The following is a 115343-nucleotide window of genomic DNA, read 5'->3' on the forward strand; positions in this document are numbered from 1 at the left end:
CGTACCTGCAGCTGAACATGTAGCTGCAACTGAGTCAATAGTAGGTGTTGGAACAGAAGAATTTACAGCACATGTTCCATTACATGCCTTAGGAGTACCTCCTGTAGTACTTAATTGCCAAACTAAACTACCGTCATCTAACCTTTCTATAGTTCTACCGATTACACTTGACCCTTGGGCAGTAGCTCCAAAATTTCCTGCATATTCAATACCAGAAATATTCCTCGCTTGCAGTAATGTTGTGGTAGATGGAGAACAAACAGATGGAATAGACAAATCATTATCAAAACTTCCTCCACATGAAGTACCAGCAGTTAAATCATTTAAATCATTTTGTGACCAATATACCGCATCTAAAACTGAACCGGTTGGACTAGCTAACAATATATAACCACAACCATTTTCTAAATGCCATCTTGATGTTCCAATATGTCTTGATGTTCCAACCAAAGTAGATAAATTAATATCAACATTTGGAGCATTTGCACCACCTATTACTAAAAATCCAAGAGGAGGAATTATAGTACCAACTGGTAATGCAAAAGCTGCTTGATTTGAAGGTGAAGTATTAGCACCTATAATGTAACAACTTAAGTCTATTGCATTACATGGATCAGAATTATACAATTCAATCCATTCATGCCCTGTATTAGCAGTATTGTACATAGACTGCAATGTTGAATTTGTATTATCTCCACCTAAAGTAGAATAATTACTTCCTGGCATGAACATAACTTCATTAATCAAAACCTGACTAAAAGAACTGCAACTTGAAAACACAATGATTAGAAAGAATATTTTTTTAATAAAATTCATAATTGAATTAAGTTTTGGTTAATAAATTTGAGAATAATGTATACGACCTTTTTCAAATAATTTGCTTAAACCATCATATTTTGAGGAAGACTTAAGTATTATTTGTGAAATTGTCAAATTATAGAAGTTTGACGCCTTAATAAAAACCTTTAAAAAGGAATGAAGTAAATTCAGAGAAGAATATGCATAATTTTTTACCATATAAAAACACATTTATTGAATACTCTCAAATGTATTTTAATGATAAGTTAAAATGTAAAAAATTGAATAGAAATAATAAAATGTAATAAAATGTAATTTATAAAACTCTAAAAAACAGATACTTACAAATTAAATCTGAAGTAGATTTTTTAATAGCTGGGAACTATTCTCTTTGATATTTTTGATTTTATCAAACTTTGTTTTAAAATTATTACTATGTTTCGAATCAAAAAAAGGAATAAAACATTCAGAATACTTTAGAATAATTTCTAAAAACGATTTTTTTGTTAATAACATTTCTTTTTCTTTAATTTCAATTGAATCATTATTAATCAAAAAAGAATACTCTCCATTTTCATTTGCAAATAATAAGTCTTGAGTTAATTTATAATGTGAATTTTTATTAAAATATTCTATCATTCTAAATTTAGCTACTGATATATCGTTATGAAAGAGTAATATATCATTCTTTTTTGCGACTGAAAAAAGTAACCAATATAAAAACGGATGTAACAATTTATTATTCTCAATTTTAACTTCAACAATTTCTGTATTTGACAATTCTAATTTCAGTTTTAAATATGAGTTAAACTTATCTATAAATCCAATCTCTATTGAATCAATTTTGATTACTTTATTTAAAGTTTCAACGGAATCATTTCCTAAACTTTCATCCTGAAATTGAATAGCAGAAATTTGATATTCCAAGGATAAAAAATACATAAAAAATGAAATTATAAATCCAAAATAAAAAATTAAAAAAACGGCTAAAAAAATTGGGTAAAATTGTAATAATAGCTCAGGTAAAATTTTAGATAATGGTAATATAATTTGTGTAGTAGAAAATAACACAAAACTTATTTTAATGAAATTTAATACAACTGAACTTAACTTAAAACCTGATAATGATAAAGACATAATATATCCTAATAAAAGCATACAAGAAATAGACACTAATGCATCTAAAACAACAATACTTATTCGAGATATAAGTCCAAAACTTTCATAAAATTTATCTAAAAAAGTAAAAATAGAAACTATGAATATAAATACTATAAATACAACAGTATACCACTTTTCTCTTTGTTTAATTAATCTAGTTAATTTATTCTCCTCATTCAACAAAGGAAAATATGATATACTAATTAGAAAAATCAAATTACTCACTGATGATATCATTCTATCAACAACTACATAATTCAATGAAAAATCTTGAATTTCAAATAATTTATTTGCAGATATAAATGTTCTGTGAAAAAATGTTAAAGCTATTAATAACAATGCAACATTAGATTCTTTCAAAAAAACATTACTTGTATTTTTACGTTTTATCCAGATATGTATCAAATATATCCCACTTAATAATGAAGTGCCAAATAATACAATAAGATAAAATGTTTTGAAATGCATAAGACTTTTATAAATTACAAGACAAATATATAAATTAATTTAGTATAAAATTTAACCTCTTTTTGTAACATTTTTTCAAATTCAAACTCTTATATTTAGATTTTGAAAACAAGCCTTATGAAAAACAGTTTTTTAGTTATCCTAGTGATATTAGGAATCCAACAAATCAATGCCCAATTTACACGTCGTGATTCACTTCAAGGTGGTTTACGTATCGAGAGAACTTCTTATGATGTAAAGCGCTATGATTTAAACATCACCATAAATCCAGAACAAAAAAGCATTAAAGGATACAATGAAATTACTTTTGATGTAGTTTCGCCTACACAAAAAATTCAAGTGGATTTATTTGACAATATGAAAGTGGATTCTATCGTTTGGAATGCTAAAAAATTAAAATACAACCGAGATAATGATGCTGTATTCATTGATTTTCCTGAGAAATTAGCAGCTAAATCGAACCAAAAATTAAAATTTTATTATTCAGGAAATCCAAGAATTGCACGAAATGCTCCTTGGGATGGAGGATTTGTATTTTCAAAAGACAAAGCTGGTAAAGACTTTATAGCCGTTGCTGTTCAAGGAACTGGAGCTAGTCTATGGTATCCGGTAAAAGATTCACAAACAGACGAACCTGATAATGGAGCATCCATAAAAGTAGCTGTTCCAAATGGTTTAATGAATGTTTCAAACGGTCGTTTTTTAGGATCTCAAGACTTGAAAAATGGTTATACTCGTTGGGATTGGGAAGTTAAAAACCCAATTAACAATTACACAATAACGGTAAATATTGCCGATTATGTTCACATTCAGGATAAAATGCCTGATTTAGACTTAGATTATTATGTCTTAAGAGAAAACGAAGCAAAAGCTCGCGAACATTTTATGGAAGTGAAGCCGATGATGGAATGTTTTCAATCTAAATTTGGTCGTTATCCATTTTGGGAAGATGGCTATAAATTAGTGGAAACTCCATATTTAGGTATGGAACACCAAAGTGCAGTTGCATATGGTAACAAATATAAAAAGGGTTACATGGGATTTGATTTATCAGGAACAGGTGTTGGGATGTTTTTTGATTATATTACGATTCACGAAACAGGTCACGAATGGTTTGGAAATAGCATTACAAGTACTGATATTGCCGATATGTGGATACACGAAGGTTTTACAACTTATTCTGAAACAGTTTTTATTGAATGTATAAAAGGTTATGATGATGCCATGAAATACATCAATGGACAAGCTAAAAATGTTAGAAATGATAGACCTATTATCGGTCAATATGGTGTAAATAATGAAGGTTCAGGAGATATGTACTACAAAGGTTCTTTATTATTAAATACAGTACGACATATAATTGCTGATGATGAAAAATGGTGGAAAATGTTATATGATTATTCGGAAACTTTCAAAAAGAAAATTATTACTTCTGACACCGTTATTGATTATTTTAACAAGGCTTCAGGTACAGATTTAACACCAATATTTAGACAATATTTATACACTAATCAAGTGCCTATTTTTATTTATAAGGTAAAAGGGGATTATCTTTATTACTCATGGGACAATGTAATGGAAGAATTTAATATGCCTATAGATATTGAATTTGAAGGTAAAAAAATCAGATTATATCCAACACAAAATGAGCAAAAAATTAAACTGAAAAAACTTAGTAAAAAGAGTTTTCAAATTTATGATAATCAGTTTTATGTTAAAATTAAAGAAGACAATTAGTCTTCTTTTTTTTATTAATTTATGTTTTAATTAACGCTACAACAAAACATAATGTGTTAATTTTTAGTAAATTAGCAATGTATAATTTTAATCCGTTTATTTATGACTAGAATTAGAGAGTTGAATAAATGGGCTAATGCAAACACATGTATTCCAATAGATATATTGCGAGTTTTCTTAGGAGGTTTTTTATTATTAAAAGGTGTTTCTTTTATGATAGATAAAAAGTACTTACATGAAATTTTGAATACTGTGGGAAGTTTTGGTAGTGAAATGCTACTAATTCATTATGTTGCAATGGCACACATGGCTGGAGGAGTAATGATTATCATTGGCTTCTTAACCCGTTGGTCGATATGGGTACAATTACCTATACTATTTGGTGCTTTCATGATAAATTTTATTGGAGAATTTAATCCGTCAGATTTTGTTCAATCAATGCTAGCATTTGCTACTAGTGTATTTTTCATATTCTTTGGCAGCGGAAAACATTCTGTTGATTATTATTTAAAAATGCAGGAATAATTGCTTTAAGGTTGTATAAAAGGACATAATTAAATAATTTACTCATTTCATAACTTCATAATCCATCTATATGAGTAATTTATAAATTCCGTTTATACAACCTTTATTTTTTCTAGTGTTTGAATACGATTAATTTTTTTGGTTTCCGTTTCTACAAATTCTGTTAGAAATAAAATATCCTTAGGTTTCTCAAATTTATCTAGTATATCAAAAATCGTAGGTGCTATTTTTTGTTCCTTTCCTTCTATTACTAATACTACTTTTGTGCCCAGAACAGCATCAGGTAAACCTGTAATAAAAAAACGATTAGGAATTTTAGAAACTAATTTAGTTTCAATTTGCTCTGGAAATAATTTGACTCCTCCACTATTAATTACATTATCATAACGTCCTAACCATTTAAATTGCTTTACGTTATGAATTTCTACAATGTCATTGGTAACTATTTTTTCATCTGAAATAATAGGCGCATCAATTACTAAACAATTTCTATCATCTGAAGTAATTATAACATGCTCTAAAGTATTAAAATACGTTTCTCCTACTCTTTTAGCTGCAATATGTGTAATGGTTTCTGTCATTCCATAAGTTTCGTAGATTTTTGCATTTAAATCTCTTATTTTCAAAGCTAAATCATCTGATACTTTAGCACCGCCAATAATTATCTTCTTAAACTGATTTAATTTATCTAAACTATTTTCAGCTTGAAGTGGTACAATGGCAACAAAATCATAAATTTTATGAGACAATAAGTCATCTAAATGCGAACTCGGAGCTATAAGATCTAACTCTAAACCAAGCATCATTGCGCGAACAATCATCATTTTCCCTGCAATATAACGTGCTGATAAACACAACAAAGCTTTATCTTGAGGATGTAAATCAAAGAAATTTCCGGTAGCAATTGCAGAATGTACCATTGCCTCCTTTTTTATTGTGATGATTTTAGGTGTTCCAGTAGTTCCCGAAGTTGTTAATTGTATGGTTTCCTTATCGTCTAACCAATCCAATAAAAATTCACCCAACTCTTTTTCATAAACCTCGCCTTCTTTTATAGAACTATAAGCCAATTGAAAAAGCGCTTCTTTATCTAAATGAACACCATTGATTTTAAAACGATTGTGTATGTTTTTATAATTCGGAATCATTTGCGACAGTATCTATTTCATTAATTACAATTAATTTACCTGTTAACTTTTCTTTCCAATTTTTCCAATTGTACACCTTAGAAAAAATAAAAAGTAAAATAGGAAATATGACGAAGACAGGTGTTAAAACATCAAATCCAGCTGATGGTTCTGATAAATCTTTAAAAATAGAATTGGTTTGAAATGCCGTCCAATCAGCCGTTAATAACAATGCTCCTACTAAGTTATTTGCAGCGTGAAATCCTAAAGCTAATTCCAATCCCTCATCCATTAAGGTCATAATTCCCAAGAAAAAACCAGTTCCAATATAATATACCATAATGATGTAACCAATTTTTCCAACTTCTGGATTGGCAATATGCATTAAACCAAATAAAACCGAAGTAATAATCAAAGGAATTAATCTGCTATTAGTAGCTAATCCAATTCCTTGCATCATATGCGCTCTAAAAAGATATTCTTCAAAACTCGTTTGCATTGGCACTAAAATTATTGCCAGAACTAAAAAAATGAAAAACTTTTCGGGTTTAAAATTCCAAACAAAATTTTCGGGTTGGGTATAATAAAGGGCTAAAATCATGGCAGTCGTAATACTTCCCCATAAGAAAAATGAGAAAAAAATACGTTTCCAATCTACTTTAGCTCTCGATGTAGTTAAACTTCTTAAAGTTTGCCCTTGAACAAATTTTACCCAAAAAAGTATTAACAATAACCCAAAGGCTAACGGACCTACTAACACCACAAAAGTTAAATTAACTCCTATCATACTAATCGTCTGCTGAATAACTTCATTTGTATCTACTCCATCAGACATTAGGAAGTTGAAAAACATCAATAAAATAAAACCAAGAGGAATTGGTATGTAAGATGCTAAATTTCTTTTTTCAGATTTTAATTGTTCAATAAACATGATTTTTTACTGTTCTTAAGTTTGCTACTAAAGTACTATTTTTTATTTCTTTGTAAAAAAGAAAATATGATAACTATTTACCATAATCCTAGATGCACTAAATCGAGAGAAGGTTTGTGCGAAATTGAAAACTTAAACCAACCTTTTGAAATAAGAAAATATCTAGACGAACCTTTTACAAAAAACGAGCTAGAAGAAGTAATTACAAAGCTAAACATTAGTCCAATAGAATTGGTTAGAACCAAAGAAAGTATCTGGATTGAAAACTTTAAAGGAAAAAAATTAAGTGATTCGCAAATCATTCAAGCTATGCTTGAAAATCCAAAATTAATCGAACGTCCTATTATTGTGAATGGTAATAAAGCAGTTATTGCAAGACCAAAAGAAAAGATTAACGAAATCCTCTAGTATTTTTAACAAAGATTTAGGAAAGTAAGGCTAAACCTAAGGCTATTTTTGCAGTCTTATTTGGAAAAACATATTATGAACAAGAAAATTCTTATTGTTGCCTTAACGTTATTCTTAAGTTTACTAACATTTGCACAACGTCCAGAAGGTAAAAAAATCACAATTTCTGGTAAAGTAATTGAAAAAGGAAGCAATCTTCCTTTAGAATATGCCACAATTGTATTCGAAAATAGCACAACTAAACAACTTTCTGGTGGAATTACTGATGAAAATGGTAATTTCAAATTTGAAGTAACTGCAGGAAATTACAATGTTAGAGCAGAATTCATTTCGTTTAAAAATGTAATAATTCCTCAAAAAGTTTTTAATGCTGATACTAACTTAGGCACCATTCAAATGGAAGCAGATGTTGCACAATTAAATGAAATTGAAGTAATAGCTGAAAAATCTACAGTTGAAATTAAACTCGATAAAAGAGTATATAACGTAGGTAAAGACATGATGGTAAAAGGTGGAACGGTGAGCGATGTATTAGACAATGTGCCATCTGTAACAGTTGATGCTGAAGGAACAGTCGCTTTAAGAGGAAATGAAAGCGTTAAAATATTAATTGATGGAAAACCATCTGGTTTGGCCGGTATTAATATAGCAGACGCATTAAAATTATTACCAGCAGATGCTGTTGAAAAAGTTGAAGTTATAACTAATCCATCGGCTCGTTATGATGCTGAAGGTGGTGGTGGTATCATCAATATAGTTTTAAGAAAAGGAAAAGCAAATGGTGTTAACGGTTCTATCATGGTAAATGCAGGTGATCCAGAAACCTATGGAACAAGTGTAAACTTAAATAAGAAAAGCGATAGTTATAACTTATTTTCAAACTTTGGATATAATTACAGAAAAAATCCAGGAAACTCAATGGTTGATGCTGAATATTTTAATTCAGATGGTTCAACTAGCCGTTTTATAAAAGAAAGAAGAACAAATGATAGATTAAGTGAAGGATACAATGCAAACTTTGGAATTGACTTAAACTTAACTAATTCATTAACGTGGACCAATGCTTTAACTTTTAGAGAAAATAATGGCGAAAATCCAGATAATGTATTCTTTTATAATTTTGATGCTTCAAACAATCCTACCTTTGTAAGAAACCGTTTAAACGATCAAAAAAGTGATGAATTTAGTATTGAATACTCATCAAACTTTACTAAAAAATTCAAAAAAGACGACCATAAATTAACCGTTGATTTTGCTACATCTCAAAATAGAGAAAATGAACAAGCAACAATTTATGATCAAATTTTAGGGGATCCAGCTTCTTTAGCAACTCAAGGAACAACTAATAAGAATAATCAACAAAGAAACTTGTTTCAAACAGATTACGTATTACCAATTGGTAAGAATGGTCGTTTCGAAGCTGGTTATAGAGGAAGTTTCCAAAAGAATTTAACCGACTTTGTGGTTACACCTGTTTCTAATTTTTCTAACACATTAGAGTATATTGAAAATGTAAACGCACTTTATACTCAATACGGTTCTAAAATTAATAAATTTTCTTACTTCTTTGGATTACGCTTTGAAGACAGTCATATTGAAGTAAACTCTTTATCTTTAGACGATTATAACACAAAAAAATACAATAACTTATTCCCATCAGCTACTTTTAATTATGAATTTTCAGAATCAAGCTCTGTTAGTTTGAGTTATAGTAAGAGAATTAACCGTCCAAGAGGTCGTTTTTTAAATCCTGTTTCATCATTATCTAGTAATATTAATATTTTTCAAGGTAATCCTGATATAGATCCTTCTTTAACAGATGCTATCGATTTAGGCTATTTAAAAAGATGGAAAAAGTTAACGTTTAACACATCAGCTTATATCAATATGACAACTGACGCCTTTCAATTCATTAGAAAAGAATCAGGATTATTTGTAGAAGGTGTGCCAGTAATTTTAAGTACTCCTATCAACTTATCAAAAGAATATAGAGCTGGTTTTGAATTCAATTTAAACTACACACCATATAAATGGTGGAGAATTAATGGAAACTTTAATGCGTTTAGAAATGAAACGCAAGGAGATTATTCTTACGTAGACTATTTAGGAAATACAGTAACGCAGAATTTTGATAATGTGGCTTTAACTTGGTTTACAAGAATTTCTTCAAAAATTACATTACCATACAAAATTGATTGGCAAACTAATGGAACTTACAACGCACCACAAACGAATGCTCAAGGTAAATCATTAGGTGTTGCTTCTATGAATATTGCATTTAGCAAAGATTTCCTAAAAGACAAAGCAAGTATTTCTTTAAATGTGAGTGATGTTTTCAACTCAAGAAAAAGAATCATGGAAACAAACATTCCTAATGTCGTAAGCTCTTACAGTGAAATGCAATGGAGAGAAAGACAAGTTATGTTAACTTTCACTTACCGTTTTAACAAACAGAAAAACGAAAAAGAAAGACAACAAAAACGTGAAGACAATGGTGAAGGTGATTTTATGGGACAACCATAATATCAAACACTACATAATTGACATAAAAAAAGTCCCGATTGAATCGGGACTTTTTATTTTTAAAATTAAAAGAAAATTATCCTTCTAATTCAGCTTGTCTTTTAGCTCTTTTCTCTTTAATCAATTCTATTATAGCTCCGCCCAACCAATAGTGAACAAATCCAACTAAGAATATCATCAACCAAAAACCAATAGTTAATATGGTTAAGAAAAGTAAAAAACCTAGGTACTGTTGAAATTCAAACATAATATTTTCCGGAATTTATGAATTCACGTCAAAGATAATAGTAATATTTATTTTTGACAATAGAATCTTAATTATTTTTAGCTAAAACCACTTTTTAACTTTGAAATAAACAAACATCATGGCTACAACACTCAACATAATTCCCCAAATGATAAAATAGCCATACTCCCACTCCAACTCGGGTAAATTCCTAAAGTTCTGACCATAAACACCTACGATGAAAGTTAAAGGTAAAAAGAACATAGAAACCACTGTTAAAGTTTTCATTACTTGATTCATTTTATGATTCTGTGCCGAAAAAAAGTAATTAGACGTACTATCTAAAGTGATTAAATCGGAATCAATTTGTTCCAATAATTCCAAACATTTTTGATGTAATCTTGAGAAAAACGTAAAATTCTCTGGTTGGATATCATTAAAAACATTATCATCTTTGATACTTTTAATCGAATATAACGAATCGCGTAACGGAATAATAGAACGTTTCAAAAAGTTAAAATTATCGCGATGTTTTTCTATTAGTGCTAAAACCTCTGGATTTGTATTTTCCTTAGATAAATCTATTAAATCGTCTACTTTATTTTCTTCACTTTCAATTGTAATGTAAAAATTTTCGATAATTGCATCTAGCAATAAATACAACAAATAATCGGCTTTTTTTGTTCTAACAACACCCGAATTCGTTCTAATTCGTTCTCTAATATGGGTAAAAAAATCACTTCTCTTTTCCTGAAAAGATATCAAAACATTATCCATCAATAAAAAACTAATTTGCTCAACACTAATATTATCAGAAGATTTTAAAGGCAGTAACGACTTCACATTAAAAAATAGGATATTGTGATACTCTTCTACTCTTGTTCGCTTAGTAGTATTTAAAATATCTCCAATTATAAAATGATCGGCATTAAACTTCGCACCCACTTTTTCTATAAATGCATGATTATTTAACCCATGAATATTAATCCAATTCACTTTTAAATCATCAATATTTGTGTCTAAATCATGAGGCTCACACTGCTGAAATTCAATAACTTCCTCAGTATTATACACAAACATTTGCATTTCGGTTGGTGTATCTTTATGAATACCCGTATACTCTAATGTACTTGGCTGTACTTTTCTTCCTTTTTTATATTTTATTTTTCTCAAAACAAACAAATTTTATATAAAGATAGGAGTTTTTAAAAATGAGAAGTATTTTTACGAAAATTTATTTTTCAATGCAAACCTTATTCATCAATATAAAAGAACTTTTACAAATCAGAGAAACTGGAATTGATAAAATTTCGGGTTCAGATATGGCTACATTACCTAAAATTGACAATGCATATTTAGTAATCGAAAACAATATCATTTCCGATTTTGGTCCAATGGAAAATTGCCCAAAACTTTCAGATGTTAAAATTATTGATGCAACCGGACAAGTTGTTTTACCAACATGGGTAGACAGTCACACACACATCGTGTACGCAGGAAACCGAATTCAAGAATTTGTAGATAGAATAAATGGTTTGTCCTATGAAGAAATAGCTAATCGTGGTGGAGGAATCTTAAATTCGGCTAAAAAATTAAACGAAACTTCAGAAGACGAAATTTACGAGCAATCAAAAATACGTTTAGAAGAAGTCATGCAACAAGGAACTGGTGCTGTAGAAATCAAATCGGGTTATGGATTATCAGTGGATGGCGAATTGAAAATGTTGCGTGTAATCAAACGTTTAAAAGAAAATTATCCAATTGCAATAAAAGCTACATTTCTTGGTGCTCATGCTTTTCCTATGGAATACAAAGAAAATCATGCTGCTTATATCGATTTGATTATAAACGAAATGTTGCCAAAAATAGCTTCCGAAAATTTAGCCGATTATATTGATGCATTCCTTGAAACTGGATATTTTTCAGTTGAAGAAACCATAAAAATCATGGAAGCTGGAAGAAAATATGGTTTAGAACCAAAAATTCACGTCAATCAATTCACCGCTATCGACGGAATTAAAGCTTGTGTTGAAAATAGTGCATTATCAGTTGACCACTTAGAAATTGTAACGGATGAAGATATTGAGGTTTTAAAAAACAGTAAAACAATGCCGGTAGCTTTGCCAAGTTGTTCTTATTTTATAAGCATTCCATACACACCTGCGCGAAAAATGATGAATGCAGGCTTACCCTTAGCTTTAGCAACCGATTACAATCCTGGCACTACTCCATCTGGAAATATGAATTTTGTCGTAGCAACTGCTTGTATTAAAATGAAAATGACGCCAGAAGAAGCCATCAATGCTGCAACCATAAACGGAGCTTATGCTATGGGAATTTCAAAAACTCACGGAAGTATAACAAAAGGGAAAAAAGCAAATCTTATCATCACAAAACCAATTATGAGCTATTACCAATTACCATATGCTTTTGGAACAAATCTAATTGATAAAGTAATGATTGAAGGACAATTTATTTAATATGTTAAAAACAATATTATTAGTAGGAATTGGAGGAGCAATTGGAAGTATTTTTCGATATGTAACTCATTGGGCTACCACAAAATATTTTCAAGGTTCATTTCCGCTTAGTACTTTTTTGGTTAATATTTTGGGAAGCTTATTAATCGGATTATTCATTGGTTATTTAGGGAAATATTTTCCTGAGAATCATCCTTTGAAATTTTTACTTATAGTTGGATTTTGTGGAGGATTTACTACTTTTTCAAGCTTTGCTTTAGAAAACTACAATTTACTTCAAAATAACCACCAAATTACAGCTTATATCTATATGGCAAGTTCAATAATCTTGACTATTACAGCTGTTGGATTAGGAAGTTACTTATCAAAATATCTATAAAAAAAGTCCAATGAAATTACTCTCATTGGACTTTTAAAATTTTATAAAAACGATTATTTCAATTCGAAACTTGTTTTAGAAACTAATTCAGCATTTTTATCAAATACGTTTACAAAGTAAGTTCCTTTAGCAAAATCTTTACCTGAAACTTCTTCATCAACTTGAACTGTCTTGTTTTCATATTTTACAGTAGACATAAAACTATATGTTAATGTTTTGTCTCCAGTTGGAATTGTTTTCTTTTCACCTAAAATATTACTTTTACTATCAATAATTTGAACATAATATTCTCTTGCACCTGTTTTAGCAATTTGATTTTCAGCAATTAAAAAACTTACTTTTAACTTGTCAGCTCTTCCTGCTTTATCAGTTTCAATTTGTTTACCAGAACTTTTTTGTTTAACCGCTAAAACTTTTAAGTTTAAAACCGCTAATTTAGAACCTTTTTCAACAGTTTTAGTTAAGCTTTCGTTCTGAGTTAATAAAGTGTCATTGAATTTTTTAGCATCTGTTAAAACAACTTTTGTACTATCTAAACTAGATGTTAAAGCTACATTTTGTTCTTTCAACGTTTTATTTTCAGCTACTAAATTATCCATTTCTCTTTTTAAACGGAAGTATTCATTTTTGTATTTTGCCATAGCAGCAGCGTCACCTTTCGATTTTTCTACTTGCTCTAACAAAGCAACCATTTTAGCTTGTTCTGCTTGTAACTCATCTTTCAATGCTGTGTTATCAGCAATCATAGAGTCATATTCTGCAATTTTTGTTTTTAATTCTTCTGCTAAAGTATTTTTCTCCGTTGTAACTTTATCAACAGTTTCTTTATTGTCAGAATTAAGTTTAAAAATATAGCCTACACTTCCTAAAAAAAGTAATGCTAAAACTACCACAGCAGCTTTTAATCCAGAATTGTTTGATTTGTTTTCCATTTTTTGGTTTTGTTGGGTTATTGTTAAGTTTTTCCAAAAATACAATTTTTAAAGTATTTTCTAAATTTTAAACGAATTTTATTTAAAAATAGTACTTTTGATTGCATTTATCAATTTTATGGAGAATATTATACTTTTAAGCCAAAACGAATTAGCCAAAATAACCAACCACAGAAGTGGCGAAGTAAAATTTGGAGAAAAAATTATCACAGTACCAAAAGACACTGATATTGTGGAATTTATAACAAATAGCGAAGCTAAATTTGTACTTTTTGGAATACCAGAGGATATTGGAGTAAAAGCAAATCTAGGAAGAGTTGGTGCTGCTTCGGCCTACGATAGCGCATTACAAAGTTTGGCTAATATTCAACATAATAAATTTTGCAAAGGAAGCAATTTACTGGTTTTAGGTAAATTAAATGTAGAAGAACTTCTAGAAAAAGCACAAAATTTAGATGCAAACAACAAAGAACATCGCAAAGAATTGTTCAAATTAGTAGAGCAATTAGATATTGAAGTTTCTCATATTGTGCACCAAATTTGCAATGCAGGTAAAATTCCAATTATTGTTGGTGGCGGACATAATAACGCATATGGAAATATAAAAGGATTAGCCTTAGCCAAAGGAAAACCAGTAAATGTAATAAATTTTGATGCGCATACCGATTTCCGAATTTTAGAAGGAAGACATTCAGGTAACGGATTTAGTTATGCTTTTGAAGATGGTTTTTTAAAGAAATATTTTGTTTTTGGATTACACGAAAACTTCGTTTCAAAAAGTGTTTTTAATACCTTAAAGGAATTAACTTCGAGAGTAAAATATGTTACGTATGAAGAAGTTGATGTAAAACGTGAGAAAAACTTCGAAACCGAATTAGAGAATGCACTTAATTTCATTAAAAATGAACCTTTTGGAGTGGAATTAGATTTAGATGCGATTCCAAATATTCCATCAAGCGCAATGACTTTGAGCGGTTTTAGTGTAGATAAAGCACGTCATTTTGTGTATTACTTTGGAAAAAATCAAAATGCTTCTTATTTCCATATTTGTGAGGGCGCTCCAGAGCTTGACGATTCAAAAAACAACCATTTAACAGGTAAATTAATTGCTTCGCTAATTACCGATTTCATGAAGGCTAAAATCGGGTAAAAACCAACTTCCCTAAAATAACACTATCTTTGTACTCTTATCGAAATTATTCGATAGGAAAATTATTTATTCATTTATGACATTTAACGATTTAAAATTATACAATAACATACAACAAGCTTTAGAAGAAGAAGGATACACTAATCCTACTCCTATTCAAGAGCAAGCCATTCCTGAAATTTTATTAGGACAAGATTTAGTTGCCTGCGCCCAAACGGGAACTGGAAAAACAGGCGCTTTTGCCATTCCTATCTTAAATTTAATTCACAGAATTGTAGGTTCGGCTAAAAAAGCAAAACACATTAGAACTTTAGTAGTAACGCCTACAAGAGAATTAGCTATACAAATTGACGAAAGTTTTAAAACCTATGGAAAATATACTAATGTAAAGTCATTAGTGATTTTTGGTGGTGTTAATCAAGTTCCACAGGTAAACGAATTAAAAATGGGTGTCGATGTTTTAATCGCAACTCCAGGTAGACTTTTAGATTTACACAAACAAGGATTTATCGATTTAGACCATTTACATCATTTGGTTTTAGACGAAGCTGATCAAATGTTAGATATGGGTTTTATTAATGATGTAAAAAAAATCATCAAATTAACTCCAAGTAACAGACAAACGTTGTTGTTCTCTGCAACAATGCCATTAGCCATTAGAGAATTAGCAGATACTTTTTTAACACGTCCAAAATACATTTCGGTAACACCTATTTCATCTACGGCTGAAAACGTTTCACAAAAAGTGTATTTTGTAAATAAAGATGACAAGCGTTTACTTTTAAAACAATTGATTATTCAAGAAAGTTTAAGTAATGCTTTGGTATTTACAAGAACAAAACACGGTGCTGACAATATTGTAAAAGTATTGAAAAAAGCGAGTATAAAAGCAGAAGCCATTCACGGAGATAAATCGCAAAATGCACGTCAACGCGTATTAGAACAATTTAAAAACAAAGAAATTGATATTTTAGTTGCCACAGATATTGCGGCAAGAGGAATTGATATTGAGCAACTTCCGTTTGTAATTAACTTTGATATTCCAAATATTTCTGAAACGTATGTACACCGAATTGGTCGTACTGGTCGTGCTGGAAATTCTGGCTTAGCCATTTCTTTTTGTGGAAAAGACGAAAAACCATATTGGTTAGACATTGAGAAATTAATCCGAATGAAAGTTAAAGTGGTTACCGATCACGATTATACTTGGAAAGACGAAGTAGTAAATCCGGATGCAAAACCAGATTTAAGAAATAAAGACAAAAATAAAATGAATCCGAATTCCAATTCAAGAAAATCGGAAGCATCTAAGAAAAACAAAAAACGTTGGTACTAACCAACGTTTTTTTTATTTATCTACTAATCGTTTTATCGTTTCAAAAAGTTTGTGACTTTCAAAAGGTTTTACAATAACTTCATCAATTTGAGCGTCTATAATTTTATCTTCTATATCTTGCTTATCGAAAGCTGTAACCGCAATAATTGGTATTGTTATTCCTTTTTGACGTATTAGTTTAGATGTGTCAAATCCATTAATGATCGGCATATTAATATCCATTAAAATGGCGTCAAACTTAACTTTATCAATTAAATCTAAAGCAGCATAACCATCATCAACTATTTGACATTTGAAATGATTGTTTTCTAACAATTTCTTGGTAACAACTTGATTGATTTTATTGTCCTCAACCACTAAAATTTTGTACTCTTTTTTAATTGATAAATCAACATCTAAATTATTAATAATCGATTTGACTTTTGTTACATCTGATTCTAACGGAATGGTGAACGTAATTGTTGTGCCAACGTTCTCTTCGCTTTCTAAATTAATAGTTCCGTTGAAAAGTTCCACCATTTTTTTAACGATTGTAAGCCCTAAACCAGTTCCTTGATAATCGTCTTCTTTACGATAGACTTGCACAAATTTATCAAATACTTTTTCCTGATCTTGCTTTGCAATTCCAATTCCGTTATCAATTACTTGAAATTTCAAATAACACTTGGTTCCTATTTTTTCAATTAAATCTGCTTTAACCGTGACATTTCCTTCATTTGTAAACTTTAAAGAGTTACTAATCAAATTAATAAAGATTTGGGATAAACGAATCTTATCTCCAACTAAAATTTCTGGAATATTCGTATCAACATTAATATCAATTTGATTACTGTTTTTAATCGCTAAGAAATGTAAAGAATCTTTAATAATGCTTAATTCGTCTTGAAGATTAAAAACCATATCTTCTAAAATCACTTGATTTTCTTCAATTTTATACACTTTCAAAATATCATTTACCAAAGACAATAAATACTTAGCTGAAAATTTTAAAGATTTTAAATGCGGACTATTGGTAAGTTCTTTGTGTTCATCTAAAATGATATCTGTAATTCCGACTACTCCATAAAGTGGCGTTCTCAATTCGTGACTAATTGTGGAAATAAACTGAGTTTTTAATTGTGATGCTTCTTCTGCTTTTTCTTTCGCAATCAATAGTTCTCGATTTGCTTCTTTTAAATCGGAATTCGCTTTCGCTTTAATTTTATTATTTCGAATTAAGGAAAGTAATAACAGCAACAATATGAGAAAGATAACACCTAAAAGAATTACAAAAACACGATTGGCTTGTAATTTTTCTTGTTGGATTTCTTTTTCTTTTTTAATTTGATCAATCTCTCTATTAATTTCGTCGTGTTCTATTTGTAAACCGGCTACTTTTACATCATTTAAACGTTCTTCATTGTAAATTTTGTCTTGTAAATCATCGTGCTTTAAAAGATAAAAATGAGCTTTTTCAAAGTTTTTAATTTTGTAGTAAAAATTAGAAATGTCATTATAAACATCACTTGCATTAGACTTAATTAATTCGATATCATTCTGTTCGCAATAATGAACCGCTTTTAAATAATATTCTTCCGCTTTTTGATTGTTGTTTAGGTGATTATAGTAGGCTCCGAAATTTGAATTTAATGATATTTTAGCTTCATTATCACCTTCTTTATCTACATAATCTTTAACTTCATTAAAATATTGGATTCCATTACTAAAATCTTCAACTGCAAAGTAAGCACTTCCAATATTCAATTTTGAAAACATAATTTCGTAATAATCATTATGCTTAATCGAATATTTTAAACCTTCTTTATAATGTTTAATTCCTTTATGAAAATCGATTTTTCGGTAACAATACAAATTACCTAAATTGTTGTTGAGCCAACCTTTCACAGTGTCATTATCAACCTTATTAGCCAATACAAGACCTTTGTTGTAGTATTCAATTGCTTGTTTATAATCTGTAAACTCCTCAAAGTTTAAACCAATAATATTGTAAGCTTTTGCTGCTAATAAATCATCATCGATTTTTGTGGCAATAACTAACGCTTTTTGAGCAAAATCGAGCGATTTTTTTGAATCTAACTTCAGAAAGCTTTGTCCTGCTTGTTTTAATAACACTTTCGCCTCTTTATTTGTTGAATTAGTATTCTGCGCCATCCCAAATATGGAAGTAATACAGAATAGTAAAGCAAAATAAAAACGCGTATAAGTTATCATGAAACTGCTTTAAATGGATTGAATTTTACGAAATACTAAAATAAAAAAAAATCCTGACAAAATCAGGATTTTTTAACAAATGTTTATCGTGTTAATTTTTTGTATTTAATACGAGTTGGTGTTACATCTTTTCCTAAACGTTTGCGTTTGTTTTCCTCATATTCTGTAAAACTTCCTTCAAAGCTATACACTTGAGAATCACCTTCAAAAGCTAAAATATGCGTACAAACTCTATCTAAAAACCATCTATCATGCGAAATAATTACTGCACAACCTGCAAAATTCTCCAAACCTTCCTCTAAAGCACGTAATGTGTTCACATCTAAATCATTAGTAGGCTCATCTAAAAGTAATACGTTTCCTTCTTCTTTAAGTGTCATGGCTAAGTGCAATCTATTTCTCTCTCCACCAGATAATGTTGAAACTTTTTTGTTTTGTTCACCACCTCCAAAGTTAAAACGAGATAAGTAAGCACGAGAGTTTACTTGACGTCCGCCCATTAAAATTAACTCTTGACCATCGCAGAAGTTTTCCCAAAGGGTTTTGTTTGGATCAATATTAGAGTGCGATTGATCTACGTATGCAATTTTTACTGTATCACCAATTTCGAAAGTACCAGCATCCGCTTGTTGTTCACCCATAATCATTTTGAAAATAGTCGATTTACCAGCACCATTTGGTCCGATAATTCCAACAATTCCTGCTTGTGGTAAAACGAAATTTAAATCATCATATAATAATTTATCTCCAAATGCTTTAGCAACATTTTTAGCTTCAATAACATTCGTTCCTAAACGAGGTCCATTAGGAATGTAAATCTCTAATTTTTCGTCTAGTTCTTTTTGGTCTTCGTTTAATAATTTATCGTAGTTCTGTAAACGTGCTTTTTGTTTGGTTTGACGTCCTTTCGCTCCTTGGCGTACCCAATCCAACTCTCGTTCTAAGTTTTTCCTACGTTTTGAAGCTACTTTTTCTTCTTGCGCCATACGGTTAGATTTTTGCTCTAACCAAGAAGAGTAATTTCCTTTCCATGGAATACCTTCACCTCTATCCAACTCTAAAATCCAACCCGCAACGTTATCTAAGAAATATCTATCATGCGTTACTGCGATTACTGTTCCTGAATATTGTGCCAAATGTTGTTCTAACCAAAGAACCGATTCTGCATCCAAGTGATTCGTTGGCTCATCTAATAATAAAACATCTGGTTGTTGTAAAAGTAAACGACATAAAGCTACGCGACGTTTTTCTCCACCTGATAAAACAGAAATTGGTGTTTCTGGATCTGGCGTACGAAGTGCATCCATTGCAATTTCCAATTTATTATCAATTTCCCAAGCTCCCGAAGCGTCGATTTTATCTTGTAATTCAGCCTGACGATCCATAAGTTTTTCCATTCTTTCTGGATTCTCATATACTTCAGGTAAACCGAAATCGTCGTTAATTTTATTGAATTCTTCTAATAAAGCAAACGTTTCTGCAGCACCTTCACGAACGATATCGATTACCGTTTTAGTTTCATCTAAATGAGGTTCTTGTTCTAAATATCCAACAGTATAACCTGGTTGAAAAACTACATCACCTTGATAGTTTTTATCAACTCCTGCAATGATTTTTAATAATGAAGACTTTCCTGAACCATTTAATCCAAGAATACCAATTTTTGCCCCATAAAAGAAACTTAAATATATATTTTTTAGTACTTGTTTATCTGCTCCCGGATAGGTTTTACTCAATTTTTGCATTGAGAAAATCACTTTCTTATCGTCTGACATAATGGTATGTTTGTTTTATTAATTTTTTAAATTGTATTGTTAAACTCTTCCTTTTAAAGCGTTGAAAACCCAAGCAATGGCAAAGAAACCAACTCCAACAGCTGCAAATCCCCAACCTGCAACATCAGCATAACGGTAAATTCCTAATCCAATTAAAAGTAATCCCATTAAAATCATAATGAAAGTAGCCCAAGCCAATATTGTATTTTTATTCATTCCCATAATTAAGTATTTTTAACTAAAGTTTTGTAAATTTTAGGATTGCGAAGGTACAAATTTTTAAACTTTTTATCATTTGAATTAATTGAAAATTTTAATCAATAATTCCTTTAATAAATCATGTTGTGACATTGATGAAGCACCAACTCCTTTACTTTTTACATCGATATCGCGCAAAGCAGCTACAATTGCACTTACTTTTTTCATAGGATAATTTCTGAAAGCCACTTCGTAATCTTTTACAAAATAAGGACTCACTTTTAAAACTTTAGCTGCATTAAACTGCGATTTGTCTTTTAATCCGTGATATTGTAATAATTGCGAAAAGAAACCAAACACCAATCCAGTAGTAACCACTAACGGATTATCTTTTGGATTTTGTGAAAAATGATCTATGATTTTGTAGGCTTTCAATTGGTCTTTTTCACCAATAGCCTTTCGCAATTCGAAGTTGTTGTAATCTTTACTAAAACCGATATTCTCTTCAATGTCTTTTGGAGTAAACGTGTGACCTTTTGGTAAAATAATTTTTAGTTTATCTAATTCGTTATTGATTTTAGATAAATCTGTTCCTAAAAATTCAACCAAAATAGCGGCTGCTTTAGGTTCGATGCTATATCCTTGTCCTGACAAAACGCGTTTAATCCAATCTCCAACCTGATTTTCATACAACTTTTTACTTTCGTAAACTACTCCTATTTTATCTAAAAGTTTGGTTACTCTTTTACGCTTATCTAATGTCTTGTATTTATAAGCAAAAACTAAAACCGTTGTAGGTTGTGGGTTTTCAGCATACGCTTCTAGTTTATCAATATGGCGTGATAATTCTTGAGCTTCTCTAACCACCACTACTTGACGATCAGCCATCATTGGAAAACGTTTGGCACTTCCAATCACATCTTCCATCGTAACATCTCTACCATATAAAATAGATTGATTAAAATCGCGCTCGTGTTCTTGCAACACATTTTGCTCAATAAAATCGGTCAATTTATCAATATAATACGGCTCTTCTCCCATAAAAAAATAAATGGGTTTAATGTTTCCGGCTTTTATATCTTTTGTAATTTGAATTACTTCATCCATAATTTAGTATTCAGTGTTCGGTAAATAGTTGGCAGTTTGTAATATTTAACTAATTTTGAACTATGCAAAATTTGAATTTTCCAACGTATTCCTTTCGGTTCAAAAATAGTGAAAATAAAGTGTCTATTTTTGATGAAATTAGAAAAAAATTTATTCTTCTCACACCTGAAGAATGGGTACGTCAACACGTAATTCATTTTTTGTTACAGGATAAAAATTATCCAAAATCCTATATAAACGTTGAGAAATTAATCAAAATTAACGATTTAAGCAAACGATATGATGGAGTAGTTTTTCAACCAAATGGAGAAATATTTTTATTAATTGAGTGCAAAGCTCCAGAAGTTCCCATTTCCCAACAAACGTTTGATCAAATTGCGCGTTATAATTTAGTTTTGAAAGCTAAATATTTAATGGTTACCAACGGACTAAATCATTATTTTTGCCAAATGGATTTTGAAAACGAAAAATATGTTTTCTTGAAAGAACTTCCTGAATATTCAATTTAATCATGGAAAAACGAGATTTAATACAAGCTGAAATTGAAAAATTAGGATTTTTTCTTCAACGATTATTAGCAAATTTTTTAAATGGAAATTCCGCAGAAAATTCAATCGAAGCTTCTGATTTAATTACCAATGAATTTAAAAATGAATTAGATTTTGATTTACCTTTATTTCTCTCACTTTCAAATGATGAAATGAAAAAATATCTTTCAAATTTTAAATTTAACGAACAAAATCTGGAAAAATTAGCTGATTTGTTAGCCGAAATGAATTTATCCAAAGCCTATTTAGTTAGATCTATTGAATTACTGGATTTGGTAGATGAACTTTCGAACTCTTTTTCATTTGAAAGAAATAACAAAAAAATAAAAATTCAACAATTACTTAATTCACAATAACTTGAAAAAAATAGCAGTAGTCATATTAAATTGGAACGGAGCTAAATTATTAGAGCAGTTTTTACCTTCGGTAGTCGCTTTTTCAGATGAAGCTACGATTTATGTGGCTGATAATGCTTCAACCGATGCTTCTATTGAAGTGATTCAAAACCAATTTCCTTCCGTAAAAATCATTCAAAATACAGGTAACTTTGGTTTTGCAAAAGGCTATAATGAAGCATTGAAGTTTGTTGAAGAAGAATATTACGCTTTGGTCAATTCTGACATTGAAGTTACCGAAAATTGGCTTGCTCCTATTCTAAATATATTTGAAACGCAACCCGAAACTGCAATTATCCAACCTAAATTATTAGACTTCAAAAAGAAAACCCATTTTGAATACGCTGGTGGCGCTGGTGGTTTTATAGATAAATTTGGTTATCCATTTTGTCGTGGACGAATTTTCGATACGGTTGAAGAAGATAAAAATCAATATGATGATGAAATGGAAATCTTTTGGGCAACTGGAGCTTGTTTTTTTATTAGAAAAGAAGTGTATCGCAAATTAAATGGTTTTGATGATGATTTCTTTGCACATCAAGAAGAAATTGATTTATGTTGGAGAGCATTTAACTTAGGTTACAAAACGAAATACACTTCAAAATCAATCGTTTATCACGTTGGTGGAGCCACTCTAAACGAAGGGAATCCGAGAAAAACCTTCTTGAATTTCAGAAATTCATTGTTGATGTTAACTAAGAATTTACCGAAAAATCAATTATTTCCAATTCTTTTTATGCGCTTGTGTTTAGATGGTTTAGCGGGGATTCAATTTATTTTGAAAGGAAAATTTAAACACTTTTGGGCAATTATTGAAGCGCATTTTACATTTTATCATCTTGTATTTCAATTTTATAAGAAACGTAATACAACTCAAAAATCTAATTATTACAAAATAAACAGCATCGTTTATCGTTACTTTATCAAGAATGGCAAGGTCTTTGCTGACCTTTTTTAACAATAGTTTAGGTTTAAAAAAGCTATTTTTTAACAATTTCCATTTAATTTTGTAAAAAAATAATTATCGTATGAGAAAAGTAATGTTATTCGCCGCAGTAGCCGCTATTTCATTAAGTTCGTGTGTTTCAAAAAAGAAATTCACCGAATTAGAGGCTAAAAACAAAGAGATTCAAGATTTATTAAACACCGCAACGGTTAAATTAAACACTTGTTTAACGGAAAGAGAAGCGTTAGCGAGTCAAGTTGATTTTCTTAAGAAAAACAATACGGACTTAATCAATAACATGGGGAATTTAACCACTTTAACTACAAAAGGGGCTGAAAATCTTGAAAAATCATTAGAAAGTTTAAAAGAAAAAGATTTAAAAATAACACGTTTACAAGACGCTTTAACTAAAAAAGACAGTATTACATTGGCTTTAGTTACAAGTTTAAAACGTGAAGTTGGAATCGACGATCCAGACATCAACATCAATGTTGAAAAAGGAGTAGTTATGATTTCGATTGCTGATAATTTATTATTCAAATCGGGAAGTTACGAAGTAAGCGACAAAGCAAAAGGTGTTTTAGCTAAAGTGGCTAAAGTAATCAATAGCAAACCAGACTTCGAATGTATGGTGGAAGGTCACACCGACAATGTGCCGATTAAAAATGCAGTTTTGTTAGACAACTGGGATTTATCAGTAAAAAGAGCGACTTCAATCGTGAGAGTTTTACATAAAGAATTAGGTGTTAGTCCAAAACAATTAATTCCAGCTGGAAGAAGTTCTTACATTCCTTTAGTGGAAAACGATTCTCCTGCTAACAGAGCAAAAAACAGAAGAACACGCATTATCATAATGCCAAAAATTGACCAATTCTACGATATGTTAGAAAAGGAAATGAAAAATTTAGAAGGGAAATAATTTACCTTTAAAATATAAAAAAAACGCCTCAAGTGATTGAGGCGTTTTTTATTTATAGTACATCCAAACTTCCTTTTCCTTCACGAATTACCTCAGGTTCATGTCCAGTTAAATCTATAATGGTTGAAGCCACATTGTCTCCGTAGCCACCGTCAATAACCAAATCGACTTTATTATTCCATTTTTCGAAGATTAGTTCTGGATCGGTTGAATATTCAATTACCTCATCTTCATCATGGATGGATGTGGAAACAATAGGATTTCCAAGCATTTCTACAATTTGCAATGCAATATTATTAGCTGGAACACGAATTCCGACTGTTTTTTTCTTTCTGAATTCTTTTGGTAAATCGTTATTTCCTGGTAAAATAAACGTGTATGGTCCAGGCAATGCGCGTTTTAAAATTTTAAAAGTCGAAGTATCAATTTGTTTCACATAATCAGAAAGATTACTCAAACTCGAACAAACGAAAGAGAAATTCGCTTTTTCCAACTTAATTCCTTTGATTTTAGCTAATTTTTCAAGCGCACGAGAATTGGTAATATCACAACCTAAACCGTAAACCGTATCGGTTGGATAAATTACTAAACCGCCGTCTTTCAAAACGGCAACAACTTTTTTAATAGCCGCTTCGCTGGGTTTATCTTCGTATATTTTTATAATTTCTGACATGGTTTTATTTTTTAGAAAAAAGATAATAGAATATAGAGTAAAGATAGGAGAATTTTAGTGATTTATGACTTCTTTAATTTCCCAAGATTCTAAAATATAATTATCCCAAATTCCCTTTTTTACTTTAATTTCTATTTTTAGATTATCAGTATTTTTATTTAAAAATGGCTTTATTTCTGAATATTTAACCGATATTGATTCTTCATTATTTAAAAAAACAAATCTAATTTTATCTTTATATTTGTAAGAAGTATAAATTTTAGTAATTGGTAAAAAATATTTTTCAGTTTTATTCTTTTTTGATTCTAACTTATTAATAGTATCCCAAATTATATTAGCAGAATTACCAAAAAATATATAAGAAAATATAAAATTAGATGTAATCAATAAAAAAGGGTAAATAAATTTTAATATCAAATATTTTTCTTTGAGTAAATCATTAAAAATGCTTTTCCAACTCTTTGCAAAAAAAGTAAATCTTGCTATTAGAAAAAATCCAATTAATGTTGGAATTAAAAAAACATAAATAAAATATTTATAATCTCCACCAATTGTAACAGACTGAAAAAAAAGAAAATAAATTATTCCAGTTAAACAGAAAATAAAAAATAATGCATCATTAATTTTATCAATTGTTTTTTTATTTAATTTATTTTTTTCCATTTTTTAAAGTCTATTTTCTATGATCTATTTTCTATATTCTTTCCTACCCAATCACCTCCAACTTCGCAAATCGCAACAACAACTTCTTTAATCCGCCCACATCAAAACGAATTTCTGCTTTTTTATCGGCTCCTATTCCTTCAATGTTTACAATTTGTCCTTTTCCAAAACGTTCGTGCATTACAATATTTCCAACGTTTAAATTTGCATCTACCACATTAGAACTTCCTGAATTGCTCGAAACAGGTTTTAAACGTCTGATATTTGCAGAAGAAACTGGCTCATCTCGTGTTAAATATTTTGGTGGTGTTCCTGCTGTTGGCTTTGCTAATCGTAATTTTGATTTATCAATATCGCCAAAAACATCAATATCCATAACCGGTTTGTAACGATAACCCGAATCCACTGGATTCAAATATTCTAAATATTCATCGTTAATTTCTTCAATAAAACGCGATGGTTCGCTATCTACTAATTTTCCCCAACGGTAACGCGATTGTGCATAAGTCAAATACGCTTGATGTTCAGCACGAGTTAAGGCAACGTAGAACAAACGACGTTCTTCTTCTAATTCGCTTCGTGTATTCAAACTCATCGCACTTGGAAACAAATCTTCTTCCAATCCCACAATAAATACATGTGGAAATTCTAATCCTTTCGCTAAGTGAATTGTCATTAGAGCTACTCTATCGTCATCGCCTGTATCTTTATCTAAATCGGTGGCTAAAGCTACGTCTTCTAAGAATTCAGCTAACGCTCCTCTGGCTCCGTCGATTTCTTTTTGACCTTCAGTGAAATCTTTAATACCGTTTAGTAATTCTTCTATGTTTTCAATTTTGGCAATTCCTTCTGGAGTTCCGTCTTTCTTCAATTCTTGAACTAATCCCGTTTTCTTAGTAACATGATCAGTTAAGAAAAACGCATCTTGATTTTCATTAATGACTTGAAAACTTTTAATCATCGTCACAAAATCATTCAACTTGGCTTTTGTTCCCGAATTCAGTTTTAAATCAATTTTATCAATATGTTCCATTACTTCAAAAATAGAACGCTTGTAATGATTAGCTGCAACCGTTAGTTTCTCAACTGTTGTATCACCAATTCCTCTTGCCGGATAATTAATCACACGAACTAAGGCTTCTTCGTCTTTTGGATTGATTACCAAACGTAAATACGCCAAAACATCTTTGATTTCCTTACGTTGATAGAAAGACAAACCACCATAAATTCGGTACGGAATATCGCGTTTACGCAACGCATCTTCCATAGCACGAGATTGCGCATTGGTACGATACAAAATTGCAAATTGTCCGTTTAACATTTGATTTTGCATCTTCTGTTCGAAAATAGTTGCTGCTACAAAACGACCTTCTTCACCATCAGTTAAACTACGGTGGACTTTTATTTTTGGTCCGTCATCATTGGATGTCCAAACGATTTTATCTAACTTGGTTTTATTCTTGTCAATTACGTTATTCGCTGCTTCTACAATGTTTTTTGACGAACGATAATTTTGTTCCAAACGATACAATTGTACGTTTTCGTAATCTTTCTGGAAATTTAAAATATTATTGATATTCGCACCTCGGAAGGCATAAATACTTTGCGCATCATCTCCTACCACACAAATATTTTGGAATCTATCAGACAACGCACGAACAATCAAATACTGCGAGTGATTCGTATCTTGGTACTCATCTACTAAAATGTATCGAAAACGATCTTGATATTTGGCTAAAACATCTGGAAAAAGATTTAATAATTCATTGGTTTTCAATAATAAATCATCAAAATCCATCGCTCCCGATTTAAAACAACGCTCTACGTATTGTTGGTAGATTTCACCCATACGTGGTTTTTTGCTCATGGCATCTGCTTCTTGTAATTCGGGATTATTGAAATAAGCTTTTACGGTAATTAGAGAGTTTTTATAGGATGAAATTCTGCCTAAGATTTGCTTTGGTTTGTAAATATCTTTATCCAACTGCATTTCTTTGATAATTCCACCCAAACAACGTAAAGAATCTTGCGAATCGTAAATCGTAAAATTAGATGGATATCCTAGTTTATCAGCCTCACTACGTAAAATCTTAGCGAATACCGAGTGAAAAGTTCCCATCCAAAGGTTTTTCGCTTCGTTAGTTCCAACAATATCCGCAATACGTTTTTTCATTTCACGGGCGGCTTTGTTGGTAAAAGTTAAAGCTAAAATATTAAATGCATCTACTCCTTGACTCATCAAATTAGCTATACGAACCGTTAACACACGAGTTTTACCAGAACCCGCTCCCGCAATAACAATCATGGGACCGTCTTTCTGCAAAACAGGTGCTTGCTGTGCTTCGTTTAATTGGCTAATATATCGCTGCATTTCTTTCATAGTGTACTATAACTTTTTAACTAATTTACAAAAATACATCATCAAAAGGGTTAATACAAAAGAAGTTATTAACTCTTATTAAGATTAATACAAACAACTGAAATTCTAATTTGAAAATTAAATTTTTTAATCTTAATTTGCGATGAAATTAAACCAACTTAAAAATGACAATCGAAGATAAATTATTAGAAATTGCTGCTTATACCTTACCTGCTTTAATTACTGGTGGTGTAGCTTTTGTAATGATGCAAAAATTTTATAACAGCGAAGAAAGCAAACGTAAATTTGAATTACTAAGAGAAAATCAAAAACAAGCGTTACCTATTCGTTTGCAAGCGTATGAGCGAATGGTTTTGTTGTTAGAAAGAATTAATCCAACACAGTTATTACTTCGTGTAGCTCCAATTAGCAAAAGTAAAGATGATTATGCTACTTTATTATCGCACCATATTCAAACTGAATTTGAGCATAATTTAACGCAACAAATTTATTTAACAGCTGAAACATGGGATATCGTGCTAAAAGCAAAAAACAGTACAGTGCAAATGATTCGAAAAAATGCACTTCGAGAAGATGTTGTCGATGCAGACAAACTTAGAGAAGCCATTATGATTGAGCTAACAGAAACCGAAGCGCCAAGCAATATTGCCATTAGCTTTTTGAAAGAGGAATTGAAAAGAGTTTTTTAAATACAAATCCCGAGTTGAAGCTCGGGATTTTTTTATTTCTCATTTAAAAATTTCAAATACAATTCTTTCATGGTTTCATTCGAAGTTGATGCTACTTTTTCAACTATTGTTCTGTATTCGGGTTTTTTTAGTAATAGGCGAACGTTATCTCGACCAAATTTGGTAAACTGCCATTTGTGATACACCGTTGCTTTAAATAATAATTCAATTACTTTTTCATCATTTGGATTTAGTTGCAATAGCAATTCTAAAGCATTTTGTCTAACAGAACTTTCATAGTTTTCAGAAGCAAAATCCAACAATTGGTTATACGAAGTAGCTTTCACTTGTTCTTGCAGCTTTTCAGTATTCATTGCTAAAGCTAACCAAGTCAAGCGGAAACTTTTATCATTATTCCCGATAATTCCCTTCGTTTGTTCTAAATAATGTAAACGCTCTTCAGGAAAGTTCTTCCATAAATTGGTTAAAGCGATTTCTTTTGTTTGATACGAATTGTCATTCAACAACGTTTCATATTGCAATTTAAAAGCTTCTGGAATTATTGGAGTTGATTCTGCTACTGCTCTTCTTACTAAAATGTTATTTGTAGCTAAAGCGGTTTCTAAAATTACTTTTCTTTCATCAAAAGGAACATTACGTGTTTGATATACGATGTATTGTTTAATCGGATAATAAGCATCTGATTTTAAAATTTCTGTTAATTCAGATAGTGATTTTTTACTTTTCTTTAGTGCAAAATAGTCTTGAATGAATTTATTTTTCGATAAATATTTTTGAGCGATTTCCATTTCAAATCCAGGCTTTTCTAGCCAAACCTTTTTGAAATTCTCCACATCATAACCCGAAACCTGTTTTACAATTTTCAAGAAATCATCTGTATTAACGTTTTTGTATTGGTATTTCTTTAAGTACTTTTTAACTGCTTTTTGAAAATTATTTGCTCCAATGTCTTCTCGCATCACATGTAACGCCCAAGCCCCTTTTTTATAAAACGATAACGAACTAGCCTTTTCATTCATAACGGGAATTGTATCGGTTTTAGAAGCGCGTTTTAGCTGTTCGGCATAATCGTTTAATTCTTCGTAGAAATAATCATCTCCAAACAAATGACGCTCTGCTAATAAAGCATAATAAGTTGCAAAACCTTCTTGTAACCAATGATGTTTACCAGACTGTGCCGTAATCATATCACCAAACCATTGATGTGCCAACTCGTGTGCGTTGACATTTATATAATTTCTATCGTTAAAACCTATTTCATCTACTACAAAATCTTGTGCAAAAATCGTAGAAGTCGTATTCTCCATTCCCGCATATAAAAAGTCGCGAACTGGAACTTGACGGTAAATACCCCAAGGGTACTTCACTCCTATTTCTTGCTCCAAATAATCAAACATTTGTTTGGAATAGCGATACGTTGGTTCAAATTTAGAAACATCATTTTTATCCAAATACAATTCTAATGGCGTTCCTGATTTAGTTGTTGTAGTTTGCTTTGCAAAACTTCCAATTGCTAACATTGCTAGATAAGATGACATTGGTTTTTGCATTTGATAATTCCAAGTAATTAAATTCCCTTTCGAATTGTACTTATTTGAGATAAAAGCACCATTTGAAATCACTGGGAAATCATTTCTAAATTCAACAGAAATATTAAAAATTACTTTTTCATTTACATCATCAAAACTTGGTAACCAATGACTGGTATAACGTCCTTGTCCTTGTGTCCAAATTTGTAAATTTTCATCTTGACCCGTAAAATAAAGAGTTTGTTTCGGTTTTGCGGAATAGCTGAAAGTCAGTATGTTTTTTCCTTTTTTAAAACCTTTAAATAAATCTAATGTTTTTCCTGAATTTTTGAATTTAACTGATTTTCCATTAATCATTACTTCTGAAAATTCCATGCTTTTAGCATCAATCTTTATGGTATCAATTGCTTTTTTTACTTTAAACTCATAAGTAATACTTCCAGAAATTGATTTTTCAATATGGTTTGGAGAAACCAAAGCATCACACTTGATAAAATCAACTTTATCAGTTTGTTGAGCAAATGAAAAACTTACAATTAATAAGGAAAACAGAATACGAAACATCTTGATGGATTTTAATAATGTACGAATATAAACATTTTCAATTTCACTGATTTCTAAATTAACAAATTATAAACTATCTTCGTTTTTTGAAGAACAAAGAGAAAAGAATAAAGAAAAAAGACTCAATACTCAAATGAATCTACTCGAAACTCCCATAGAATATCTCAAAGGCGTTGGACCACAACGTGGCGATTTATTACGCAAGGAGTTGGGTATTCATAAATACGCAGATTTACTGAATTTATTCCCAAATCGTTATATTGATAGAACCCGTTATTACAAGATAAACGAACTCCAAAACAGCAATTCGGAAGTTCAAATCGTGGGTAAAATCATCAATATCAAAACCGTTGAACAAGGTAAAGGACGTTCGCGATTAGTCGCCACTTTTATTGACGATACAGGACAAATGGAACTCGTGTGGTTTCAAGGGCAAAAATGGATTCGTGAAAGTATCAAAATCAATATTCCGTATGTGATTTTTGGAAAAGTCACCCAATTTGGCGCAACTTACAACATGGCGCATCCCGAAATGGAATTATTAGAAGAACACAAAGCCAGTCTGCGTTCGGCAATGCAACCCGTTTATCCTAGTACGGAAAAGCTAGCTAATAAAGGCATTTCGAACAAAGTCATCAATAAAATGATGCAACAATTGTTTGTGGAAACGCAAGCTTTGTTTTCAGAAAATTTACCGAGTTATCTTTTAGACGAATTAAAGTTGATTCCAAAAAATGCCGCTTTATTCAATATTCATTTTCCAAAGAGTCAAGATTTATTGGCAAAAGCACAATTCCGATTGAAGTTTGAAGAGTTGTTTTTCATTCAATTGCAATTGATTACGAAGAACCTCATTCGCAAACATAAAATCAAAGGGATGCCGTTTGAACGTGTAGGCGAAAATTTTACCGATTTTTATAACAATCACTTGCCTTTCGATTTAACGAATGCACAAAAACGTGTGTTAAAAGAAATCCGTAACGATTTAGGAAGCAACGCACAAATGAACCGTTTGTTACAAGGTGATGTGGGTTCTGGAAAAACAATTGTAGCGTTAATGTGTATGCTTTTGGCTAAAGATAACGGCTTTCAAAGTTGTATGATGGCACCTACAGAAATTTTAGCTAACCAACATTTCAACGGAATTTCAGAATTAGCGAAAGAACTAAACATCACAATAAAAATTCTAACAGGTTCTACCAAAACTGCCGAACGAAAAATTATTCATGAAGCTTTAGAAAACGGAACTTTGGACATTTTAATTGGCACACATGCTTTATTAGAAGACAAAGTACAATTTCATAATTTGGGTTTAGCAATTATTGATGAGCAACATCGTTTTGGTGTGGAACAACGTTCAAAACTTTGGAAGAAAAATGATGTTCCACCTCACGTTTTAGTAATGACCGCTACTCCTATTCCTCGAACTTTAGCCATGAGTTTATATGGCGATTTGGATATTTCAGTCATTGATGAATTACCTCCTGGCAGAAAACCAATACAAACAGTACATCGATATGATTCAAACCGATTGAAAGTTTGGAAATTCTTAAAAGATGAAATTGCTAAAGGACGCCAAGTGTACATTGTATATCCGTTAATTCAGGAATCGGAGAAGATGGATTACAAGGATTTAATGGACGGTTACGAAAGTATTTCAAGAGATTTTCCTTTACCACACTATTCTATTTCCATCGTTCATGGAAAAATGAAACCTGCTGATAAAGATGAAGAAATGCGACGATTTTCGGAAGGAAAAACTAATATTATGGTCGCAACGACTGTGATTGAAGTTGGTGTAAATATACCAAATGCTTCCGTAATGGTTATTGAAAGTGCGGAGCGTTTTGGTTTATCACAATTACACCAATTAAGAGGACGAGTTGGTCGTGGTGCCGAACAAAGTTATTGCATCTTAATGACGAGTCACAAACTCAGTAACGATAGCAAAATCCGAATGGAAACGATGGTTCGTACGAATGATGGTTTTGAAATTTCGGAAGTCGATTTAAAATTACGTGGTCCTGGCGATATTATGGGTAAACAACAAAGTGGGGTTTTAAATCTTCAAATTGCGGATTTGGTCAAAGACAAAGACATTTTGCAATTAGCACGTCATCATGCTATCAAACTCTTAAAAGATGATGCTCCAATGGAAAAACCAGAACACGTTAAACTTCGTGAAGCTTTTATAGAAATCAGTAAAAAGAAAACTATTTGGAATTACATTAGTTAATTTGCCAAGTTGCTAATGAAAAAACAAACATTTGTAGCTACAACAATGTTAAATATATCGTAAGTTTAAGTAGTAATTATTAAGAAAACTTAACTTTGTAGCTATATCATTTAGTATCTCATCATAATATGAAAATAAAAACTATAAGCATCACGTTAATTACTTTAACTCTAGTTGGTTTAATTGGATATCGAATTACAAAAAATAGTGAAGAATCTGAAAAAGGTGGCGGAAAAGGAGACAAAAAACCGCCAATGTTGGTTGATGCTATAGTTGTTTCAGAAACTAATTTTGCGAATACTATTTCCCTATCAGGTTCTATTGAAGCCAATGAAAATGTGGAAATTAGAAGTGAAGTTTCTGGAATTGTAGAAAAAATTTATTTCGCAGAAGGAACAAACGTTAGCAAAGGTCAAGTTTTATTGAAAGTAAATGATATTGAATTACGTGCCCAACTTTCGCAAGCAATCACAAGACAGAGCTTAGCTTCAGAAAATGAAAGAAGAGCTAAACTACTTTTACAGAAAGAAGCTATTTCTCAAGAAGAATATGAGATTGCAAGTGCCGAATTCAGAAGTCTAAAAGCACAAACGCAATTGATTCAAGCACAAATTGCTAAAACAAGTATAAGAGCACCTTTTTCGGGAAAAATTGGATTGAGAAACATTTCTCCAGGAACGTATGTAACACCTACTACTCTAATCACCAAATTAGTAAGTTCAAATCAAGTTAAAATTAGTTTCTCAATTCCTGAAAAATATGCTTCGGAAGTGGAAAACAATACTCCTATTCAATTTACGATTCCAAATAATACACAAAAATTTACAGCAAAAATCTACGCCATCGAGCCTGAAATTGAAACATCTACTCGAACCTTAAAAATCAGAGCAATTGCAGAAAATCCAAATGGAAAATTATTAGCGGGAACATTCGCTACTATTGAACTTCCCTTGAAAAATATCAAAGGTGCTATTCAAATTCCTTCGGAAGCTGTTGTTCCTGTTCAAGATGGAAAAGTGGTTTACATTGCCAACAACGGAAAAGCAAAAGAAGTAAAAATTGAAACTATTGCTAGAACGGATAAAGACGTAATCGTTACACAAGGAGTAAAATCTGGAGATACGATTTTAACTTCTGGAGTTATGGCTCTAAAAGATGAAGCCGATATTAAAGTTAAAGTAAAACAAGAAAAACTTCCCACTTCTAACTTCTAACTTCCCATTTACAAATGAGTTTATCTACTTTAAGTATAAAAAGGCCAGTATTTACAATCGTAATCAATTTGTTGATTATACTTTTTGGTATTTTAGGATTCAGTTATTTGGGCGTTCGGGAATTCCCTTCGATTGATCCTGCCGTAATTAATGTTCGAACGAATTACACTGGTGCAAATGCTGAAATTATCGAATCACAAATAACCGAACCACTTGAAAAAGCTATTAACTCTATTGATGGTATTCGAAACATTACCTCTTCGAGTAATCAAGGTTCGAGTAATATTACAGTTGAATTCAAATTAGAGAAAAACCTTGAAGAAGCGGCTAATGATGTACGCGATAAAGTATCGCAAGCCGTTAGAAGTTTACCACAAGATATTGATGCACCACCAGTAGTTGCCAAATCGGATGCCGATTCTGATGCGATTATTTCTATGACGGTTCAAAGTCAATCCAGAAATGCTTTAGAATTGAGTGATTATGCCGAAAACGTAATTTCTGAAAGAATTCAAACGATTCCAGGAGTGAGTAGCGTGCAAATTTGGGGACAAAAACGTTATTCGATGCGTATTTGGATGGATCCAATAAAACTAAATGCTTACGGTATCACAGTTGCCGATGTTCGAAATGCTTTGGACAAACAAAATGTCGAATTGCCTTCAGGAAAATTGACAGGAGCGAATACCGAATTAATGGTAAAAACCCTTGGGAATTTATCTACGGAAAAGGAATTCAATGACATCATCATCGTTTCAGATGCGAATAAAACCGTTCGTTTGAGCGATATTGGTTATGCCGTTTTAGCTTCTGAAAATTTAGAAACTAAGTTCACAGAATCGGGAAATCCGATGGTGGCGGTGGCAATTATTCCGCAACCTGGAACTAATTATTTGGAAATTGCCGAACAATTTTATGCAGAAGTTGACAAATTAAAAAAAGATTTACCAAGTGATATCAAACTAGATATAGCTTTAGACAATACCATTTTTATTAAAAAATCAGTAGTTGAGGTAGCGGAAACCTTAGCCATTTCAGTTATTTTAGTAATCATCATTATCTTTTTATTCTTTAGAGATTGGTCTATCGCATTTAGACCATTAATTGATATTCCTGTTTCGTTGATTGCTACATTTTTTATTATGTATTTGTGTGGTTTCTCCATCAACGTATTAACGTTATTAGCCATCGTTTTAGCGACAGGATTAGTGGTGGATGACGGAATTGTAGTAACCGAAAACATCTTCAAAAAAGTAGAAGAAGGAATGTCGCCAATCGAAGCCGCAATCAAAGGTTCAAACGAAATTTTCTTTGCTGTAATTTCAATTTCGGTAACACTTGCTGCCGTTTTCTTACCTATTATTTTCTTAGAAGGTTTCGTGGGACGATTGTTCCGAGAATTCGGTGTCGTCATTGGTGCCGCCGTATTGATTTCCGCCTTTGTATCATTGACGTTAACACCAATGTTGAACGCGTATTTAATGAAAGGTGGCGAACAAAAGAAAACCAAATTCTATGAAGCTACAGAACCTTTCTTTGTAAGTTTAAATAAAGGATATGCAAATTCATTAACTAATTTCTTAAAAAGAAAATGGTTGAGTTTTCCAATTATCGGAGTTTGTATCGGATTAATTGTATTATTCTTTACTATTCTTCCAAAAGAAACAGCTCCATATGACGATAGAAGTTTAGGAATTGTCAGTGTAACAACACCAGAAGGTGCAACTTATGAATATACAGATCGTTTTATGGACGATTTATCCAAATTAATTAACGATTCCATTCCAGAGAAAAAAGTAGCACTAGTAATCACATCTCCTGGCTTTATGTCATCTTCTGTGAATGCTGGTAGAGTTCGTTTGGCTTTGGTTGATCCAAGTGAAAGAGAAAAATCGCAAAAGGAAATTGTAGATGATTTAACCAAATGGACTAAAAAATATCAGCAAGCCAAAGTAAATGTTTCCGAGCAACCAACAATTTCGGTAAACCGTCGTGGTGGATTACCAATTCAGTATATTATTCAAGCGCCAAACTTTGAAAAATTAAGAGAGAAGATTCCACAATTCATGGAAGAAGCGAGTAAAAATGAAACTTTCTCGAATGTAGATGTGAATTTGAAATTCAATAAACCTGAAATCAACGTAACGATTAATCGTGAAAAAGCGGAAAGCTTAGGAATTTCGGTTTTAGATGTGGCGCAAACTTTGCAATTATCTTTGAGTGGACAACGTTTTGGATATTTCATGCAAAACGGAAAACAATATCAAGTCATTGGACAATTTGATGAGAAAGACCGAGATGCTCCTTTGGATTTAACTTCGATGTTTGTAAAAAACAAAGCGGGTGAATTAATTCAATTAGACAACGTAGTTGAGGTAGAAGAACAAAGTAATCCACCGCAATTATTCCACAATAATCGCTACATGTCGGCAACGGTTTCAGCAGGTTTAGCACCGGGAAAAAGTATGATTGACGGTATCAACGCCATGGACGAAATCAAAGAAAAAGTATTAGACGATACTTTTACAACCGATTTAGGTGGTGAATCGCGTGACTTCGTAGAAAGTAGTTCGAATACTTCTTTCGCTTTTGGATTAGCTTTATTATTAATTTATTTGATTTTAGCTGCGCAATTTGAAAGTTTCATTGACCCATTTATCATTATTTTAACTGTCCCAATGGCTGTCGCTGGAGCATTATTTTCGCTTTGGTTATTTGGGCAAACATGGAATATTTTTAGTCAAATTGGAACCGTCATGCTGATTGGACTCGTTACCAAAAACGGAATTCTGATAGTCGAATTTGCCAACCAACTTCGAGAACAAGGAAAATCGAAATACGATGCGATTTTAGAAGCTTCGGAAGCACGTTTACGACCTATTTTAATGACCAGTTTAGCCATTGCCTTAGGAGCTTTACCAATTGCCTTATCGCTTGGAGCGGCTTCGGCAAGTAGAATGGGAATGGGAGTTGTAATTGTGGGTGGAACGATGTTTTCGTTAATCTTAACTTTATTTGTAATTCCAGCTATCTATTTAATGTGGTCAAAAGCAAAAAAACACCGACCAGAATTTGATAATTTAGACGCTTTAGAGAAATAATAGTATGCAAAATTTATATAAAATAATATTCCTTTTCATCATTGGATTTTCAGCGCAAGCACAAGAACTACTTTCGCTTGAAGATGCAGTTAAAATAGCTTTGGAAAACAATTACGATATTAAAATCGCGGAGAATAATTCCAAAATTGATGCTACCAATAACAATTTAGCCAATGCAGGAATGTTGCCTTCGTTAAATGCAAATTTTACTAATAACAATAGTCAACTTGATACTAAACAAACGCAAGGTGATGGAACAGTTCGTGAATTAGACGGAGCAAAAAATATGAACTTAACCTATGGTGTTGGTTTAGACTGGACGATTTTCGATGGTTTAAGTATGTTTGCTAGAAAAGAGCAATTAAACGTTTTAGAACAACAAGGAAAAGCCGAATTACAAACTGCTATTTTAACTCGAATTAGCGATGTTTATACAACCTATTTCGATTTGGTGCAACAACAACAAGTTTTAGCTTCGATCGATACAGCAATAGTAATTTCTAACCAACGCTTAACTACCGCTCAAAATCGTTTTAGTATTGGAAAAGCTTCGAAATTAGAAGTTTTGAATGCACAAGTAGATTTGAACAGCGATTTAAGTTTACAATTAAGACAAAAAGAACTCATCAAAATCAGTAAAATTAGATTAAACGAGTTATTAGTTCGTGATATTCAAACCGATTTTAAAGTCACTAACGAAGTTACATTCGAACAAAATTTAGATTTCAACGAGTTAAAATCGACAGCTGAAAAACAAAATCCGCAATTGCAAGCGCAAATTCTATCTAAAAAAGTAGCCGATTTGAATTTGAAACAAGTCAAAGGAAATCGTTATCCAACAGTGAGAGTTACTTCGGGTTACAATTTCACACGTTCGGAAGCTTCTTTAGGGTTTATCACGCAATCTTCTGGACAAGGTTTTGTGTATGGAGTTACAGCTACAGTACCCATTTTTAATGGCTTTCTTCAAAACAAAAACGAAAAAGTAGCGAAATACCAAGTGGAAAATGCAGGATTCCTTTTAGAACAACAAAAACTATCGCTAAGCTCACAATTATCGTCTTTGTATGCGAGTTATCAAACCAATTTAGAGTTGGTAAAAGTGGAAGAAAAAAACGTAGAAATCGCCAAACAAAACTTAGATATTACGTTAGCAAAATTCAAAATTGGAACTATCACAACTATAGAATTTAGAACGGCTCAACAAAACTTTGTAGAAGCAGCCGTACGCTATTCAAATGCACAATATGTAACCAAACTTTCGGAAATTAACTTAAAAGAATTAGCCGGTACTTTAAAATTGAATTAATATCTTATTTTTGTTTAGATCAATTGTAGAATTTCTGGAAAAGCCAATTAAATATCAATTGTTAATTATACATTATTAATTAAAAACATGGTTCAATACAACCCAAAAGACTGGATTACTTTTATCTTCCGTTTTCACGAATCGGATACGTTTCGCCAACTAATTCCGATGATGATTTTCATTGGATTTTATGCTGGAGGCATCGCGTATTTGGAATTAGAATATTGGAAACTTTCTGAAACTAGTCATGTGAAAAACCTTAATGTAATGCATACAACCGTAGGTTTTGTGTTGTCGTTATTATTGGCTTATCGAACCAATACGGCTTACGACCGTTGGTGGGAAGGTCGAAAATTATGGGGCGCTTTGGTTAACAATAGTAGAAATTTAGCGTTGAAACTTTCTGCTTATTTGTCAGATGAAAATGATAGAAATTTCTACAGAAAAGTAATTCCAGCTTATGCTTCAGTGCTTTCAAAACATTTATTGAATGAAGAAGTAAGTAAAGAGTTGTTTGAAGGCTTAGATTTAGAAATGGATCACCACAAACACCGTCCAAATCAAGTGGCAAAAATACTGTTTCAAAAAGCAAATGATTTGTATAAATCTGGGAAAATTACGGGTGACCAATTTTTTATCATTAATTCAGAATTGCAATCATTTACCGATATTTGTGGCGCTTGCGAACGTATTAAAAACACGCCTATTCCCTACTCATACAGTTCATTTATCAAAAAATTCATTTTCTTTTTTGTGATGACCTTGCCTTTCGGATTTGTATTTAGTTTGGGTTACTATGTAATTCCGGTTTTGATTTTCATCTTTTATGTTTTAGCGAGTTTAGAATTAATCGCCGAAGAAATTGAAGACCCATTTGGCAACGACGCCAACGATTTACCGATGACAAAAATAGCTTCGAATATTAAGAAACACGTGGAAGAGATTTTGTAAACGTTTGGAGGAAATTTGGTATATTTGATATATTTTAATTTAAAAAATCATCATAAAATGGAAATTAAAAATTATGATCATATTATTCCATCTGAAGATTTTGATATTGTCTATATTGAAAAAAAATATCATAATGAAGAAATTGTTAAGTCAGCAGTTTTACTTTTTGAAAACAATGAGGTTAAAATCAGAATAAAGTTTGACCTAACAAATAATAGCATAATTAATGAAAATAGTTTCTTATTTATTCAAGAAACCAATTTGCTATTTTATAGTGGAAATATTGAATGGAGTGCTTTTGACTTGAGTAATAAAAATATTATAAGAAATGAAATAGCAACTCAATTGCCATATATTGAAAGAAGAAATGATGTTATTCTAATTTTTGATGATTTGTACGTAGAATGTACGAATTTAAAAGGTGTAACAATTGATAAAGTTCCTGTTGACCCACCAACAGAATCTACAGATTATGATGACAGAATCGAATTTAACAGTTCTATTTTTGGGAAACAAATATTAAAACTAAAAATCCAACCATGAAAAACCTATTTAAAACCACACTCCTACTCTTCACAATAGCTTTATTCACAAGCTGTAAACAAGAAACCGTAGCTACTCAAAACGAGTATTTTGCACAATCATCAGATAGTATTCAAAATGGTGGTGTAAAAGTCATTCCAATTACAACTCCAAAAGGCACTTTTAATGTTTGGACGAAGCGTATTGGCAACAATCCAAAGATTAAAGTATTACTTTTAAATGGTGGTCCAGGCGCTACGCACGAATATTTTGAATGTTTTGAAAATTTCTTACCAGCAGAAGGTATCGAGTTCATTTATTACGACCAATTAGGTTGTGGAAATGCTGATAATCCAAACGATACTTCGATGTGGGATTTACCGAGATATGTGGAAGAAGTAGAACAAGTCCGTAAAGCTTTAAAATTAGACAATACTAATTTCTACTTGTTAGGCCATTCTTGGGGTGGTATTTTAGCTATGGAATACGCTGTGAAATATCAAAACAACATGAAAGGCTTAATCATTTCAAACATGATGGCAAGTTGCCCTGAGTATGGTAAATATGCCGATGAAGTCTTATCAAAACAATTAGCTCCTGAAGTTTTAAAGGAAATTCGTGATATTGAAGCTAGAAAAGACTTTTCAAATCCAAGATATATGGAATTGTTGATTCCGAATTTCTATGAAAAACACGTGTTACGTTTCCCTTCTAAAGATTGGCCAGAACCGGTAAATCGTTCGTTAGGAAAAACCAACCAATCGCTTTACGTAACCATGCAAGGTCCGAGTGAGTTTGGAATCGCTGGAAAATTAGAAAAATGGGACAGAAAAGCTGATTTGAAAAATGTAAATATTCCAACATTAGTAATCGGAGCGAAACACGATACCATGGATCCAAAACACATGGAAGAAATTTCGAAAATCTTACCAAAAGGTTCCTATTTATTCTGTCCAAAAGGAAGTCACATGGCATTTTACGACGATCAGAAAACGTATTTTTCTGGATTGATTTCGTTCTTGAAAAAGTAATTTTAAGCTTTCAAACTCTTAAACTTTAGCTTATATTTGCACTTTTAAAATTCGATACAAAATGCGTATATCTTACAATTGGTTAAAACAATTTATTAAAACCGATTTAAAATCTGAAGAAATTGCCGATATTCTTACCGACTTAGGTTTAGAAGTAGAAGGCGTTGACAAATACGAAAGTTTAAAAGGAGGTTTACAAGGCGTTGTGATTGGTCATGTATTAACATGCGAAAAACATCCAGATGCTGATAAACTAAAAATCACAACGGTTGATTTAGGTGATGGAAACGCACCTGTTCAAATTGTTTGTGGTGCTCCAAATGTAGCGGCGGGGCAAAAAGTTCCTGTGGCGACTATTGGAACGAAATTATTTGACAAAGAAGGAAACGCATTCGAAATTAAAAAAGGAAAAATCCGCGGACAAGAAAGTCACGGAATGATTTGCGCTGAAGACGAATTAGGTCTTGGAGAAAGTCATGACGGAATTATGATTTTGAATGAAGATTTAAAACCTGGAACGCCTGCTTCAAAGGTATTCGAAATCGAAACAGATGAAGTATTCGAAATTGGATTAACACCTAACCGTGCTGATGCTATGTCGCACATGGGAGTTGCTCGTGATTTACGTGCTGGATTATTACAAAAAGGTACTTCTTCGGAATTAATGACTCCTTCGGTAAGTAAATTTAAAGTGGAAAAACGTACTTTAAAAATCGATGTTAAAGTTGAAAACGAAAAATTAGCGCCAAGATATTGTGGTGTTACTATTTCAGGAATTACCGTTAAACCATCTCCAACTTGGTTACAAAATCGTTTAAAAGCAATTGGATTAACTCCAAAAAATAATATTGTTGACGTTACAAATTACGTTTTACACGAATTAGGTCAACCTTTACACGCTTTCGATGCCGCTCAAATAAAAGGAAATAAAGTAGTAGTAAAAACAGTTCCAGCTGGAACTAAATTTGTTACTCTTGATGATATCGAACGTACACTTCACGAAGAAGATTTAATGATTTGTGATGAAAGTGGTCCAATGTGTATTGCAGGTGTTTTCGGAGGGAAAACTTCGGGAGTTAGCGAAAAAACTCAGGCAATTTTCTTAGAAAGTGCTTATTTCAATCCGGTTTCGGTTAGAAAAACAGCTAAAAGACATACGTTAAGTACTGATGCTTCTTTCCGTTTTGAAAGAGGAATTGATCCAAATATTACAGAATACGCTTTAAAACGTGCAGCTTTGTTGATTCAAGAAGTGGCAGGTGGTGAAATTACTTCTGATATTATTGATATTTATCCTAAAAAGATTGAAGATTTCAGTGTGTTTATTCATTTCAATAAAGTGAATAAAATCATTGGTGAAGAAATTAAGCCAGAAACGATTAAAAAGATTTTAGCTTCTTTAGACATCAAAGTTAATAGTATCACCGAATCTGGTTTAGGGTTGATTATTCCATCTTACCGAGTTGATGTTACTAGAGAAATTGATGTTATTGAAGAAATTTTACGTGTTTACGGATACAACAACATCAAAATTCCTTCTAAAGTGAATGCTACAACTGCTAATTCATCAAGAACGGAAGAATATAAAGTACAAAATATCATTGCGAACCAATTGTGTTCATTAGGTTTCAACGAAATGATGGCAAATTCATTAACTACGCCAGATTACGTGAAACTTTCGGAAAACTTAAAAGAAGAGTTCAATGTAATGATGTTAAATCCATTGAGTAGCGATTTATCTGCAATGCGTCAATCGTTATTGTTTTCTGGATTAGAAGCAGTTTCTTTCAACATCAATAGAAGAAGAAGTGATTTAAAATTCTTCGAATTTGGAAAAAGTTACCACAAGACAGCTAACGGTCATGACGAAAACAAACACTTAACGTTATTAGTAACTGGAAACAGACAAAACGAAAGTTGGACTAACCCACAATCAAAATCCGATTTCTTCTTGTTTAAAGGTTATATCAATACGATTTTAAGTCGTTTAGGATTAGACAAAAAAGTAACTTCATTACCGTTTGAAAATGATGTTTTCGCGGAAGGCTTAGCGTTAGCAGTTGGAAAAGAAGTAATTGTAGAATTTGGAACGGTTAAAAAATCGATTTTAAAATCTTTTGACATCAAACAAGAAGTGTTATATGCTGATTTTGCTTGGGATAAAATTCAGAAATACGTTTCTACGAAAATTAAATTCACAGATATTCCAAAATATCCTGAAGTTCGTAGAGATTTAGCTTTGTTGTTAGATGAAAACGTACCATTCGAACAAATCTATAACATTGCCAAACAAACCGAAAAAGGCTTGCTAAAAGACGTAAATTTATTCGACGTTTACACAGGAAACAATTTACCAGAAGGTAAAAAATCATACGCAGTAAGTTTCATTTTACAAGACGATTCTAAAACGTTAACTGATACTCAAATTGATAAAATCATGAGTAAGTTACAAGGTAATTTCGAAAGTCAGTTAGGCGCGAGCTTGAGATAATTTAAAACCTGTTAAGGTTTAATCATAAAAAACTCCCGATTCAAATGAATCGGGAGTTTTTATTTTTACATATCTTAGAAAACTATTCTTTCACAAACTTCGCATTAGCACTACCCTTTTCGGTATTTATTTTTACGAAATATGTTCCTGAAGCTAAGTTAGTAACATTAACTGCATTTACAGCATTGGTTACCGCCATAACAATTTGTCCTAATTGATTGTAAATTTCAATGGAATTAACCGCTAAATCTTGTTTCGTTTGAATATTCAAAACGTCTTTTGATGGGTTTGGATATAAAGTAAAATAAGTTCCAAAATCAAAATCTTGAGTACTTAAAGCAGCAACAGTTGTTGTATACGTATTAGTTGTAATTGGAAAATTATAATCAAAATAAATGTTGGCGTTATTGGTAAAAGTATCTCCCAAAACCAAACTTGGTTTCGTTTTAATTTTAAACACTACATAACCATCATTGGTAGCATCATTAAAATCTAAATTGATGTTTTCAAAAATAAATTCCACTTTGTTTCCATTAATTCTTGTGTAAAAATCATGACTACTTTTTAATGGAACCAAAGTTTCAATATCAAACTTAGCTAAATCAATCATGTCTTTTACCACGATATTTTCTGCAGGGAAGGTTCCTGTGTTTTCAAAACGAATGACATAATGTACGTAGTTACCAACTTCACTAGGTGTAATTGTTGTTCCTTCTAAACACGTTTTATCGTTTGGATCGTATGAACCAACTACGATTTGGTCTAACGTAAATGTGTTATCAGTTGGCGTTTCATCAGTATTTGCAGTGGTAATTGTTGCCGTATAATTCAAAATATCTCCATTATTAACTGCTGGTGTTTCCATTGGGGAATTTACATTGAAAACAATTCCAATCTCTCTGGTTTCGAAAGGTTGTAAATTACTATAATTCCAAGTAAAACTATTCGTAACAGAACTATTATAAACAGGATTAGACGAAACAAAATCTAATCTTGCATCATCAAAAGTTAAACTTACTGTACCATTTTCAACTTGATTTCCTTTGTTACGATAAACCAGTTTATAATCAGCATCAAAACCTGGACGAGCTGTAGTAATTGGTAATAAAACAATTTCAATATCCGATTTTACACCATTAGCTGTTACACAAAAATCTTGAGTAAATGGACTCGCTTGTGTTGGAAAATCTACTGTAAAACTAGTTGGAGAAACGTTGAAATAAGAAGGGTTTTCAAGGTTTGGGGTAATTGTGTGATTACCTGCTTGAACTGGAATGTAATAGTTTCCTGAATTATCAGAAATCAATGAACCATTATTAGTTCCATCTGTAATTGAGAAATGTAAGTTGGAATAATTGATGTCTAGACCATCACAACCATTGTTGTTTGAATCGAATTTTATATTTCCATTAACTGTAAAATATTCACCACCAGGAACAAAAGTACAATAATCATTAACTACAACCAATTCACTACCTTCAATATTTGAAACTATATTTTCAACATAACTTAATTCCGACTCGTCAACGCAAATAAATCTTAATGTAGGATATCCAGAATAACCCTGTAGCATCCCATTTTGTATAGTCTGATTTCTACCATTCTTCATATTAAGACTAACTAATTGGTTATTATTACAAGTTAATGTATTTAAGTTGGTAAGCATTGATATGTCTAAGTTAGTAATACTGTTTTGATAGCAATTAAGTGAAAGTAAGCTGCTTAAGTTAGAAAGATCAAGTTCAGTTAGATTATTATACCATATGCTGAGAGTTTTTAATGTTGGTAAATCATAAAGTGTAACAATATCTATTCCAGAATAAATAACATTAATAACTTCTAAATATTGTAATCCATGAATATCCAATTCATATAAATTCGCATCAGAACAACTAAAATAGGTTAAATTTGGAAATTCATTAATACCAACTAATGAATAAATTCCTGCACCATTATATTGATTTAAGTAAATATAACTTACTTGTTCTGCTTCTGAAACTTGGATAATTCCATCAGAATTTGAATCTATTTTAAAATATGATCCCGACAAGTTTTTTGCTATTGTATTACTTGGACTTGCTGCTAATAATCTCGTTTTAAAATTAGCATCGGGTATATTAACAATCTGCGCATTACCCAAAACACCTATACTAAAAAAGAATAAAAAGTAAAGTTTTTTCATTTGTAAGAAATTAAAGAAGTAAAAATAAGATAAATGTTTAAATATCAAAGTGTAATTTAAATTAAATCTTCGTTTAAAACCTGACAGGTTTCGGAAACCTGTCAGGTTTGCTCTACTAAATAAACTTGGAGCGTTCTCTTTACAGAAACCTGTCCGATTTTTCATTAAAATAAAATTAAAATTCACTATTTTAGCGCCATGATAAAAGTCGTTTTAATCGGTTCAGGAAATGTGGCACAACACTTAATTCAGGTGTTGTTGCAGGCTAAAAATGTGGATTTGGTGCAAGCGTTTGCTCGTAATCCAATTCATTTATCGCATTTATTACCAATAACCAAAATTACAGCTGATTATCAAGAAATTACGGAAGCCGATTTATACATTGTTTCAGTTTCAGATAATGCTATTGATGAAGTTTCAGCGCAGTTGCCTTTCGAAAATCGTTTGGTAGTGCATACTTCAGGTTCGTCGCAACTTTCGATTTTGAATGATAAGAATCGAAAAGGTGTTTTTTATCCGCTTCAAACCTTTACTAAAGGCAAAGAAATCGACTTCACTCCTATTCCTATTTGTTTAGAAGCTGAAAATGAAACCGATTACCAACTTTTAGAAAAATTAGGCAATTGCATTTCACAAAAAGTAGTCCGAATTAATTCCGAACAACGAAAAAGCTTACACGTAGCTGCTGTTTTTGTTTGTAATTTTGTGAATCATTTGTACCAAATTGGAAATGAAATTTGCGAGGAAAATAACGTGCCATTTGAAGTATTACATCCTTTAATTCAGGAAACGGCTCATAAAATAATGGAACTTTCACCGAAAGAAGCACAAACGGGTCCGGCTTTACGAAACGATACCAAAACCATTGAAAAACATTTAGATTTCTTAGAAAATCCTGAATATAAAAACCTATATCAATTACTTACACAATCGATACAACATGTCAAAAAGTTATAAAGAACTAATGAACGAAATCACCACTTTCATCTTCGACGTAGATGGAGTGCTAACCGATGGAACTATTCATGTAACCCCAACAGGCGAAATGCTTCGTAATATGAACATTAGAGATGGTTATGCCATGAAAGCCGCTGTTGAAAATGGTTACACCGTTTGTATTATTTCAGGCGGAAGTAATGAAGGTGTTCGCGTTCGTTTAAGAAATTTAGGAATTACCGATATTCATCTTGGTGTTTCTGATAAAGTAGAAACGTTCAAAGAATTCACCGATATTTACAATATCAAACCAGAAAACGTGTTATATATGGGTGACGATATTCCAGATTATCATGTTATGAAATTAGTAGGATTACCAACGTGTCCACAAAATGCAGTTCCAGAAATAAAAGGATTATCTAAATATATTTCGCATGTAGAAGGAGGAAAAGGTGCTGTTCGTGATGTCATAGAACAAGTTATGAAAGTACAAGGCAAATGGATGGAACATTTTGATGCCCGTTACGATTAATAATAGTAAGAGAAAATTCAATTTCAAAAGACAAACTTTAAACTTGAAATAATAAACACTAAAATGAAATACTTAAAACTAATTCGATTCCAAAATTTACTAATGCTAGCCTTCATGCAATTGGTTTTCCGTTATTTATTCTTAGGACAATCGTATGTTGATTTAGCCTTGACGGATTTTAATTACATATTATTGGTGATTGCAACAGTGTGCATTGCAGCTGGTGGTTATGTTATTAACAATATTATGGATCAAGATACCGACGAAATTGCAAAACCTCAAAACCGCGTAGTTGGTGTTTCTATTTCGGAAACGGTGGCGTATAATTGGTACATTGGATTAACTATTGTTGGTGTTGGAATTGGATTTTATTTATCGAATGTGATTTACAAACCTACATTTGCTTCAATGTTTATTTTAGTAGCTACATTGCTTTATATGTATGCTACAAGTTTTAAACAAATTCCAGTTCTTGGAAATGTAGTTGTGGCGTTGATGCTTTCAACCAGTATCATCATCATTGGATTATTTGACATTTTGCCTGCAATTGATGTGGATAACCGATTTAGAATGAAAGAAGCTTTCGATATTTTAATGCATTATGCCATTTTTGCTTTTATCATCAATTTAATTCGTGAAATTGTAAAAGATTTAGAAGATATGGATGGCGATTATCAATCGGGAATTAATACGTTGCCTATTGCTATCGGAGTTCAAAAAACGAAGATAATTGTTGGAGTTTTAACTGTACTTTCTATTGGGATTTTAGCCTATTATGTGAATTCAAACTTATTTGAATTGGATTATGTGGTATATTATGCAATGGTTCTAATCGTTGGACCACTTATTTATTTTGGAGTAAAACTAATGAATGCTGCAAATAAGAAAGAATTTCATCACTTGAGTTTAGTTTTGAAAATCATATTGTTTTTCGGAATTTTATCAGTTGCTGTTATCGTTTTCAATTTAAAATTAGCCAATGCTTAAAGAAAAACTAAATAAAATCAACATCATTCTAGCTTCGGGTTCGCCAAGAAGACAGCAGTTTTTTAAGGAAATGGATTTGCATTACACCATTCGCCTAAAAGAAATTGAAGAAATCTATCCAGAACATTTACAAGCGGAAGAAATCACTAATTTCTTAGCCGAATTAAAAGCTAGCGCTTTTGAAAATGAATTGGAAGAAAACGATGTTTTAGTCACTAGTGATACTATCGTTTGGTTAAATGGAAAAGCATTAGGCAAACCAAAAGATTATGATGACGCATTTAAAATGTTACAACAATTGGCTAATCAAACGCATGAAGTAATCACTTCTGTATGTTTGAAATCGATTGTTAAAACTGATGTTTTTCATTGTGTTACCAAAGTTACTTTTGCCAATTTATCAGATGAAGCAATTAGATATTATCTAGATAATTACCAACCTTTTGATAAAGCTGGAAGTTACGGAATTCAAGATTGGATTGGATTAATTGGAATTTCAAAAATCGAAGGTTCTTATACCAATGTTGTAGGTTTACCGACAGAAATGTTATTTCAAAAATTAATGAATTATGTTTGAATTAATAAATAACCCTTATTTAGATCAAGAAATAGCAACAATTGTAGTGTTATTACTTTATTTTATATTAAGAGTTAGCTCAAAAAAACTAGTTCGAAAATACGCCACACTAAACGAAGTCTTAGAACATCGTAGTAATCTAGTTATCAAGTATATTTACTTATTATTAGGCATTTTAGCGTTTATTTCTATTGTAATTATTTGGGGTGTAAAAAAAGATCAAATATTTCTATTTATTTCGTCTGTTTTTGCCGTTGCAGGAGTTGCTTCGTTTGCGCAATGGTCAATTTTGAGTAATATTACTGCTGGAATTATTTTATTTTTCTCATATCCATTTAAAATTGGAGACCGAATTAAAATTCATGACAAAGATTTTCCAATTGAAGGTGAAATTGACGACATCAAAGCTTTTTACATAATTTTAAAGTCTTCAGATGGTGAATTGATTACCTATCCAAATAATTTACTCATGCAAAAAGGGGTTTCTGTATTAAAGGATACTCCTGAAGAAAAAGAATTTTTTGATTAATTTATGAATAACAAACTACTCCCTCATTACATCATCGAATTTGAAATTAACGAAGCCGATAAATCACTTGTTAATCAATCTATCGAATTTGCCTTTAAACAACTTAGTTGGAATATTGTTTCTTCATCAGAACATAAAATTGAAGGGCATACTTCACTATCATTAAGCTCTTGGGGAGAATCGATTATAATTGATATTTCAGACACAAAAGTTATTATTGAAAGTAAATGTGTTGGGAATCAATTATTCGATTGGGGTAAAAATAAAAAAAATGTTGAGAGCTTACTTGAACAAATCAAACTTTACGAACAAAAAGAGTTTGTAGTTAATGAAATTCCTATTACTGAGTCTTCAAATAATGATTTTGGCGCAATCAGTAAAAAGAAAAGTAGCTTCAAGGATTTTTTACAAGTTTTTATTCCTACTAAAGATTATTTCTTTACTCCTATTCTTATTTTCTTAAATGTTTTGGTCTTTGTTATAATGGCAATAGATGGAACAAATATCATTTCACCAGAAGCAGAAGATTTAATAAAATGGGGCGCTAACGAGCGATCGCTTACGCTAAATGGAGAACTTTGGCGTTTGTTTTCATGCATTTTTATCCATATTGGAATCATGCACTTAATCATGAATTTATATGCATTGATTTTCATCGGTAGTATATTAGAACCTATCATAGGAAAATACAAATTCATAATTGGTTATCTAATTTCTGGATTTATTGCAAGTACAGCCAGTTTATGGTGGAATACTTTCTCATTAAGCGCAGGTGCTTCTGGAGCTATTTTTGGTTTATTTGGAATATTTTTGGCATTATTAACAACAAATTATCTAGATAAATCAACAAGAAAATCGATGTTAACCTACATTTTTATTTATGTTGGACTAAATCTAATGAGTGGATTAAAAGAAGGAATTGATGGAGCCGCTCATATTGGAGGATTAGTATCTGGATTTGTTTTTGGCTATGCTTTTTATTACGGATTAATCAATAAAGAATCAAAAGAAATAAACCATTGGATTCTGGGGATAATTTCGTTTTTAGGTATCGCTTGTTCATATTTAGTACTTCAAAAAATCCCAAATCCTATAGAACAATATAAAAACGAGTATGGTGAAGAAATGAACTATTTTGATCTTTATGAAATTAAGATGAAAGATTTTGAATTAAATGAAAATTTGGCACTAGAAATTCAAAACCAAAATGCTTCTTCAAAAGAGGAAATGATAAATTACATCGAAAATCATACTTTATATTACTGGACAGAGAATCTTAAGATTGTTAACGAAATTGAGAAATTCAGCATCCCAAAAGAGGCACTTGAAAAAAATGCTACTGTCAAAAAATATGTCTTATTAAGAATAAAACAAACAAAACTTTTTAGAGAAAAAATAAAATCTGATTCAGATAAATTTGACAAAAGAATCATCGAAATCAACCAAGAAATTGAAAATTTAATAGAAACAATTGTCAACTTATAAAAAACTGTTAAAAAGGAAGCGATTAAAACTTCCTTTTTTTTATTTCCTTATTTTTGAAACAAATCCAATGCAATGAACAAAAGAATAACTGCTTTTTTTATAATTTTCGCTTCGCTAACAACATTTGCCCAAGCACCACAAAAACCAAGTGCTGTTGAAATTTACGAACAAGTACAAAAGCTAAACTTCTTAGGAAAAGTGTTGTATGTTGCCGCTCATCCTGATGATGAAAACACCAAGCTTATTACCTATTTTTCTAATCATTATCACGCACAAACAGCTTATTTATCGTTAACCCGTGGTGATGGCGGTCAAAATTTAATTGGAACCGAATTAAGAGAAAAACTTGGAGCCATAAGAACACAAGAATTATTAGCAGCTAGAAGAATTGACGGTGGCGAACAGTTTTTCACACGTGCAAACGACTTCGGATTTTCAAAGGAACCGAATGAAACTTTCGCCATTTGGAACAAAAACGAAGTCATGGAAGATGTTATTCAAGTCATTGAAACTTTCCGTCCAGATATCATTGTAAATCGTTTTAGCCACAACACGCCTGGAACCACTCACGGACATCACACGGCTTCAGCAATGTTGAGTTTAGAAGCATATGATTTAGTAAAATATAAACCAAAACGCATCTTTTTCAACACATCTTGGTGGTTTTACGGAAGTCAAGAAGCGTTTGATGCAGCTGATAAATCAAAATTATTAGCCATTAATTCCAATGTATTTTATCCATTAAAAGGGAAAAGTAACAACGAAATTGCGGCTTTAAGTAGAAGTCAGCACAAATGTCAAGGTTTTGGAACTTTGGGAAGTCGTGGTGACGAAACCGAATATTTAGAACTTTTAAAAGGTGATTTACCAAGTAATACCAATCTTTTTGAAGGAATCGACACGTCTTGGAATCGAGTAAAAGGCGGCAATGAAATTGGAAAAATTTTATACGAAATTGAAAAGAATTTCAACTTTGGAAATCCGTCAGTTCATATTCCGAATTTGATTAAAGCGTATGATTTGATTCAAAAACTAGAAGATTCGCATTGGAAAGACATCAAATCGAAACAAATTATTAAGATTATTGAAGCGTGTAGCGGTTTGTTCATGGAAGCAGTTGCCGACACTGAAACCACAACGAAAGACAGTAATTTCAACATTAATATTGAAGTCATTAACCGAAGTCAGTCGAATGCAAAATTGATTTCTGTTAAAGCGTTACAACTTCCATTAGAAACAAAAAATACTGTTTTAAAAAATAATGAAAAAACAAGTTTCCAATTTAAGAATGTAATTATTGGTGAAAATATTGATTATTCCAACTTATTTTGGTTAAAAGAACAACAAACTGAAGGAATGTATCGTGTTTCAGATAAATCAATTCGTATCCTTCCTGAAGTTTCATCTAATTTTCCTGTTGTTTTCACCATAGAAATTGAAGGAAAAACAATTGAATTCGTAAAGAATATTTGCTATAAATTCAATAATCCTGATGATGGAGAAACTTATGTTCCATTTACCGTTTTGCCTGATGTTACCACTAAAATTGAACCTGAAGTAATTATTTTCAATGGAACACAAGCCAAAGAAATTACGGTTTCAGTAAAAGCGCACAAAGCCAATGCAAAAGGAATTTTATCTTTAAATATTCCGAATGATTGGAAAGTAAATCCAAAAGAAATTCCATTTGAAATTACCACTAAAAACGAAGAGAAAAAATTCACGTTTACACTTTATCCAACCAAACCCGAAATTGCAACAAAGTTGAGTGCAAAAGCTCAAATTGGAAACCAAATATTTGGTGATAAATTAATAACTATTCAATATCCACATATTCCAAAACAAACCATTTTAGTGCCTTCTGAATCTAAATTAGTAAAATTAGACATAGAAACTAAAGGCAAAAATATTGGCTACATTATGGGTGCTGGAGATGAAGTAAACAAGAATCTAGAAAATCTAGGATTCAAAGTTTCTACAATTAATCCAAACGAAATTTCTATAGAAAAATTAGATCAATTTGATGCCATAATTTTAGGAATTAGAGCTTTTAACGTGGTTGATGAGCTGAAATATAAGAACAAAATTTTATTTCAATATGTTGCAAATGGCGGCAATTTAATTACTCAGTATAATACCACTAATAATTTGGTAACCAAAGAAATAGCGCCGTATAATTTAGAACTATCAAGAGATCGAGTTACCGATGAAAATGCTAAAGTAACTTTCTTAGCTCCAAGTCATAAAGTACTTAATCAACCAAATAAAATTACTGAAAAAGATTTCGTAGGTTGGGTACAAGAACAAGGTTTATACTATCCAAATAAATGGAGTTCAGAATTTATTCCTATTTTAGCTTCTAATGACCAAGGCGAATCTTCAAAAACAGGTGGTTTAGTAATTGCTAAATATGGTAAAGGAAATTACATTTACACAGGTTTGAGTTTCTTTAGAGAACTACCAGAAGGCGTTAGTGGCGCATATCGATTATTAGCGAATTTAATAGCATTGGATAAATAAACGAGTATGAACAAAAACAAACATCAATGGAAAAAAAGTTATAGCATCGTATTGATAATGAATGCTATATACATACTTATTTTCTATTTAATAATGGAAATCTACACCTAATATGGAAATTTTAGATTGGATTGTATTATCCACTACCCTATTTTTTATTGTTGTTTATGGTGTAATGAAAACCAAAGGCAGCGCCAATGTTGAAGATTATCTTTTAGATAATAATCAAACTCCTTGGTTTACAGTTGGAATTTCCGTTATGGCAACACAAGCCAGCGCAATTACATTTTTATCTACACCCGGCCAAGCCTATCATGACGGAATGGGATTTGTACAATTCTATTTTGGACTTCCATTAGCCATGATTGTTATTGCATACACCTTTATTCCTATTTACCACCGATTAAAAGTATTCACGGCTTACGAATATTTAGAACAACGATTTAATATTCAAACACGAACATTAGCTGCAATTTTATTCTTAATTCAAAGAGGTTTAGGAACTGGGATTACTATTTATGCACCATCAATTATTTTATCAGCACTTTTAGGTTGGAACTTAACCTTTCTTAATATTATTATTGGAATTTTAGTTATCATTTATACGGTAACTGGAGGAACAAAAGCAGTAAACATTACCCAAAAACAGCAAATGTTTGTTATTATGTCAGGAATGTTTATCATTTTCTTTTACATTTTAGCAAACCTTCCAGAAGATGTTGATTTTTCAAACGTACTTCATATTGCGGGTGCCAATGGAAAAATGGATATTTTAGATTTTTCATACAATCCAGAAACCCGTTATACCTTTTGGAGCGGAATTACAGGAGGATTTTTCTTGATGCTATCCTATTTTGGAACTGATCAATCGCAAGTAGGTCGCTATTTATCAGGAAAATCAGTAAAAGAAAGCCAAATGGGATTAATTATGAACGGAATTTTAAAAGTTCCGATGCAGTTTTTTATCTTATTAACAGGTGTTTTGGTTTTTGTTTTCTTCCAATTTAACGATGCGCCTTTGCACTTTAATCCAACTAATGTTGAAAAAGTAAAAGCTTCTGAACATAAAGTAATATATGAAAATTTAGAACAAAAATTAGTTCAATTGAATACTGATAAAAAAATTGTAAATCAAATTTATATTGAACAACTAAAACACAACGAATACGATAATCCGATTCTAAAAAAACAAATGGTGGCACTTTCGCTGAAAGAAAAAGACTTAAGAGAAGAAGCAAAAGCTGTTATAGCCAAAGTAGATGGGAAAACTGAAACTAACGATAAAGATTATGTATTTCTTTATTTCATATTGAATTACCTTCCAAAAGGGATTTTAGGACTATTATTAGCTGTGATTTTTAGTGCCGCAATGTCATCAAGTGCTTCTGGACTAAATTCATTAGCAGCCACCTCTGCAATCGATATTTACAAACGAAATGTAAATGCAAAATCAGACAAACATTATGTTTATGCGACTCAATATTTTACAGTATTCTGGGGAATTGTAGCTATTGGATTTGCCTGTATTAGTTCGCTATTTGAAAATTTAATTCAGTTAGTAAATATCATTGGATCTATTTTCTATGGTACCGTTTTAGGAATTTTCTTAATAGGTTTCTATATCAACTACATAAAAGGGAAAGCTGTTTTTATCGGAGCTTGTATCAGCCAATTAGCAATTTTCTATATTTTTTACTTGGATATTGTAGGGTATTTATGGTTGAATTTCATAGGTGCTTTACTTACAATTGGATTATCGCTTGTACTTCAAAAATTCTTTAATAAGTCTGATATTTAAAATAAAAAAGTCCCGAAATATTTCGGGACTTTTTGTTGAATTAACTCTTAACTATTATTTTGACCATTCAGCAATGCTGTCTTTGTTCATTTTTTCGTAATCTGCATTTCCTGCTTTTACTGATAATGCTAATGATTCTTTAGCTGTAGCAATCGCTCCTTTTTTATCACCCATTTTAGCTTGGATTAATGATTTTAATCTCAAATACCAAAAAGGTACATCTTTATCTTTTGGTGAATTTGAAATAGCATTGTTTACCCAAGTCAAAGCTTTATTCAAATCTCCATTAGATTGATAAAAGTATTGAGCTGATGAAAAATAATCACCAGCTGAAGGACCTGCTAATGTTTTTTCAATGCTTTTCATTGCAATATCTTGTGTAGGAACTGTAAATGGGATGGTTACCATTGTTCTTTCCCAAGATAATTCAATTACTCCTGAATCATTAGTTAAATTATTTAAGAAAATAGATAATGATTCTACTGGTTTATTCAATGTCTCAGGCTTAACTGTAACTTTTAAAGCAACTTTAGATTCATCCCAATTTTCAGGTAATCCCCAATTGTTTGTATCCGAATAAAAAATAACATCCCAGCTATCTGCTTTTGGAGTTGTAAATAAAGCATATTTACCTTTCTTTAAATCTTTTCCTCCAATTTTAACATCTTCACTGAAAGAAACTGTAGTGTTTGCGTTTGCTCCTGTTCTCCACATTTTTCCAAATGGAACTAAATCTCCATAAACAGTTCTTCCTTTCGCACTTGGACGTGAGTATTCGACCTGAACTGTAGTCAAACCAACAACTTGTTCAACTTTTGCTAAAGGACTTGATTGAGGCGTTTTAACTTGCGCTTCTACAACAAAATTGGCTAATACTACGGCCAACATTACAATAATTTTTCTCATAGGTTTCGTTTTTAGATTTCCAAATTTACAAATTGTATTAGAATCAAATGTTAATATAAACTTAAATGAATAATTTTTTGTTTAATTTATAATTAAAAAGATTAAACAAATTTATATCTTTACAAAAAAAATAATATGAAAATATATCGATTACATACCAAACAAAACTTACCCATAACAATAGATGAAGCTTGGGATTTACTTTCGGATCCAAAAAACCTTCAAAAAATCACTCCAGAATATATGGGATTCAAAATTTTATCTGGAGCAGATAGACCTATGTTTCCAGGGCAAATTATTCAATATATAGTAACACCAGTTTTAGGAATTCCAGCAAAATGGGTAACAGAAATTACTCATGTGGTAGATAAGCAGTATTTTGTGGACGAGCAACGCTTTGGTCCATACGCACTTTGGCATCACAAACATTTCATTAAAGAGATTCCTGGTGGTGTTGAAATGGAAGATATTGTAGATTATAAAGTACCAATGGGAATTATTGGTCAATTAGTTCATCCGTTTTTAGTAAAACCTAAATTGAATGAAATTTTTGAATACAGAAGAAAAAAATTAATTGAAATGTATGGTGAATTTAAAGGATAAAAACATGAAAAACATATTATTAATAGGCGGTTCTTACGGAATAGGATTAGCAATTGCACAAGAACTTCAGAATGGAAACAATATTTTTGTAGCTTCAAGAACCAATGAAAATTTATCAGGTTTGAAAGTTACACACATTCACTTTGATGCTTCAATCGATACTTTAGATACATCAAAATTACCTGCAATTTTAGATGGTTTGGTATATTGTCCTGGAAGTATTAATTTACGTCCGTTTAGAGGATTAAAACCGGAAGCTTTTGAAGCCGATTTACAAATTAATTTCATTAGTTTAGTAAAAGTAATTCAAGCGGTTTTACCCAATTTAACAGCCGGTGAACAATCGAGCATTGTACTTTTTAGTAGTGTTGCTGCTTCAATGGGAATGCCATTTCATACGAGTGTTGCCGCAGCAAAAGGAGCTATTGAAGGTTTTGCAAAAGCTTTAGCGGCAGAATATGCTCCAAAAATAAGAGTTAACGTAATTGCTCCATCATTAACCGATACTCCATTAGCCGATAAATTCTTAAACAACGAAACTAAACAAGAAAAATCAGCCGAACGCCATCCGTTAAAACGATTTGGAAAGCCAGAAGACAGTGCACAAATGGCAAGCTTTTTATTAAGCGATAAAAGTAGTTGGATCTCAGGACAAATTTTCCATGTTGATGGCGGAATGTCAACATTACTAGTAAACGGATAACAAAATTAAAATATGAACATTTTTTGGTTTAGACGCGATTTAAGAATCGAAGACAACGTAGGCCTTTTTCATGCTTTAAGTAGTAATGAAGAAGTATTACCTATCTTTATTTTTGACGAAATTATTTTGTCGGAACTTCCAAAAGATGATGCTCGCGTTACTTTTATTCACGAACAATTAGAAAAGATTCAATCGGAATTGAATAAAATTGGTAAATCATTAGCGGTTTTTCATGGAAATCCAATTGAAGTTTTTACCAAATTAATTTCCGAAAATAAAATTACGTCCGTTTATACCAATCACGATTACGAACCTTATGCTCGCAAGCGCGATAAGGAAATGAATCAGTTATTTGTTGCCAATGGAATTTCGTTTTTAACTAGCAAAGACCAAGTTATTTTTGAAAAAAGTGAAGTCGTAAAAGACGACGGAACGCCTTACGTAGTCTACACACCATATTCTAAAAAATGGAAAGAGAACTTTAGAAAAATCAAGTTAGTTCATTATCCATCTGAAGATAAATTGGATAAAATTACGAAACACTCCTACCCTTTTTTATCGTTGGCAGACATTGGTTTTGAAAAATCAACAATTAAAGTTTCACCATTTGATGTTTCCGAAAACTTAATTCAGAATTACGAGGCAACTCGGAATTTTCCAGCTTTAAACAAAACCTCGTATTTGGGAATTTATCTCAGATTTGGTGCTGTTTCTATTCGAAAAATGATTGCAAAAGCTATCGCTGAAAAGAACGAAACATTTTGGAACGAATTGATTTGGCGTGAATTCTTCATGCAAATTTTATGGCATTTTCCATATACAAAAAATGCTAGTTTTAGACCAAAATACGATGCTATTATTTGGGAAAACAATGAAGAATTATTTCAAAAATGGTGTCAAGGAAAAACAGGTTATCCTTTTGTTGATGCGGGAATGCGTGAACTAAATAAAACAGGTCACATGCACAACCGAGTTAGAATGATTGTAGCAAGTTTTCTCTGCAAACATTTGTTAATCGATTGGCGTTGGGGAGAAACTTATTTTGCGCAAAAACTATTAGATTACGAAATGGCTAGTAATGTTGGGAATTGGCAATGGGCCGCTGGTTCTGGTGTAGATGCTGCTCCGTATTTCCGAATTTTCAACCCAACAGAACAAATCAAGAAGTTTGATAAAGACTTAAAATATATTAAAAAATGGATTCCTGAATTGGAAACCCAATATTATCCAAAACCAATTGTAGACCACAAAGAAGCTCGAGAACGTTGCTTAAAAGTGTATAAAGAAGCAGTTGGATAAAATAGCGTTGCCCTAAACACTATAAAAAAACCTAAAAATGAAAGTTGTTTGGTTCAAGAGAGATTTGCGTTTGCACGATCATGAAGCCTTACATGAAGCCTTATCGACTTCGGGCAAAACTTTATTGCTTTATATTTTTGAACCTTCGTTGATGAAAGATTATCATTATAGTCAACGTCATTTCGATTTTATAAAACAATCATTAGAAGCGCTTCAAAAAGAATTGCAAAAATATCATACCCAAATTTTAATTGTTCAAGGCGAAGCGACTACCATTTTTAAAAAACTTTCCGAACAAATTGAAATTTCAACAGTTTATTCCCATCAAGAAACAGGAATAAAACTGACTTACGAAAGAGATTTAGCAGTGGCTGAATTGCTTAAAGAAAAAGGAATCATCTGGAAAGAATTCATCACAAATGGTATAATTCGTGGTATCAAAAACCGAAAAACTTGGAAAGAAGATTGGTATGATTATATGGATAAAGATTGTTTACCATTTCAACCAACACCAAGAAGTTTTGTGAAATATATCGAAATTGAAGAATTAGAAAATGCATTTGATATTCCCTCGATTAATACAGTTCATAATCCAAATTTTCAAAAAGGTGGTGTTCCTACGGCGCTGCGTTATATGCATTCTTTCTTTGAAGAACGAGTGCAAAATTATAGCAATCATATTTCTAAACCCGAATTAGGCAGAAAAGGTTGTAGCCGATTATCACCATATATTGCTTGGGGAAATTTATCTATACGACAAGTGTATAACAAAGCTTGGGAAGTTCATCAACAAGGAAAATTCAAACGTCAGATTTCAAATTTTGCTTCACGCTTACGTTGGCAAGCTCATTTCATTCAGAAATTCGAAATGGAAAGTACTATGGAATTTATTGCTGTAAATAAAGGCTATCGCAATCTGAATCAAAAAGTTAACGAAAAATATCATAAAGCTTGGATATCCGGAAAAACAGGTGTTCCACTGGTTGATGCTTGTATGCGCTGTTTGAATACAACAGGTTATTTGAATTTTAGAATGCGTGCTTTGGTGGTTTCGTTTTACACACATCATTTGTTCCAACCTTGGCAAAATTGCAATCCACATTTGGCTCAACAATTTTTGGATTTTGAACCTGGAATACATTATCCGCAAATTCAAATGCAAGCGGGCGTAACTGGAATTAATACGTTACGCGTTTATAATCCCGTGAAAAACTCTTACGAACATGATGCTGATGGCACTTTTATCAAAAAATGGGTGCCTGAATTAGCAAATATTCCAGCGGAGTTTATTCATGAGCCTTGGAAATTAACTCCAATTGAACAAATGTTGTATGATTTTCAAATAGGTCGCGATTATCCTTCTCCTATTGTAAATTTGGAAGAAGCGCGTAAATTTTCGAGTGATTTCTTTTGGTCGATGCGAAAAGACGAATCCGTTAAAAAAGATAGCAAACGAATTGTTGAAAAACACACGTTTCAAGATAGAGAAATGAGTTAGTTTAAATCCCGAACTTTCTCATAATTCAATTCGTTAAAGTGCTGAATCACCACATTTGCTTTTGATAAATCTTGATTTTTGGAATGAAAACTATTATAACCTACACAAAAAATTCCAGCTGAAACTGAGGCTTGAATTCCGTTTGTGCTGTCTTCAATTACGATGCAATTTTGTTTTGGAGCAATCGATAAACTCGCAGCATGTTCAAAAATAGCAGGATGTGGTTTTGATTTCGGAAAATCTTCACCCGAAACAATATGGGTAAAATATTGATGCAAATTAAAACGGGTAAACACTCTGTTAATCGTAACATTTGACGCTGAGGAAGCAACAATTAATTGGATTCCATTTGCATGCAAATCTTTGATTAAATCTTCTACTCCTTCAATTAAATACAAATCTTCTTTTGAGTCGAAAGCATCATTGAAAAGATTTCGTTTGGTTAAAATCAAATCTTCAACCTCTTCCACTAAATTGAATTGTGTTTTTAATTTCTGAAAAATATTACGTGTCGAATTTCCGGTAAACGAGGCATACATTTCGGAAGTAACTTCTATATTTAATTGCTTAAAATGTTGGTGATACGCATAATGATGAACCGGTTCGGTATCTACAATTACGCCATCCATATCGAAAATTACAGTTTGTATCATATTAAAACTCAAATTCTTTGCCGTCATCGGCTAAAAGTACGTTGTCAAAAATAGTTTGTGCTTCTGTTTTGAAAGGTTCAATGGAACCATATCTAGTGGAATAATGTCCTAAAATTAAGTTTTTTACATTAGCTAATTTCGCAATTTGAGCAGCTTCTTTTGCGGTAGCGTGTTTGGTTTTTTCCGTATATTGCATTTCCGAATCTAAAAAAGTAGATTCGTGATATAAAACATCCACGTCTTTAATTATCGGAACAATAGATTCGTCATACAAAGTATCGCTACAAAAAGCATAGCTCATAGGAGCATCTGGCGGAAACGAAAGTAATTCATTTGTAATCACTTCACCCGAATCTAAGGTTACATTACCTCCTGATTTGATTTTATCAAAATACACTTTCTCAATTTTGTATTTCGCAACCGCTTCGATATTCAAATGGCGTTTTCCTAGCTTTTCTTGAAACAAAAATCCGTTTGTATACACACGATGATTTAACGGAATGGTTTTTACAATTACGGCATCATCTTCAAAAATAACTTCGCTTTCTTTTGATTCTAATTCGTGGAAATATAAATTGTAACCTGTAAACGAACCTGAAGCTCGTAATTGCAACAAGATAATTTCTTTAATTCCTTTTGGACCATAAACGTGCAAATCATTTTCACGATTTAATAACATAAATGTCGAAATCAAACCAATTAATCCATAAAAATGATCGCCATGTAAATGCGAAATAAAAATGTGACTAATACGAGAAAACTTGATTTTATGCTTGCGTAATTGCACTTGTGTTCCTTCACCACAATCAATTAAGAACATATGGTTTTTTATGTCTAAAACTTGCGATGTTGGATTGGTTATGGTTCTAGGAGTGGCTGCGTAACAGCCTAGTATTTGTAGTTTCATTTCAATTGATAGTTGATAATGAATAATTAACAATTATCAGAATTATCAATTTTCAATTATCAATTTTTAATTATTAAAATCCTAAATCGCGTTCAATTTCGTCCATTTCAATCATATCATGGGCTTCTAAAACAGAAGGAACTACATTTAAATAATTAGGAACTTTATCAAAATCAACAGCATCAGAAACCACAATCATTGATTTTTTTGCTTTTTTATGTGTTTTAGCTAACTCTTTAAAGTGAGCCAAATCGGCATTGGAAATCGATTGATCTTGTGATACATCCAAAATTAGGTTTTGACCTTGAAACACATGATATTCATTGGTTATTTTACCCACAAAAGCTTCCACATTATTTTGTGTGTCTTTGATGATGGTGGTATGCCCTTTTTGATCTACTTTCATAATCTGTTTTGAATAAACGCTAAGATACTAATTTTTAATCTTGCTTGCCAATAAATAAATCACTGCCATACGAACCGCTACTCCATTTTCTACCTGATTCAAAATCACTGATTGTTGTGAATCGGCAACATCTGAAGTAATTTCTACTCCTCTGTTGATTGGTCCAGGGTGCATGATTACGATTTCTTTATTTAACGAATCTAATAATTCTTTGGTTACACCGTATTGTTGGGTATATTCTCTTGTAGTTGGGAAATAACTCACATCTAAACGTTCGTTTTGAACACGTAACATATTAGCTACATCTGCCCATTCTAAAGCTTTTCTTAGATTTGGTTCAACAGTTACTCCTAATGACTCAATGTATTTAGGAATCAAAGTTTTTGGACCACAGACTTTTACTTCAGCACCTTGCATTTGTAGTGCAAAAATATTGGATAACGCTACTCTTGAATGTAAAATATCACCTACGATTACGATTTTCTTTCCACCTACATCGCCTAATTTTTCTCTAATCGTAAAACTATCTAATAAGGCTTGCGTTGGGTGTTCGTGAGCGCCATCTCCAGCATTAACTACACTTGCTCCAATATTTTGGGACAAGAAATGAGCCGCTCCAGGACTACTATGACGCATAACCACCATATCCACTTTCATAGATAAAATATTGTTTACCGTGTCAATCAAAGTTTCTCCTTTTTTAACCGAAGATTGTGCTGCTGAAAAACTAATAACATCAGCTGAAAGTCGTTTTTGTGCTAATTCGAAAGATAATTTGGTTCGTGTGCTGTTTTCGAAGAAAATGTTGGCAATCGTAACATCTCGTAATGATGGTACTTTTTTTATTGGACGATTTATAACTTCTTTGAAATGGTCAGCCGTTTCGAAAATTAAATCAATATCTTGTTTGGTAATATATTTTATTCCGATTAAATGATTTACTGATAATTCTTTCATTTATATGTAGTTGTGTGTTGTTGTTTATTTAGTTACCAGATATACAGCGTCTTCACCGTCATTCTCTTGCCATTTTACAATTACTTTTTCATTGTTAATGGCATCTACTTGTCTTCCTCTGTAATCGGGTTGAATCGGTAAATGACGACTGAATCTTCTGTCGATTAAGGTTAAAAGTTCTACTTCTGATGGTCTTCCGAAAGATTGTATTGCAGTTAAAGCCGCATTAATACTTCTTCCGGTATATAAAACATCATCAATAAAAACTACTTTTTTATCTTCAACTAAGAAATCAATTTGAGTTTTGTTAGCTTCTAATGTCTTTTCACCTCTTCTGAAATCGTCACGAAAGAAGGTAATATCTAAAAACCCTAACTTAATGTCTTGAATTTGATAATCCGATTCTAGAATTTGTTTGATTCTTTCGGCTAAATATTTACCTCTTGGTTGTAATCCTATTAAAACAGTGTTGGAGAAATCTAAATGATTTTCAATTAGTTGACAAGCTAATCGATGCAAGATAATGTGTACTTCTTTTGAAGTGAGCAAAACTTTTTGACTCATAGTGTGTTGTTTGTACAAATTTAGAATTTATATTTCTAATAGCAATCGTATTGTAAAAAAAATCCCGTTACTAAAAATAGCAACGGGATTCATATTAAGAATACATTTTCTTTCTTAATTCTTTGATTTTGTCATCTTCTAAATATTCATCAAATGTCATGTATCTGTCGATGGCGCCATTTGGTGTTAATTCTAAGATTCTGTTTCCTACTGTTTGCGCAAATTCGTGGTCATGTGTAGTAAACAATACCGAACCTTTAAAATTATTTAATGAATTATTAAAAGCCGTGATCGATTCTAAGTCCAAGTGATTTGTTGGTTCGTCTAACATTAAAACGTTTGCTCTAATCATCATCATACGCGATAACATACAACGCACTTTTTCTCCTCCTGATAAAACGTTACATTTTTTTAAGGCTTCTTCACCAGAGAAAATCATTTTTCCTAAGAATCCACGAACATAAACTTCATCGCGCTCTTCTTCGGTTTTTACCCATTGACGTAACCAATCTACCAAGTTTAAATCAACTCCATCAAAATATTCATGATTATCTACTGGTAAATACGATTGTGTCGTAGTGATTCCCCAATCAAATGTTCCTGAATCTGGAGTCATTTTATTGTTTAAGATTTCATAAAAAGCAGTTGTTGCTCTAGAATCTTTAGAGAAAACCACAATTTTATCGCCTTTCGCCATGTTTAAATCTACATTTTTAAACAAAGTTTCTCCATCAACTGAAGCTGATAAATCTTGAACGTTTAAAATTTGGTCTCCTGCTTCTCTTTCTACATCGAAAATAATTGCTGGATATCTTCTACTTGAAGGTTTAATCTCGTCTAAATTTAATTTTTCAATCATTTTTTTACGAGAAGTTGCTTGTTTCGATTTTGCCACATTCGCACTAAAACGACGAATAAATTCTTCTAATTCAGCTTTTTTCTCTTCAGCTTTCTTATTCTGTTGTGCTTTTTGACGTGCTGCTAATTGCGAAGATTCGTACCAAAACGTGTAATTTCCAGAATAATGTGTGATTTTTCCGAAATCGATATCTGAAACGTGCGTACAAACCGCATCTAAAAAGTGACGGTCATGCGAAACTACTAAAACCGTATTTTCATAATTTGCTAAGAAATTCTCTAACCAACCAATGGTTTCAAAATCCAAATCGTTGGTAGGCTCATCCATAATCAATACATCAGGATTTCCGAATAAAGCTTGTGCTAATAACACACGAACTTTAAGCTTTCCGTCCAAATCAGCCATCAAAGTATAATGATGTTCTGCTCCAATTTCTAAGTTAGATAGCATAGTTGCGGCATCGCTTTCTGCATTCCAACCGTTCATTTCGTCAAACTGCAATTGCAATTCTCCAATTCTGTTGGCGTTTTCATCTGTATAATCAGCATATAAAGCATCCATTTCTGTTTTAATAGCATGCAATACTTTATTTCCCATTAAAACAGTTTCTAAAACTGTATATTCGTCAAATAAGTTGTGATTTTGGTTTAAAACCGACATACGTTTTCCTGGTTCAAGAATTACTCTACCAGACGTTGGTTCCATCTCCCCTGCTATGATTTTCATGAAAGTAGATTTCCCAGCACCATTAGCACCAATGATTCCGTAGCAGTTACCTTGTGTGAAAGTTGTATTTACTTCATCGAATAAAATTCGTTTCCCAAATTGAACCGATAAATTTGAAACTGTTAACATTTTTGTATTTTTTTATAAAACTGTTGCAAAAGTACTAAAAATAGTAGATTTTTGAACACTTTAATTTAGAATTAATATAGGTTTATTTTAACTGTACCTTAACAACAAGATTTGAATATAACTGATACATTTGTTCAGAAATTAATAATCAAATGCATGATTAAAAATTACATTAAATATTTTTTACCCCTATCTATCGCCCTTTTCTCTACTTTGACTTCTTGTAAAAAAGTCTTCAAGGAAGATAATTTCGTGGCTTATTTTGGCGGGGAGGTCTTGAATCCTCAAGAGAAATATGTATTGTTTTTAAAAGATGATGAAGTGATTGACACTATTTATCTGGATAAAAACAATCGCTTCATGCATAAATTTGATTCATTAGCGCCAGGTTTATATTCTTTTAAACATGATCCTGAATATCAATATGTCTATTTTGATAAGAATGATAGTTTAATGGTACGTGTTAATACTTTTGACTTTGATAATTCAGTTGTTTTTTGTGGTCGTGGCGATGAGAAAAACAATTTTTTGATGGAATTGTATTTAAAAAATGAAGCCGATCGCTCTTTGATGTATGATAATTTTGATAAAGATGTTAAAAGTTTTATCAAGAATATCGACTCTAGTTTTGCTATTCGTAAATCTTTTTACTTAAAAAGAAAAGCAGAAATTGGTTGGGACGAAAATTTTGACTTAGTAGCAAAAGCTTGTCTTGATTTTCATCACATCACAAAAAAAGAAATTTATCCTTACGCACATCAGTTTAGAACTGGTGAAAACATTAGAACGAAGTTGCCTTCTAATTATTACGAGCATAGAAAAGAAGTAGATTTTGAAAATACACTTTTAACCAACTATTCTCCATTTATTAAATATGTAAGTGTAATGTTAAACAATGTTGCCTTACAAAAAGATCATTTGGACCTAAATGAAAATTCGTTAGAAAATAATATTGAGAAATTAAATATTACGGATACTTTAATTAAAAGTCAGAAAGTTAAAAATGTGGTATTGAATAATGTAGCCATGATGTATTTGTTAGAAGATCAAAACATGTACAACAATCAAAAATTCATTGAGCGTTATTTACAACTAACTACTGATGCGAAAAACAAAAAAGAAATTACCGAAATATATAATTCCGTACAGAATTTAAAAGTTGGGAATCGTTTGCCGAAAATCGATTTGATTGATACAGCAAACCAACCGATAGACATTAATAATATTATAAAAAAACCAACTATATTATTCTTTTGGACAAGTCATGCAGAATCTCATTTTGTAGCTTCACACAAGAAAATTACTGATTTAAAAGCGAAATATCCTGAGTATGAATTTATTGCTGTAAATGTAAACGATACTAAAATCAATTGGGAAAACGCTCTTAAAAAATACAATTTTGAAGACGTAAATGAACTACATGCCGTTGACTTTGAAACAATAAGAAAACAATGGGTAATAACAAAAATTCACAGAATCATAATATTAAAAGCTGACGGTACGATTAAAAATGGTTTTGCCAATTTATTTGACGTGAATTTTGAACAGAATTTGAAATAACAAAAATACAATCATAAAAAAAGCGTTCTAATCAGAACGCTTTTTTATTATATCAAGTCTAGGAAAATTATTTATTTCCTTTTTCATAATCAGCAATAAACTGAGCAATTCCGATATCAGTTAAAGGATGTTTTAATAATCCAGTAATTGAAGATAATGGTCCAGTCATAACATCAGCTCCAATTTTAGCACAGTTAATTACGTGCATTGTGTGACGTACAGAAGCTGCTAAAATTTGAGTTTCAAATCCGTAGTTATCATAAATTTGACGAATTTCATCGATTAAATTTAAACCATCTGTAGAAACATCATCTAATCTTCCTAAGAAAGGTGAACAATAAGTTGCTCCAGCTTTTGCAGCTAATAAAGCTTGTCCAGCAGAGAAAATCAAAGTAACATTAGTTTTGATTCCTTTATCAGAGAAATATTTACATGCTTTTACACCTTCTTTAGTCATAGGTAATTTCACTACGATTTGTTCGTGTAAGTCAGCTAACTCCTCACCTTCTCTAATCATACCTTCTAAATCCATTGCATTAACTTCTGCACTTACATCACCGTCAACAATGTTACAAATATCTACGTAGTGTTTTAGGATATTGTTTTTTCCTGTAATGCCTTCTTTAGCCATTAACGATGGGTTTGTAGTAACGCCATCTAAAATTCCTAATTCTTGTGCTTCTTTAATTTGCTCTAAATTAGCTGTGTCAATAAAAAATTTCATCTTTTTTAAATTTTAAAGTATTGTGTGTTGTTTTGAAATGCAAAAGTAAGAATTCAAAATGCAATGACAATGACAATTTCAAAAATCAATTTAAAAAATAAAATACTTTTGTTAAATAATTGATATTGAACTTGATATTGAATTTTGATGTTGTTAAAGTTTATAATGATTCATCAACATTTTCTCATACATCGTATCAGGCAAAATGCGTTTTAACACAATAGAAAACTTTTGCATGAAAGCCCCAACTTTATAATGTACTTTTGGTTTATCGGTTTGAATGATAGCGAAAATTGCTTCTGCCATTTCGTTTGGATTACTGCCGCTATCCACGTGCGAATCCATTTCTTTTAAGGTGTTTCCGTAAGGAACTTCGTAAGCCGAACCTTTAACAACCGGAGCATGATAACGTCCTGCTGCAATATTAGTAGCAAAATCGCCTGGAGCTACATTCGTAATTTGGATTCCGAAGGATTTTACTTCCATTCGTAAAGCTTCGGTAATTAATTCTAAAGCGCCTTTTGAAGCCGAATAAATGCCTCGATAAGGCAATCCCATATAACCAGCAATCGAAGTAATATTAATGATTAAACCCGATTTTTGTTCACGCATTTGAGGTAAAACCGATTTCATCACTTCAATTGGACCAAATAAATTCGTTTCAAAATTGTTTCGGATTTCCTCTGTTGGGATTTCTTCAATTGGTCCAGTAATTCCTACTCCAGCGTTATTAATTACAATATCCAATCGTCCTGATTTCTGGATAACTTCAGCTACACAATTGACAATACTTTGCTTATCGCGAACATCCAAAGCTACTAATGGAAATATTGAATTGGTGATTTTCTCAGGATTTCGGCTTGTGCCATACACCACAAAACCTTTTTGATGCAAAAACGCGCCTATTGATTTTCCAATTCCTGATGAACCACCTGTAATTAATACTACTTTACTCATTTTAATGTGAATTATATTGCGAAAATACGGCTTTATATTATTTCAAGGAAATTCCTAACCCAACTTTCTCCGAAAGCAGCACTTTTCCTTTTTCGATGGTGCTTCCAAAAGCGATGTCGTTGGCAATTAAATTCGCACCATCTAAATCTACATAATCCACTAACGGAACTAAAACAGAACCAGCTGAAATTCCTACAGTAGATTCGGTCATACAACCTATCATGATTTTGAAATCGTTTGCTCGCGCTTCTTTAATTAGTTGTAAAGCTGGAGTCAATCCACCCGTTTTGACTAGTTTGATGTTGATGGTTTTATAATGTGATTTTAAATCGGAAAGTTTTGCTTGCTCTTGGCAATCTTCATCGGCCATCCAATTCGCAAATTTAGTTGCATTCAAATGGGAATAATTTGAAATTCCGATTTTCATGGGTTGTTCAATGTAAGTAAATTGAGCTGATAACGGATTTTCTTCTAATTGCTGACATTCGGAAATTGAAAAACTTCCGTTCGCATCTAAAGCGATTTCTTTTTCACAATTCAGTAATAAATCCAACGCTTTTTCATCGTAATGATTCCATTTTACTTTGAATTTATTCCAATCGGATTTTGCTATTTTTTTCAATTGTTCTTCTATTGGTGCGACACTTATTGTGATAGAAGATTCGGGTAATTGTTTTACTTCAATCGAATTCAATTCTAAAAAACTTTTGTTTTCTAACTTTCCGTATAAATCCCAATACGCACAATCTAAAGCCGAACGCAAAAAGGAATGCAATTGTAAACTTTCTAAAAAAACATAAAATTCGGAAGGATGATTTATGGATTGTTTTTCAATTTGGGTTTGAATTTCGGCTAACTTCTTAGTGAAATCTGACAAGTTAATTCCGTAATAATCTATTGCTGTGCATTCGCCATAACCTGTTTTTCCGTTCTTGGAAATCGAAACAATCAGGGCTTCTCTAAACGTATAATTTCCATAACTAATTGAAAACGTTTCTTTTAGTTCTAAGCGAACAATTTGCCAAGTAATTTGCATAGGAATTAGAATTGGTGTAAAAATAAAAAATCCCGAACAATCGGGACAACAATTCAAAAGAAATAAAAAATGGCAAGCGACCTACATCGCACCGCTACAACCACATACCTTTGCTGTGTTCCCACCCTGGAGGAGTCTGCAGGAGCTGGTCGTGTAGGACTTGCCGGTGCAAATATACAACCTTTTTATATTTTTGCAAGGCAATTGTGAGTATAAAAAATCATTGTATATTTACCTTATTAAATATTTCAACCATGTTAAAAGTTAAGCTATTCGCTTTCATTGTTTTAGGTGTAATTTCTACTTCGTGTAAAGATGATGAAAATGCATTAAAAAATTTATTTTCGATTGAAAATCCTACGATAAAACCTATTCTTAAGTTAGAAGAAAGCATTGATTTGGTTCTTCAAAACAAAGAAAACAAGACAATAGATTCTGTTGTTTACTACATTAACGAAGTTAAAATTGGTTCGGTAAAAGGAAATGAAAAATTGCCTTTTGCATTGAGCAATCAGAAATTAGGAAACCAAACTATTAAAGCTTTAGTTTATTTTGAAGGGCAAAATATTGATATCACCTCTGGATTTTCCATTTATGCGAGTGCAGAACCAAAGATTTTGAACTATAAAATTGTCAATACATATCCGCACGATATCAATGCGTACACACAAGGTTTTGAATTCTATAATGGTGTTTTATTAGAAGGAACGGGACAATACAAAGAATCAACTTTGAGAAAAACTGATTATAAAACAGGAAAAGTAACCGAACAAATTAAGTTAGAAGATAAGTATTTTGGAGAAGGAATTACTATTTTAAAGGACAAAATCTATCAATTGACTTGGCAAGAAAAAACAGGTTTTGTGTATGATGCAAAAACTTTTAAATTAGAAAAAACATTTCCTTACGAAATGGAGGGATGGGGAATTACTAATGATGGTGAAAAACTTTACATGAGTGATGGTTCTGAAAAAATCTACATTTTAAATTCAGAAACTTTAAAAGTTGAAGATTATATTAACGTTTACACCAATGGCGCTAAGATTGAAGCCGTTAATGAATTGGAATGGGTTAATGGTAAAATATGGGCAAACGTGTATCAAAAAGATGCTATTGCTATTATAAATCCTAAGAATGGTTCCATCGAAGCTATTATTAATCTAAGTGAATTAAAAACAAAAGTTACAAAACATGTAGAAATAGATGTTTTAAATGGAATCGCTTACAACCCTACTACCAAAACGTATTTTGTTACGGGTAAGAATTGGGATAAAACTTTTGAGATTACTGTTGAGTAAACTAAAAAAGAAATTGGTTTCGATAATTAAATTTATGAAACCAATTTCATTACTATATCCTTAACTGGTAAAATAGCTTTCGTATTTTCAATACTTGGACCAGCTACCCAAACCGTTTTGTAAGTTACTTGTGTTGCTGCTTTTTCGGTGGCTTTCATTCCGATATAAAAACGTATCATTTTGACCCATTTTTTTAAAGTTTTACTTTTATTTAATAGCGTTTCTAACCAAGTTTGTTTGGTTCCAACTTTTTGAACATAAGGCGTGTTGATTACAGTACACGGTGTTCCAGAAATTCGTTCAGTCATTACAATATCTTTCGCACCATAATCGACACAAGCTTGTTTGTATTCGTTAGAAACTCCAGATTCAACTGAAGCTATAAACGGGCTTCCCACAGAAACACCAACGGCTCCATAGCTAAGCATTTTATCTAAATCAGCCTTACTTCCTACTCCACCAGCAGAAATTACAGGTAACGAAGTATTTTCATTTAAAGATTTTATAAGTTCTTCTGGACTGATATTTCCTCTGTGTCCACCAGCTTGATTGTTTACTGCTACTAATGCGTCAGCTCCTAAACTCTCTACTTTTTTTGCGAAAGCTAAATCGGTTACATCACAAAATACTTTGATTCCTACTTTATGTGCTTCATTAATAGTTTCTTCTGGCGAACCTAAGGAAGTTAAAATAAAATCAACTTTTTCTTCACATAAAATACGTAATTGTTCTTTGTATTTTACATTTGATTTATTGACAATCAAATTAAATCCAAAACTTCCTCCTGGAACTTTAGCAACTTTTAATTCTTGAATTGCAGCTTTTAATTCCTCTAAAGTTCTATAATTCAATGCTGGAATACAACCTGCAACACCACTTTTCATTCCTTCAATAACCATTTTAGTATTTGATACCAAAAACATAGGAGCCATAATTACTGGATGTGTAATTTGTAAAAGCGAAGTCAACGATTGTTTTTCCATTTTTATTTGAATTTATTTTCAAATATAAGAAAAAATAAAATACTATGCGCGCATATTACTTTTTCTTTTTGGGTCCAGAAGTTTTTGGAGCGCCTTTAATCTCATACTTACTTGAAGCTGTATTATAAACATAAGTACTGTTTTGAGTTTTAGTTTTCAATACAAAACTACCATCAGCGTTTAAAGTAAATTCGAAACCTTCACTTCTGTTTTTTTCCACATCATGAGAAGCTGTTTTATTTTTATCTAAAAAAATGGTTTCTTTTATATGAGATGATTTATGAATATTTCCTAACAAAAGTGTTTTGGTTTCGGTGTCCCAAAGTTGGTCTTCTGTAACTACACCATTTTCTTTTTTTAATTTGGTATCTAATTTAATTTCTTCTTTCCAATTTACATGATAAAACTTTTTACCTTGAGTTGTAAAACTTTTTACGGTAAAATTAGTTGGTTTAAAATCTACTTTGTCTAACTTTTTAACTTCTAATGTATCTATTTTATCTCCATTTTTCACAAAAAGAACTACTCGCTTTCCTGACTTTTCAGAAATAATTTCAGCAGATATGTTATCAACTTTAGTTAAAACAACATTTTTTGCAGCTGATTTTCCTTTGCCTTTTTGAGCAAAACCAATAGTTGATACCAATAAAACAAGAAGTAAAAATAGTTTTTTCATAATAGTAGGTTGTTAAATTAAGTTCCTAATATACAAAAAAATAGATAGGATTGAATTTTATGAAACAAAAAAACCGAATCATTTCTGATTCGGTTTTAAATGTATTTACGATTTGTAAATTATTTTACTTCTTCGAAATCTACATCTTGAGTTTGGTCTCCTGAAGCGCTTGCTTGTGGCTCAGTTTGAGAAGCTCCTCCTTGCTCTTGTGATTTGTACATTTCTTCTGTAGCTGTTTTCCAAGCTGCATTTACATTATCTAAACCTTTTTGAATAGCATCTAAATCTTGAGATTCATGACCCATTTTCAATTCAGTTAAAGCGTATTCGATAGCTGTTTTGTGTTCAGCAGTTAATTTATCACCAATTTCTTTTAATTGACTTTCTGTTTGGAAAATCATCGAATCAGCTTCGTTTAACTTGTCTGCTCTTTCTTTAGCCAATTTATCAGCTTCAGCATTTAATTCAGCATCTTTTTTCATTTTTTCGATTTCTTCTGCTGTTAAACCTGAAGAAGCTTCGATACGAATATCATGCGATTTACCTGTTCCTTTATCAGTAGCAGAAACTTTGATGATACCATTAGCATCAATATCAAATGTTACTTCAATTTGAGGAACACCTCTTGGTGCTGGTGGAATACCATCTAAATGGAAACGACCAATTGTTTTATTATCATTTGCCATTGGTCTTTCTCCTTGAATAACGTGGATTTCCACCGATGGCTGATTATCTGCTGCTGTTGAGAAAACTTGAGATTTTCTTGTTGGAATAGTAGTATTAGACTCAATTAATTTAGTCATTACACTTCCCATAGTTTCAATACCTAATGAAAGTGGTGTAACGTCTAATAATAATACGTCTTTTACCTCACCAGTTAAAACTCCACCTTGAATTGCAGCTCCAATTGCTACTACTTCATCAGGATTTACTCCTTTTGATGGTTTTTTTCCGAAGAATTTCTCTACTTGTTCTTGGATAACAGGAATACGAGTTGAACCTCCTACTAAGATAACTTCATCGATATCAGAAACTGATAAACCAGCGTCTTTTAACGCTTTAGCAACAGGTTCCATAGAACGTTTTACTAAAGTTTCAGCTAATTGCTCGAATTTTGCTCTTGTTAATGTTTGAACTAAGTGTTTTGGTCCAGAAGCCGTAGCTGTTACGTATGGTAAGTTGATTTCTGTTTGAGCAGAAGCTGATAATTCAATTTTAGCTTTCTCAGCTGCTTCTTTTAAACGTTGTAATGCCATTGGGTCTTTACGTAAATCAACACCTTCATTTGCGTTGAATTCGTTAGCTAACCAATCGATAATTACTTGGTCAAAATCATCTCCACCTAAGTGTGTATCTCCGTTTGTAGATAAAACTTCAAAAACTCCGTCTCCTAATTCTAATACAGAAATATCAAATGTACCTCCACCTAAATCGTAAACTGCAATTTTTTGGTCTTTACCTTGTTTGTCTAATCCATAAGCTAAAGCTGCTGCTGTAGGCTCATTGATAATACGCATTACTTTTAAACCTGCGATTTCACCTGCTTCTTTCGTAGCCTGACGTTGCGCATCGTTAAAGTAAGCTGGAACAGTAATAACTGCTTCAGTAACTGAATGACCTAAATAATCTTCAGCTGTTTTTTTCATTTTTTGAAGTGTCATTGCAGACAATTCTTGTGGTGTGTATAAACGACCATCGATATCAACACGTGGTGTATCGTTGTCCCCTTTTACTACCTTGTAAGCTACTGTTGAAGCTTCTTTAGCACTTTCAGTGTACTTGTTCCCCATAAAACGTTTGATAGATGCAATCGTTTTTGTTGGGTTAGTTACTGCTTGTCTTTTTGCCGGATCTCCAACTTTAATTTCTCCACCTTCTACAAATGCAATAACAGATGGTGTTGTTCTTTTACCTTCTGCGTTTGCAATTACAACAGGTTCTCCACCTTCCATTACAGCCACACATGAGTTGGTTGTTCCTAAGTCGATTCCAATAATTTTGCTCATTTTTATACTTGTTAGATTTTAAATTTCAATTTTAAACTCGATGACTCTAATTCAATGATTGTGCCATAACGAAAAATACAGAAAATTGACAGAAAACAGCTTTTGTCAGGTTTTTTAAACTGACAAAATGTCGTTTTATGTTGCTTTTTTTATTCTATTCTGACTTAAATTTCTAAAATTAGTCATATTGAAAACCAAAATAGAAATCAAAATCAAAGAATAAGAAACGATTTGAGCAATTGAAACTGATTCTTTAAAATAGAAAATCGCTAAAAAGAAATGAATCAATGGATTAGTATACATCAAAATCCCAACAGTTGAAGAATTTAATCCTTTTAAAGCATAAAGATTAAGAAACAAAGGAATGATAGTAAAAACAATAACAATAATCAAAAGTAAAGAATAAAACAGAAATTCGGTTGGAACAGCACCACCAAAACTTGGATAAAACGGTACTAATATGACTGAAGCAATCACCATTTGAATGGTTAATATCAAGAATTTATCAAAGTCACTATTCTTTCTTTGGGAAACCAAATAAAATCCAAAACTTAAAGCAATTATAACGCTGTAAATCAAATCTTTGAAATTTCCATAAGATAATATCACACAACTAATTACGCACAAACCAACTGCAGTCCATTGCCAAACATCAATTCTTTCTTTCAATAATATAAACGCTAAGACAGTGGTTAATATTGGACAAATAATATAAGCAAATGAAGCCGATTGCAAGCTAACGTGATTCACGGCATATATAAATAAAAACCAATTTAATACAAGTAAAATTCCGCCAACAACCGTCATGATTACTGCTGATTTTTGTTTTTTCTTGGAAAGCTCTTTGAACGTTTTCTTCGCTTCAACAACAACTGATTTTCTAAACATTAAATTAATTCCCAACAAAAACGCTGTAGCAATGAAAACTCGGAAGAATAAAATATCTAGTGAAGCATAATTAGTTAAAGGTTTCAAAGCCAAACTAAAAAATCCCCAAATAATAAAGGCAGATAAAGCAGATAAAAAATATTTATTTATTGGCATGACTTTTTTTTTGCAAAAGAACTAAAAAAGAAGGAAATCAAATCCCAATTTTATGTTATTAATTCAAAAAGATTTATAACAATTGAACTCTTTTACGTGTTGTTTAATTTCAATTTTAAAGACTATATTTGCTGTAGTAAAGAAATGAATTTATGGAATGTATATCCGTTTTTGATATGTTAAAGATTGGTGTTGGACCTTCGAGTTCACACACCCTTGGACCATGGCGTGCTGCCGAACAATTTTTAAAAGAATTGCGCGAACGTAATCTTATTGATACCGTAATTGGTGTCAAAGTAGATTTATATGGTTCCTTATCACTAACTGGAAAAGGGCACGCGACAGATTTGGCGGTAATGTTAGGTTTAAGTGGCGCTGATCCTGAATACATTCCTGTGGAAAGTATTGATGTGATTATTTCGGCTATTAAAAACAAGAAAGAAATTTTCTTAGGAAATGAAATCTTAATTCCGTTTTGTTTTGAAACCGATATTGTTTTCAACAGAAACTTTTTACCTTTTCATGCCAACGGATTAACTTTTACCGCCAAAACCGATACTGAGACTTATTCGGAAACCTATTATTCTATTGGTGGCGGATTTGTAGTTAAAGAAAAAGAAGACCATCATAAGGAAGAAATTTTACATACTTTTCCATTTCCGGTTGAAAAAGCGGATGAATTATTGGCTTTTTGTGTAGCCGAAAATAAAAAAATATCGGAAATCGTATACGAAAACGAGAAAACCATGCGTAGCGAAGAAGAAATTCACAACGAATTACTTCGTATTTGGGATACGATGTTAGAATGCATGTACATTGGTTGTCATTCAGAGGGAATTCTACCTGGAGGACTTAATGTTCGTAGAAGAGCGTATGACATGCACAAAAACTTGATTGGTGTTTTACCTTATGAAGATCCGTATTCATGGTTGCAAATCATCAGACAAACCGAAGTTAAATTCCGTCAGATTTTAAAATGGGTAAGTTGTTTTGCTTTGGCTGTAAATGAAGTAAATGCTTCGCTAGGTCGTGTAGTGACTGCTCCTACCAATGGAAGTGCCGGAGTTATTCCAGCGGTTTTGATGTATTATTTGGTAATCGAAAATCATGAAGCGGGCGAAAAAGAAATCAAACAATTTTTAATGGTAGCAGGTGAAATAGGTTCTATCTTCAAGAAAGGAGCCACCATTTCAGCCGCTATGGGTGGTTGTCAGGCAGAAATTGGTGTTTCGAGTGCTATGGCAGCAGCAGCTTTGTGCGAATTAATGGGCGGAACTCCAGCCCAAGTTACCATGGCAGCCGAAATTGCGATGGAGCATCACTTAGGATTAACTTGTGACCCAATTGGTGGTTTGGTGCAAATTCCTTGTATTGAAAGAAATACTATGGGTGCCATTAAAGCTATTAATGCAGCTGAATTAGCCTTAGAAACTGATGCTTTAAATGCAAAAGTTCCGTTAGACAAAGTAATCAATACCATGTGGCAAACTGCTAAAGACATGAATTCTAAATACAAAGAAACTTCAGAAGGTGGTTTAGCTGTAGCAGTAAATATGGCAGATTGTTAATGAAAAATGATCGTATAACCTATTTTATTACGATTTTATTGGTATTAATTCTTGGAATACTTTCAAGGAAAATATCAGGCATTCCATTATTTATTGGAGATGTTTTGTATGCTGTTTTGATTTATTTAGGATTTCGATTTATATTAATCGATTTGAAAAAAGCAACTTCTCTCCTATTGGGTTTACTTTTTTGTTTTAGTATCGAAATCTTACAATTGGTTCAAATTAATTGGTTAATTGCTATTAGAAAAACTACTTTAGGTCATTATATTTTGGGCGAAGGTTTTCTTTGGTCAGATTTACTTTGCTATATAATTGGAACTTTGATGGCTTTTCTAATAGATGAAAAACTTATTAAAACTCAAAACTTAAACTCGTTGTAACAAAAAAGTTATTCGACTTATTGTCAAAGAAAATAGCTTCTTTCGAATCGAAATAACGGGCTTCGGTTCTTAATTTCACTTTAGAATTTGGTAAATAATCAAAGTTTATGGAAGCTCCTGAGGTTTTAAAAGCATCTGAAGTGGCAATAATCACGTTATCTTCATCTTGATAATATTCAAATCTAACCGCAGTTTGCCATTTTGAACTTATCGAATACTGTGCAATCAAAACTGGACTCATCCAATATAAATGTTTGTCATTCAAAGAAGAACTATCTTGAATGCCAAAATCAAATCCTAAAATTGTGCGCCATTTTGAATTCCATGTATTGTCCCAATAAAAATTACTAAAATAACGCATTGCTAATTCGGTTCCATAAAATTCTTTTCCAATAAAAGTACTCCAATTCAAAGTGGCTTTTTCAGAAGGCTTGTATGTAATTTGAGTTCCAAAAGATGGAGTAACGTCTTTTTGTGACTTATTAATTCGTTGCCAACCGTTTGTTACTAATCCAGAAAAGCTCCATTTATCATTTGGTTCATACTTATATTTGATTCCTGTCATAAAATAAGGCGAATTCTCTGCTAAAATAGAACGTGTTAAAGTCAAATTGGTAGCCGTTGTTGCCGATTCAAATCCAATGTAACTTGGCATGATTCCAACTTCAATTGATGATTTCTTATTATCATTCAAATAAATTCCTACATAAGCTTCACTCAATAATTTTATATCTTCCGAAGCGTAATTATCATCAACATATGTTCCTGCATGAACAGCAATTGATGCATAAGTATTACCGTATTGTAATTGTGCACGAATTAATCCATTGTTCACATTAAACTCGTTATGACGGTTATAATTGTACATAAATGGAAGTTTGCTATCCGTGGTTGGACTGCTAAAATCATACGCATAATACGTTTCTAAAAAACCCGAAACTTTAATTTTTAAGGAATCTTTTTCTTGTGAGAAGATTGAAAAAGGAAGTAATATTAGAATTAAAATAAATCTCATTGATACATTTATTTCTTTCTTCTAGTGTCAATCAAATGGATAATTTGCCATTTTCCGTTGTCGTTATACAAGGTAAAAGCATTTGCACCAATGTGACTTAACTTATCGTTTACATAAAATTCATACGGTGTCCAAACATGCGCTAAGTTTCCATCGATTTCTACTTTGTAGTCTATTAGCTTTTCAAAGATTTTAAGATTGGCAGGAATAGTAGCTATTGAATTTAAAAACTCATCAAATTTTTCATCTTTCAGTTTGTTTCCTTCTTTGGTATTAGCAACTGTTCGCAATACAATTTCTGGATGACACAATTCTCTTAAAGCAACAGTATCTTTTGCATGAAATGCAATAAAAAAATCTTCTACAATTGCTTTAGGCGTCTTTTCTTGAGCAAAAAACAAGTTTGATACTAAAAAAGTTGTGATAATAAGTAGTTTTTTCATTGCGAAATTATTTGGTTAGTGCATTAGTAGCACTTGAACTAAATATGTTACAATTCCGGCAATGTAACCTGCTACAGCTAATGGAGTTATTTTTTTTAAATACCACATAAAGGTAATTTTTTCTTTCTCCATCACAGCAATACCAGCAGCTGAACCAATAACTAACATACTTCCTCCAGTTCCAGCACATAGAGCAATAAATTCCCATAAAGAATGATCCATAGGATAATCCGCTAATGAGAACATTCCTTGTGTAGCAGCTACTAAACTTCCGTTATCTACAATTGATGATAGAACCCCAATTGCAACAATCATGGAATCAGTATTAGGAAGATTTGTTATTAAAATATTAGCCATTTCTTTTAAAACGCCCACTTCTTGTAATGCAAATACCATTAATAAAATCCCCATGAAATATAAAATAGAGCTGATATCTACCTTTGTTAATGCATGTGCTACTGAAAAACTATCTTTTTCTTCTTGAGATTTTTTTCTATGATATACTATCGAAACTAATGAAACCATTGACAACGAAATCAAAACACCAATAAAGGGTGGTAATCCTGTTAAAGTTTTAATAACAGGTACCATAACTAAACCTACAACACCCGCAATAAAAACACTCATACTTCCTTTCATTTTTTCTTCCTGGCGCACTTGAGCCATTGAAACTTGAGCTCTTAAAACCGCAAACCCTCGCATTCTGAAACTTGCAATAATTGTAGGAACTAATAATACCATAACTGAAGGTAAAAATAACGCTTTCACAATTCCAAAAGAACTTACTTGTCCGCCAATCCATAACAAAGTTGTGGTAACATCCCCAATCGGACTGAAAGCTCCTCCAGCATTTGCAGCAATTACTACAATTCCTGTCAATATCATTCTGATTTCTCCTTTTGGCATTAATTTTCTTAAAAGCGTAACCATAATGATTGCTGTAGCTAAATTGTCTAATAAAGCCGATAGAATAAAAGTTATAAAAGCAACTATCCAAAGTAATTTTAAAACAGATGTAGTTCTAATTCTACTAGTAATTACGGTAAAACCTTTATGAATATCAATCAATTCAACAATAGTCATAGCGCCCATTAAGAAAATTAGTAAGCCTGAAATCTCACCAAAATATTCCATTAATTTTTCCGTAACCAAATGCTGATCATCGTGGCTAAATATAGCGATAACCACCCAACAAATGGTTCCAGTAAGTAATGCAGTAATTGTCTTATTTATTCGTATAGGAGACTCTAAAATAACTGATAAATAACCTAGAATAGCAACAAAAAGTAATATTGATATCATTTTTCTATTTTTAAAACGGCACTAAAATACAGCAATAATTTAACATAAATTTAATATTTGAGAAATATTTTTCAAGTGCCGTAAAAAGAATGTAACATTTACTACCTTTGTCTTTCAAATACTATAAAAACATGTCAGTAGCGAAGAAAGATTATAAAAGAATCACAACAAAAACACTAATTGAAATGAAAGAAAATGGAGAAAAAATCTCCATGTTAACTGCATACGATTTTACAATGGCTAAAATTGTAGATTCTGCTGGTGTTGATGTTATTTTAGTTGGCGATTCTGCAAGTAATGTTATGGCTGGACATGAAACTACACTTCCTATTACATTAGACCAAATGATATATCACGCATCAAGTGTCGTTAGAGCTTGTGAAAGAGCTTTAGTTGTGGTTGATTTACCTTTCGGAAGTTACCAATCTGATTCTAAAGAAGCGTTACGTTCATCCATCAGAATAATGAAAGAAAGTGGCGGACATGCAGTAAAATTAGAAGGTGGAAGCGAAATAAAAGATTCTATCAAAAAAATATTAAATGCTGGAATTCCCGTTATGGGACATTTGGGTTTAACACCGCAGTCTATTTATAAATTCGGAACTTATACCGTTAGAGCCAAAGAAGATGCTGAGGCTGAAAAATTATTGGAAGATGCTAAAATGCTTGAAAAATTAGGTTGCTTTGCCTTAGTTTTAGAAAAAATTCCTGCTGCGTTGGCAGAAAAAGTAGCTAAAAGTATCTCGATTCCAGTAATCGGAATTGGTGCTGGTGGCGGCGTTGACGGACAAGTATTGGTAATCCACGATATGTTAGGTATGAATAACGAATTTAGTCCAAGATTCTTACGCCGTTATTTAGATTTATACGATCAAATGACAAAAGCCATTGGGCAATATGTTACCGATGTGAAATCTCAGGATTTCCCAAATGCAAACGAACAATATTAATTGTGTCTACTAAAGAAATTTCAACAAAAAATAATCTTCAAATTCTTCACGAAGACAATCATATTATTGTCATCAATAAGCGTGTAGGCGATATTGTTCAAGGAGATAAAACAGGCGATAAACCACTTTCGGATGTGGTAAAAGAATACATCAAAGAAAAATACAATAAACCTGGAGATGTTTTTTTAGGTGTTGTGCATCGCTTAGACAGACCTACGACTGGAATTGTTGTTTTTGCAAAAACGTCAAAAGCACTAACGCGTTTAAACGAAACTTTTAAAAACAGAGAAACGCAAAAAACGTATTGGGCAGTAGTGAAAAATTGTCCTCCAAAAGAAAAAGATACTTTAGTACACTTTTTAAAACGAAATACTAAAAACAATACCTCAAAAGCACATTTAAAAGAAGTGCCTGAAAGTAAACAAGCAAGTTTAAGCTATCAAATCATTAAAAAATTAGATAATTATTACGCACTTGAAATTGATTTACATACGGGAAGACATCATCAAATTAGAGCGCAATTACAAGCAATAGGTTGCCCAATTAAAGGCGATTTGAAATATGGTTTTGACAGAAGTAATCCAGATGGCGGTATACATTTACATGCAAGAAAATTAATTTTAAACCATCCTGTTACTAAAGAAACCATGTCTTTTATCGCGCAAACTCCTAATAATATTGTTTGGAATTTAATAAATTAAGAAAATTTTTAAGTTTTTAATTAAATTTTACTAAATTTATTGCAACTAATACCAAAGCAATGAATGATTTTTCAAATTCACATCTCGATGCGCAACAAAAAATCAAATCACTTGAAGCGGAATTAGCATACTATAAAAATAGAGATGCGTTACACGAAAATTTTGAATATTTCTTCAATGAAACAACTGATTTAATTTGTATAGCCAATCTTGACGGCTATTTTTTAAAAATAAACAAAGCATTCACAAATACATTAGGTTATTCAGAAACTGAACTTATATCAGAACAATTTATCAATTTTGTTCATCCAGATGATGTTACGAAGACCTTGTCTGAATTAGAAAATCTCAATGATGGAATTAACACTTTTAATTTCAAAAATCGCTACCAGAAGAAAGATGGAAGTTGTATTTGGCTGCAATGGATTTCAACAATTAATACAAAAACTAAAATAATTTTTGCTGTAGCAAGAGATGTTACTGAGATTATAACTACTCAAGAAAAATTAATCTTGAGTGAAAAATTGCTGAACGAATCTCAAAAAATGGCAGGAATTGGAAGTTGGGAATTTGACTTAAAAACTAATGATTTATATTGGTCTGATGAACTTTATAAGATTTTCGAAATAGAAAAAGAAACTCGAAATCTTTATGAAAAATATTTAAGCCGTTTTAAAGATGAAGATAAACAAAACCTTGAAAATAAAATTCACAATAATACCATTATTAATAAAACTAATTATGAAATTGAACATCCAATTTATTTTGAAGATGGTCGAGTAAAATGGATTTTAGGTTATGGAGAACCCATTTTAAATGATGAAGGAGAAGTGATTAAACTCCGAGGAATTGCAAAGGATATAACAACACAAAAAGAACACGACCAAGCTATAAAAGCCAAAGAATATGCAGAAACAGCTAGTCAGGCAAAAACAGATTTTCTGGCCAATATGAGTCATGAAATACGAACTCCTTTAAATGGCATCATTGGATTTTCAGATTTGTTACTTAAAACCAAACTTGATTCAAATCAGAAAGTCTACATGAATAATATCAATCAGTCAGCTAATTTGTTGTTGGATATTATTACCGATATTTTAGATTTTTCAAAAATTGAATCTGGAAAATTTGAATTATTTTTAGAACCTGTAGACATCAGAATTCTCGCAAATCAAGTCATCGAATTATTCAAACCACATTCGATAAATAAAAAAATCGATATACATGTTATTATTGATTCTCAACTTCCAACATATATATTCGCAGATATAGTTCGACTAAAACAAGTGTTAGTAAATTTAATAGGAAATGCAGTGAAGTTTACTAATTTTGGCGAAGTCGTATTACAAATTAAAGAAATTAAAAAAATTAAAAATCAATTTTCAACGATACAATTTTCTGTAATTGATACCGGAATCGGAATAAAAAAAGAAAATCTAAATAAAATATTTCAATCATTTGTACAAGAAGATGTCTCAACAAATAAAAAATTTGGTGGTACAGGATTAGGATTATCCATTTCAAATAAAATACTTGAAAAGTGTAATAGTAAAATTGAAGTAAATAGCGTTTATAGCGAAGGAAGTAATTTTAATTTTACCATTACATTTAAAATAGCAAAATCATCTCAAAACGAAATTAACGATTCTCATAATTTCAATCAAATCACAAATTTTGAAACCAATAAATTCTCTCAAAAATTAAAAATATTAATCGTAGAAGATAATATGATTAATATGTTACTTTGTAAAAAAATGGTGCAATCTATTCTACCAAATAGCTCTGTTTTTGAAGCCGAAAACGGTCAAAAAGCAATTGAATTATTAGAAGAGAATACTGTTGATTTAATCCTTTTAGATATTCAAATGCCAATAAAAAATGGTTATGAAACAACAATTGAAATAAGAAAAAACAACAAATTAAAAAATTTGCCTATTATTGCACTCACAGCTGGAATAATGATTGGTGAAAAAGAAAAATGCATCGAATATGGTATGGATGATTATATTTCGAAACCATTTAAATTACTAGAATTAAAAACCATAATTAATAAATACATTTAAAATTACATGAAAATTATTAAATTCATTCTTACTATCAGCTTGATTACCAATTCTTTATTTTCTCAAGAACATTTTAGTGGAATTTCAACTTCTAAAAGAGGAGGTTTATTAAATGCAACAAATAATGCTGCTGAATTAGTAAACATGAGTACTAAATATGAAGTTAACGCATTCAATTTTTCAATAGGAATGGCTAATAACAAACTTACATTTAGTGATTTAGTTAGCGGAAATAATTTAGAAGATAAAATTTTTGAAGGAAATGATGTTGTTAACCTAAGATTAGATACTCAGATACTTGGTCCCTCATTTGCTTTTAAATACCAAAAATGGGGATTTGGAATTACTTCAGTTGCCAATATTAAAGCTAATGTTATTAATTTGGACTCTAAATTGGGCGATGCTATTCAAAATGGTGAATTAAGTAATATTTTTTCTCAAACTGTTATTTCATCAAACGATAACCAACGTTTAAACGCTACCACTTGGGGTGAGCTAGATTTTACAATTGCTAGAAATTTAATTGATTTACCTAAACATAAAATAAGTGTTGGTACCAATTTACGTTTATTATTCCCTGGTGCTTATGCCAACTTTTCTGCAACAAACCTAAATGGTACAATCGTAAACAATTTTGGAGATATTTCTTTAGTAAATGCTTCCGCTAATGTCAATATTGCTTATGCTGGAGTTTTAGCAAACAATTATAATGACCAAGGAAACTACAATGAATTTTTCTCTCAAGGAATCAATGGTTTTGCTGCTGACATAGCCTTTAACTATAGATGGAAAGACGAAAATGACGCCAATAGTTACCGATTAAATGCTGGGCTTTCTGTGAAAAACATTGGATCAATGACTTTTAAATCAGATAATAATTTAAGTAAAAACTACATTTTAAACGTTGATAACTTAGAAAGTTTAGATTTGAATCAATTTGAAAATGTTGAAAGTTTAACTGAAATTGAAGCTATCTTAAATGACCCAGCAAACGCTGCTTATTTTCAATCAACATCAAGCACAGCAGATTACACAGTAAAATTACCTACAGTAATTAACGCTTATGCCGATGTTAGATTAACCAAAAAATGGTTTGTAACTGGAAGCATCAATCAAAAAGTAAGCGACGATAGTAAAAGTGATTTTATTACCACTCAAAATTCCTATACTTTAATTCCTAGATTTACAACAAAATGGTTTGAAGCTTATGCACCACTTGCAGCAAATGAAATTTCAGGATTTACTAGTGGTATTGGATTTAGATTATCAGGATTTTTTATAGGATCAAACAGTGTATTTACAGCTTTAGCCGATAGCGGAAAACAAGCCGATTTATATTTAGGAGTTCGTTTTGGGTTTTAATAATTTTTAAAAGTTTTTCATATGAAATGGAAAGGTAGACGTCAAAGTGACAACGTAGAAGACAGAAGAGGAATGTCGGGCGGTGGAAAGGCAATTGTAGGAGGAGGATTAATTGGAATAGTTATTCTTCTTTTAAATGTTTTTGGTGGAGAAAATGCAAAAATGCTTACCCCTATGTTGGAGCAAATAAATCAAGGGCAAACCTCGACTCCAACTGAACAAAGAGAACTTACTCCTGAAGAAAAAGAAATGGGCGAATTCGTTTCAACCGTTTTTGCTGACACAGAAGATATTTGGACCAAAATATTTGAAGATAACAATTTAGGAACTTACGAACAACCAAAAATGGTATTGTTTACAGGTTCAGTGGAAACAGCCAGTGGAGGCGCAAGTTCGGCTTCTGGACCATTTTATTGCCCTGGTGATAAAAAAGTGTACATGGATTTAGCCTTTTTTGAAGAACTGCGTACCCGTTTTGGAGCTAAAGGTGGCGATTTTGCTATAGCTTATGTCGTGGCACACGAAGTGGGTCACCACGTTCAAACAATTCTTGGAACTTCAGGAAAAGTGAGACAATTACAACAATCTAAAAGTGAAGCCGAAGCTAATAAATTATCTGTTTGTTTAGAATTACAGGCCGATTTTTATGGCGGATTATGGGCACATTACAACCAAAAATATTTAGAAGAAGGTGACATTGAAGAAGCGTTAAGTGCTGCACATGCTGTAGGTGACGATGCCATTCAAAGCAAAATGCAAGGGCATGTTGTTCCTGATTCTTTTACACATGGTTCATCTGAGCAACGCATGAAATGGTTTATGAAAGGTTTTAAATCTGGTGATATCCGATTAGGCGATACTTTTGCTGAAGAACTATAACTATTTTGAAAATTGAAGCACCAGAATCTGATTATTTATATATTCAAGATTCTCAAATAACAAATGCTGGAAAAGGTTTATTTACAGCAATTGACATTTATCCTAATGAAATTATTTCCATTTTTAAAGGAGAAATTTTAACCGATAATGAAGCTCAAAAAAGAGTTTCAGAAGGTAAAGACCGCTATTTCATTAACATGTTAGACGGTTCCATATTGGATTCTATGAATGTAGATTGTTTTGCTAAATATGCTAATGATGCCGAAGCTTTCTCTAAATTAGAATTTAAAAATAATTCCAAAATCACATTAGACGATGATGATAATGTTTGCATCGTAGCTACAAAGAAAATCAAATCCCAACAAGAGATTTTTTGTAGCTATGGTGTAAAATATTGGAAAAAACATAAATAATTCAAATCTATTCCCTTTTAAACTATTTTTTTTTGTAATTTTGTTTAACTTTTTTAATTAAATTTTAAACAAAATGAATGTTTCGTGCAAAAAAGACTTCACTGATATTGAAATTGATAGAATTATTGAAATGGCTTGGGAAGACAGAACACCATTTGATGCAATAAAATTTCAGTTTTCTTTAAATGAGGCTGATGTAAAAGCGTTAATGAAAAAAGAACTCAAATTCAGTAGTTATAAACTATGGAGAAAAAGAGTTGAAAATTGCAAAACAAAACATTTAGCTAAGCGAGTTGAAGGCATTGATAGATTCAAGTGCAAACTTCAAAGAGCTATAACTAACAATAAAATTTCTAAAAGATAAAAATGAAAAGCAAAATTCCTGATAATGTAGTTTTTTCTGAAGAAAATGGATACAATGCAAATGTACTCGCTTATCCTACAAGTGTTGGTGCGCCAGCAATTAAAATGGATAACGTTGTTGATTGGAAAAATATTGGTATTCGTAATGTTAATAGAGAATTCGAAAGTAAGTTTAATGAACTTAAAGCCGAATATGAAAAATTAATGCAAGAATATGAATGGAATGAAATTTTATACAATGCTAAATATTCATTTGAACCCATAATTGGCGAAACGTATCATTTGTATTTGGCAAAAGACGGTTCCAATTTTCTTTCTTTAATTCACCCAGATTTCTGGAATAAAGAACACATTGGTTCCTTTAAACTGAATAGCAACAAAAAATGGATTCATATCGATTCCAAACAAGATACTTTTTAAATTATTGAATTCTTCTAATTACGTCTAGAAGAATTCAATAATTAAAACCTCAAACTAGCCTAACCACCCTTCCCTATCCAAACTTCTATATTGAATTGCTTCTGCAATATGATGCGATTGAATAGACTCAGAATTCTCTAAATCAGCAATAGTTCTTGAAACTTTTAGAATTCTATCATACGCTCTAGCGGACAAATTTAATCGTTCCATTGCTGTTTTTAGTAGTTGCAACGAAACCTCATCTAAAGCACAAAATTCACGAATTAGTTTACTACTCATTTGCGCATTGTAATGAATAAATTCATAGTTTTCAAATCGCTGTGATTGTATTTCTCTAGCTTTGGTTACTCGTTCTCTAATAGATACGCTACTTTCTGCTTTTCGAGTTTCCGTTAATTTTTCAAATGGAACAGGTGTTACTTCAATATGAATATCAATCCTATCCAATAAAGGTCCCGAAATTTTACTCAAATACCTTTGCATTTCCATTGGTGAAGAACTCACAGGCGCATTCGGATCATTAAAATAACCTCCTGGACTCGGATTCATACTCGCCACTAACATAAATGACGATGGATACGTAATCGTAAATTTCGCTCTAGAAATTGTAACTTCCCTATCTTCTAATGGCTGACGCATTACTTCTAAAACTTCTCGTTTAAATTCGGGCAATTCATCTAAAAATAAAACACCGTTATGTGCTAAAGAAATTTCGCCTGGTTGTGGATAACTCCCGCCACCAACTAATGAAACCGAACTCGCAGTATGATGCGGACTTCTAAAAGGACGTTGTGCCATCAAACCAACATCTTTAGTCTTTCCGGCTACTGAATGGATTTTGGTGGTTTCTAAAGCTTCTCGCATCGTCATTGGTGGCAAAATACTAGGCAAACGTTTGGCTAACATTGTTTTTCCTGAACCTGGAGGACCAATTAAAATTATATTATGTCCGCCAGCTGCGGCAATTTCCATACAGCGTTTAATTCCTTCTTGTCCTTTGACATCACTAAAATCGTGTTCTGGAAAATCTAATGTTTTATTGAATTCTTCTTTAGTATCTATTGTAGTGGGAATCAAATCTGATTTTCCTTCAAAGAAATTAATGACTTGTAATACATTTTCAACACCATAAACATCAAGACCGTCAACAATTGCAGCTTCTTTTACATTTTGAAAGGGTAAAATCAAACCTTTAAAACCTTCTTCTTTGGCTTTAATTGCAATTGATAAAGCTCCTTTTATGGGTTGTAATCCACCATCGAGCGATAATTCACCCATAATGACGTAATTGTGGATATCTTCTGATTTAATTTGGGAAGAAGCGGCTAAAATACCAATAGCCAAAGTAAGGTCATAGGCAGAACCTTCTTTACGTAAATCGGCCGGAGCCATGTTGATAGTGATTTTTTTTCCGGGAAGTTGATACCCGTTGTTTTTTAGTGCGGCAGCTATACGATAACTACTCTCTTTTATAGCGGAATCAGGCAAACCTACTAAGTGATATCCTATTCCTTTGTCGATGTTTACTTCTACCGTAATGGTAGTCGCTTCAACGCCAAAAACGGCGCTTCCGAATACTTTTACTAACATGGCTTATACTATTTAAATGGCTTATATAGATGCAAATATAGAAAAGTTTTTGAAATAAAAAATCCCGATTGCTCGGGATTTAATTTATTTTTTGAATTTTGAAATACCTTCTTTTAACCAAGTTTTATATTCTTCAACATCTGGTGTATAACCAACTGGCTTCGAAATATCTTTACCTTCAGCATCTAAAACTACATAATAAGGTTGAGCATTAATATTGTATCGTTCTATTTGATATTCTCTCCATTTTTTTCCAATAGTAGTCACTTCACTTCCTGATTTTGAAATGTATTGTTCTTCTTTTGGTAATTCACGTTGGTCATCACCATATAACGAAATCAATACAATTTCATTTTTTAAAATCTTTAAAATTTCAGCATCAGACCACACATTTTCTTCCATTTTTCTACAATTGGCACATGCATGTCCTGTGAAATCTAATAAAACAGGTTTATTTACTTTTTTTGCATACGCTAAGCCTTCTTCATAATCATGAAATGCTGTTATTCCTAATGGTCCAATATGCGCATTTTCTGGTAAAGCAGATTCAGATGAAACTCCAGAACTAACTGTATTTTGATAACCAACTCCATATGGACTTTCGCTATAAGTCATAGGTGGAGTGAAACCACTCAATATTTTTAGTGGCGCTCCCCATAAACCGGGAATTAAGTAAATAGTGAATGTAGTAACAAATAAAGCTATGAATAATCTTCCTACCGAGATATGTGTCATTGGACTATCGTGAGGCAAGATTAATTTTCCAAAAAGATATAATGCCCAAGCTCCAAAAACTGCAATCCAAATAGCTAAAAAGACTTCTCTTTCTAATAAATGCGTTTGTAAAACTAAATCGGCATTAGATAAAAATTTGAAAGCAAAAGCTAATTCTAAGAATCCTAATGACACTTTAACAGTATTTAACCATCCACCTGATTTTGGTAACGAATTCATCCAGCCTGGAAACATGGCAAACAACATAAAAGGCAATGCAATGGCAGAAGAAAATCCTAACATCCCAACTATTGGTCCTATTCCTCCTTGTCTTGCTGATTCACCTAATAAAGAACCTACAATAGGTCCCGTACATGAAAACGAAACAACAGCTAAAGCCAATGCCATAAAGAAGATTCCGATGATTCCACCTCTATCGGCTTGTTTGTCAATTTTATTTAAAAATGAATTTGGTAAAACGATTTCAAATGCGCCCAAAAATGACGCTGCAAAAACAATAAGAATTACAAAAAATATTAGGTTAAACCAAACATTTGTTGACAATGCATTTAGAGAATCTATTCCAAAAAGTGCTGTTATAAGCATACCTAAACCAACGTAAATAATAATGATAGAAATCCCGTAAATAAAAGCATTTCGTATTCCAGCCGCTTTGGTTTTACTTTGTTTAGTAAAGAAACTTACTGTCATTGGAATCATTGGAAATACGCAAGGCGTAAGTAAAGCTGCAAACCCGCCTAAAAAGGCCAAAATAAAAATTCCCCACAAGCTTTTCTTTTCCTCTTTTGGAGTAGCATTTTCTGATTGATCAGCTACAGGTTCTGTCTTTACTTCTTTAGTTACATCAGTAACTATGTTTCCATTCTGAGAAGTCGAATCAATTGTATTTTCATCAGAAACAGGTAAAACTTCTGCATCAGTTGGTTTAATCTCAGGCAATTTAAAAGTAAAAGTAGCATCTTGTTGAATACATTGTTCTTTACAAACTTGGTATTCCACATATACTTTAACTTCTTTTAGTTTCGTATTAGTAACTTTGATTATCTGTTTAAACTGAGCCGTTTTAGCAAAGTAATATTCGTCTACCTCAAAAATATCATTATACACTTTTTTGTAGGCACTCTCTTTAGTTTTCCCAACTAATGAATAATTTCCTTTTGTGTTTTTATAATCAAAAACCGTTGGAAGTGGGCCGTTTTCTGGAGTAAATTGCGAATACATGTGCCACTCGTTTTCGATAGTAGCATCCATAACCAATTCAAATTCGGTAGCCGATTTTTGAACTACTTTGGTTTTCCATTGTACCGGATTTAAAATTTGTGCATTTCCAAAAAATCCAAAAATTAAGGCGATTAAGGCGAAATATTTTCTCATTCTTCTAATACGATTTTTATACTATTTTGTGTTGTTTCTTTATTTATAAATCGATTATCTGCTCTTTTCCCGATTACCCAAATAATTTGGTCTTCCGAACATAATAACCATTGATTTTCTTTATCTAAAAGCGAATATTTTTCGTCTTTGAAATACTTACTCAATTTCTTTTTTCCGTTCATTCCTGATGGATAAAAATAATCTCCTTCTTGCCATTTTCGAATCGTTAATGGAAATTTGATCTTACTTTCATCTACAAATATACAATTGGAAACTGTTTCAAAAATGTTAACTGCTTTACAAAACCTAAGTTTTAAGGGAATATTAACTTTACTTTCTATCGATTCAATGATGAAAACTTCCGATTTATTTATTTCATTTCTTTCCGAAAGGATTAATTTCTCTCGATCTTTCAATAAAATATGCGTTTCTGAAAAAACTTGTTTTCCTGATTGTGCTTCGACCAAATCATAAATATCATTCCAAGCTGAAAATCCGTAATTTTTAAGCCATTGGTACAAATACGCTTTGTAATTTTGGAATTCAATCAACGGTTTTAGATGTATTTCTAATTGATTTTCCTTCTCTTCAACTACTTTTTCAAAAACCAATTTTGAAGCATCGTTAACCAAAGATTCTACTTGTTGCAAATGATTTAAGGTGTTTTGAAACGAATCTAAAAATCCTGTATTCAATTCTTTTAAAGTGGGAACAATATTGTGACGTAATTTATTTCTAAAATACTTGTCTGAAGCATTACTCGAATCTTCTCGCCATTGGATTTTATTTTCTAATGCATAATTTTCAATTTCTTCTCTTGAAAACGGCAACAACGGACGAATAATGTTTCCATTTTGAGCTGGAATTCCCGTTAAACCTTCTAAGCCAGTTCCTCTAGTAAAATTGATTAAAAACGTTTCTACATTGTCATCCAAATGATGCGCAGTTAAAACATAATCAAATCCAAGTGAAAGTAATTCTTGAAACCAATCGTAACGCAACTTTCGAGCGGCTAATTGAATGGAAAGTTTATTTTCATTAGCAAATTCGAGTGTATCAAACGATTCAATAAAATAAGGAATATAGCTGTCTTGACATATTTCCCTAACCAACATTTCATCTGCATCACTCTCTTTTCCACGCAGTTGGAAATTGCAATGCACTATGCAAATATCAAACCTCAACTTATAAAACAAATTCAACAAAACCATACTATCAACGCCTCCACTAACTGCTAAGAGCAATTTCTTGTCTTTCAGTTGGAGAAAATTTTGTTCGATATGATTCTGAAATTTTGTTAGCATGACCAAAAATAAGGAATTAATTTTTCTCTAATACCCAATTGAGTAAATTCTCTTTATCTACAATAGCCCAAGAATGTGGATGTCTTGTGCCATCAGCTCTATAGCCTTTGTTTTTTGTATTAATTAATTCGATTTTTTGAAAACCTTTAATTTTTAAATCATTATAAAGTTGTTCAATAAAATAAGAATTAATCTCATCTTTTTGGTTTTTCCGATTTTGTAACCACCAATCAAAATCAGGTTCCGTGTATAGTCTGATTTTTAATTTTTTAAGATTTTCTAAATTAGAAATAGTATTGGTTTCTAGAGTGTAAGGCGAAAACTTTTTATATAATGAAATGGAATCTTTTGGATTACCAAACTCTGAATTAAATGTATCAATTATCCAATTTGCTTCCTGAACAGATTCACTAGAAAAATTTGAAATAATATTCTTTTCAGCAACTTTATACAAACCCAATAAATCAACAGGTGAATCAACAATAAAAACTCCTTTTGGTTGAATTGAATTTTGTTCTTTAATCAAATAATTACTTAGTAACAAAGTTACATTTCCGCCACCTGAAAATCCACCAATATAAACATTATCAGTACTTAATTTATTGTTTTTAAAAATTGAATTAAAGTGTTTGGACAAATTTTGTAATTCGCTATCTTTCAAATAAAGTTTAAAATTATAATTCATTAAAATAACAGAAACGCCTTTCTTATTGGCTTCTTCCATGATTGGAAATTCATTTTTTGTGTTTTCAATATCACAAGGAAAACAAGGAAACAATACCAAAGTAGCTTTTGAATTGGCAACTTTATAAATCTCGAATTCTTTATCAATTATATGATTTACTTCTGAAACAGAAGATTTACATGAAAATAAAATGGTAACAACAATTAAAACAAAGAATATTTTTTTCATAACTATTTTATTTTAAAACCTCAAACATTGCTTTTGCCTTTAACAAACATTCTTCATACTCCATTTCTGGAATGGCTTGAGAAGTAATAGCACTTCCGACAGAAAATGATAAATATTGATTTTGTGAATTATACAAAATACTTCGAATCACCACATTAAAATCGAAATCTCCATTTGGAGTAAAATAGCCTATTGCTCCACTGTATAATCCGCGTTTGGTTTCTTCTAATGCTTCAATGATTTGCATAGCCGAAATCTTTGGTGCGCCAGTCATGCTTCCCATAGGAAAAGTGGTTCTCAGAATTTCAATTGGTGAAGTCGTATTCTCTACTTCGGAAACGATCGTAGAAATCATTTGGTGGACTTGCTTAAACGTATAAATCTGACACAATTCTTCCACTTGAACACTTCCTTTTGTAGCCGTGTGCGATAAATCGTTTCGGACTAAATCGACAATCATGATGTTTTCTGAACGCTCTTTTTCGTTTTTAATTAAATCTGATTTTAATTGTTCGTCTTGTTCTAAATCGAAACTTCTTCTGGCTGTTCCTTTTATGGGTTGGGAAATGACTTTTAAACCTTCTTTTCGCAAATAACGTTCAGGTGAAGCTGAAAGTAAATATTGAAAATTATTTTTGAAATACACCGCAAATGGTGGTTCAGAAATAGTATTCAACTTTTGATAAATTTCCAAAGGTTCAATTTGAGTATTTTCGGCATAAAATTCCATACAAAAATTCGCTTCGTAAATGTCGCCACGATGAATGTGTTCGAGCATTTTTGAAACTTTGGAAAGGTAATTTTCTTTTGTGATTCTCTGATTTATTGTAATTTCTCGCAAAGTCGCAAAGTCGCAAAGTTCTGTTGAAATAATAGTATTGAAATCAGCTTCTATTTCGTCATCGCACATTCGTAAATATTGGATTTCAACTTGATTTTCTTTGATTAAAAACAACTTTTTAGGTTGGAAGAAAAACAAGTCTGGAAATGCTAATCCATCAAAATTATTGGAATGTAAATCTTCGGTATCGTTTTTTAAATCGTAGGATAAGTAACCAAACAACCAATCTTTCGTTTGACTTTGGTACTGATACAAATCTTGAAACGCATTTTCGTAATCTGTTTTAATTGAGGTAAAAGCATCCACCGCCAAAACCGCATCATAACTCGAATACTTTTGATGATACTGATTCGAATCTAAATAAACAACTTCTCTGTGTTGGTTGGCCCAATGCAAAAGTTGGTTTTTAAAGTCGGAAAAATGCGAAATATCTTTTGTAATTACTGTTCTCAAATTGGAAAATTTACTTCGTAAAAGTACAACAAAAAAATAGTTGTTGGAAAATGGTTCAAATGTTAAAATTTGGCACGATTTTTATTCTTGCCTATACAAACTAACCAATTAAAAATTCATTTCTATTGATTCTATAACTACTCGTATTAAAAACAATTAATCAATAACTTAAAATGAATTTTTATGAACAAAAACACCAAAATCGTATTGACTTTGCTAGCACTTGGCTTAGTCTTATCTTGTAAAGAATCAGCTTCAAAAGAAAACGCCACTTACATGGAAGAAGCTGCAACCGATAGCACAAGAGTTATTTCTTCCTCAGCCGCCGTTGAAAACAAAAACAGTAATCGGAAATTTGTGAGAACTGCCGATGTAAAATTTAAAGTCAAGAATGTCGCCAAATCGACTTATGCCATTGAAGATGCGACAACGAAATTTGGTGGATTTGTAACGTATACCCATCTTCAAAGCAACATTCACAGCGAAGACCGAACCAAAGTGAGTCAGGATAGTACTTTAGTGAGTACAAAATATAAAGTGGATAACAACATCACGATTCGTGTCCCGAATACGAAAATGGATACAGTGATTAAAACCATTGCGAAACAAATTCACTTTTTAGATTATCGAATCATTAAAGCAGATGATGTTTCCTTACAAATGTTATCGAATGAACTAGCGCAAAAAAGAAGTAATTCATCTGAAAAACGTTTAGCAAATGCAATTGATTCGAAAGGTAAAAAACTTAATCAAGTTGTTGATGCCGAAGCAACCTTAGATGCGAAAAAAGAGCAAAATGATGCTTCAAAATTGCAGAATTTATCACTTCAAGACCAAGTCAACTTTAGTACGTTAACGCTAAATATTTACCAAGACGAAAGCATCAAACAAGAAATGGTGGCTAATGAAAAAAGCATCAACGCATACCGACCAAATATTGGATTTCAAATTTGGGACAGTGTAAAAACAGGTTGGTTTATGTTGGAACATATTATTTCGTTTGTTGTAGTGCTATGGCCGTTTATGTTAATTGGGTTTTTAGGATTTTTGGGATATAAGAAGTTTTTGAAATAACTCAACCAAATTAAAAATCCCAAATTTCAATTAAGAAATTTGGGATTTTTTTATAATTGATTTATAAACTATTTCAATTCTATATTACCTATTTTTTCCCAATTTTCATCGGCTACTAAAACAACTCCAATATAAGTGTCGTTTTTCTTATTCATTACAACACCATTTGCTAATTGAGCATTAACTTGTTCAGGAGTTAATCTATACATTGCACCAGAACTAGCATCAATAATTAAACCTATAATACCACCAAAAACTATATTACCCCAAACCCATCCATTGGTTTTTCTAGTTAAAGTCATTTCATAAGGCTTGTATCCTTGCAATTCAATTTTAACTTTTTGATTTTTTTTAATTCTTTCTAATTTAGTTGTAACTGGAGTTACTCCCAAATTAGCACCATCAACCCATACAATTGCGCCAGCTGGAGTTGAATTAAATTCAATTTTTTGTTGACTACCTGATACAATTGATGCACAACTTGGTAATAATAATGAAATTGCTAAGGCGGAAATAAAAAATGTTTTCTTCATAAAAAAATATAAATAATAATTAATTACACGTGTAATGCTCTGTTATCTGTAGCTGCTAATGCTGCTTCTTTGATAGCTTCTGCAAATGTTGGGTGTGCGTGAGACATTCTTGAAATATCTTCTGCACTTGCTCTGAATTCCATTGCTGTAACTGCTTCTGCAATTAAATCAGCACATCTTGCTCCAATCATGTGAACTCCTAAAACTTCATCTGTTTTGGCATCGGCTAAGATTTTTACAAATCCGTCAGTGTCTCCACCAGCTCTAGCTCTTCCTAAGGCTTTGAATGGGAAACTTCCTGCTTTGTAAGCTACACCTTCCGCTTTTAATTGCTCTTCTGTTTTTCCAACAGCCGCAACTTCTGGCCAAGTGTACACTACACCAGGAATTAAATTATAATCGATGTGAGGTTTTTGTCCCGCTAAAATTTCAGCAACCATTACACCTTCTTCTTCCGCTTTGTGCGCTAACATGGCTCCTCGAACCACATCCCCAATTGCATAAACATTTGAAGCCGAAGTTTGTAGATGATCGTTTACTTCGATTTGACCTCTTTCTGTAACTTTTACTCCTGCTTTTTCTGCATTTAAACCATCTGTGTAAGGACGACGACCTACAGAAACTAATGAATAATCACCTTCTAATGTGATGATTTCTCCTTTAGCATTTTCTGCTTTTACCGTTACAACATCTCCAGCTCTTTCTACCGATTGAACTTTGTGAGACGTGTAGAATTTCATTCCTTGTTTTTTCAACACTTTAGTCAATTCTTTTGATAAAGCAGCGTCCATTCCTGGAATAATTCTATCCATGAACTCTACTACAGAAACTTGTGCTCCTAAACGTAAATATACTTGTCCTAATTCGATTCCGATAACACCACCACCAATAATTACTAGGTGTTTTGGAACTTCTTTCAGTTTCAAAGCTTCAGTAGAAGTGATGATTCTATCTTTATCTAATTTGATAAATGGTAAGCTTGAAGGTTTAGAACCTGTAGCGATAATAATATTTTTTGATTCGATGATTTCTGAAGAACCATCTTCTTTAGTCACTTTTACAGAAGTAGCGCTTTCAAACGAACCTACTCCATTAAAAACGGTGATGTTGTTTTTATCCATTAAGAATTTTACACCACCCGAAGTTTGATCCACAACTGCTTGTTTACGAGCAATCATTTTTTCAAGATTTACTTTTACATCACCCGAAACTTCAATTCCGTGGTCAGCAAAGTGTTGTAACTCTTCATAATGATGAGAAGATGCTAATAACGCTTTCGATGGAATACATCCCACGTTTAAACAAGTTCCTCCAAGAGTTGAATATTTTTCAATAATAGCAGTTTTAAAACCTAATTGGGCACAACGGATAGCTGAAACATATCCTCCAGGTCCAGAACCTATAATGGTTACATCAAATTGACTCATGATTTTATATAAAGTTTGTTGTTTGACTTAAATTCGGATACAAAAGTAACGCTTTTTGAATTAATTATTTGTTACTTTTTTGGTAAATTATTATAGGTGTTTCTTACAAAGTAAAAGCAGTCGTATTTTTAACTTCTCCAATCATAAATGAACTATGAGTACTTCCAATATGTTTTAATCCAGTAAGTTTAGTAACCATAAATTCACGAAACTCATCCATATCTTTAACATGTACTTTTAAAATGTAATCATAATCGCCACTAACGTGAAAACATTCTAAAACTTCATTTAATTTTACTACTTCACTTTCAAAAGTGGTAACAAAATCTTTGGTATGTTGGATTAATTTGATGTGGCAAAATACCACGAAAGCTTTTTCTACCTTATTTCGATCTAGAATAGCAACATATTTGCTAATTACGCCTTCACGCTCTAGTTTTTTAATTCTTTCATAAACCGCGGTTACTGAAAGATTCAGAACCATTGAAAGTTCTTTTGTAGTTTTTTTTGTGTCTTCTTGAAGTAATCCAAGAAGTTTTTTGTCGATTGCGTCCATTGATTAGTTGTGTTGTTGTTTATTGTTATCGGCAAATGTAATGAAATCGAATAAAAAATAGAATTAAAAACTATAAATTAAAACAAAAATAGAATAAAAAACCAATTTAAATCATTACTATTGAATAATAATTTACATATTTCTATTTTTGATTTAAAATAAACAACTAAACATTAAAAATATGGAAAATTTCAATCCAGCTGACCGTATTCAAGATTTACAATATTTTGGTGAATTTGGTGGTGTAAATCCATCAATTTCAGACAGTTCAACTTATACTTTTCTTTCTGCAAAAACCATGTTCGATACTTTCGAAGGTAATGCAGAAGGTTGTTATTTATATTCACGTCATTCATCTCCAAGTAATTTATACTTAGATAAAGCTTTGGCTGCTATGGAAGGAACAGAATCAGCAAATGTTTCAGCTTCTGGAATGGGTGCTATCACTCCTACTCTTTTGCAATTATGTGGAAATGGCGATCATATCGTTTCAAGTAGAACTATTTACGGAGGAACTTATGCCTTTTTAAAGAATTTCGTTCCAAGAATGGGCATCAAAACTACATTTGTTGATATTACCAAATTAGATGTAGTTGAAGCTGCTATTACACCAAACACAAAAGTTTTATACTGCGAAACCGTAAGTAATCCTTTATTAGAAGTTGCTGATATTGCTTCATTGGCTAAAATTGCTAAAAAGCACAACATCAAATTAGTAGTTGACAATACGTTTTCTCCTTTATCTGTAGCTCCTGCTAAATTAGGTGCTGATATCGTAATTCATTCATTAACGAAATACATCAACGGAAGTAGCGATACGGTTGGTGGTGTAACATGTGCTTCTCAGGAATTCATCAACAGTTTAAAAAATGTAAACGACGGAGCAAGTATGCTTTTAGGTCCAACAATGGATAGTTTACGTTCGGCTTCTGTGATGAAAAACATGAGAACATTACATATCAGAATGAAACAACACAGCCACAATGCAATGTATTTGGCAAACAAATTTGAAGCTGACGGAATCAAAACTGTTTATCCAGGTTTAGCAAGTCACCCAAGCCATGAAATTTACAAAAGCATGATTAATCCAGAATATGGTTTTGGAGGAATGATGACAATCGACGTAGGAAGTTTAGACAAAGCCAATGCATTAATGGAATTAATGCAAGAAAGAAACTTAGGTTACTTAGCTGTAAGTTTAGGATTTTACAAAACGTTATTCAGTGCTCCTGGAACTTCAACATCATCAGAAATACCGTTAGAAGAACAAGCAGAAATGGGCTTAACTGATGGTCTAATTCGTTTTTCAATTGGTTTAGATAACGATATTGAAAGAACGTATCAAATGATGAGACAATGTATGGTAGAATTAGGTGTTTTATAATTCTAATTATCAATATTTTAAAAATCCAGTTGAAACATCAGCTGGATTTTTATTTTACCGAAACTTTGCGATATACTTTCCTTTTTCTATATTGCAACCTCAAACAAAACTAAATGGATACTAAAATTATAAAAAACAGAGAGTTAAAACTTTGGGAAGCATTAATTCCCGTTTTTGCTCTAATTGGAATGCTCGCTTACAATGTACTTTTTGCCTATAATGGACCAGATGATAATGCATTAGGTGGAAGCAATCAATTTATTTTACTATTGGGAGGTGCAATTGCTGCTATTATGGGATATTTTACTAAGGTACCTTTTCATAAAATGTTAGATGAAGTTGCAAACAATATTAAATCTACTGCAAGCGCTATTTTAATTTTATTGATGGTGGGTGCTCTTGCTGGAACCTGGATGGTAAGTGGAATTATTCCATCTATGATTTACTATGGATTACAAATATTAAGTCCTGCTATCTTTTTACCTGCTACATTGATTATTTGTTCGGTAATTTCTATTGCAACTGGAAGCTCATGGACAACATCAGCAACTGTAGGTATTGCTTTGATAGGAATTGGTGGAGCTCTAGGATTCGATCTAGGAATGGTTGCGGGAGCTGTAATTTCCGGAGCCTATTTTGGTGACAAATTATCACCTATGTCAGATACTACTAACCTTGCTCCTGCAATGGCCGGAACCGATTTGTTTACGCATATTAAATACATGACATTGACTACTATTCCTACTTATATTATTACTTTATTATTGTTCATTTTTTTAGGTCTTTCTGTAGATGTAACTGGAGACGCTAACACTAATGATTTATTAAATTCAATAACAACGAGTTTTAATGTGACTCCAATATTATTTTTAGTACCTATAATCGTTATCGGATTAATTGTTAAAAAAACAGAGCCTTTAGTTGCGCTTTTAGTGGGAACTTTATTAGCTGGCGTTTTTGCCATTATTTTTCAACCAGAAATTGTAACTCAAATCACAAACGCAGATAGCTTGACTTTCAAATCGGCATATAAAGGGGTTATGCAAGCCATTACAACTGAAGTTATAGTACCAACAGAAAATAAAACTTTAACTGATTTGTTTACTTCTGGCGGAATGGCAAAAATGCTACCTACTATTTGGTTAATCCTATGCGCTATGGTATTTGGTGGTATTATGGACGCTATTGGAGCCTTATCAAAAATTAGTGAATCCTTATTAAAGTTAGCACATACAACTTTTGGTTTATTCGCTTCAACTGTTGGAAGTTGTTTAGCATTAAACATTACAGCTTCTGATCAATATTTAGCAATTGTAGTTCCTGGAAAAATGTTTGCAAAAGCTTATAAAGATAAAGGATTAGCACCTGAAAACTTAAGTAGAACACTAGAAGATACTGGAACTGTAACTTCAGTATTGGTACCTTGGAATACTTGTGGAGCATATCAAGCAGGAACTCTTGGTGTTTCAACACTTGATTATTTACCTTATGCTTTCTTCAACATTTTGAGTCCTTTCATGACTTTAATTTTTGCTGCTTTCAATATTAAAATTAAACAATTAGTTAATACTATCAAAGAATAGATTTGCTATAATTTTAATTTATACTTAAATAAAATTTAACCATTACTTTAACAAGGTGATGGTTTTTTTATTTGTAAATTAGCAAGTGTAGAAATCTAAAAAACAAACACTTACAATTATAAATTAAAATTATTGAATATGGAAAACTCTAATGACATCAGCAAATGCCCATTTCACCAAAATCAAAAAGGATTAAGTGATGGTGTAAAGAATCAAGATTGGTGGCCTAAATCACTCAACTTAGATATTCTTCATCAGCACGATACCAAAACCAATCCTTTAGGGGAAGATTTTAATTATGCTGAAGAATTTAAAAAATTAGATTTAGAAGCTTTAAAAAGTGATCTAAAGAACTTTATGACCAATAGTCAAGATTGGTGGCCAGCCGATTGGGGACATTACGGAGGTTTAATGATTCGTATGGCTTGGCATTCTGCAGGAACATATAGGATTTCAGATGGTCGTGGAGGTGCAGGAACAGGAAACATTCGTTTTGCACCTTTAAATAGTTGGCCAGATAATGGAAATTTAGACAAAGCCAGAAGATTATTATGGCCAATCAAAAAGAAATATGGAAATAAAATTTCTTGGGCAGATTTAATGATTTTAGCCGGAAATATGGCATACGAATCGATGGGATTAAAAACTTTCGGATTTGCTGGTGGTCGTGAAGACATTTGGCATCCAGAAAAAGATGTGTATTGGGGTGCCGAAAAAGAATGGTTACAAAAATCTGGTGGTGAAGGAAGTCGTTATTCAGGAGAAAGAGATTTAGAAAATCCATTGGCAGCCGTAATGATGGGATTAATTTATGTAAACCCTGAAGGAGTTGACGGACAATCTGACCCATTAAAAACTGCTCGTGATATGAGAGTTACGTTTCAAAGAATGGCAATGAACGATGAAGAAACAGTTGCCTTAACTGCAGGTGGACACACAGTTGGAAAAGCACACGGAAATGGCGATGCATCTAAATTAGGTCCTGAGCCAGAAGCAGGCGCAATCGAAAATCAAGGATTTGGTTGGATAAACCCTAAAGGAAACGGAAATGGAGCTGATACAGTAACAAGTGGATTAGAAGGTGCTTGGACAACACATCCTACACGTTGGGATAATGAATACTTTACTTTATTATTAAACCACGATTGGGAATTAAAGAAAAGTCCAGCTGGAGCAAGTCAATGGGAACCTATAAACATGAAAGAAGAAGACAAACCTGTCGATGCTCATAATCCATCTGTAAGAAGAAATCCTATTATGACTGATGCTGATATGGCATTAAAAATAGATCCTGAGTATAGAAAAATTTCTGAAAAATTTCATAATGACCAAGCTTATTTCTCTGAAGTTTTTGCAAGAGCATGGTTCAAATTAACGCACAGAGATTTAGGTCCAAAAGAACGCTATTTGGGAGCTGATGTTCCTGCAGAAGATTTAATTTGGCAAGACCCAATCCCTAAAGTAGATTACACATTGTCTGATGCTGAAATTGAAGATTTAAAAGTGAAATTATTAAACAGCGGATTAACAAGAGCTGAATTAATCAACACCGCTTGGGATAGTGCAAGAACATTTAGAGGTTCTGATTTTAGAGGTGGTGCAAATGGCGCAAGAATCCGCCTACAACCTCAAAGAAGTTGGGTAGCCAACGAACCTGAAAGATTACAAAAAGTTTTGAATAAATTAGTCGAAATTCAAGCTGGTTTAAGTAAAAAAGTAAGTATTGCAGATTTAATTGTTTTAGGTGGAAGCGCTGCAATAGAAAAAGCGGCTCAAGAAGGCGGATTCAATGTAAAAGTTCCATTTAATGCTGGAAGAGGTGACGCTTCACAAGAAATGACGGATGTAGAATCATTCGAAGTTTTAGAACCTACAAATGATGCTTTTAGAAACTTTATGAAAGCTAAATATGTAGTTCAACCAGAAGAATTAATGCTAGACAAAGCACAACTTCTTGGATTAACGGCATCTGAAATGACTGTTTTAATTGGAGGAATGCGTGTTCTTGGCACTAACTTCGGCGGAACTAAACACGGTGTTTTCACTAACAACGAAGGCGTTCTTACCAATGACTTCTTTGTAAATCTAACCGACATGAGTTATAGCTGGAAACCTGCTGGCGAAAACTTATACAATATCGTAGATAAAAAATCAGGGGCAACGAAATGGACTGCTACACGAGTAGATTTAATTTTTGGTTCTAATTCTGTTTTAAGAGCTTATGCTGAAGTGTATGCTCAAGATGACAATAAAGAAAAATTTGTCAAAGATTTTATCAATACTTGGAATAAAGTTATGAACTTAGACCGATTTGATTTGAAATAATTTCAATATAGAACTCACTAAAACCACCTAATTTCAGGTGGTTTTTTTATTTTATTACTTCAAGTTTTGATAGAAAAATCTTCCATAACTTTTATCTATTATCAAATCTAAAAATATAATAAATATTATGTTTTTTTAGTCATTCTATTTGTAATTTCGCACTCAGAAAAATAATACTAATTTTAAATACAAAATCATGGCTTTAGTTGGAAAAAAATTCCCAAACATTACAGTTGATGCAATCTCTTTTATGGGAGATAATTTAAGAATTAACATTTTAGAAGAAGCGGTTAACAACAAGAAAAAAGTAGTTTTATTTTGGTATCCAAAAGATTTTACTTTCGTATGTCCAACAGAATTACATGCTTTTCAAGCAGCATTACAAGAATTTGAAAAAAGAAACACTACAGTAATTGGTGCTTCATGTGATACTAACGAAGTGCACTTTGCGTGGTTAAATACAGCAAAAGATAACGGTGGAATCGAAGGTGTAACTTACCCACTTTTAGCAGATACAACTAGAAACTTAGCTGCAGCTTTAGATATTTTAGATGCAGAATGGGTATATAACGAAGATTTGAATGATGAAATTTTAGAAGGTTCAAACGTTACATTCAGAGCTACATACTTAATTGACGAAGATGGAAAAGTATTCCACGAAAGCGTTAACGATATGCCATTAGGTAGAAACGTAAACGAGTACTTAAGATTAATTGATGCTTACACTCACGTTCAAACTAAAGGTGAAGTTTGTCCAGCTAACTGGGAAGAAGGAAAAGAAGCAATGAGTGCTGATAGAAACAGTACTGCTGCTTATTTAGCTTCTCACTAATTCAATAACAAATTCAAGTTCAAGTTCAAGTTCAAATTTTCACAAGTATTAATTTTGAACTTGTTCTTGCCCTTGTAATTGAAATTTATAAACTATGTTTACAGAAATAGAACAAGATAATTTATCAGAAATTGTTGCGTCAAACGAAACAGTTGTAGTTCAATACTCAGCTACTTGGTGTGGAAATTGTCGTATCATGAAACCAAAATTCAAAATGATGGCTACTCAAAACGAGGCTATTCCTTTTGTAATGGTAGATGCAGAAAAATTTCCGGAATCAAGAAAATTAGCAAAAGTGGATAATTTACCTACGTTTGCTACTTTCAAAAATGGCGTATTAGTAAATCAAACGCAAACTAATAAAGCTGAAGTTTTAGCGGAATTAGTTGCTGAAGTAATTTAATTATGAAATTACCAGTTATAAAACAGTTAACTCAATTTATTGAAGATAACGATCAGGATTATTTAGTAGAAACTATCGAAGTTTTAGAAAATCTTTGTGAAGTTTCGTCTCTAAAGGACGAAGAATTAGATGTAATTGCTGAACTAATTTCAAATATGTACGGAGCCCTTGAAGTACATCAAGCCATCAAAAATGGTGCTGACAAAAAAACAGCTTTAAACGATTTTATGAAGCGTGTTTTAGGTTCGATAGACAAATAATACATTTCAATAACATTATATTATTAAGCTTTATGTGATAAACATAGAGCTTTTTTCTTTTAAACAACTAAATCACACAAAAATTATATGCATTCATAGCAATTTAACAATTTATTTATATATTGCACATTATTAAATTAAAAATAATGTGTATGAATAAAATTACTCTTGTAGCATCATTTGCCTTTTTATTTATTTCATCAATAGGTTTTTCACAAAATCAAAGAATCGAATTCAAACCTAGACAAGCTGAATTTGAATACTTTGAATACAGAAACGACAGTATTTTCCCATTAAAAACTCCAATTTCAAATACTACTAGTCGAGTTTTTGAAAGTAAATTACCCTACCCCATTATTTTTATTCATGGATTAAATTCAAGTTCAGAAACTTGGAATACATCAACTGATTATTACGATACTCAATATGGCTTTACTTTTGGTGGTCGTTTTGATTTTTGTTTGAATGCCGACAATAACAATACCACAACAAATAAAAATTTCTACCCAACAGCTGGAGCAGATATTGCAGCATTTGAATCTCTTGTACAAAACGGTGATTATTTTTATGTAAATTTCAATGTAAACCCAAATGGCGCTGTTGGAACAACTGTTTTAAGCAACCAATCAGCTATTGCAAAACAAGGTGCGGCTGTTAGAGTAGCAGTTCAAAGAGTTATGGAAATTACTGGAAAAGATAAAGTAATTTTAGTAGGTCATAGTATGGGTGGATTAGCTTCTAGAGAATATATCCAAAATTCCTATAATTGGCAAGCGGATAACAAGCATCATGTAGCCAAATTATTAACTTTAGGAACACCTCATGGAGGAAGTAATGCGAGTGATAATTTATTAGCATTCATGACAGGAACCGATGTGAGTTCTGAAGCCATTAGAGATTTAAAAACTACATATTACTACAGTGGTGAAGGTGGACACTTTTTATTTGGAGGTTTAGAAGTTCAGAATAGTTCTAGTATGAACGACAACTCTTATTCTCCTGATTTTTATAATTCCGATATTAATTGCAATGGTATCGTTGGCGAAAATATTCAAGGTTTAAATCAAAAATCAATAGATAACTTAATTGATTTTTCATGTGTTATTGGAAGAATTACAAATGCATTCGGAGGTAATATTACAACTGATGGAGTTGTTCCAGAACCTTCATCAAACATGAATTCTTATCTAACTGGATTGACATATCCTGCCAAATTATTCTATTTTAATTCAGGATATGATATTATCGAAAACCACACCGAATTACCAGGCTATCCTTACCAAATGATGCAAGGTTTAGACGAACCTAATTTCAAAGAATTAGCTTACGGAATTACAACTAATAAAATTTATATTGGATACACAACCGTTCAAAATCCAGTGGCTGCAGATAATGATTATTATAAATTTACTGTTACTGACAACGTTAATGCAGTTATTTCTGTTAGCAGTATTGTAACTTCATCAATGAATGGAACCATTTTAAATTCAGCTGGAACTGCTGTTGGTGCTTCTCAAAATAATAGTGGCGCTACTATTAGTTTTGCTAGAGCGCTTACTCCAGGTGATTATTACTTAAAAATAACTAGTACTAATCCAACTAGCACCAATTATACAACACCATATCAATTTAATATCACTACTACTTTAAGTACTAATGATAACAGTTTTGGTTCGTTTACTTATTATCCAAATCCAGTTAAAGATATTTTACACCTAGACAATATAGCGTTATCAAAAGCAACTATCTATAGCGTTATAGGTCAATTAATCGATACTAAAACTTTCGAAAATGAAAGTACTAGTACTTTAGATTTATCAAACTTAGAAAGTGGAATTTACTTAATTGTACTAGAAAACGATTCCCAACAAAAAACGATTAAAGTAGTTAAAGAATAAAACGAAAAACGCTCTTAAATAGAGCGTTTTTTTTATTTAAAATATTTCTTTCTCAACCAAAAGGCGACATTTACTAAAATTATCAAAGCGGGAACTTCTACCAAAGGTCCAATTACACCCGCAAATGCTTGACCACTATTGATTCCAAAAACACCTATAGAAACTGCAATGGCTAACTCAAAATTATTTCCTGAAGCGGTGAACGATAACGCCACTGCATCACGATAATTAGCTCCAATTTTCTTAGCCACAAAAAACATTAAGAAAAACATAATCGCAAAGAAAATGACTAATGGAATAGCAATACGAACAACATCCATTGGTAAATCAACAATCATTTCACCTTTTAAACTGAACATTACTACAATAGTAAAAAGCAAGGCAATCAAAGTAATTGGTGATACAAAAGGAATGAATTTTTGATTGAACCACTTATCTCCAATAAACTTTTTAATAGCAAAACGACTTATAACAGCCAATGCAAACGGAATTCCTAAATAAATTCCAACTGTTTGAGCAATCTCTGAAATAGTGATATTTAATTCTAAACCTTTAATTCCGAATAAAGGCAACATGATTTCCAAATAGAAATACGCATATAAACTAAAAAAGAAAACTTGTAACAAACTATTAATTCCAATTAAACCTGCTGTTAATTCTCGGTTACCTTCGGCTAGTTCATTCCAAACGATTACCATAGCAATACATGGCGCAATTCCTATGATAATTAACCCTGTCATGTATTCTGGATAATCTTTCAAGAAGAATGTAGCCAATAAAAACATTAAAAAAGGTCCAACAATCCAAGTAATGAAAAACGAAGCGGTTAACAACTTTGGCTTTTCAAACATTTGAGGCACTTTAGAAAAATCAATTTTGGTTAAAGGTGGATACATCATTAAAATCAATCCAATAGCCAACGGAACATTTGTAGTTCCGGAAGAAAATGAATCGATGAAATTAGCTGAATTTGGAATGAAATAACCTATTCCTACTCCAATTAACATCGCTAAGAAAATCCAAATTGTCAAATATCGGTCTAAAAATCCTAATCGTTTTTTCATATGTTTACTTCTTTACATGACTAAATACAAAATACATTTCACTCGCAATTTGTAAACTACGTTCAGCGTATTTTTCGTTCATTAAATCAGTTCCATCAAATGCTTTTGGATCGTCGTATTTGATTGGAAATCTAGCTTCTGCACCAAAAACCATTGGACAACCTTCATCAGCATTGTTACAAGTCATGATGGCTCCAAAGTTAGTTTTCGGGTTAAAATCATCAAAATATGCTTTTGAAAAACAGATGATTGGATGTTGATTGTCATCGAATTTCACTGCATAAACTGGATTTTGTTCTTGGCTTAACTTCTGAATTTGAAATCCTTGATTGACTAGAGTTTCACCTACTTTTGGAAACATTGCTGTTGCTTCCGTTCCGCCAGAATAGCAAAAAACATTCTTGATTCCGAATTGAAACGCCATCGTTTGCGCCCAAATTTGAGACAAATGACTTCTTCTGGAATTGTGCGTACAAATGAAGCTCAATCGAATTTCTTCATTAGCATTGACTTTGTTTTGTATATAATCAGCTAATGGCTTTAAGACCGTCTTACGTTCCTCTGAAACTGAAATTTCAGCAATAGTTTTAATAGTTTTTGATAAATTCTCAAGCATATTATCTTTTTTTATAATGACAAAAAATGAAATTTTGAACCGTATCAAAAGGCGTTTCGTGGTCTTCTGTAAAACAGTTTTCTAATTCGAAATCTTCGCCAAAAACTGCTTCCATTTTTTCAACCGAATATTGTGTTATTGGTAAACCACTGCATTTTAAAGGTCCGTCTTCCGAGAAAGTTCCGATAATAAAATGTGCGTTTTGATTGGTATTTGCAATTACATTAGCTCTGTATTGTTCAATATCATTAGCTTCTGTAAAAAAATGAAAAGAGGCTCTATCGTGCCAAACATCAAATTTTTCATCCGATTGAAAATGTAAACTATCTGAAACTATAAAAGTGACATTCTTAGCTTTATCTCCTAATCGTTTTTTTGAACGTTCAATAGCAGCAGCTGAGATGTCTAACAAGAATAAATTCGTGTAACCTAAATCCAATAAACTATCAATCAAATAACTATCGCCACCACCAATATCAATGATTTTGGCATCTTTAGCTACTTTACAAGCTTGAATTAATTGAATTGAAGTCTTTGGTTCGTTTTGATACCAACTTACTTCATTTTCAGCTTTTGTAGTAAAAACCGTTTCCCAATGTTCTTTTTTAGTGTTTTCCATATTAACAACAACCTGAATCTGGTGTACAACAAGAGGTTTCTTTTGGTTTCCACTCGCCTATTTTAACTTTTAGTTTTTCTGGTGGAATACCGCAATTGTCTTTAGCTAAGCAATCCGTTAATTTTGACTTTAATTGGAAGTTAGTTCCGTCAAAATCTAAACTGAATTTTCCGATAGTTTCCTTCATTTGATATTCGACTTCAATTTCTAAATCTGGAATTTGCAATTTAGCTTCTGATAATTCAATAATATGGATTAATTTTTCAGGATGTAATCTATGATCGTAATCGTTTGCTTCCCAAAGTTGGAAGTTTGCGACTTCTTCTGTACGAACAACTCCACCGCAATCGATGAAATGTTTAGTGATTTTACCTACTTCAGTTACATGGAAATGATTTGGTACTAAATCACCATTAGGTAATTGAAAAGCTATTGTAGTAAGCTTTTTTAATTCTGATTTGATTTCTGATAATTTCATTTTTTGAGTAATTAGTGATTAGTAAAAAGTAATTAGCTAACAACATTTATTCTTTAACTTATGACGAATCATACCAAAGTGATTTTCTATTTTATCAATTGTATCTGGATTGATGCAATAACAAATAGCAGTTCCTTCGATGGTTCCTTTGATGATATTAGCATTTTTTAATTCTTTTAGATGCTGCGAAATTGTAGGTTGTGCTAACGGTAATTCGTTTACAATATCGCCACAAATACAAGAATCAACAGTTAATAGATAATCAACGATAGCAATTCGAGCCGGATGTGACAAAGCTTTAAACAACGTTGCCATTTCGTTTTGTTCTACAGAAAAGGATTCTGATTTTGATGCTCCCATAATTTTTATAAATTATTATATTGCAATATTACGATAAACAAATATAATACACAATAAAAAATCCCGAAATTTCTTTCGGGATTTAAAATATTTAGAAAATTAGAGATTATTTACCTCCTTTTTCCATTTTAGCTTTTAATTCAGCAAGAATATCGTTGTTATCACCTAAAGTAGATGTTTGAGCTGGAGCTGAAGTGTTTTCTGCTACAGTCTTAACGTTTTTCTCTTCTTCTTCTCTGAAGATAGCTGTATGAGAAGCTACTACTCTTTTGAATTCTTTATTGAACTCAATAACTTTAAAGTCAGCAGTATCTCCTTTTTTCAATTTTTTACCGTCTTCTTTTTCTAAGTGACGTGTAGGAATGAAAGCAACGATATCGTCACCAAATTCTACAGTAGCTCCTTTGTCAACGATTTCAGCGATAGTTCCGTTGTGGATAGTTCCAACAGCGAATGCATCTTCGTATTTATCCCAAGGATTAGCAGTAGTTTGTTTGTGACCTAAAGATAATTTACGACCTTCAACGTCTAATTCTAAAACAACTACGTCTAATTTATCACCTACATTTACAAATTCAGATGGGTGTTTGATTTTCTTAGTCCAAGATAAATCAGAGATATATACTAAACCGTCGATACCTTCTTCTAACTCTACGAAAATTCCGAAGTTAGTAAAGTTTCTAACGATACCTGTATGTTTAGAACCTACTGGGTATTTAGAAGTAATATCTGTCCATGGATCTTGTGTCATTTGTTTGATACCTAAAGACATTTTTCTTTCTTCTCTATCAAGAGTTAAAACAACTGCCTCTACTTCGTCACCAATTTTCATGAAATCTTGAGCACTTCTTAAGTGTGTAGACCATGACATTTCAGAAACGTGGATTAAACCTTCTACACCTTCAGCAACTTCGATGAAAGCTCCGTAATCAGCTAAAACAACAACTTTTCCTTTAACTTTATCACCAACTTTTAATTCAGCTCCTAAAGCATCCCAAGGATGAGCGTTTAATTGTTTTAAACCTAATTGAATTCTTGTTTTCTCATCATCGAAATCAAGGATTACAACGTTTAATTTTTGATCTAACTCAAGAACTTCGCTTGGGTGGTTGATTCTTGACCAAGATAAGTCAGTAATATGGATTAATCCATCTACTCCACCTAAATCAATAAATACACCGTAAGAAGTAATGTTTTTAACAACACCTTCTAATACTTGTCCTTTTTCTAATTGACCAATGATTTCTTTTTTCTGTACTTCAATATCAGCTTCGATAAGCGCTTTGTGAGATACTACTACGTTTTTGAATTCGTGGTTGATTTTTACAACTTTAAATTCCATAGTTTTGTTCACATATTGATCGTAATCACGGATAGGTTTAACATCAATTTGAGAACCTGGTAAGAATGCTTCGATTCCGAAAACGTCAACGATCATACCACCTTTAGTTCTACATTTTACGAAACCGTTAACGATTTCTCCTGTTTCGTTAGCTGCAATAACTCTATCCCATGCTTTGATAGTTCTAGCTTTTCTGTGAGATAATACTAACTGACCTGTTTTGTCTTCACGAACGTCGATTAATACTTCTACTTTATCACCAACTTTTAAGTTAGGATTGTAACGGAATTCGTTTAAAGAAATAACACCTTCAGATTTAGCGTTGATATCAACGATTGCATCTCTCTCAGTAATTCTAACAACTACACCTTCTACTACTTCTTCTTGGTCAGTAGCAATGAATGTTTTAGTTACTAGATCTTCAAATTCTTGTAAGTTTTTTTCGTCTACTGGATCAATACCTTCTGCATAATTATGCCAGTTAAAATTCGCTAAAAACTCTTCTTGTGTTTTGTTAATTTCAGACATGCTGATTAAAAATTTGTATGTTGGGTTTCTTGCGTTTCTTTATGCGAAGAGAAAACATCAACAGTGTTTTACATAAATAATTGAAACCTAATGGAAACGCTATCCGCCAAAAGGTGCGCAAAATTACAACTATATTTTTGATTTACAAAACTTTGAATACTAGTTTTTATTACCATTCTAACATTTTTTTATGTTTTGTAACTGAGTTATTTTGAATACATTTGCGAAAATTTAATCAATAAAATGAAAAAAATAGTATTTTTTGCAGTAACTGCATTAGCCATTATTTCTTGTAACAACTTAAAAGACAATGAATACTTACTAACAGGAACCGCTGAAGGCATTGAAAATGGTAAGAAAATTTATGTTGAAATTTTAAATGATACTGGTACTGCTGTTAAAGACACAGGAGTAGTTGAAAATGGAAAATTTGAATTAAAAGGAACCGTTTCTGAAACAGATTTGGCCTATGTAAGAATTGAAAATGAAGATTTTTCTGTGCCTATTATTTTAGAAGAAGGAAACATCAATATTGTATACAAATCAGACACCATTCAAAATTCTATTATTAGCGGAACTAAAAACAATGATAAATTTCAGGAGTTCAATAATCAATCGGTTGTAATTGCAAAAAAGAAAAACAAGTTTGAAAAAAACAATATTGCAAGAATGCAGGAAGCTAAAAAGAATAAAGACACTGCAACTATCAATATGATTGCTAAAGAATACAATAGTTTTCAGGATGAAATGAATTCTATTTCGAAAAAATTCATAAAAGAAAACCCAGATGCTTATTTATCTGCATTGTTGTTAGAGAATTTTTTAATGAGACAATACTTAACACCTGAAGAAGTAAAAAATTACTATGAAGGATTAAGCGAAGAGGTTGCCCAAACTAAGAGCGGAAAAAAAATCAAAGCTATGCTTGATACAATGTCTGCTTTAAGTATTGGCAAACCAGCACCTGCATTTTCTGGACCTTCACCAGAAGGAAAAACTATTTCTTTGAAAGAATCATTAGGTAAAGTTACTATTGTTGATTTTTGGGCTTCTTGGTGTGGACCTTGTAGAGGTGAAAACCCTAATGTAGTGGCACTATATAATGAATTTCATGCACAAGGACTTAATATCATTGGAGTTTCTTTAGATAAAGATGCTGCAAAATGGAAAGAAGCAATTGCAAAAGATGGTTTAACTTGGCCTCATGTTTCTAACCTTAAATATTGGAACGAACCAATTGCTAAATTATACAATGTTGAATCTATTCCTGCTACTTTTATTTTAGACGCTAAAGGAACTATTGTAGCAAAAGACCTTAGAGGCGATGCTCTACGTGCCAAAGTAAAAGAACTTTTAGGTGTAAAATAAACACTATTCCATACAAAATAAAAAAATCTCCTTTTGGAGATTTTTTTATGTTTTTCATTTACAGAACATTATAAAATAGTACGTAAAATTGTAGAAAATAACTTTGCAGGTATAAAAAACAATTCTATATTTGCAACCGCTTAGTCAAATAAGCAAGATGGCTTGGGGAGATACTCAAGCGGCCAACGAGGGCGGACTGTAAATCCGCTGATTACATCTTCGCAGGTTCGAATCCTGCTCTCCCCACAAAAGCACCTTTAACGAGGTGCTTTTTTTGTTTCTTATTATTCCTTCTATTGCATACATCTTGCATACACTATCCATACTTTATCTATACACTATCTATGGAGTATCTACCTAGTATCCTCCTAGCATCCTCCTATTATGTATTACTTAATTTGCTCTTTGACAAATGAATTATTTCTATTTTATTTTTATATTTGCTTTATATAAGCCATTAATTATGAATTGGAAAGCCAAAACTTTACTACACAAAGGAACACCTAGAATTGCTGTTTATTTTGAAAAAAACACGGAATTAATTGCGCGCATTAAAACTTTTGAAGATGCAAGGTGGAGTCCTACTAACAAATACTGGCATTTACCCGATACTGAAGCTAATCGATTGCATTTTAATCTTCCATTAGCCCATACTTTAGTTCCAAATGCTGAAGGAATTTCAAGCATTGAAACATTCAAACGCTATCTTTTATCAAAGCGCTACAGCCCAAATACGATTAACACATACAGCGAGGCTTTGAAATCGTTTTTAACTTTTTGCAACACAAAAGCCGTAAAGGACATTACTAACGAAGATGTGATTTTATACAACAATGATTATATTTTAAAGCATAATTTATCTTCTTCGTATCAAAATCAGATTGTGAATGCTATTAAACTGTATTTTAAGATTGTAAAAGACACTGCAATTGAAATTGACAAAATACATAGACCAAAACGAGAAAAAGTATTACCTAATGTTTTGAGTAAAGAAGAGGTGAAAGCAATTATTTCTGCTCCTACAAACCAAAAACACAAAACAATGTTAAGTTTAATTTATTCTTGTGGGCTAAGATGTGGTGAGTTATTAGCACTTCAACCTCATCATATTGATTCTAAAAGAAATATAGTTTTACTGAAAAATTCAAAAGGGAAAAAGGACAGAATTGTTCCGTTAAGCCCTAAAATATTAGAACTATTAAGAGACTATTATAAAGTTTACAAACCAAAGACTTTTTTATTTGAGGGGCAAAAAGAAGGAACTCCTTATGATGCAAGAAGTTTACAGCTTATATTAAAACAAGCCTTAAAAAAAACCGGTATCACAAAACCTGCTACATTACATTGGTTGAGGCATAGCTATGCTACTCATTTACTTGAAAGTGGAACTGATTTACGTTATATTCAGGAACTTTTAGGCCACAACAGTAGCAAAACCACTGAAATTTACACCCATGTAAGTACAAAAAGTATACAACAAATTAAAAGTCCATTTGATGATTTGTAAGAAAAATTTAATATATTTGATTTAACTAAAAAAGCGAAACAAAACTTCGTTTATCTACCCATAAATGGCTGTATATACGAAACTTTATATCGCATATATACAAGTTAGCAGCAATGTAATCAGCAATATCTTAAAATCATGAATGACTTAGATTTTTTCGAAATATCTGGAAATGGAAACTCTATAAAGATTGAATTACTCGGATTAAATAATCCGAATGCTGAATTAGGTTATGATGCAAATTGGATTGGTGGCAATGTAAGCGTCAAAGCTGGTGCATTTTTCGGAAAATTTAAAGCTGATTTTATTACAAGTGACTTTCCTAGCTTTAAAAATCAACTTGAAAAACTTTACGAAAATCTGAATGGTTTTGCTGAATTTTATACTTTGGAAAATCAAGTTGAAATCAAAATAAAAGGTGATGGAATTGGGCATTTAAAT

Annotated in this window: 103 protein-coding genes, 1 tRNA gene and 1 other RNA gene (1 of these 105 running past the window's edge); 57 read left to right on the forward strand and 48 right to left on the reverse strand. The window is 31.9% G+C overall.

Translation table 11 applies throughout. The features are described from left to right. Positions 1–816: lamin tail domain-containing protein (locus OJ995_RS09335; protein ID WP_264369171.1), on the reverse strand; the 816-nt coding region annotated here is incomplete at its 3' end. Between the two features lie 330 nt (positions 817–1146). Next, on the reverse strand, positions 1147–2427 hold the full coding sequence (locus OJ995_RS09340) for a hypothetical protein (RefSeq protein ID WP_264369172.1): 1281 nt from the start codon (positions 2425–2427) through the stop codon (positions 1147–1149). Between the two features lie 117 nt (positions 2428–2544). Here OJ995_RS09340 and OJ995_RS09345 point away from each other — a divergent pair, with 117 nt between their 5' ends. Together OJ995_RS09345 and OJ995_RS09350 are read left to right on the forward strand one after the other, a co-directional pair. After that, positions 2545–4164 (forward strand): M1 family metallopeptidase, encoded by a 1620-nt coding sequence (locus tag OJ995_RS09345; RefSeq protein WP_264369173.1) that lies wholly within the window; start codon positions 2545–2547, stop codon positions 4162–4164. A gap of 102 nt (positions 4165–4266) precedes the next feature. After that, the gene (locus tag OJ995_RS09350; RefSeq protein WP_264369174.1) at positions 4267–4689 is read left to right on the forward strand and encodes a DoxX family protein; all 423 of its coding nucleotides are present in this window, start codon (positions 4267–4269) and stop codon (positions 4687–4689) included. Positions 4690–4781: 92 nt separating this feature from the next. Here OJ995_RS09350 and OJ995_RS09355 read toward each other — a convergent pair whose 3' ends face one another. Beyond that, a complete protein-coding gene (locus OJ995_RS09355) occupies positions 4782–5837 on the reverse strand; it encodes an AMP-binding protein (protein ID WP_264369175.1) in 1056 nt (351 codons plus the stop codon). Next, positions 5821–6747: a CPBP family intramembrane glutamic endopeptidase gene (locus tag OJ995_RS09360; RefSeq protein WP_264369176.1), complete on the reverse strand. Its 927-nt coding sequence runs from the start codon at positions 6745–6747 to the stop codon at positions 5821–5823. Before OJ995_RS09360 ends, OJ995_RS09355 begins: the two co-directional genes overlap by 17 nt. A gap of 66 nt (positions 6748–6813) precedes the next feature. Here OJ995_RS09360 and arsC point away from each other — a divergent pair, with 66 nt between their 5' ends. After that, positions 6814–7155, forward strand: coding sequence for an arsenate reductase (glutaredoxin) (gene arsC, locus OJ995_RS09365; protein WP_264369177.1), 342 nt, complete (start codon positions 6814–6816; stop codon positions 7153–7155). Between the two features lie 75 nt (positions 7156–7230). Then, positions 7231–9678, forward strand: a complete 2448-nt coding sequence (locus OJ995_RS09370) for a TonB-dependent receptor (RefSeq protein WP_264369178.1) — start codon at positions 7231–7233, stop codon at positions 9676–9678. 76 nt (positions 9679–9754) lie between these two features. Here the strand turns inward: OJ995_RS09370 and OJ995_RS09375 are convergent, their stop codons facing one another. Together OJ995_RS09375 and corA are read right to left on the reverse strand one after the other, a co-directional pair. Beyond that, a complete protein-coding gene (locus OJ995_RS09375; protein WP_264369179.1) occupies positions 9755–9925 on the reverse strand; it encodes a hypothetical protein in 171 nt (56 codons plus the stop codon). An 81-nt stretch (positions 9926–10006) separates the two neighbouring features. Next, on the reverse strand, positions 10007–11077 hold the full coding sequence (gene corA, locus OJ995_RS09380) for a magnesium/cobalt transporter CorA (protein WP_133606613.1): 1071 nt from the start codon (positions 11075–11077) through the stop codon (positions 10007–10009). A gap of 71 nt (positions 11078–11148) precedes the next feature. Between corA and hutI the strand changes: the two genes are divergently transcribed. Together hutI and crcB are read left to right on the forward strand one after the other, a co-directional pair. After that, positions 11149–12384 carry an imidazolonepropionase gene (hutI, locus tag OJ995_RS09385; protein WP_264369347.1) on the forward strand — a complete coding sequence of 412 codons (1236 nt, stop codon included), beginning with the start codon at positions 11149–11151 and terminating at the stop codon, positions 12382–12384. A 1-nt stretch (position 12385) separates the two neighbouring features. After that, entirely contained in the window at positions 12386–12763 is a 378-nt protein-coding gene (gene crcB / locus OJ995_RS09390) for a fluoride efflux transporter CrcB (protein ID WP_133606611.1), read from the forward strand. Between the two features lie 53 nt (positions 12764–12816). Here crcB and OJ995_RS09395 read toward each other — a convergent pair whose 3' ends face one another. After that, positions 12817–13695, reverse strand: coding sequence for a DUF8428 domain-containing protein (locus tag OJ995_RS09395; protein ID WP_264369180.1), 879 nt, complete (start codon positions 13693–13695; stop codon positions 12817–12819). 118 nt (positions 13696–13813) lie between these two features. On the opposite strand from OJ995_RS09395, the gene OJ995_RS09400 reads away from it, so the two are divergent. Together OJ995_RS09400 and OJ995_RS09405 are read left to right on the forward strand one after the other, a co-directional pair. Beyond that, positions 13814–14845: a formimidoylglutamase gene (locus OJ995_RS09400; RefSeq protein WP_264369181.1), complete on the forward strand. Its 1032-nt coding sequence runs from the start codon at positions 13814–13816 to the stop codon at positions 14843–14845. 76 nt (positions 14846–14921) lie between these two features. Next, positions 14922–16181 (forward strand): DEAD/DEAH box helicase, encoded by a 1260-nt coding sequence (locus tag OJ995_RS09405; protein ID WP_264369182.1) that lies wholly within the window; start codon positions 14922–14924, stop codon positions 16179–16181. 12 nt (positions 16182–16193) lie between these two features. Here the strand turns inward: OJ995_RS09405 and OJ995_RS09410 are convergent, their stop codons facing one another. The 4 genes from OJ995_RS09410 to holA all read right to left on the reverse strand — a co-directional run bounded on the left by OJ995_RS09410 (position 16194) and on the right by holA (position 21472). Continuing rightward, positions 16194–18392, reverse strand: a complete 2199-nt coding sequence (locus OJ995_RS09410) for an ATP-binding response regulator (RefSeq protein WP_264369183.1) — start codon at positions 18390–18392, stop codon at positions 16194–16196. A gap of 83 nt (positions 18393–18475) precedes the next feature. Beyond that, complete coding sequence (gene ettA, locus OJ995_RS09415; protein WP_264369184.1) at positions 18476–20167, reverse strand: energy-dependent translational throttle protein EttA; 1692 nt, start codon at positions 20165–20167, stop codon at positions 18476–18478. A gap of 39 nt (positions 20168–20206) precedes the next feature. Beyond that, the gene (locus tag OJ995_RS09420) at positions 20207–20389 is read right to left on the reverse strand and encodes a CAL67264 family membrane protein (RefSeq protein ID WP_133606598.1); all 183 of its coding nucleotides are present in this window, start codon (positions 20387–20389) and stop codon (positions 20207–20209) included. A gap of 78 nt (positions 20390–20467) precedes the next feature. Further along, complete coding sequence (gene holA, locus OJ995_RS09425) at positions 20468–21472, reverse strand: DNA polymerase III subunit delta (protein ID WP_264369185.1); 1005 nt, start codon at positions 21470–21472, stop codon at positions 20468–20470. Positions 21473–21534: 62 nt separating this feature from the next. Here holA and OJ995_RS09430 point away from each other — a divergent pair, with 62 nt between their 5' ends. From OJ995_RS09430 to OJ995_RS09445, 4 genes are all read left to right on the forward strand, one after another. Continuing rightward, positions 21535–21981: a type I restriction enzyme HsdR N-terminal domain-containing protein gene (locus OJ995_RS09430; protein ID WP_264369186.1), complete on the forward strand. Its 447-nt coding sequence runs from the start codon at positions 21535–21537 to the stop codon at positions 21979–21981. 2 nt (positions 21982–21983) lie between these two features. After that, positions 21984–22376: a hypothetical protein gene (locus tag OJ995_RS09435; protein ID WP_264369187.1), complete on the forward strand. Its 393-nt coding sequence runs from the start codon at positions 21984–21986 to the stop codon at positions 22374–22376. Position 22377: 1 nt separating this feature from the next. Next, positions 22378–23373: a glycosyltransferase family 2 protein gene (locus OJ995_RS09440; protein WP_264369188.1), complete on the forward strand. Its 996-nt coding sequence runs from the start codon at positions 22378–22380 to the stop codon at positions 23371–23373. Positions 23374–23443: 70 nt separating this feature from the next. Then, positions 23444–24280 carry an OmpA/MotB family protein gene (locus OJ995_RS09445; RefSeq protein WP_264369189.1) on the forward strand — a complete coding sequence of 279 codons (837 nt, stop codon included), beginning with the start codon at positions 23444–23446 and terminating at the stop codon, positions 24278–24280. A 52-nt stretch (positions 24281–24332) separates the two neighbouring features. Here OJ995_RS09445 and OJ995_RS09450 read toward each other — a convergent pair whose 3' ends face one another. The 3 genes from OJ995_RS09450 to OJ995_RS09460 are packed head-to-tail and all read right to left on the reverse strand — an operon-like array spanning position 24333 to position 27987. After that, positions 24333–24953 (reverse strand): L-threonylcarbamoyladenylate synthase, encoded by a 621-nt coding sequence (locus OJ995_RS09450; protein WP_262318444.1) that lies wholly within the window; start codon positions 24951–24953, stop codon positions 24333–24335. Positions 24954–25007: 54 nt separating this feature from the next. Further along, positions 25008–25616, reverse strand: a complete 609-nt coding sequence (locus OJ995_RS09455) for a hypothetical protein (RefSeq protein ID WP_264369190.1) — start codon at positions 25614–25616, stop codon at positions 25008–25010. Between the two features lie 43 nt (positions 25617–25659). Beyond that, positions 25660–27987 (reverse strand): ATP-dependent helicase, encoded by a 2328-nt coding sequence (locus tag OJ995_RS09460; RefSeq protein ID WP_264369348.1) that lies wholly within the window; start codon positions 27985–27987, stop codon positions 25660–25662. Between the two features lie 173 nt (positions 27988–28160). Between OJ995_RS09460 and OJ995_RS09465 the strand changes: the two genes are divergently transcribed. Next, the gene (locus tag OJ995_RS09465) at positions 28161–28685 is read left to right on the forward strand and encodes a DUF7935 family protein (protein WP_264369191.1); all 525 of its coding nucleotides are present in this window, start codon (positions 28161–28163) and stop codon (positions 28683–28685) included. 32 nt (positions 28686–28717) lie between these two features. On the opposite strand, the gene OJ995_RS09470 is transcribed toward OJ995_RS09465, so the two are convergent. After that, positions 28718–30778 carry a M1 family metallopeptidase gene (locus OJ995_RS09470; protein WP_264369192.1) on the reverse strand — a complete coding sequence of 687 codons (2061 nt, stop codon included), beginning with the start codon at positions 30776–30778 and terminating at the stop codon, positions 28718–28720. A gap of 133 nt (positions 30779–30911) precedes the next feature. Between OJ995_RS09470 and recG the strand changes: the two genes are divergently transcribed. The 8 genes from recG (at position 30912) to pheT (ending at position 43633) form a co-directional block, all read left to right on the forward strand. Beyond that, on the forward strand, positions 30912–33014 hold the full coding sequence (gene recG, locus OJ995_RS09475) for an ATP-dependent DNA helicase RecG (protein WP_432419329.1): 2103 nt from the start codon (positions 30912–30914) through the stop codon (positions 33012–33014). A gap of 128 nt (positions 33015–33142) precedes the next feature. Next, entirely contained in the window at positions 33143–34228 is a 1086-nt protein-coding gene (locus tag OJ995_RS09480) for an efflux RND transporter periplasmic adaptor subunit (protein ID WP_264369193.1), read from the forward strand. 14 nt (positions 34229–34242) lie between these two features. Then, complete coding sequence (locus OJ995_RS09485) at positions 34243–37329, forward strand: efflux RND transporter permease subunit (protein WP_264369194.1); 3087 nt, start codon at positions 34243–34245, stop codon at positions 37327–37329. Between the two features lie 4 nt (positions 37330–37333). Then, positions 37334–38638: a TolC family protein gene (locus OJ995_RS09490; protein ID WP_264369195.1), complete on the forward strand. Its 1305-nt coding sequence runs from the start codon at positions 37334–37336 to the stop codon at positions 38636–38638. Positions 38639–38725: 87 nt separating this feature from the next. Continuing rightward, on the forward strand, positions 38726–39589 hold the full coding sequence (locus OJ995_RS09495) for a bestrophin family protein (RefSeq protein ID WP_264369197.1): 864 nt from the start codon (positions 38726–38728) through the stop codon (positions 39587–39589). A gap of 57 nt (positions 39590–39646) precedes the next feature. Next, the gene (locus OJ995_RS09500; RefSeq protein WP_264369198.1) at positions 39647–40132 is read left to right on the forward strand and encodes a hypothetical protein; all 486 of its coding nucleotides are present in this window, start codon (positions 39647–39649) and stop codon (positions 40130–40132) included. Beyond that, positions 40129–41142: a proline iminopeptidase-family hydrolase gene (locus OJ995_RS09505; protein ID WP_264369199.1), complete on the forward strand. Its 1014-nt coding sequence runs from the start codon at positions 40129–40131 to the stop codon at positions 41140–41142. Before OJ995_RS09500 ends, OJ995_RS09505 begins: the two co-directional genes overlap by 4 nt. A 61-nt stretch (positions 41143–41203) precedes the next feature. Next, positions 41204–43633 carry a phenylalanine--tRNA ligase subunit beta gene (gene pheT / locus OJ995_RS09510; RefSeq protein WP_264369200.1) on the forward strand — a complete coding sequence of 810 codons (2430 nt, stop codon included), beginning with the start codon at positions 41204–41206 and terminating at the stop codon, positions 43631–43633. An 82-nt stretch (positions 43634–43715) separates the two neighbouring features. Here the strand turns inward: pheT and OJ995_RS09515 are convergent, their stop codons facing one another. Continuing rightward, complete coding sequence (locus OJ995_RS09515) at positions 43716–45815, reverse strand: T9SS type A sorting domain-containing protein (protein ID WP_264369201.1); 2100 nt, start codon at positions 45813–45815, stop codon at positions 43716–43718. Between the two features lie 198 nt (positions 45816–46013). Here OJ995_RS09515 and OJ995_RS09520 point away from each other — a divergent pair, with 198 nt between their 5' ends. The 8 genes from OJ995_RS09520 to OJ995_RS09555 all read left to right on the forward strand — a co-directional run bounded on the left by OJ995_RS09520 (position 46014) and on the right by OJ995_RS09555 (position 55179). Beyond that, positions 46014–46772 carry a Rossmann-like and DUF2520 domain-containing protein gene (locus OJ995_RS09520; RefSeq protein ID WP_264369202.1) on the forward strand — a complete coding sequence of 253 codons (759 nt, stop codon included), beginning with the start codon at positions 46014–46016 and terminating at the stop codon, positions 46770–46772. After that, a complete protein-coding gene (locus OJ995_RS09525) occupies positions 46756–47283 on the forward strand; it encodes a KdsC family phosphatase (RefSeq protein ID WP_264369203.1) in 528 nt (175 codons plus the stop codon). Before OJ995_RS09520 ends, OJ995_RS09525 begins: the two co-directional genes overlap by 17 nt. A gap of 63 nt (positions 47284–47346) precedes the next feature. Beyond that, the gene (locus OJ995_RS09530) at positions 47347–48270 is read left to right on the forward strand and encodes a geranylgeranylglycerol-phosphate geranylgeranyltransferase (protein WP_264369204.1); all 924 of its coding nucleotides are present in this window, start codon (positions 47347–47349) and stop codon (positions 48268–48270) included. Next, positions 48263–48847 (forward strand): Maf-like protein, encoded by a 585-nt coding sequence (locus OJ995_RS09535; protein WP_264369205.1) that lies wholly within the window; start codon positions 48263–48265, stop codon positions 48845–48847. Before OJ995_RS09530 ends, OJ995_RS09535 begins: the two co-directional genes overlap by 8 nt. After that, entirely contained in the window at positions 48840–49376 is a 537-nt protein-coding gene (locus OJ995_RS09540) for a mechanosensitive ion channel domain-containing protein (RefSeq protein WP_264369206.1), read from the forward strand. The genes OJ995_RS09535 and OJ995_RS09540 overlap by 8 nt, the downstream gene beginning before the upstream one ends. Positions 49377–49379: 3 nt before the next feature. Then, positions 49380–50861, forward strand: coding sequence for a rhomboid family intramembrane serine protease (locus tag OJ995_RS09545; protein ID WP_264369207.1), 1482 nt, complete (start codon positions 49380–49382; stop codon positions 50859–50861). Positions 50862–50933: 72 nt separating this feature from the next. Then, positions 50934–53381 carry a PIG-L family deacetylase gene (locus tag OJ995_RS09550; RefSeq protein WP_264369208.1) on the forward strand — a complete coding sequence of 816 codons (2448 nt, stop codon included), beginning with the start codon at positions 50934–50936 and terminating at the stop codon, positions 53379–53381. Positions 53382–53493: 112 nt separating this feature from the next. Then, on the forward strand, positions 53494–55179 hold the full coding sequence (locus OJ995_RS09555) for a sodium:solute symporter family protein (protein WP_264369209.1): 1686 nt from the start codon (positions 53494–53496) through the stop codon (positions 55177–55179). A 54-nt stretch (positions 55180–55233) separates the two neighbouring features. On the opposite strand, the gene OJ995_RS09560 is transcribed toward OJ995_RS09555, so the two are convergent. Then, on the reverse strand, positions 55234–56085 hold the full coding sequence (locus OJ995_RS09560) for a DUF2911 domain-containing protein (protein ID WP_264369210.1): 852 nt from the start codon (positions 56083–56085) through the stop codon (positions 55234–55236). A 135-nt stretch (positions 56086–56220) separates the two neighbouring features. Here OJ995_RS09560 and OJ995_RS09565 point away from each other — a divergent pair, with 135 nt between their 5' ends. Genes OJ995_RS09565 through OJ995_RS09580 form a run of 4 tightly spaced genes read left to right on the forward strand, consistent with a single transcriptional unit; the run spans position 56221 to position 60188 of the window. Continuing rightward, the gene (locus OJ995_RS09565) at positions 56221–56688 is read left to right on the forward strand and encodes an SRPBCC family protein (RefSeq protein ID WP_264369211.1); all 468 of its coding nucleotides are present in this window, start codon (positions 56221–56223) and stop codon (positions 56686–56688) included. 4 nt (positions 56689–56692) lie between these two features. Beyond that, entirely contained in the window at positions 56693–57391 is a 699-nt protein-coding gene (locus OJ995_RS09570; protein ID WP_264369212.1) for an SDR family NAD(P)-dependent oxidoreductase, read from the forward strand. Between the two features lie 12 nt (positions 57392–57403). After that, positions 57404–58690, forward strand: a complete 1287-nt coding sequence (locus tag OJ995_RS09575; RefSeq protein WP_264369213.1) for a cryptochrome/photolyase family protein — start codon at positions 57404–57406, stop codon at positions 58688–58690. Between the two features lie 37 nt (positions 58691–58727). Further along, entirely contained in the window at positions 58728–60188 is a 1461-nt protein-coding gene (locus OJ995_RS09580) for an FAD-binding domain-containing protein (protein ID WP_264369214.1), read from the forward strand. Here OJ995_RS09580 and OJ995_RS09585 read toward each other — a convergent pair. The 6 genes from OJ995_RS09585 to OJ995_RS09610 all read right to left on the reverse strand — a co-directional run bounded on the left by OJ995_RS09585 (position 60185) and on the right by OJ995_RS09610 (position 65389). Further along, the gene (locus OJ995_RS09585) at positions 60185–60841 is read right to left on the reverse strand and encodes an HAD family hydrolase (RefSeq protein WP_264369215.1); all 657 of its coding nucleotides are present in this window, start codon (positions 60839–60841) and stop codon (positions 60185–60187) included. The two genes, OJ995_RS09580 and OJ995_RS09585, sit on opposite strands and share 4 nt — an antisense overlap. A 1-nt stretch (position 60842) precedes the next feature. Then, the gene (locus OJ995_RS09590) at positions 60843–61748 is read right to left on the reverse strand and encodes a ribonuclease Z (protein WP_264369216.1); all 906 of its coding nucleotides are present in this window, start codon (positions 61746–61748) and stop codon (positions 60843–60845) included. A gap of 73 nt (positions 61749–61821) precedes the next feature. Next, on the reverse strand, positions 61822–62154 hold the full coding sequence (locus OJ995_RS09595) for a ribonuclease Z (RefSeq protein ID WP_264369217.1): 333 nt from the start codon (positions 62152–62154) through the stop codon (positions 61822–61824). A 27-nt stretch (positions 62155–62181) separates the two neighbouring features. Continuing rightward, a complete protein-coding gene (locus tag OJ995_RS09600; protein WP_133606516.1) occupies positions 62182–63111 on the reverse strand; it encodes an aspartate carbamoyltransferase catalytic subunit in 930 nt (309 codons plus the stop codon). 24 nt (positions 63112–63135) lie between these two features. Next, a complete protein-coding gene (pyrR, locus tag OJ995_RS09605) occupies positions 63136–63675 on the reverse strand; it encodes a bifunctional pyr operon transcriptional regulator/uracil phosphoribosyltransferase PyrR (protein ID WP_264369218.1) in 540 nt (179 codons plus the stop codon). Positions 63676–63769: 94 nt separating this feature from the next. Further along, a complete protein-coding gene (locus OJ995_RS09610; RefSeq protein WP_133606512.1) occupies positions 63770–65389 on the reverse strand; it encodes an ABC-F family ATP-binding cassette domain-containing protein in 1620 nt (539 codons plus the stop codon). 156 nt (positions 65390–65545) lie between these two features. On the opposite strand from OJ995_RS09610, the gene OJ995_RS09615 reads away from it, so the two are divergent. Beyond that, positions 65546–66949: a TlpA family protein disulfide reductase gene (locus OJ995_RS09615; protein ID WP_264369219.1), complete on the forward strand. Its 1404-nt coding sequence runs from the start codon at positions 65546–65548 to the stop codon at positions 66947–66949. Between the two features lie 67 nt (positions 66950–67016). On the opposite strand, the gene fsa is transcribed toward OJ995_RS09615, so the two are convergent. From fsa to ffs, 4 genes are all read right to left on the reverse strand, one after another. Next, the gene (gene fsa / locus OJ995_RS09620) at positions 67017–67673 is read right to left on the reverse strand and encodes a fructose-6-phosphate aldolase (protein WP_026726663.1); all 657 of its coding nucleotides are present in this window, start codon (positions 67671–67673) and stop codon (positions 67017–67019) included. Between the two features lie 153 nt (positions 67674–67826). Further along, positions 67827–68630: an SDR family oxidoreductase gene (locus OJ995_RS09625; RefSeq protein ID WP_264369220.1), complete on the reverse strand. Its 804-nt coding sequence runs from the start codon at positions 68628–68630 to the stop codon at positions 67827–67829. Between the two features lie 37 nt (positions 68631–68667). Beyond that, positions 68668–69666, reverse strand: coding sequence for an enolase C-terminal domain-like protein (locus tag OJ995_RS09630; RefSeq protein ID WP_264369221.1), 999 nt, complete (start codon positions 69664–69666; stop codon positions 68668–68670). 68 nt (positions 69667–69734) lie between these two features. Continuing rightward, positions 69735–69832: signal recognition particle sRNA small type (gene ffs / locus OJ995_RS09635), an RNA gene on the reverse strand. Between the two features lie 88 nt (positions 69833–69920). On the opposite strand from ffs, the gene OJ995_RS09640 reads away from it, so the two are divergent. Then, entirely contained in the window at positions 69921–70964 is a 1044-nt protein-coding gene (locus tag OJ995_RS09640) for a glutaminyl-peptide cyclotransferase (RefSeq protein WP_264369222.1), read from the forward strand. A 32-nt stretch (positions 70965–70996) separates the two neighbouring features. Here OJ995_RS09640 and OJ995_RS09645 read toward each other — a convergent pair whose 3' ends face one another. The 4 genes from OJ995_RS09645 to OJ995_RS09660 all read right to left on the reverse strand — a co-directional run bounded on the left by OJ995_RS09645 (position 70997) and on the right by OJ995_RS09660 (position 75673). Further along, entirely contained in the window at positions 70997–71947 is a 951-nt protein-coding gene (locus tag OJ995_RS09645) for an NAD(P)H-dependent flavin oxidoreductase (RefSeq protein ID WP_264369223.1), read from the reverse strand. A gap of 55 nt (positions 71948–72002) precedes the next feature. After that, complete coding sequence (locus OJ995_RS09650) at positions 72003–72623, reverse strand: hypothetical protein (RefSeq protein ID WP_264369224.1); 621 nt, start codon at positions 72621–72623, stop codon at positions 72003–72005. Positions 72624–72742: 119 nt separating this feature from the next. After that, positions 72743–74629 carry a molecular chaperone DnaK gene (dnaK, locus tag OJ995_RS09655; RefSeq protein ID WP_264369225.1) on the reverse strand — a complete coding sequence of 629 codons (1887 nt, stop codon included), beginning with the start codon at positions 74627–74629 and terminating at the stop codon, positions 72743–72745. Positions 74630–74764: 135 nt separating this feature from the next. Further along, on the reverse strand, positions 74765–75673 hold the full coding sequence (locus OJ995_RS09660; protein ID WP_264369226.1) for an EamA family transporter: 909 nt from the start codon (positions 75671–75673) through the stop codon (positions 74765–74767). Between the two features lie 152 nt (positions 75674–75825). On the opposite strand from OJ995_RS09660, the gene OJ995_RS09665 reads away from it, so the two are divergent. After that, positions 75826–77241: an L-serine ammonia-lyase gene (locus OJ995_RS09665; protein WP_264369227.1), complete on the forward strand. Its 1416-nt coding sequence runs from the start codon at positions 75826–75828 to the stop codon at positions 77239–77241. Beyond that, the gene (locus OJ995_RS09670; protein ID WP_264369228.1) at positions 77241–77624 is read left to right on the forward strand and encodes a ribosomal maturation YjgA family protein; all 384 of its coding nucleotides are present in this window, start codon (positions 77241–77243) and stop codon (positions 77622–77624) included. The genes OJ995_RS09665 and OJ995_RS09670 overlap by 1 nt, the downstream gene beginning before the upstream one ends. On the opposite strand, the gene OJ995_RS09675 is transcribed toward OJ995_RS09670, so the two are convergent. The 3 genes from OJ995_RS09675 to nhaD are packed head-to-tail and all read right to left on the reverse strand — an operon-like array spanning position 77596 to position 80384. Then, positions 77596–78639, reverse strand: coding sequence for a porin (locus OJ995_RS09675; protein ID WP_264369229.1), 1044 nt, complete (start codon positions 78637–78639; stop codon positions 77596–77598). The two genes, OJ995_RS09670 and OJ995_RS09675, sit on opposite strands and share 29 nt — an antisense overlap. Before the next feature lie 8 nt (positions 78640–78647). Continuing rightward, on the reverse strand, positions 78648–79082 hold the full coding sequence (locus OJ995_RS09680) for a nuclear transport factor 2 family protein (RefSeq protein ID WP_264369230.1): 435 nt from the start codon (positions 79080–79082) through the stop codon (positions 78648–78650). 15 nt (positions 79083–79097) lie between these two features. Then, positions 79098–80384 carry a sodium:proton antiporter NhaD gene (gene nhaD / locus OJ995_RS09685; protein WP_264369231.1) on the reverse strand — a complete coding sequence of 429 codons (1287 nt, stop codon included), beginning with the start codon at positions 80382–80384 and terminating at the stop codon, positions 79098–79100. 131 nt (positions 80385–80515) lie between these two features. On the opposite strand from nhaD, the gene panB reads away from it, so the two are divergent. The 8 genes from panB (at position 80516) to OJ995_RS09725 (ending at position 87535) form a co-directional block, all read left to right on the forward strand. After that, positions 80516–81334, forward strand: coding sequence for a 3-methyl-2-oxobutanoate hydroxymethyltransferase (gene panB, locus OJ995_RS09690; protein ID WP_133606475.1), 819 nt, complete (start codon positions 80516–80518; stop codon positions 81332–81334). A 2-nt stretch (positions 81335–81336) separates the two neighbouring features. Continuing rightward, entirely contained in the window at positions 81337–82035 is a 699-nt protein-coding gene (locus OJ995_RS09695) for an RluA family pseudouridine synthase (protein WP_264369232.1), read from the forward strand. 59 nt (positions 82036–82094) lie between these two features. Then, a complete protein-coding gene (locus OJ995_RS09700) occupies positions 82095–84098 on the forward strand; it encodes a PAS domain S-box protein (RefSeq protein WP_264369233.1) in 2004 nt (667 codons plus the stop codon). 6 nt (positions 84099–84104) lie between these two features. Beyond that, positions 84105–85460 (forward strand): hypothetical protein, encoded by a 1356-nt coding sequence (locus tag OJ995_RS09705; RefSeq protein ID WP_264369234.1) that lies wholly within the window; start codon positions 84105–84107, stop codon positions 85458–85460. A gap of 21 nt (positions 85461–85481) precedes the next feature. Continuing rightward, positions 85482–86339 (forward strand): KPN_02809 family neutral zinc metallopeptidase, encoded by an 858-nt coding sequence (ypfJ, locus tag OJ995_RS09710; protein ID WP_264369235.1) that lies wholly within the window; start codon positions 85482–85484, stop codon positions 86337–86339. Positions 86340–86344: 5 nt separating this feature from the next. Next, positions 86345–86752, forward strand: coding sequence for an SET domain-containing protein-lysine N-methyltransferase (locus OJ995_RS09715; RefSeq protein WP_264369236.1), 408 nt, complete (start codon positions 86345–86347; stop codon positions 86750–86752). Between the two features lie 73 nt (positions 86753–86825). After that, positions 86826–87116 carry a TIGR03643 family protein gene (locus OJ995_RS09720; protein ID WP_133606464.1) on the forward strand — a complete coding sequence of 97 codons (291 nt, stop codon included), beginning with the start codon at positions 86826–86828 and terminating at the stop codon, positions 87114–87116. Between the two features lie 2 nt (positions 87117–87118). After that, positions 87119–87535: a DUF2452 domain-containing protein gene (locus OJ995_RS09725; RefSeq protein WP_133606462.1), complete on the forward strand. Its 417-nt coding sequence runs from the start codon at positions 87119–87121 to the stop codon at positions 87533–87535. Positions 87536–87589: 54 nt separating this feature from the next. Here the strand turns inward: OJ995_RS09725 and OJ995_RS09730 are convergent, their stop codons facing one another. From OJ995_RS09730 to OJ995_RS09750, 5 genes are all read right to left on the reverse strand, one after another. After that, positions 87590–89125, reverse strand: coding sequence for a YifB family Mg chelatase-like AAA ATPase (locus OJ995_RS09730; RefSeq protein ID WP_264369237.1), 1536 nt, complete (start codon positions 89123–89125; stop codon positions 87590–87592). Between the two features lie 84 nt (positions 89126–89209). Beyond that, positions 89210–91234 carry a protein-disulfide reductase DsbD family protein gene (locus OJ995_RS09735; RefSeq protein ID WP_264369238.1) on the reverse strand — a complete coding sequence of 675 codons (2025 nt, stop codon included), beginning with the start codon at positions 91232–91234 and terminating at the stop codon, positions 89210–89212. After that, complete coding sequence (gene tilS, locus OJ995_RS09740) at positions 91231–92538, reverse strand: tRNA lysidine(34) synthetase TilS (protein WP_264369239.1); 1308 nt, start codon at positions 92536–92538, stop codon at positions 91231–91233. Before tilS ends, OJ995_RS09735 begins: the two co-directional genes overlap by 4 nt. A gap of 16 nt (positions 92539–92554) precedes the next feature. Further along, a complete protein-coding gene (locus OJ995_RS09745) occupies positions 92555–93451 on the reverse strand; it encodes a DUF6503 family protein (protein WP_264369240.1) in 897 nt (298 codons plus the stop codon). Positions 93452–93458: 7 nt separating this feature from the next. Then, on the reverse strand, positions 93459–94745 hold the full coding sequence (locus OJ995_RS09750; RefSeq protein WP_264369241.1) for an anthranilate synthase component I family protein: 1287 nt from the start codon (positions 94743–94745) through the stop codon (positions 93459–93461). 183 nt (positions 94746–94928) lie between these two features. Here OJ995_RS09750 and OJ995_RS09755 point away from each other — a divergent pair, with 183 nt between their 5' ends. After that, positions 94929–95819, forward strand: a complete 891-nt coding sequence (locus tag OJ995_RS09755; protein WP_264369242.1) for a DUF4349 domain-containing protein — start codon at positions 94929–94931, stop codon at positions 95817–95819. A 68-nt stretch (positions 95820–95887) separates the two neighbouring features. Here the strand turns inward: OJ995_RS09755 and OJ995_RS09760 are convergent, their stop codons facing one another. From OJ995_RS09760 to OJ995_RS09770, 3 genes are all read right to left on the reverse strand, one after another. Then, complete coding sequence (locus OJ995_RS09760) at positions 95888–96352, reverse strand: PEGA domain-containing protein (RefSeq protein WP_264369243.1); 465 nt, start codon at positions 96350–96352, stop codon at positions 95888–95890. Between the two features lie 23 nt (positions 96353–96375). Beyond that, the gene (gene lpdA, locus OJ995_RS09765) at positions 96376–97779 is read right to left on the reverse strand and encodes a dihydrolipoyl dehydrogenase (RefSeq protein WP_264369244.1); all 1404 of its coding nucleotides are present in this window, start codon (positions 97777–97779) and stop codon (positions 96376–96378) included. A gap of 103 nt (positions 97780–97882) precedes the next feature. Continuing rightward, a complete protein-coding gene (locus OJ995_RS09770) occupies positions 97883–98335 on the reverse strand; it encodes an Lrp/AsnC family transcriptional regulator (RefSeq protein ID WP_133606442.1) in 453 nt (150 codons plus the stop codon). A gap of 181 nt (positions 98336–98516) precedes the next feature. On the opposite strand from OJ995_RS09770, the gene OJ995_RS09775 reads away from it, so the two are divergent. The 7 genes from OJ995_RS09775 (at position 98517) to OJ995_RS09805 (ending at position 107020) form a co-directional block, all read left to right on the forward strand. Next, entirely contained in the window at positions 98517–99719 is a 1203-nt protein-coding gene (locus OJ995_RS09775; protein WP_264369245.1) for an aminotransferase class I/II-fold pyridoxal phosphate-dependent enzyme, read from the forward strand. Positions 99720–99832: 113 nt separating this feature from the next. Beyond that, on the forward strand, positions 99833–101302 hold the full coding sequence (nhaC, locus tag OJ995_RS09780) for a Na+/H+ antiporter NhaC (RefSeq protein ID WP_264369246.1): 1470 nt from the start codon (positions 99833–99835) through the stop codon (positions 101300–101302). Positions 101303–101440: 138 nt separating this feature from the next. Continuing rightward, positions 101441–103627 carry a catalase/peroxidase HPI gene (gene katG, locus OJ995_RS09785; protein ID WP_264369247.1) on the forward strand — a complete coding sequence of 729 codons (2187 nt, stop codon included), beginning with the start codon at positions 101441–101443 and terminating at the stop codon, positions 103625–103627. Between the two features lie 196 nt (positions 103628–103823). Next, positions 103824–104459: a peroxiredoxin gene (locus tag OJ995_RS09790; RefSeq protein ID WP_264369248.1), complete on the forward strand. Its 636-nt coding sequence runs from the start codon at positions 103824–103826 to the stop codon at positions 104457–104459. A gap of 94 nt (positions 104460–104553) precedes the next feature. Continuing rightward, positions 104554–104862, forward strand: coding sequence for a thioredoxin family protein (locus OJ995_RS09795; RefSeq protein WP_264369249.1), 309 nt, complete (start codon positions 104554–104556; stop codon positions 104860–104862). A 2-nt stretch (positions 104863–104864) separates the two neighbouring features. Then, the gene (locus OJ995_RS09800) at positions 104865–105122 is read left to right on the forward strand and encodes a DUF6952 family protein (RefSeq protein ID WP_133606430.1); all 258 of its coding nucleotides are present in this window, start codon (positions 104865–104867) and stop codon (positions 105120–105122) included. 152 nt (positions 105123–105274) lie between these two features. Next, positions 105275–107020 carry a T9SS type A sorting domain-containing protein gene (locus OJ995_RS09805; RefSeq protein WP_264369250.1) on the forward strand — a complete coding sequence of 582 codons (1746 nt, stop codon included), beginning with the start codon at positions 105275–105277 and terminating at the stop codon, positions 107018–107020. 32 nt (positions 107021–107052) lie between these two features. Here OJ995_RS09805 and arsB read toward each other — a convergent pair whose 3' ends face one another. From arsB to rpsA, 6 genes are all read right to left on the reverse strand, one after another. After that, entirely contained in the window at positions 107053–108084 is a 1032-nt protein-coding gene (arsB, locus tag OJ995_RS09810) for an ACR3 family arsenite efflux transporter (protein ID WP_264369251.1), read from the reverse strand. Positions 108085–108088: 4 nt separating this feature from the next. After that, positions 108089–108700 (reverse strand): arsenate-mycothiol transferase ArsC, encoded by a 612-nt coding sequence (locus tag OJ995_RS09815; protein ID WP_264369252.1) that lies wholly within the window; start codon positions 108698–108700, stop codon positions 108089–108091. A gap of 1 nt (position 108701) precedes the next feature. Then, positions 108702–109319 carry a class I SAM-dependent methyltransferase gene (locus tag OJ995_RS09820; protein WP_264369253.1) on the reverse strand — a complete coding sequence of 206 codons (618 nt, stop codon included), beginning with the start codon at positions 109317–109319 and terminating at the stop codon, positions 108702–108704. A gap of 1 nt (position 109320) precedes the next feature. Then, positions 109321–109797: a DUF6428 family protein gene (locus OJ995_RS09825; RefSeq protein ID WP_264369254.1), complete on the reverse strand. Its 477-nt coding sequence runs from the start codon at positions 109795–109797 to the stop codon at positions 109321–109323. A 36-nt stretch (positions 109798–109833) separates the two neighbouring features. Beyond that, positions 109834–110157, reverse strand: a complete 324-nt coding sequence (locus OJ995_RS09830) for an ArsR/SmtB family transcription factor (protein ID WP_008257618.1) — start codon at positions 110155–110157, stop codon at positions 109834–109836. Positions 110158–110263: 106 nt separating this feature from the next. After that, positions 110264–112027, reverse strand: a complete 1764-nt coding sequence (gene rpsA, locus OJ995_RS09835) for a 30S ribosomal protein S1 (protein WP_264369255.1) — start codon at positions 112025–112027, stop codon at positions 110264–110266. Positions 112028–112270: 243 nt separating this feature from the next. Between rpsA and OJ995_RS09840 the strand changes: the two genes are divergently transcribed. The 4 genes from OJ995_RS09840 to OJ995_RS09855 all read left to right on the forward strand — a co-directional run. Next, positions 112271–113395, forward strand: a complete 1125-nt coding sequence (locus OJ995_RS09840; protein ID WP_264369256.1) for a TlpA disulfide reductase family protein — start codon at positions 112271–112273, stop codon at positions 113393–113395. A 164-nt stretch (positions 113396–113559) separates the two neighbouring features. Beyond that, positions 113560–113641 (forward strand) — tRNA-Tyr (locus OJ995_RS09845). A gap of 217 nt (positions 113642–113858) precedes the next feature. Then, entirely contained in the window at positions 113859–114902 is a 1044-nt protein-coding gene (xerA, locus tag OJ995_RS09850) for a site-specific tyrosine recombinase/integron integrase (protein ID WP_264369257.1), read from the forward strand. A 138-nt stretch (positions 114903–115040) separates the two neighbouring features. After that, positions 115041–115343 carry the 5' portion of a WapI family immunity protein gene (locus tag OJ995_RS09855; RefSeq protein WP_264369258.1) on the forward strand. It continues 135 nt past the right edge of the window, so the window shows 303 of its 438 coding nt (coding positions 1–303); the start codon lies at positions 115041–115043; the stop codon falls past the right edge of the window.

Origin of the sequence: Flavobacterium lacisediminis (assembly GCF_025909975.1) — a bacterium.
In the GTDB taxonomy this organism is placed as follows: domain Bacteria; phylum Bacteroidota; class Bacteroidia; order Flavobacteriales; family Flavobacteriaceae; genus Flavobacterium; species Flavobacterium lacisediminis.

Excerpts from the sequence above, each read along its gene's own strand:
- OJ995_RS09815 (WP_264369252.1), bottom strand. The coding sequence starts at position 108,700 with ATGCTTGAGAATTTATCAAAAACTATTAAAACTATTGCTGAAATTTCA.
- OJ995_RS09520 (WP_264369202.1), top strand. The coding sequence starts at position 46,014 with ATGATAAAAGTCGTTTTAATCGGTTCAGGAAATGTGGCACAACACTTA.
- OJ995_RS09645 (WP_264369223.1), bottom strand. The coding sequence starts at position 71,947 with ATGGAAAAACAATCGTTGACTTCGCTTTTACAAATTACACATCCAGTA.
- OJ995_RS09775 (WP_264369245.1), top strand. The coding sequence starts at position 98,517 with ATGGAAAATTTCAATCCAGCTGACCGTATTCAAGATTTACAATATTTT.
- crcB (WP_133606611.1), top strand. The coding sequence starts at position 12,386 with ATGTTAAAAACAATATTATTAGTAGGAATTGGAGGAGCAATTGGAAGT.
- OJ995_RS09650 (WP_264369224.1), bottom strand. The coding sequence starts at position 72,623 with ATGAAAAAACTATTTTTACTTCTTGTTTTATTGGTATCAACTATTGGT.
- ypfJ (WP_264369235.1), top strand. The coding sequence starts at position 85,482 with ATGAAATGGAAAGGTAGACGTCAAAGTGACAACGTAGAAGACAGAAGA.
- OJ995_RS09490 (WP_264369195.1), top strand. The coding sequence starts at position 37,334 with ATGCAAAATTTATATAAAATAATATTCCTTTTCATCATTGGATTTTCA.
- dnaK (WP_264369225.1), bottom strand. The coding sequence starts at position 74,629 with ATGAGCAAAATTATTGGAATCGACTTAGGAACAACCAACTCATGTGTG.
- holA (WP_264369185.1), bottom strand. The coding sequence starts at position 21,472 with ATGGATGAAGTAATTCAAATTACAAAAGATATAAAAGCCGGAAACATT.
- tilS (WP_264369239.1), bottom strand. The coding sequence starts at position 92,538 with ATGCTAACAAAATTTCAGAATCATATCGAACAAAATTTTCTCCAACTG.
- OJ995_RS09395 (WP_264369180.1), bottom strand. The coding sequence starts at position 13,695 with ATGGAAAACAAATCAAACAATTCTGGATTAAAAGCTGCTGTGGTAGTT.
- OJ995_RS09770 (WP_133606442.1), bottom strand. The coding sequence starts at position 98,335 with ATGGACGCAATCGACAAAAAACTTCTTGGATTACTTCAAGAAGACACA.
- OJ995_RS09480 (WP_264369193.1), top strand. The coding sequence starts at position 33,143 with ATGAAAATAAAAACTATAAGCATCACGTTAATTACTTTAACTCTAGTT.
- OJ995_RS09360 (WP_264369176.1), bottom strand. The coding sequence starts at position 6,747 with ATGTTTATTGAACAATTAAAATCTGAAAAAAGAAATTTAGCATCTTAC.
- OJ995_RS09735 (WP_264369238.1), bottom strand. The coding sequence starts at position 91,234 with ATGAGAAAATATTTCGCCTTAATCGCCTTAATTTTTGGATTTTTTGGA.
- OJ995_RS09530 (WP_264369204.1), top strand. The coding sequence starts at position 47,347 with ATGAAATACTTAAAACTAATTCGATTCCAAAATTTACTAATGCTAGCC.
- hutI (WP_264369347.1), top strand. The coding sequence starts at position 11,149 with ATGCAAACCTTATTCATCAATATAAAAGAACTTTTACAAATCAGAGAA.
- OJ995_RS09505 (WP_264369199.1), top strand. The coding sequence starts at position 40,129 with ATGAAAAACCTATTTAAAACCACACTCCTACTCTTCACAATAGCTTTA.
- OJ995_RS09730 (WP_264369237.1), bottom strand. The coding sequence starts at position 89,125 with ATGTTAGTAAAAGTATTCGGAAGCGCCGTTTTTGGCGTTGAAGCGACT.
- OJ995_RS09560 (WP_264369210.1), bottom strand. The coding sequence starts at position 56,085 with ATGAGAAAAATTATTGTAATGTTGGCCGTAGTATTAGCCAATTTTGTT.
- panB (WP_133606475.1), top strand. The coding sequence starts at position 80,516 with ATGTCAGTAGCGAAGAAAGATTATAAAAGAATCACAACAAAAACACTA.
- pyrR (WP_264369218.1), bottom strand. The coding sequence starts at position 63,675 with ATGAGTCAAAAAGTTTTGCTCACTTCAAAAGAAGTACACATTATCTTG.
- nhaC (WP_264369246.1), top strand. The coding sequence starts at position 99,833 with ATGGATACTAAAATTATAAAAAACAGAGAGTTAAAACTTTGGGAAGCA.
- OJ995_RS09595 (WP_264369217.1), bottom strand. The coding sequence starts at position 62,154 with ATGAAAGTAGATCAAAAAGGGCATACCACCATCATCAAAGACACACAA.
- OJ995_RS09610 (WP_133606512.1), bottom strand. The coding sequence starts at position 65,389 with ATGTTAACAGTTTCAAATTTATCGGTTCAATTTGGGAAACGAATTTTA.
- OJ995_RS09400 (WP_264369181.1), top strand. The coding sequence starts at position 13,814 with ATGGAGAATATTATACTTTTAAGCCAAAACGAATTAGCCAAAATAACC.
- OJ995_RS09630 (WP_264369221.1), bottom strand. The coding sequence starts at position 69,666 with ATGCAAATTACTTGGCAAATTGTTCGCTTAGAACTAAAAGAAACGTTT.
- OJ995_RS09840 (WP_264369256.1), top strand. The coding sequence starts at position 112,271 with ATGAAAAAAATAGTATTTTTTGCAGTAACTGCATTAGCCATTATTTCT.
- OJ995_RS09550 (WP_264369208.1), top strand. The coding sequence starts at position 50,934 with ATGAACAAAAGAATAACTGCTTTTTTTATAATTTTCGCTTCGCTAACA.
- OJ995_RS09660 (WP_264369226.1), bottom strand. The coding sequence starts at position 75,673 with ATGCCAATAAATAAATATTTTTTATCTGCTTTATCTGCCTTTATTATT.
- OJ995_RS09495 (WP_264369197.1), top strand. The coding sequence starts at position 38,726 with ATGGTTCAATACAACCCAAAAGACTGGATTACTTTTATCTTCCGTTTT.
- OJ995_RS09465 (WP_264369191.1), top strand. The coding sequence starts at position 28,161 with ATGACAATCGAAGATAAATTATTAGAAATTGCTGCTTATACCTTACCT.
- OJ995_RS09540 (WP_264369206.1), top strand. The coding sequence starts at position 48,840 with ATGTTTGAATTAATAAATAACCCTTATTTAGATCAAGAAATAGCAACA.
- OJ995_RS09805 (WP_264369250.1), top strand. The coding sequence starts at position 105,275 with ATGAATAAAATTACTCTTGTAGCATCATTTGCCTTTTTATTTATTTCA.
- OJ995_RS09410 (WP_264369183.1), bottom strand. The coding sequence starts at position 18,392 with ATGATAACTTATACGCGTTTTTATTTTGCTTTACTATTCTGTATTACT.
- OJ995_RS09790 (WP_264369248.1), top strand. The coding sequence starts at position 103,824 with ATGGCTTTAGTTGGAAAAAAATTCCCAAACATTACAGTTGATGCAATC.
- OJ995_RS09545 (WP_264369207.1), top strand. The coding sequence starts at position 49,380 with ATGAATAACAAACTACTCCCTCATTACATCATCGAATTTGAAATTAAC.
- arsC (WP_264369177.1), top strand. The coding sequence starts at position 6,814 with ATGATAACTATTTACCATAATCCTAGATGCACTAAATCGAGAGAAGGT.
- rpsA (WP_264369255.1), bottom strand. The coding sequence starts at position 112,027 with ATGTCTGAAATTAACAAAACACAAGAAGAGTTTTTAGCGAATTTTAAC.
- OJ995_RS09825 (WP_264369254.1), bottom strand. The coding sequence starts at position 109,797 with ATGAAATTATCAGAAATCAAATCAGAATTAAAAAAGCTTACTACAATA.
- OJ995_RS09615 (WP_264369219.1), top strand. The coding sequence starts at position 65,546 with ATGATTAAAAATTACATTAAATATTTTTTACCCCTATCTATCGCCCTT.
- OJ995_RS09725 (WP_133606462.1), top strand. The coding sequence starts at position 87,119 with ATGAAAAGCAAAATTCCTGATAATGTAGTTTTTTCTGAAGAAAATGGA.
- lpdA (WP_264369244.1), bottom strand. The coding sequence starts at position 97,779 with ATGAGTCAATTTGATGTAACCATTATAGGTTCTGGACCTGGAGGATAT.
- OJ995_RS09420 (WP_133606598.1), bottom strand. The coding sequence starts at position 20,389 with ATGGGAATGAATAAAAATACAATATTGGCTTGGGCTACTTTCATTATG.
- ettA (WP_264369184.1), bottom strand. The coding sequence starts at position 20,167 with ATGTCAGACGATAAGAAAGTGATTTTCTCAATGCAAAAATTGAGTAAA.
- OJ995_RS09535 (WP_264369205.1), top strand. The coding sequence starts at position 48,263 with ATGCTTAAAGAAAAACTAAATAAAATCAACATCATTCTAGCTTCGGGT.
- OJ995_RS09575 (WP_264369213.1), top strand. The coding sequence starts at position 57,404 with ATGAACATTTTTTGGTTTAGACGCGATTTAAGAATCGAAGACAACGTA.
- OJ995_RS09675 (WP_264369229.1), bottom strand. The coding sequence starts at position 78,639 with ATGAGATTTATTTTAATTCTAATATTACTTCCTTTTTCAATCTTCTCA.
- OJ995_RS09580 (WP_264369214.1), top strand. The coding sequence starts at position 58,728 with ATGAAAGTTGTTTGGTTCAAGAGAGATTTGCGTTTGCACGATCATGAA.
- OJ995_RS09525 (WP_264369203.1), top strand. The coding sequence starts at position 46,756 with ATGTCAAAAAGTTATAAAGAACTAATGAACGAAATCACCACTTTCATC.
- OJ995_RS09820 (WP_264369253.1), bottom strand. The coding sequence starts at position 109,319 with ATGGAAAACACTAAAAAAGAACATTGGGAAACGGTTTTTACTACAAAA.
- OJ995_RS09705 (WP_264369234.1), top strand. The coding sequence starts at position 84,105 with ATGAAAATTATTAAATTCATTCTTACTATCAGCTTGATTACCAATTCT.
- OJ995_RS09830 (WP_008257618.1), bottom strand. The coding sequence starts at position 110,157 with ATGGGAGCATCAAAATCAGAATCCTTTTCTGTAGAACAAAACGAAATG.
- OJ995_RS09640 (WP_264369222.1), top strand. The coding sequence starts at position 69,921 with ATGTTAAAAGTTAAGCTATTCGCTTTCATTGTTTTAGGTGTAATTTCT.
- OJ995_RS09745 (WP_264369240.1), bottom strand. The coding sequence starts at position 93,451 with ATGAAAAAAATATTCTTTGTTTTAATTGTTGTTACCATTTTATTTTCA.
- OJ995_RS09450 (WP_262318444.1), bottom strand. The coding sequence starts at position 24,953 with ATGTCAGAAATTATAAAAATATACGAAGATAAACCCAGCGAAGCGGCT.
- OJ995_RS09455 (WP_264369190.1), bottom strand. The coding sequence starts at position 25,616 with ATGGAAAAAAATAAATTAAATAAAAAAACAATTGATAAAATTAATGAT.
- OJ995_RS09800 (WP_133606430.1), top strand. The coding sequence starts at position 104,865 with ATGAAATTACCAGTTATAAAACAGTTAACTCAATTTATTGAAGATAAC.
- OJ995_RS09755 (WP_264369242.1), top strand. The coding sequence starts at position 94,929 with ATGAACAAAAACACCAAAATCGTATTGACTTTGCTAGCACTTGGCTTA.
- fsa (WP_026726663.1), bottom strand. The coding sequence starts at position 67,673 with ATGAAATTTTTTATTGACACAGCTAATTTAGAGCAAATTAAAGAAGCA.
- OJ995_RS09350 (WP_264369174.1), top strand. The coding sequence starts at position 4,267 with ATGACTAGAATTAGAGAGTTGAATAAATGGGCTAATGCAAACACATGT.
- OJ995_RS09700 (WP_264369233.1), top strand. The coding sequence starts at position 82,095 with ATGAATGATTTTTCAAATTCACATCTCGATGCGCAACAAAAAATCAAA.
- OJ995_RS09570 (WP_264369212.1), top strand. The coding sequence starts at position 56,693 with ATGAAAAACATATTATTAATAGGCGGTTCTTACGGAATAGGATTAGCA.
- OJ995_RS09585 (WP_264369215.1), bottom strand. The coding sequence starts at position 60,841 with ATGATACAAACTGTAATTTTCGATATGGATGGCGTAATTGTAGATACC.
- OJ995_RS09665 (WP_264369227.1), top strand. The coding sequence starts at position 75,826 with ATGGAATGTATATCCGTTTTTGATATGTTAAAGATTGGTGTTGGACCT.
- OJ995_RS09500 (WP_264369198.1), top strand. The coding sequence starts at position 39,647 with ATGGAAATTAAAAATTATGATCATATTATTCCATCTGAAGATTTTGAT.
- OJ995_RS09565 (WP_264369211.1), top strand. The coding sequence starts at position 56,221 with ATGAAAATATATCGATTACATACCAAACAAAACTTACCCATAACAATA.
- katG (WP_264369247.1), top strand. The coding sequence starts at position 101,441 with ATGGAAAACTCTAATGACATCAGCAAATGCCCATTTCACCAAAATCAA.
- OJ995_RS09370 (WP_264369178.1), top strand. The coding sequence starts at position 7,231 with ATGAACAAGAAAATTCTTATTGTTGCCTTAACGTTATTCTTAAGTTTA.
- OJ995_RS09460 (WP_264369348.1), bottom strand. The coding sequence starts at position 27,987 with ATGCAGCGATATATTAGCCAATTAAACGAAGCACAGCAAGCACCTGTT.
- xerA (WP_264369257.1), top strand. The coding sequence starts at position 113,859 with ATGAATTGGAAAGCCAAAACTTTACTACACAAAGGAACACCTAGAATT.
- OJ995_RS09680 (WP_264369230.1), bottom strand. The coding sequence starts at position 79,082 with ATGAAAAAACTACTTATTATCACAACTTTTTTAGTATCAAACTTGTTT.
- OJ995_RS09430 (WP_264369186.1), top strand. The coding sequence starts at position 21,535 with ATGCAAAATTTGAATTTTCCAACGTATTCCTTTCGGTTCAAAAATAGT.
- OJ995_RS09720 (WP_133606464.1), top strand. The coding sequence starts at position 86,826 with ATGAATGTTTCGTGCAAAAAAGACTTCACTGATATTGAAATTGATAGA.
- OJ995_RS09760 (WP_264369243.1), bottom strand. The coding sequence starts at position 96,352 with ATGAAGAAAACATTTTTTATTTCCGCCTTAGCAATTTCATTATTATTA.
- OJ995_RS09625 (WP_264369220.1), bottom strand. The coding sequence starts at position 68,630 with ATGAGTAAAGTAGTATTAATTACAGGTGGTTCATCAGGAATTGGAAAA.
- OJ995_RS09375 (WP_264369179.1), bottom strand. The coding sequence starts at position 9,925 with ATGTTTGAATTTCAACAGTACCTAGGTTTTTTACTTTTCTTAACCATA.
- OJ995_RS09345 (WP_264369173.1), top strand. The coding sequence starts at position 2,545 with ATGAAAAACAGTTTTTTAGTTATCCTAGTGATATTAGGAATCCAACAA.
- arsB (WP_264369251.1), bottom strand. The coding sequence starts at position 108,084 with ATGAAAAAACGATTAGGATTTTTAGACCGATATTTGACAATTTGGATT.
- OJ995_RS09555 (WP_264369209.1), top strand. The coding sequence starts at position 53,494 with ATGGAAATTTTAGATTGGATTGTATTATCCACTACCCTATTTTTTATT.
- OJ995_RS09485 (WP_264369194.1), top strand. The coding sequence starts at position 34,243 with ATGAGTTTATCTACTTTAAGTATAAAAAGGCCAGTATTTACAATCGTA.
- OJ995_RS09600 (WP_133606516.1), bottom strand. The coding sequence starts at position 63,111 with ATGAAAGAATTATCAGTAAATCATTTAATCGGAATAAAATATATTACC.
- recG (WP_432419329.1), top strand. The coding sequence starts at position 30,912 with ATGAATCTACTCGAAACTCCCATAGAATATCTCAAAGGCGTTGGACCA.
- pheT (WP_264369200.1), top strand. The coding sequence starts at position 41,204 with ATGCGTATATCTTACAATTGGTTAAAACAATTTATTAAAACCGATTTA.
- OJ995_RS09435 (WP_264369187.1), top strand. The coding sequence starts at position 21,984 with ATGGAAAAACGAGATTTAATACAAGCTGAAATTGAAAAATTAGGATTT.
- OJ995_RS09405 (WP_264369182.1), top strand. The coding sequence starts at position 14,922 with ATGACATTTAACGATTTAAAATTATACAATAACATACAACAAGCTTTA.
- OJ995_RS09340 (WP_264369172.1), bottom strand. The coding sequence starts at position 2,427 with ATGCATTTCAAAACATTTTATCTTATTGTATTATTTGGCACTTCATTA.
- OJ995_RS09470 (WP_264369192.1), bottom strand. The coding sequence starts at position 30,778 with ATGTTTCGTATTCTGTTTTCCTTATTAATTGTAAGTTTTTCATTTGCT.
- OJ995_RS09445 (WP_264369189.1), top strand. The coding sequence starts at position 23,444 with ATGAGAAAAGTAATGTTATTCGCCGCAGTAGCCGCTATTTCATTAAGT.
- OJ995_RS09515 (WP_264369201.1), bottom strand. The coding sequence starts at position 45,815 with ATGAAAAAACTTTACTTTTTATTCTTTTTTAGTATAGGTGTTTTGGGT.
- OJ995_RS09670 (WP_264369228.1), top strand. The coding sequence starts at position 77,241 with ATGAAAAATGATCGTATAACCTATTTTATTACGATTTTATTGGTATTA.
- nhaD (WP_264369231.1), bottom strand. The coding sequence starts at position 80,384 with ATGATATCAATATTACTTTTTGTTGCTATTCTAGGTTATTTATCAGTT.
- OJ995_RS09355 (WP_264369175.1), bottom strand. The coding sequence starts at position 5,837 with ATGATTCCGAATTATAAAAACATACACAATCGTTTTAAAATCAATGGT.
- OJ995_RS09795 (WP_264369249.1), top strand. The coding sequence starts at position 104,554 with ATGTTTACAGAAATAGAACAAGATAATTTATCAGAAATTGTTGCGTCA.
- OJ995_RS09590 (WP_264369216.1), bottom strand. The coding sequence starts at position 61,748 with ATGAAACTACAAATACTAGGCTGTTACGCAGCCACTCCTAGAACCATA.